Annotated in this window: 119 protein-coding genes, 1 tRNA gene, 3 riboswitches and 1 other annotated feature (1 of these 124 running past the window's edge); of the genes, 42 read left to right on the top strand and 78 right to left on the bottom strand. The window is 36.2% G+C overall.

Translation table 11 applies throughout. From position 1 onward, the window contains the following. Window positions 1-331, bottom strand: partial view of an iron-hydroxamate ABC transporter substrate-binding protein gene (locus D8M06_RS12325; RefSeq protein WP_121204705.1) — the start only. Its footprint begins 638 nt before the window's first position; the window shows 331 of its 969 coding nt (coding positions 1-331); its start codon is at window positions 329-331; the stop codon falls past the left edge of the window. A gap of 67 nt (window positions 332-398) precedes the next feature. On the opposite strand from D8M06_RS12325, the gene D8M06_RS12320 reads away from it, so the two are divergent. The 3 genes from D8M06_RS12320 to D8M06_RS12310 are packed head-to-tail and all read left to right on the top strand — an operon-like array spanning window position 399 to window position 3,508. Continuing rightward, on the top strand, window positions 399-1,454 hold the full coding sequence (locus D8M06_RS12320; RefSeq protein ID WP_421904406.1) for a FecCD family ABC transporter permease: 1,056 nt from the start codon (window positions 399-401) through the stop codon (window positions 1,452-1,454). Next, window positions 1,451-2,473 (top strand): FecCD family ABC transporter permease, encoded by a 1,023-nt coding sequence (locus D8M06_RS12315; protein ID WP_121204703.1) that lies wholly within the window; start codon window positions 1,451-1,453, stop codon window positions 2,471-2,473. The genes D8M06_RS12320 and D8M06_RS12315 overlap by 4 nt, the downstream gene beginning before the upstream one ends. A gap of 18 nt (window positions 2,474-2,491) precedes the next feature. Then, a complete protein-coding gene (locus D8M06_RS12310) occupies window positions 2,492-3,508 on the top strand; it encodes an NAD(P)/FAD-dependent oxidoreductase (RefSeq protein WP_121204702.1) in 1,017 nt (338 codons plus the stop codon). A 99-nt stretch (window positions 3,509-3,607) separates the two neighbouring features. Here the strand turns inward: D8M06_RS12310 and D8M06_RS20290 are convergent, their stop codons facing one another. Next, entirely contained in the window at window positions 3,608-3,742 is a 135-nt protein-coding gene (locus tag D8M06_RS20290) for a hypothetical protein (protein WP_277749482.1), read from the bottom strand. Window positions 3,743-3,957: 215 nt separating this feature from the next. Further along, on the bottom strand, window positions 3,958-4,317 hold the full coding sequence (locus tag D8M06_RS12305; protein WP_147404974.1) for a hypothetical protein: 360 nt from the start codon (window positions 4,315-4,317) through the stop codon (window positions 3,958-3,960). A gap of 266 nt (window positions 4,318-4,583) precedes the next feature. Next, window positions 4,584-4,680: riboswitch (glycine riboswitch) on the top strand. A 1-nt stretch (window position 4,681) separates the two neighbouring features. Next, a riboswitch (glycine riboswitch) is annotated at window positions 4,682-4,762 on the top strand. A 51-nt stretch (window positions 4,763-4,813) separates the two neighbouring features. Between D8M06_RS12305 and D8M06_RS12300 the strand changes: the two genes are divergently transcribed. Then, complete coding sequence (locus D8M06_RS12300; RefSeq protein WP_121204700.1) at window positions 4,814-5,425, top strand: trimeric intracellular cation channel family protein; 612 nt, start codon at window positions 4,814-4,816, stop codon at window positions 5,423-5,425. Window positions 5,426-5,520: 95 nt separating this feature from the next. On the opposite strand, the gene D8M06_RS12295 is transcribed toward D8M06_RS12300, so the two are convergent. The 4 genes from D8M06_RS12295 to D8M06_RS12280 form a co-directional block, all read right to left on the bottom strand. After that, entirely contained in the window at window positions 5,521-5,826 is a 306-nt protein-coding gene (locus D8M06_RS12295; RefSeq protein WP_121204699.1) for an MGMT family protein, read from the bottom strand. Beyond that, the gene (locus tag D8M06_RS12290) at window positions 5,823-6,401 is read right to left on the bottom strand and encodes a DNA-3-methyladenine glycosylase I (protein ID WP_121204698.1); all 579 of its coding nucleotides are present in this window, start codon (window positions 6,399-6,401) and stop codon (window positions 5,823-5,825) included. The genes D8M06_RS12295 and D8M06_RS12290 overlap by 4 nt, the downstream gene beginning before the upstream one ends. Before the next feature lie 229 nt (window positions 6,402-6,630). Beyond that, complete coding sequence (locus D8M06_RS12285; RefSeq protein WP_121204697.1) at window positions 6,631-6,912, bottom strand: stage V sporulation protein S; 282 nt, start codon at window positions 6,910-6,912, stop codon at window positions 6,631-6,633. 151 nt (window positions 6,913-7,063) lie between these two features. Further along, the gene (locus tag D8M06_RS12280; RefSeq protein ID WP_421904398.1) at window positions 7,064-7,861 is read right to left on the bottom strand and encodes a Cof-type HAD-IIB family hydrolase; all 798 of its coding nucleotides are present in this window, start codon (window positions 7,859-7,861) and stop codon (window positions 7,064-7,066) included. Window positions 7,862-8,084: 223 nt separating this feature from the next. Between D8M06_RS12280 and D8M06_RS12275 the strand changes: the two genes are divergently transcribed. Beyond that, window positions 8,085-8,522, top strand: a complete 438-nt coding sequence (locus tag D8M06_RS12275; RefSeq protein WP_121204696.1) for a S1 domain-containing RNA-binding protein — start codon at window positions 8,085-8,087, stop codon at window positions 8,520-8,522. A 152-nt stretch (window positions 8,523-8,674) separates the two neighbouring features. Here D8M06_RS12275 and D8M06_RS12270 read toward each other — a convergent pair whose 3' ends face one another. Beyond that, entirely contained in the window at window positions 8,675-9,034 is a 360-nt protein-coding gene (locus D8M06_RS12270; protein WP_121204695.1) for a response regulator, read from the bottom strand. 232 nt (window positions 9,035-9,266) lie between these two features. Next, a complete protein-coding gene (ltaS, locus tag D8M06_RS12265) occupies window positions 9,267-11,249 on the bottom strand; it encodes a lipoteichoic acid synthase (RefSeq protein WP_121204694.1) in 1,983 nt (660 codons plus the stop codon). A gap of 340 nt (window positions 11,250-11,589) precedes the next feature. Here ltaS and D8M06_RS12260 point away from each other — a divergent pair, with 340 nt between their 5' ends. Next, window positions 11,590-12,846, top strand: coding sequence for an endo-1,4-beta-xylanase (locus D8M06_RS12260; protein ID WP_121204693.1), 1,257 nt, complete (start codon window positions 11,590-11,592; stop codon window positions 12,844-12,846). Window positions 12,847-12,977: 131 nt separating this feature from the next. On the opposite strand, the gene D8M06_RS12255 is transcribed toward D8M06_RS12260, so the two are convergent. From D8M06_RS12255 to D8M06_RS12215, 10 genes are all read right to left on the bottom strand, one after another. Next, on the bottom strand, window positions 12,978-13,478 hold the full coding sequence (locus tag D8M06_RS12255) for a PH domain-containing protein (RefSeq protein ID WP_121204692.1): 501 nt from the start codon (window positions 13,476-13,478) through the stop codon (window positions 12,978-12,980). Between the two features lie 170 nt (window positions 13,479-13,648). Next, complete coding sequence (locus D8M06_RS12250; RefSeq protein ID WP_121204691.1) at window positions 13,649-15,043, bottom strand: dihydrolipoamide acetyltransferase family protein; 1,395 nt, start codon at window positions 15,041-15,043, stop codon at window positions 13,649-13,651. A gap of 24 nt (window positions 15,044-15,067) precedes the next feature. Beyond that, the gene (locus D8M06_RS12245) at window positions 15,068-16,087 is read right to left on the bottom strand and encodes an alpha-ketoacid dehydrogenase subunit beta (RefSeq protein ID WP_121204690.1); all 1,020 of its coding nucleotides are present in this window, start codon (window positions 16,085-16,087) and stop codon (window positions 15,068-15,070) included. A 30-nt stretch (window positions 16,088-16,117) separates the two neighbouring features. After that, window positions 16,118-17,104, bottom strand: a complete 987-nt coding sequence (locus D8M06_RS12240) for a thiamine pyrophosphate-dependent dehydrogenase E1 component subunit alpha (RefSeq protein ID WP_121204689.1) — start codon at window positions 17,102-17,104, stop codon at window positions 16,118-16,120. A gap of 83 nt (window positions 17,105-17,187) precedes the next feature. Beyond that, a complete protein-coding gene (locus tag D8M06_RS19720; RefSeq protein ID WP_147404973.1) occupies window positions 17,188-17,478 on the bottom strand; it encodes a hypothetical protein in 291 nt (96 codons plus the stop codon). Window positions 17,479-17,484: 6 nt separating this feature from the next. Further along, entirely contained in the window at window positions 17,485-17,877 is a 393-nt protein-coding gene (locus D8M06_RS12235; RefSeq protein ID WP_121204688.1) for an RDD family protein, read from the bottom strand. A gap of 63 nt (window positions 17,878-17,940) precedes the next feature. Next, window positions 17,941-18,330 carry a nuclear transport factor 2 family protein gene (locus D8M06_RS12230; protein WP_121204687.1) on the bottom strand — a complete coding sequence of 130 codons (390 nt, stop codon included), beginning with the start codon at window positions 18,328-18,330 and terminating at the stop codon, window positions 17,941-17,943. A gap of 123 nt (window positions 18,331-18,453) precedes the next feature. Then, a complete protein-coding gene (locus D8M06_RS12225; protein ID WP_121204686.1) occupies window positions 18,454-20,550 on the bottom strand; it encodes a peptidoglycan D,D-transpeptidase FtsI family protein in 2,097 nt (698 codons plus the stop codon). 181 nt (window positions 20,551-20,731) lie between these two features. Beyond that, window positions 20,732-21,301: a cupin domain-containing protein gene (locus D8M06_RS12220; protein ID WP_421904393.1), complete on the bottom strand. Its 570-nt coding sequence runs from the start codon at window positions 21,299-21,301 to the stop codon at window positions 20,732-20,734. Window positions 21,302-21,438: 137 nt separating this feature from the next. Beyond that, the gene (locus D8M06_RS12215; RefSeq protein ID WP_121204685.1) at window positions 21,439-23,292 is read right to left on the bottom strand and encodes a dihydroorotate dehydrogenase; all 1,854 of its coding nucleotides are present in this window, start codon (window positions 23,290-23,292) and stop codon (window positions 21,439-21,441) included. A 251-nt stretch (window positions 23,293-23,543) separates the two neighbouring features. Further along, window positions 23,544-23,732: riboswitch (cobalamin riboswitch) on the top strand. Between the two features lie 179 nt (window positions 23,733-23,911). On the opposite strand from D8M06_RS12215, the gene D8M06_RS12210 reads away from it, so the two are divergent. The 5 genes from D8M06_RS12210 (at window position 23,912) to D8M06_RS12190 (ending at window position 29,456) form a co-directional block, all read left to right on the top strand. Beyond that, a complete protein-coding gene (locus D8M06_RS12210; protein ID WP_121204684.1) occupies window positions 23,912-24,394 on the top strand; it encodes an acyl-CoA thioesterase in 483 nt (160 codons plus the stop codon). A gap of 3 nt (window positions 24,395-24,397) precedes the next feature. Further along, window positions 24,398-26,692: a ribonucleoside-diphosphate reductase subunit alpha gene (locus D8M06_RS12205; RefSeq protein ID WP_121204683.1), complete on the top strand. Its 2,295-nt coding sequence runs from the start codon at window positions 24,398-24,400 to the stop codon at window positions 26,690-26,692. A 13-nt stretch (window positions 26,693-26,705) separates the two neighbouring features. Further along, entirely contained in the window at window positions 26,706-27,743 is a 1,038-nt protein-coding gene (locus tag D8M06_RS12200; RefSeq protein ID WP_121204682.1) for a ribonucleotide-diphosphate reductase subunit beta, read from the top strand. A gap of 7 nt (window positions 27,744-27,750) precedes the next feature. Then, window positions 27,751-28,200: a flavodoxin domain-containing protein gene (locus tag D8M06_RS12195; RefSeq protein WP_241558940.1), complete on the top strand. Its 450-nt coding sequence runs from the start codon at window positions 27,751-27,753 to the stop codon at window positions 28,198-28,200. A 635-nt stretch (window positions 28,201-28,835) separates the two neighbouring features. Beyond that, the gene (locus tag D8M06_RS12190; RefSeq protein WP_121204729.1) at window positions 28,836-29,456 is read left to right on the top strand and encodes a DUF3298 and DUF4163 domain-containing protein; all 621 of its coding nucleotides are present in this window, start codon (window positions 28,836-28,838) and stop codon (window positions 29,454-29,456) included. 57 nt (window positions 29,457-29,513) lie between these two features. Here the strand turns inward: D8M06_RS12190 and D8M06_RS12185 are convergent, their stop codons facing one another. From D8M06_RS12185 to D8M06_RS12135, 10 genes are all read right to left on the bottom strand, one after another. Continuing rightward, window positions 29,514-29,954, bottom strand: coding sequence for a hypothetical protein (locus D8M06_RS12185; protein ID WP_147404972.1), 441 nt, complete (start codon window positions 29,952-29,954; stop codon window positions 29,514-29,516). 74 nt (window positions 29,955-30,028) lie between these two features. Further along, on the bottom strand, window positions 30,029-31,216 hold the full coding sequence (locus D8M06_RS12180) for a NupC/NupG family nucleoside CNT transporter (RefSeq protein ID WP_121204680.1): 1,188 nt from the start codon (window positions 31,214-31,216) through the stop codon (window positions 30,029-30,031). 410 nt (window positions 31,217-31,626) lie between these two features. Next, window positions 31,627-32,349, bottom strand: a complete 723-nt coding sequence (locus D8M06_RS12175; RefSeq protein ID WP_121204679.1) for a GntR family transcriptional regulator — start codon at window positions 32,347-32,349, stop codon at window positions 31,627-31,629. A 145-nt stretch (window positions 32,350-32,494) separates the two neighbouring features. Next, the gene (locus tag D8M06_RS12170) at window positions 32,495-33,790 is read right to left on the bottom strand and encodes an NCS2 family permease (RefSeq protein WP_121204678.1); all 1,296 of its coding nucleotides are present in this window, start codon (window positions 33,788-33,790) and stop codon (window positions 32,495-32,497) included. Between the two features lie 694 nt (window positions 33,791-34,484). After that, window positions 34,485-35,135, bottom strand: a complete 651-nt coding sequence (gene deoC, locus D8M06_RS12160) for a deoxyribose-phosphate aldolase (protein WP_121204676.1) — start codon at window positions 35,133-35,135, stop codon at window positions 34,485-34,487. A gap of 18 nt (window positions 35,136-35,153) precedes the next feature. Next, window positions 35,154-35,555 (bottom strand): cytidine deaminase, encoded by a 402-nt coding sequence (locus D8M06_RS12155; protein ID WP_121204675.1) that lies wholly within the window; start codon window positions 35,553-35,555, stop codon window positions 35,154-35,156. A gap of 28 nt (window positions 35,556-35,583) precedes the next feature. Beyond that, window positions 35,584-36,405 carry a purine-nucleoside phosphorylase gene (locus D8M06_RS12150; RefSeq protein ID WP_121204674.1) on the bottom strand — a complete coding sequence of 274 codons (822 nt, stop codon included), beginning with the start codon at window positions 36,403-36,405 and terminating at the stop codon, window positions 35,584-35,586. An 11-nt stretch (window positions 36,406-36,416) separates the two neighbouring features. Next, complete coding sequence (gene deoB / locus D8M06_RS12145) at window positions 36,417-37,598, bottom strand: phosphopentomutase (RefSeq protein ID WP_121204673.1); 1,182 nt, start codon at window positions 37,596-37,598, stop codon at window positions 36,417-36,419. Between the two features lie 87 nt (window positions 37,599-37,685). Further along, window positions 37,686-38,990: a pyrimidine-nucleoside phosphorylase gene (locus D8M06_RS12140; protein ID WP_121204672.1), complete on the bottom strand. Its 1,305-nt coding sequence runs from the start codon at window positions 38,988-38,990 to the stop codon at window positions 37,686-37,688. A gap of 745 nt (window positions 38,991-39,735) precedes the next feature. Further along, on the bottom strand, window positions 39,736-40,524 hold the full coding sequence (locus D8M06_RS12135; RefSeq protein WP_121204671.1) for a DUF4097 family beta strand repeat-containing protein: 789 nt from the start codon (window positions 40,522-40,524) through the stop codon (window positions 39,736-39,738). A gap of 212 nt (window positions 40,525-40,736) precedes the next feature. Between D8M06_RS12135 and D8M06_RS12130 the strand changes: the two genes are divergently transcribed. Both D8M06_RS12130 and D8M06_RS12125 read left to right on the top strand, forming a co-directional pair. Further along, window positions 40,737-41,282, top strand: coding sequence for an SDR family NAD(P)-dependent oxidoreductase (locus tag D8M06_RS12130; RefSeq protein ID WP_121204728.1), 546 nt, complete (start codon window positions 40,737-40,739; stop codon window positions 41,280-41,282). A 79-nt stretch (window positions 41,283-41,361) separates the two neighbouring features. Further along, the gene (locus tag D8M06_RS12125; RefSeq protein WP_121204670.1) at window positions 41,362-41,790 is read left to right on the top strand and encodes a DUF2383 domain-containing protein; all 429 of its coding nucleotides are present in this window, start codon (window positions 41,362-41,364) and stop codon (window positions 41,788-41,790) included. Between the two features lie 85 nt (window positions 41,791-41,875). Here the strand turns inward: D8M06_RS12125 and D8M06_RS12120 are convergent, their stop codons facing one another. From D8M06_RS12120 to D8M06_RS19850, 6 genes are all read right to left on the bottom strand, one after another. Then, on the bottom strand, window positions 41,876-42,193 hold the full coding sequence (locus tag D8M06_RS12120; protein ID WP_158591788.1) for a YolD-like family protein: 318 nt from the start codon (window positions 42,191-42,193) through the stop codon (window positions 41,876-41,878). Window positions 42,194-42,356: 163 nt separating this feature from the next. After that, entirely contained in the window at window positions 42,357-42,857 is a 501-nt protein-coding gene (locus D8M06_RS12115) for a GNAT family N-acetyltransferase (protein ID WP_121204668.1), read from the bottom strand. A gap of 30 nt (window positions 42,858-42,887) precedes the next feature. After that, window positions 42,888-43,121: a hypothetical protein gene (locus D8M06_RS12110; RefSeq protein WP_121204667.1), complete on the bottom strand. Its 234-nt coding sequence runs from the start codon at window positions 43,119-43,121 to the stop codon at window positions 42,888-42,890. 178 nt (window positions 43,122-43,299) lie between these two features. Beyond that, window positions 43,300-44,856 (bottom strand): BCCT family transporter, encoded by a 1,557-nt coding sequence (locus D8M06_RS12105; protein ID WP_421904387.1) that lies wholly within the window; start codon window positions 44,854-44,856, stop codon window positions 43,300-43,302. A 401-nt stretch (window positions 44,857-45,257) separates the two neighbouring features. Then, complete coding sequence (locus D8M06_RS12100) at window positions 45,258-45,560, bottom strand: MerR family transcriptional regulator (RefSeq protein ID WP_121204666.1); 303 nt, start codon at window positions 45,558-45,560, stop codon at window positions 45,258-45,260. A 202-nt stretch (window positions 45,561-45,762) separates the two neighbouring features. Further along, complete coding sequence (locus D8M06_RS19850; RefSeq protein ID WP_158591787.1) at window positions 45,763-45,921, bottom strand: hypothetical protein; 159 nt, start codon at window positions 45,919-45,921, stop codon at window positions 45,763-45,765. 231 nt (window positions 45,922-46,152) lie between these two features. Between D8M06_RS19850 and D8M06_RS12095 the strand changes: the two genes are divergently transcribed. Together D8M06_RS12095 and D8M06_RS12090 are read left to right on the top strand one after the other, a co-directional pair. Then, on the top strand, window positions 46,153-47,217 hold the full coding sequence (locus D8M06_RS12095; protein WP_158591786.1) for an SLC13 family permease: 1,065 nt from the start codon (window positions 46,153-46,155) through the stop codon (window positions 47,215-47,217). Continuing rightward, window positions 47,157-47,924 (top strand): SLC13 family permease, encoded by a 768-nt coding sequence (locus D8M06_RS12090; RefSeq protein WP_121204664.1) that lies wholly within the window; start codon window positions 47,157-47,159, stop codon window positions 47,922-47,924. The genes D8M06_RS12095 and D8M06_RS12090 overlap by 61 nt, the downstream gene beginning before the upstream one ends. Window positions 47,925-47,953: 29 nt before the next feature. Here the strand turns inward: D8M06_RS12090 and D8M06_RS12085 are convergent, their stop codons facing one another. From D8M06_RS12085 to D8M06_RS12065, 5 genes are all read right to left on the bottom strand, one after another. Next, window positions 47,954-48,490: an HD domain-containing protein gene (locus D8M06_RS12085; protein WP_121204663.1), complete on the bottom strand. Its 537-nt coding sequence runs from the start codon at window positions 48,488-48,490 to the stop codon at window positions 47,954-47,956. 235 nt (window positions 48,491-48,725) lie between these two features. Then, window positions 48,726-49,034, bottom strand: coding sequence for a DUF3892 domain-containing protein (locus D8M06_RS12080; RefSeq protein WP_121204662.1), 309 nt, complete (start codon window positions 49,032-49,034; stop codon window positions 48,726-48,728). A 17-nt stretch (window positions 49,035-49,051) separates the two neighbouring features. Further along, complete coding sequence (locus D8M06_RS12075; protein ID WP_121204661.1) at window positions 49,052-49,261, bottom strand: gamma-type small acid-soluble spore protein; 210 nt, start codon at window positions 49,259-49,261, stop codon at window positions 49,052-49,054. 117 nt (window positions 49,262-49,378) lie between these two features. Further along, window positions 49,379-49,711: a hypothetical protein gene (locus D8M06_RS12070; RefSeq protein WP_147404971.1), complete on the bottom strand. Its 333-nt coding sequence runs from the start codon at window positions 49,709-49,711 to the stop codon at window positions 49,379-49,381. A gap of 22 nt (window positions 49,712-49,733) precedes the next feature. Then, a complete protein-coding gene (locus D8M06_RS12065; protein WP_121204659.1) occupies window positions 49,734-50,900 on the bottom strand; it encodes an MFS transporter in 1,167 nt (388 codons plus the stop codon). A 189-nt stretch (window positions 50,901-51,089) separates the two neighbouring features. Here D8M06_RS12065 and D8M06_RS12060 point away from each other — a divergent pair. From D8M06_RS12060 to D8M06_RS12045, 4 genes are all read left to right on the top strand, one after another. Continuing rightward, window positions 51,090-51,162: transfer RNA gene (locus D8M06_RS12060), tRNA-Val, on the top strand. Window positions 51,163-51,315: 153 nt separating this feature from the next. Then, the gene (locus tag D8M06_RS12055; protein ID WP_338322978.1) at window positions 51,316-51,792 is read left to right on the top strand and encodes a YkvA family protein; all 477 of its coding nucleotides are present in this window, start codon (window positions 51,316-51,318) and stop codon (window positions 51,790-51,792) included. Between the two features lie 18 nt (window positions 51,793-51,810). Further along, the gene (locus D8M06_RS12050; RefSeq protein ID WP_121204658.1) at window positions 51,811-52,176 is read left to right on the top strand and encodes a DUF1801 domain-containing protein; all 366 of its coding nucleotides are present in this window, start codon (window positions 51,811-51,813) and stop codon (window positions 52,174-52,176) included. 73 nt (window positions 52,177-52,249) lie between these two features. Next, window positions 52,250-52,738, top strand: coding sequence for a C39 family peptidase (locus D8M06_RS12045; RefSeq protein ID WP_206613290.1), 489 nt, complete (start codon window positions 52,250-52,252; stop codon window positions 52,736-52,738). Between the two features lie 211 nt (window positions 52,739-52,949). On the opposite strand, the gene D8M06_RS12040 is transcribed toward D8M06_RS12045, so the two are convergent. The 7 genes from D8M06_RS12040 to D8M06_RS12010 form a co-directional block, all read right to left on the bottom strand. After that, window positions 52,950-53,936 (bottom strand): catechol 2,3-dioxygenase, encoded by a 987-nt coding sequence (locus D8M06_RS12040; RefSeq protein WP_241558939.1) that lies wholly within the window; start codon window positions 53,934-53,936, stop codon window positions 52,950-52,952. A 288-nt stretch (window positions 53,937-54,224) separates the two neighbouring features. Further along, window positions 54,225-54,416 carry a 4-oxalocrotonate tautomerase gene (locus tag D8M06_RS12035; protein WP_121204657.1) on the bottom strand — a complete coding sequence of 64 codons (192 nt, stop codon included), beginning with the start codon at window positions 54,414-54,416 and terminating at the stop codon, window positions 54,225-54,227. A 27-nt stretch (window positions 54,417-54,443) separates the two neighbouring features. Continuing rightward, window positions 54,444-55,232 carry a 2-keto-4-pentenoate hydratase gene (locus tag D8M06_RS12030; RefSeq protein WP_121204656.1) on the bottom strand — a complete coding sequence of 263 codons (789 nt, stop codon included), beginning with the start codon at window positions 55,230-55,232 and terminating at the stop codon, window positions 54,444-54,446. A gap of 22 nt (window positions 55,233-55,254) precedes the next feature. Next, entirely contained in the window at window positions 55,255-56,274 is a 1,020-nt protein-coding gene (gene dmpG / locus D8M06_RS12025) for a 4-hydroxy-2-oxovalerate aldolase (RefSeq protein WP_121204655.1), read from the bottom strand. A 21-nt stretch (window positions 56,275-56,295) separates the two neighbouring features. After that, on the bottom strand, window positions 56,296-57,180 hold the full coding sequence (locus tag D8M06_RS12020) for an acetaldehyde dehydrogenase (acetylating) (protein WP_121204654.1): 885 nt from the start codon (window positions 57,178-57,180) through the stop codon (window positions 56,296-56,298). An 18-nt stretch (window positions 57,181-57,198) separates the two neighbouring features. Then, window positions 57,199-57,993 carry a 2-keto-4-pentenoate hydratase gene (locus tag D8M06_RS12015; RefSeq protein WP_121204653.1) on the bottom strand — a complete coding sequence of 265 codons (795 nt, stop codon included), beginning with the start codon at window positions 57,991-57,993 and terminating at the stop codon, window positions 57,199-57,201. Between the two features lie 10 nt (window positions 57,994-58,003). Then, the gene (locus D8M06_RS12010) at window positions 58,004-59,467 is read right to left on the bottom strand and encodes an aldehyde dehydrogenase (RefSeq protein ID WP_121204652.1); all 1,464 of its coding nucleotides are present in this window, start codon (window positions 59,465-59,467) and stop codon (window positions 58,004-58,006) included. A 324-nt stretch (window positions 59,468-59,791) separates the two neighbouring features. Here D8M06_RS12010 and D8M06_RS12005 point away from each other — a divergent pair, with 324 nt between their 5' ends. Continuing rightward, window positions 59,792-60,592, top strand: coding sequence for an IclR family transcriptional regulator (locus D8M06_RS12005; protein ID WP_121204651.1), 801 nt, complete (start codon window positions 59,792-59,794; stop codon window positions 60,590-60,592). A gap of 545 nt (window positions 60,593-61,137) precedes the next feature. Here the strand turns inward: D8M06_RS12005 and guaC are convergent. The 5 genes from guaC to D8M06_RS11980 all read right to left on the bottom strand — a co-directional run bounded on the left by guaC (window position 61,138) and on the right by D8M06_RS11980 (window position 69,856). Further along, window positions 61,138-62,121 carry a GMP reductase gene (guaC, locus tag D8M06_RS12000; RefSeq protein WP_121204650.1) on the bottom strand — a complete coding sequence of 328 codons (984 nt, stop codon included), beginning with the start codon at window positions 62,119-62,121 and terminating at the stop codon, window positions 61,138-61,140. 957 nt (window positions 62,122-63,078) lie between these two features. Then, window positions 63,079-63,621 (bottom strand): polymer-forming cytoskeletal protein, encoded by a 543-nt coding sequence (locus tag D8M06_RS11995; protein WP_121204649.1) that lies wholly within the window; start codon window positions 63,619-63,621, stop codon window positions 63,079-63,081. 191 nt (window positions 63,622-63,812) lie between these two features. After that, entirely contained in the window at window positions 63,813-64,175 is a 363-nt protein-coding gene (locus D8M06_RS11990; RefSeq protein ID WP_158591785.1) for a PilZ domain-containing protein, read from the bottom strand. 35 nt (window positions 64,176-64,210) lie between these two features. Beyond that, window positions 64,211-66,859 (bottom strand): EAL domain-containing protein, encoded by a 2,649-nt coding sequence (locus tag D8M06_RS11985; protein WP_158591784.1) that lies wholly within the window; start codon window positions 66,857-66,859, stop codon window positions 64,211-64,213. 126 nt (window positions 66,860-66,985) lie between these two features. Beyond that, window positions 66,986-69,856: a sensor domain-containing diguanylate cyclase gene (locus D8M06_RS11980; RefSeq protein WP_121204646.1), complete on the bottom strand. Its 2,871-nt coding sequence runs from the start codon at window positions 69,854-69,856 to the stop codon at window positions 66,986-66,988. Window positions 69,857-70,127: 271 nt separating this feature from the next. Here D8M06_RS11980 and D8M06_RS11975 point away from each other — a divergent pair, with 271 nt between their 5' ends. From D8M06_RS11975 to D8M06_RS11950, 6 genes are all read left to right on the top strand, one after another. Further along, the gene (locus D8M06_RS11975; RefSeq protein WP_121204645.1) at window positions 70,128-71,858 is read left to right on the top strand and encodes an ABC transporter ATP-binding protein; all 1,731 of its coding nucleotides are present in this window, start codon (window positions 70,128-70,130) and stop codon (window positions 71,856-71,858) included. Next, entirely contained in the window at window positions 71,848-73,671 is a 1,824-nt protein-coding gene (locus D8M06_RS11970; RefSeq protein WP_121204644.1) for an ABC transporter ATP-binding protein, read from the top strand. Before D8M06_RS11975 ends, D8M06_RS11970 begins: the two co-directional genes overlap by 11 nt. A 145-nt stretch (window positions 73,672-73,816) precedes the next feature. After that, window positions 73,817-74,551 (top strand): alpha/beta hydrolase, encoded by a 735-nt coding sequence (locus D8M06_RS11965; protein ID WP_121204643.1) that lies wholly within the window; start codon window positions 73,817-73,819, stop codon window positions 74,549-74,551. A gap of 53 nt (window positions 74,552-74,604) precedes the next feature. Next, on the top strand, window positions 74,605-75,117 hold the full coding sequence (locus D8M06_RS11960; protein WP_121204642.1) for a YjcG family protein: 513 nt from the start codon (window positions 74,605-74,607) through the stop codon (window positions 75,115-75,117). Window positions 75,118-75,170: 53 nt separating this feature from the next. After that, the gene (locus D8M06_RS11955) at window positions 75,171-75,593 is read left to right on the top strand and encodes a GNAT family N-acetyltransferase (protein ID WP_121204723.1); all 423 of its coding nucleotides are present in this window, start codon (window positions 75,171-75,173) and stop codon (window positions 75,591-75,593) included. A gap of 302 nt (window positions 75,594-75,895) precedes the next feature. After that, window positions 75,896-76,603: a DUF421 domain-containing protein gene (locus D8M06_RS11950; RefSeq protein ID WP_121204641.1), complete on the top strand. Its 708-nt coding sequence runs from the start codon at window positions 75,896-75,898 to the stop codon at window positions 76,601-76,603. Between the two features lie 15 nt (window positions 76,604-76,618). On the opposite strand, the gene D8M06_RS11945 is transcribed toward D8M06_RS11950, so the two are convergent. After that, window positions 76,619-76,837 carry a hypothetical protein gene (locus tag D8M06_RS11945; protein ID WP_121204640.1) on the bottom strand — a complete coding sequence of 73 codons (219 nt, stop codon included), beginning with the start codon at window positions 76,835-76,837 and terminating at the stop codon, window positions 76,619-76,621. A 90-nt stretch (window positions 76,838-76,927) separates the two neighbouring features. Then, complete coding sequence (locus D8M06_RS11940; protein ID WP_121204639.1) at window positions 76,928-77,131, bottom strand: hypothetical protein; 204 nt, start codon at window positions 77,129-77,131, stop codon at window positions 76,928-76,930. A gap of 210 nt (window positions 77,132-77,341) precedes the next feature. Here D8M06_RS11940 and D8M06_RS11935 point away from each other — a divergent pair, with 210 nt between their 5' ends. Beyond that, window positions 77,342-77,830, top strand: coding sequence for a CotY/CotZ family spore coat protein (locus D8M06_RS11935; RefSeq protein ID WP_121204638.1), 489 nt, complete (start codon window positions 77,342-77,344; stop codon window positions 77,828-77,830). 62 nt (window positions 77,831-77,892) lie between these two features. Here the strand turns inward: D8M06_RS11935 and D8M06_RS11930 are convergent, their stop codons facing one another. Continuing rightward, on the bottom strand, window positions 77,893-78,375 hold the full coding sequence (locus tag D8M06_RS11930; protein WP_121204637.1) for a CotO family spore coat protein: 483 nt from the start codon (window positions 78,373-78,375) through the stop codon (window positions 77,893-77,895). Between the two features lie 575 nt (window positions 78,376-78,950). Here D8M06_RS11930 and D8M06_RS11925 point away from each other — a divergent pair. Further along, entirely contained in the window at window positions 78,951-79,967 is a 1,017-nt protein-coding gene (locus D8M06_RS11925) for a nuclease-related domain-containing protein (RefSeq protein WP_158591783.1), read from the top strand. A 160-nt stretch (window positions 79,968-80,127) separates the two neighbouring features. On the opposite strand, the gene mgtE is transcribed toward D8M06_RS11925, so the two are convergent. Next, the gene (mgtE, locus tag D8M06_RS11920; RefSeq protein WP_121204635.1) at window positions 80,128-81,513 is read right to left on the bottom strand and encodes a magnesium transporter; all 1,386 of its coding nucleotides are present in this window, start codon (window positions 81,511-81,513) and stop codon (window positions 80,128-80,130) included. 243 nt (window positions 81,514-81,756) lie between these two features. Between mgtE and prpE the strand changes: the two genes are divergently transcribed. Then, a complete protein-coding gene (prpE, locus tag D8M06_RS11915) occupies window positions 81,757-82,497 on the top strand; it encodes a bis(5'-nucleosyl)-tetraphosphatase PrpE (protein WP_121204634.1) in 741 nt (246 codons plus the stop codon). On the opposite strand, the gene D8M06_RS11910 is transcribed toward prpE, so the two are convergent. From D8M06_RS11910 to yjbM, 3 genes are read right to left on the bottom strand one after another with little or no spacing between them, the layout of a single operon-like run. Next, window positions 82,481-83,365, bottom strand: a complete 885-nt coding sequence (locus D8M06_RS11910; protein WP_121204633.1) for an RluA family pseudouridine synthase — start codon at window positions 83,363-83,365, stop codon at window positions 82,481-82,483. The two genes, prpE and D8M06_RS11910, sit on opposite strands and share 17 nt — an antisense overlap. Before the next feature lie 21 nt (window positions 83,366-83,386). Beyond that, entirely contained in the window at window positions 83,387-84,190 is an 804-nt protein-coding gene (locus D8M06_RS11905; RefSeq protein WP_121204632.1) for an NAD kinase, read from the bottom strand. Window positions 84,191-84,228: 38 nt separating this feature from the next. Beyond that, entirely contained in the window at window positions 84,229-84,837 is a 609-nt protein-coding gene (gene yjbM, locus D8M06_RS11900) for a GTP diphosphokinase (RefSeq protein WP_121204631.1), read from the bottom strand. Window positions 84,838-85,007: 170 nt separating this feature from the next. Here yjbM and D8M06_RS11895 point away from each other — a divergent pair, with 170 nt between their 5' ends. The 3 genes from D8M06_RS11895 to D8M06_RS11885 all read left to right on the top strand — a co-directional run bounded on the left by D8M06_RS11895 (window position 85,008) and on the right by D8M06_RS11885 (window position 86,989). Next, on the top strand, window positions 85,008-85,580 hold the full coding sequence (locus D8M06_RS11895; protein WP_121204630.1) for a CYTH domain-containing protein: 573 nt from the start codon (window positions 85,008-85,010) through the stop codon (window positions 85,578-85,580). A gap of 125 nt (window positions 85,581-85,705) precedes the next feature. Next, window positions 85,706-86,092 carry a globin domain-containing protein gene (locus tag D8M06_RS11890; RefSeq protein WP_121204629.1) on the top strand — a complete coding sequence of 129 codons (387 nt, stop codon included), beginning with the start codon at window positions 85,706-85,708 and terminating at the stop codon, window positions 86,090-86,092. A gap of 18 nt (window positions 86,093-86,110) precedes the next feature. Next, complete coding sequence (locus tag D8M06_RS11885) at window positions 86,111-86,989, top strand: ClpXP adapter SpxH family protein (RefSeq protein WP_121204628.1); 879 nt, start codon at window positions 86,111-86,113, stop codon at window positions 86,987-86,989. A gap of 2,313 nt (window positions 86,990-89,302) precedes the next feature. Here D8M06_RS11885 and pepF read toward each other — a convergent pair. The 6 genes from pepF to D8M06_RS11850 all read right to left on the bottom strand — a co-directional run bounded on the left by pepF (window position 89,303) and on the right by D8M06_RS11850 (window position 96,506). Further along, window positions 89,303-91,117, bottom strand: coding sequence for an oligoendopeptidase F (pepF, locus tag D8M06_RS11875; protein ID WP_121204626.1), 1,815 nt, complete (start codon window positions 91,115-91,117; stop codon window positions 89,303-89,305). Window positions 91,118-91,230: 113 nt separating this feature from the next. Next, a complete protein-coding gene (locus D8M06_RS11870; RefSeq protein WP_121204625.1) occupies window positions 91,231-92,424 on the bottom strand; it encodes a competence protein CoiA in 1,194 nt (397 codons plus the stop codon). A gap of 91 nt (window positions 92,425-92,515) precedes the next feature. Beyond that, entirely contained in the window at window positions 92,516-93,190 is a 675-nt protein-coding gene (mecA, locus tag D8M06_RS11865; protein WP_121204624.1) for an adaptor protein MecA, read from the bottom strand. 440 nt (window positions 93,191-93,630) lie between these two features. After that, window positions 93,631-94,026 (bottom strand): transcriptional regulator SpxA, encoded by a 396-nt coding sequence (gene spxA / locus D8M06_RS11860; protein ID WP_085992713.1) that lies wholly within the window; start codon window positions 94,024-94,026, stop codon window positions 93,631-93,633. A 465-nt stretch (window positions 94,027-94,491) separates the two neighbouring features. Continuing rightward, entirely contained in the window at window positions 94,492-95,079 is a 588-nt protein-coding gene (locus tag D8M06_RS11855; protein WP_121204623.1) for a GNAT family N-acetyltransferase, read from the bottom strand. A 209-nt stretch (window positions 95,080-95,288) separates the two neighbouring features. Further along, the gene (locus D8M06_RS11850) at window positions 95,289-96,506 is read right to left on the bottom strand and encodes a putative glycoside hydrolase (protein ID WP_121204622.1); all 1,218 of its coding nucleotides are present in this window, start codon (window positions 96,504-96,506) and stop codon (window positions 95,289-95,291) included. A gap of 150 nt (window positions 96,507-96,656) precedes the next feature. Then, window positions 96,657-96,832 (top strand) — a binding site (T-box leader). Between the two features lie 69 nt (window positions 96,833-96,901). On the opposite strand from D8M06_RS11850, the gene trpS reads away from it, so the two are divergent. After that, window positions 96,902-97,900, top strand: a complete 999-nt coding sequence (gene trpS / locus D8M06_RS11845) for a tryptophan--tRNA ligase (protein WP_121204722.1) — start codon at window positions 96,902-96,904, stop codon at window positions 97,898-97,900. A gap of 109 nt (window positions 97,901-98,009) precedes the next feature. Here the strand turns inward: trpS and D8M06_RS11840 are convergent, their stop codons facing one another. The 7 genes from D8M06_RS11840 to D8M06_RS11810 all read right to left on the bottom strand — a co-directional run bounded on the left by D8M06_RS11840 (window position 98,010) and on the right by D8M06_RS11810 (window position 103,428). After that, the gene (locus D8M06_RS11840) at window positions 98,010-98,771 is read right to left on the bottom strand and encodes a YjbA family protein (protein ID WP_121204621.1); all 762 of its coding nucleotides are present in this window, start codon (window positions 98,769-98,771) and stop codon (window positions 98,010-98,012) included. A 141-nt stretch (window positions 98,772-98,912) separates the two neighbouring features. After that, the gene (locus D8M06_RS11835; RefSeq protein WP_121204620.1) at window positions 98,913-99,119 is read right to left on the bottom strand and encodes a YuzI family membrane protein; all 207 of its coding nucleotides are present in this window, start codon (window positions 99,117-99,119) and stop codon (window positions 98,913-98,915) included. Between the two features lie 19 nt (window positions 99,120-99,138). Next, window positions 99,139-99,351, bottom strand: coding sequence for a hypothetical protein (locus tag D8M06_RS11830; protein ID WP_121204619.1), 213 nt, complete (start codon window positions 99,349-99,351; stop codon window positions 99,139-99,141). Between the two features lie 5 nt (window positions 99,352-99,356). After that, entirely contained in the window at window positions 99,357-100,598 is a 1,242-nt protein-coding gene (gene fabF, locus D8M06_RS11825; RefSeq protein WP_121204618.1) for a beta-ketoacyl-ACP synthase II, read from the bottom strand. A 29-nt stretch (window positions 100,599-100,627) separates the two neighbouring features. After that, the gene (locus D8M06_RS11820) at window positions 100,628-101,566 is read right to left on the bottom strand and encodes a beta-ketoacyl-ACP synthase III (RefSeq protein WP_121204617.1); all 939 of its coding nucleotides are present in this window, start codon (window positions 101,564-101,566) and stop codon (window positions 100,628-100,630) included. A gap of 159 nt (window positions 101,567-101,725) precedes the next feature. Beyond that, window positions 101,726-102,685: a BMP family ABC transporter substrate-binding protein gene (locus D8M06_RS11815; protein ID WP_121204616.1), complete on the bottom strand. Its 960-nt coding sequence runs from the start codon at window positions 102,683-102,685 to the stop codon at window positions 101,726-101,728. Window positions 102,686-102,831: 146 nt separating this feature from the next. Next, the gene (locus D8M06_RS11810) at window positions 102,832-103,428 is read right to left on the bottom strand and encodes a hypothetical protein (protein ID WP_121204615.1); all 597 of its coding nucleotides are present in this window, start codon (window positions 103,426-103,428) and stop codon (window positions 102,832-102,834) included. A gap of 1,022 nt (window positions 103,429-104,450) precedes the next feature. Between D8M06_RS11810 and D8M06_RS11805 the strand changes: the two genes are divergently transcribed. Continuing rightward, on the top strand, window positions 104,451-104,624 hold the full coding sequence (locus D8M06_RS11805) for a DUF2929 family protein (protein WP_121204614.1): 174 nt from the start codon (window positions 104,451-104,453) through the stop codon (window positions 104,622-104,624). A 91-nt stretch (window positions 104,625-104,715) separates the two neighbouring features. Here the strand turns inward: D8M06_RS11805 and D8M06_RS11800 are convergent, their stop codons facing one another. Then, the gene (locus D8M06_RS11800; protein ID WP_121204613.1) at window positions 104,716-105,072 is read right to left on the bottom strand and encodes a hypothetical protein; all 357 of its coding nucleotides are present in this window, start codon (window positions 105,070-105,072) and stop codon (window positions 104,716-104,718) included. 104 nt (window positions 105,073-105,176) lie between these two features. On the opposite strand from D8M06_RS11800, the gene D8M06_RS11795 reads away from it, so the two are divergent. After that, on the top strand, window positions 105,177-105,998 hold the full coding sequence (locus D8M06_RS11795) for an undecaprenyl-diphosphate phosphatase (RefSeq protein WP_121204612.1): 822 nt from the start codon (window positions 105,177-105,179) through the stop codon (window positions 105,996-105,998). Between the two features lie 141 nt (window positions 105,999-106,139). Here the strand turns inward: D8M06_RS11795 and cspD are convergent, their stop codons facing one another. The 3 genes from cspD to D8M06_RS11780 form a co-directional block, all read right to left on the bottom strand. After that, the gene (cspD, locus tag D8M06_RS11790; RefSeq protein WP_121204611.1) at window positions 106,140-106,340 is read right to left on the bottom strand and encodes a cold-shock protein CspD; all 201 of its coding nucleotides are present in this window, start codon (window positions 106,338-106,340) and stop codon (window positions 106,140-106,142) included. A 185-nt stretch (window positions 106,341-106,525) separates the two neighbouring features. After that, window positions 106,526-106,837 (bottom strand): metal-sulfur cluster assembly factor, encoded by a 312-nt coding sequence (locus D8M06_RS11785; RefSeq protein WP_121204610.1) that lies wholly within the window; start codon window positions 106,835-106,837, stop codon window positions 106,526-106,528. A 297-nt stretch (window positions 106,838-107,134) separates the two neighbouring features. Continuing rightward, window positions 107,135-107,896, bottom strand: coding sequence for an alpha/beta fold hydrolase (locus D8M06_RS11780; protein ID WP_121204609.1), 762 nt, complete (start codon window positions 107,894-107,896; stop codon window positions 107,135-107,137). A 134-nt stretch (window positions 107,897-108,030) separates the two neighbouring features. Between D8M06_RS11780 and D8M06_RS11775 the strand changes: the two genes are divergently transcribed. From D8M06_RS11775 to D8M06_RS11765, 4 genes are all read left to right on the top strand, one after another. Further along, window positions 108,031-108,915 carry a Cof-type HAD-IIB family hydrolase gene (locus D8M06_RS11775; RefSeq protein ID WP_121204608.1) on the top strand — a complete coding sequence of 295 codons (885 nt, stop codon included), beginning with the start codon at window positions 108,031-108,033 and terminating at the stop codon, window positions 108,913-108,915. 109 nt (window positions 108,916-109,024) lie between these two features. Further along, a complete protein-coding gene (locus tag D8M06_RS20005; RefSeq protein WP_170150273.1) occupies window positions 109,025-109,168 on the top strand; it encodes a hypothetical protein in 144 nt (47 codons plus the stop codon). Continuing rightward, entirely contained in the window at window positions 109,169-109,363 is a 195-nt protein-coding gene (locus tag D8M06_RS11770) for a DUF3813 family protein (protein ID WP_121204607.1), read from the top strand. It abuts the gene before it with no gap. Window positions 109,364-109,508: 145 nt separating this feature from the next. After that, a complete protein-coding gene (locus D8M06_RS11765; RefSeq protein WP_121204606.1) occupies window positions 109,509-109,772 on the top strand; it encodes a NifU N-terminal domain-containing protein in 264 nt (87 codons plus the stop codon). Between the two features lie 57 nt (window positions 109,773-109,829). Here D8M06_RS11765 and D8M06_RS11760 read toward each other — a convergent pair whose 3' ends face one another. Together D8M06_RS11760 and D8M06_RS11755 are read right to left on the bottom strand one after the other, a co-directional pair. Next, window positions 109,830-110,216, bottom strand: coding sequence for a hypothetical protein (locus tag D8M06_RS11760; RefSeq protein WP_121204605.1), 387 nt, complete (start codon window positions 110,214-110,216; stop codon window positions 109,830-109,832). A 14-nt stretch (window positions 110,217-110,230) separates the two neighbouring features. Next, entirely contained in the window at window positions 110,231-111,073 is an 843-nt protein-coding gene (locus tag D8M06_RS11755; RefSeq protein ID WP_121204604.1) for a YitT family protein, read from the bottom strand. A gap of 173 nt (window positions 111,074-111,246) precedes the next feature. Between D8M06_RS11755 and D8M06_RS11750 the strand changes: the two genes are divergently transcribed. The 3 genes from D8M06_RS11750 to yppF all read left to right on the top strand — a co-directional run bounded on the left by D8M06_RS11750 (window position 111,247) and on the right by yppF (window position 114,894). Next, window positions 111,247-112,113: a DegV family protein gene (locus D8M06_RS11750; protein WP_121204603.1), complete on the top strand. Its 867-nt coding sequence runs from the start codon at window positions 111,247-111,249 to the stop codon at window positions 112,111-112,113. A 176-nt stretch (window positions 112,114-112,289) separates the two neighbouring features. Further along, entirely contained in the window at window positions 112,290-114,518 is a 2,229-nt protein-coding gene (locus tag D8M06_RS11745) for a beta-propeller domain-containing protein (protein ID WP_121204602.1), read from the top strand. A gap of 145 nt (window positions 114,519-114,663) precedes the next feature. Next, a complete protein-coding gene (yppF, locus tag D8M06_RS11740; RefSeq protein ID WP_121204601.1) occupies window positions 114,664-114,894 on the top strand; it encodes a YppF family protein in 231 nt (76 codons plus the stop codon). Window positions 114,895-115,343 lie beyond the last annotated feature (449 nt).

Here is a 115,343-nt window from a genome sequence, read left to right as displayed (position 1 = left end):
GAAGATTCCATTCAATAGATGGGACATCCTGTAACTCTGACTCTAAGTGGTATTGAACCGTTTCACCTATAGCCCATTTTGCAACCGGTGTGACACCTAATGAAAGCAGGGCATCTTCATGAAAAGAAGCAAGAACTTTTTCAGCACCAGTTGGGATTGTAACCTCCCCCATCGCTGAATCAAGCACAACTTCGGAAGATTCTGCAGTATCTTCTGTTTCTGTTTCAGAGGAGGACTCATTATTATCCTGATTTCCACAAGCGGCAAGAACAAAAAGTAAACTAATAACTAGCATGAGAAAAACTTGTCGAATGATGTAATTTCGATTCATATTATATCTCCTTTATGGTACAATTTACGATAATGATAATCATTTTCATTTATAAAGTCAATCTAAAATACATACATCATTTAAAGAAACAAATAGGGGAAAAATAATGCTATCCATCATTAAACATTCAAATTTACTAAAAACAGTCATCAATATTGGAACATTACTTACACTTATTGTTGCCATTTCTGTGTCTATTTCTTTTGGAACAACAGATATTCCTGTCAAGACAGTATGGCAGGCTATTTTTTCTTATGATGCGGAAGTAACTTCCCATCAAGTCGTCCAACAATTACGCTTGCCCCGGGCCGTCTCAGCAGCTTTAATTGGGGCGTTTCTTTCAGTATCTGGAGCACTTATGCAAGGAATGACCCGAAATCCCCTTGCATCACCTTCTATCATGGGGGTAACAGATGGTGCAGCTTTTGCTTTAGTCATCATGCTTGCTTTTTTTCCAACTGTGTCTAACTTTGGATTAACGATTGCCTCCTTTATTGGCGCTGGTTTGGCCGTAGCACTCATCTTTACTATTGGTTCGTTCTCTGCTGGGGGCCTTACCCCTATTAAACTTGCATTAGCGGGGGTAGCAATTGCTACTATGCTGCGCTCCATATCTTCTATCTTTTCCTTGCACTTTCAATTGGAAAAAGAGATGGGATTTTGGCTTGCTGGTGGACTATCGGGTACAAACTGGAAGTCTGTTCAGATTCTATTGATTTCAGGTATCATTGGACTTACGATTGCCCTATTTCTTGCTAAATCAATAACTGTTCTAAGTTTAGGTGAAGATATGGCTACCAACTTAGGGCAAAACAATTTACTAATAAAAGTTCTAGGTATCATTTCTATTTTGGTTCTAACTGGTGGAGCTGTCTCCGTTGCTGGTGCAATTGGTTTTGTCGGACTTATCGTTCCCCATATTACTCGATTTATTATGGGGACAGACTACAAGTGGATTATTCCATCATCGGCCCTATTTGGTGCACTATTACTCGTACTATCTGATGTTGTTTCCAGATTAATTAATGCACCATTTGAGACACCAGTTGGTGCTATCACTTCGATCATTGGAGTCCCGTTTTTCCTTTACCTAGCACGCACCAGTGGAGGTGGGAATAAATGAATCGTTCAACTGGAATCAAACATAAAAAATTCTTTTGGATTAGCATACTTTTAACTGCTCTTATCATTATTATGTTTTTTATTAGTTTAAGTATGGGTGTTATTCCAATTTCACCAAAAGAAGTTCTGGATACACTCTTATGGAATGGAACAGATCAGCAAAATCTTGTCCTATTTGAATTTCGACTTCCAGGGATTCTTCTGGCTATTTTAATTGGGGCAGCTCTTGCCATATCTGGTGTTATCCTGCAGGGAATTACCCAAAATGAGCTCGCTGACCCTGGAATCATGGGGATCAATACGGGGGCGGGACTCGCTGTAGTCCTATTTATATTCTTTTTCCAAGACAGTTTACCTGCAACCAATACACTTTCTGCATTTATCATGCCTTTTGCTGCATTTACTGGTGCCTTACTAGCAGCTGTTCTTATCTATACATTAGCATGGAAAAAAGGGGTTAGCCCTATTAGACTTGTATTGGTGGGTATTGGTATTAATGCCGGATTCAGTGCATTTATTACCATCTTTCAATTAAAAATGGACCCTCAAGATTACCGGCAAGCTACCATTTGGCTGTCTGGTGATATTTGGAATGCGAATTGGAATGCCGTGTTCGCATTATTACCATGGATTATCTTGCTTGTTCCACTTGCCTTACATAAAGCTGATACCTTAAATGTATTGACATTGGGGGATGACTTAGCTTCAGGTCTAGGGGCAAGTGTAGAAAAAGACAGGCGTACCTTACTGCTTCTTGCTGTCGCACTAGCAGGAGTGGCAGTAGCTGCAGGTGGAGCAATCGCTTTTCTTGGTTTAGTAGTTCCACATATTGCTAGAAAAATAATCGGACCACTGCACCAATATATCATCCCAATATCGACGTTAATTGGTGCCTTGCTCTTATTGGCTGCTGATACGATTGGTAAGAATTTATTATCACCTACTGAAATCCCTGTTGGAATCATTGTCTCGATATTAAGTGCGCCATATTTTGTTTATCTATTGATGAAAGCAAAGTAGTAACCTAGGAGGATTTTCATGTCAAATCACACAGAACTTTTTGATGTCACAATCATTGGTGGCGGCCCAGTTGGATTATTTACGGCTTTTTATAGTGGAATGCGAGAGATGAAAACGAAAATAATTGAGTACTTACCATTCCTCGGTGGAAAAGTTTCCTATTTTTATCCTGAAAAAATAATCCGCGATATTGGTGGACTTACGAAAATATCAGGGAGAGATTTAACGGATAATTTAATCGAACAAGCAATGACATTTGATCCAACCATCGTCTTAAAGGAACAAGTCTTATATGTAGAGAAATTAGCTGATGGTACTTTTATGCTGACCAGCAGTAATGGCAATAAACATCACACGAAGAGCATTATCTTGGCAACAGGATTTGGAACATTAAAATCCGTTAAGTTAGAACTGCCTAACTCCGGAAAATTTGAAGAAAAAAGTCTTCATTATACCATCAAAAAACTTTCCGATTATAAAGGGAAGCATGTCCTGATATCTGGTGGTGGAAACAGTGCCATTGATTGGGCAAATGAACTGGAACCAATTGCTGAAAAAGTAACTTTGATTTACCGTAAACCTCAGTTTACTGGAATTGAAAGTAATGTAACTAAAATGATGAATTCAACAGTACAAGTTCTTAATCCTTATGAACTTACTGAACTAAAAGAAGAGAATGGGAAACTCTCCAGTGCCGTTATTAAACATGTAAATACTCAAGCGTTTCAAGAAATTAAAATAGATAATATCATTGTTAATCATGGCTTCCATATCGATTTAGGTCCTATAACAAACTGGGGAATGATTATGAAGGATGGTACCATTAAAGTGGATGAATCGATGTCTACTTCCATTCCTGGAATTTTTGCAATTGGTGACATCTCCAACTACCCAAACAAACTAGGCTTAATCGCCGGCGGATTCAATGAAGGTCCTATTGCAGTGAATCAAGCCAAACAATACATATCACCAAAGGAACATTTGGGACATATATACTCAACAAATTATGAGCCACTTATAAGAAATGATAAATGAAACTAGAGGTTCATTCAGGACCAAATAATTCAATATTAGAAAACCATCTCATGTATGTAACGTACAAAGAGATGGTTTTTCTAAAAGAGATATTCCCTCTTATTGTAATTTAACTGGGGTACAAACGGCATATAAACTATCCGCTGTGTCAGACATATTAACCTCAATGACTTTAAATCCATTCCCTCCGTCTTTGACTTCACTGTGACTAAGAATCTTTTCGTAATTGCTCATAGTTCTTCTTCCTTCCTTTCAAATTACTCACAGAAACTAATATATGATGGAATTTCTAAAATGTGCAACGTATTTTCCATTTTTTGAGAAAAGGGCCTTTTGGTAAATAATTTTAAACTTATAAAAGGAATTTTTAAGGCAAAAGGAGCTAATAGGTTCAATAGGAGTTTATCGGTGGCTTTGGGATATATTCTCATGTTTAAGCTGCTTCTCACTCATGGTACTAATTCATGTAAATCCGGGTTTTTGCTCTCCCTATCAGCCGACTCGAGCTCTCTATCAACCGACCCTCTCTCTCTATCAACCGACTCTCTCTCCCTATCAACCGACCCTCTCTCTCTATCAACCGACCCTCTCTCTATCAACCGACCCTCTCTCTCTATCAACCGTCCCTCTCTCTCTATCAACCGACTCACTCTCCCTATCAACCGACTCACTCTCCCTATCAACCGACTCACTCTCTCTATCAACCGACTCTCTCTCTCTATCAACCGACCCTCTCTCTCTATCAACCGACCCTCTCTCTCTATCAACCGACCCTCTCTCTCTATCAACCGACCCTCTCTCTCTATCAATGGCGAACCCTTCATTACTCTTTATGGTGAAAAGTCCCCTAGTATTGCCGTATTTCTGGTTAATAGTCTTTAGAGCGATTTACAAAGGTACAATGGATTTCCGTTCTATACAGTTTATTTGGAATACGCCACCTAAAAACAACTAGAAGGTTCCCATTCACTCATTTAAGCAAAAATATAGGGGCGCAATAATCATCTTTAAATTTCTCCTTGACAAGACAAGCAATCATCCTCTACTGTATAGATATAAAAATACATATTTGCGAAAGACTGCAGTGGGAGAGCACGCTCAAGAAGCGTCACCGAAGGGGCAAATCTTTGGAAAAAGGTGAATCTCTCAGGTAAAAAGACCACTGTAGGACGCTTCTCTGGAGAGCGCTATATGCCACCCAAGGAGTAGACCTTCTATCATTAGGTAAAACTCTCAGGTTAAAAGGACAGAGAATGGAGTTTGGTAGTTTCTCTGTTTTTTTACTTAATGATTAGGGGGATTCTTATGGTTTGGGATGTATTAAATGTGATTGGGACTATTGCGTTTGCGATCAGTGGAGCCATCGTTGCAATGGAAGTAAAATATGATATTATCGGGACTTACTTTTTGGGAATGATTACTGCTTTTGGTGGCGGGGCCATTAGAAACCTCTTTACCGGTATTCCCATCATCGAATTGTGGCAGCAAACCACACTTTTCATCATTGCCTTTATAACTATCACTATTGTATTTCTATTACCAAATAAAACAGTTTACCAGTTAACAAAATGGACGGTCTTTGATGCTATTGGTCTCTCTGCATTTGCCGTTCAAGGTGCGATGCATGCACACTCTATTGACCTACCATTACTAGCTATCATGTTTTCTGCAGCCATAACCGGTGCTGGTGGTGGTATTGTGCGAGATGTATTAGCTCAGCAGAAACCCCTTGTTTTCCAAAAAGAAGTATATGTATTATGGGCAATGATTGCGGGATTTGTTATTGGGATGGACTGGACTGTTAAACCCTACCAACTATATACCCTATTTTGCGTTATCTTGACATTACGTATCATCTCATACCGATTCGGTTGGCGCTTACCTGCTAAATCTATGAGTAGATTGCAAGGAAACTAATCAAAAGAGGACTTTTCTGTTTTCTTCTGTCTTTCCCGAAAGTAAAGGGACAGTTTCAACTTCTAGAGAAACAACGGAACTGTCCTTTAGATTACTTATACCTTCACTTGATATTTATCCAAAGCAACCATACCATTCTTACTCACTTCGATACCTTCCATCCTCAAATTCAAGATTTGTTCGTGATATATGGCCTCGTCTTGGATTGCAATCTGTCCTTTTGCATTAATGACCCGATGCCAAGGCAAATGATGTTTTTTGCTCATGGAGTGCAATATACGGGCAACTTGACGTGCCGCTCGTTTGTTTCCAGCTAATTGAGCAATCTGTCCATACGTCATTACTTTTCCTTTAGGAATGTCTTGTATTATATCAATCACTTTTTCTGTAAAAGAATTCATTTCCCTCCACCCGTATGCGAAGGATGACAAAAACAATCTATTGTATGGTCATTTACCATTCCAACTGCTTCCATATATGCATAACAGATTGTGCTCCCAACAAATTTAAATCCGTCCTTCTTTAGCTGTTTGCTCATTGCATCGCTGATTTTTGTTGTAACCGGAACTTCTTTACTTGTATGCCACTCGTTGATGATGTGTTTTCCATCAACAAATGCCCAAATATAGCTTGAAAATGTCCCATACCTTTGTTGTATTTGTAAGAATGCCTTTGCATTTGTTATTACACTTTGAATCTTTAACTTATTTCGTACAATTCCTTTATATTCCAGTAATGATTGAATTTTTTCTTCTGAAAAGTGAATGATTTTTTCTGCATCAAAACCATCAAATGCATTTTGGTAGTTTTCTCTTTTTTGTAGTATTGTCCACCAACTAAGCCCTGCTTGCGCTCCTTCTAAGCACAGCAATTCAAATAATAACTTATCATCATAGACTGGGACTCCCCATTCATTATCATGGTAATCTATATATAAGGGATCTTTCCCCGCAGCCCATTCACAACGCTGAACCATTTATAAACCCATCCTTTTACTAATTATCTTTTTTCTTTTGGTTTAATTAATGATAACATTTCATATCTCCTCCATACAGAATCCTTATGTAAATTGATTATTTTTTAAAGTCGATATATGACACTACATTCGATTAAAATGCAACAATCTTCTAGAAAACGATCATACAAAAATAACATCACAACTATATTAAATAGCCGTGATGTTAATAAAGATTACAATCGAAGTATTAGTTTCTATTCCTATTTTTTCTCGGTCCAATAATTAGTTTAATCGCTGTTCGCTGTTCATCATTGATGAAAATATCTGTAAATGCTGGAACAAAAACTAAATCGATACCACTTGGGGAAACAAATCCTCTTGCAATGGCAATGGCTTTAATTGCTTGATTGATAGCTCCTGCGCCTATTGCTTGTATCTCTACATTTCCCTTTTCTCTTATAACTCCCGCGATAGCTCCTGCTACAGAATTGGGGCTTGATTTTGATGATACCTTTAGTACATTTTCCATTAGTAGTTTTCCCCCTGTTTTAATAATGCTTAGATTAAAGAATGTACGTATCTTTTATCTTATTCTTACATCTAAATAAACAGAACGAATTATAATTAAATGGTAAACAAACACGTACATTCAAAATACAGAAGAGGGAAAAACATCCTACTTATAAGAGCTCAAGCATACGAAGTCCATGCAAAATCCCATCATCTTCTACTGATTTGGTAACATATTTTGCCGCTACTTTTACTTCTTCTTTTCCATTTCCCATTGCTACGCTATTACTAATACTTCTTAACATTTCTATATCATTTAACCCGTCTCCAAATGCATATTGCTTCTCTTTAGGTATCCCTAGTTTCTCTACTATTTTTTCAATACCTTTGGCCTTCGAACCACCCTTTGGCAGTAAATCAACTGATACAGGATGCCATCTTATAAAATCAAAATCCTGATACTTGCTTTCATAATATCTTTCTTCTCCTTCAGGGCAAAACAGAAGGGTTTGATACAAATCACGGTCTTTGTAATAATCCGGATCATGGGTTGGAAATTGCTCAATTTTTAACGTATCAATACTCTCCCTAATATAACTATGTTCCGGTACATTCGCTTTCATATCTTCGTGGTCCATAAATACAATAGGGTGTTTCTTTTGAAGAGCTTCCTCTGTTAATTTTTCAAGAGAAGAAATATTTAGTGGGTTTGTATATATTACTTCCCCATTAAGTACCACAAATTGGCCATTGTAGCTAACGAACGTATTAATTTCTAATTCATTTCTAATATCTTCAAACATAAAAGGTGCACGTCCTGTTGCAATTGCAACTTCATGTCCCTGCTCCTTTAAAGTGAATATAGCCTCCCTTGTTGATGCAGGTAACTTTTTTTCTTCTGTTAGCAAGGTGCCATCTATATCAAAAAAAACAATACTTTTTTCAGCCAAGTTAATCCAACTTTCCATAAGAATTTAATTCTATTGTATATGATGAAAGGCTTTACATGTCAAATTTAACATTAACTCTATACAGCTTTAGATAACAACGTAAGAAAAAAGACAAAGAAATGTTTATATTATCTCATAGCAACTATGCTATGACATTATTTGTTAGTTACCTCGAATTGAATTTTTTCGCAAAACCTGTTAAAATAAGGTGCATTTATAAATTTTGAGGGGGAACTTTTTTTTGTCAATTGAAATTGGTAGCAAAGTAAAAGGTAAAGTAACAGGAATCACTAATTTTGGAGCATTTGTAGAATTGTCTGATGGCAAGACTGGCTTGGTCCATATCAGCGAGGTTGCTGATAGCTATGTAAAAGATGTAAATGATCACCTTACAGTAGGCGACGAAATCGAAGTCAAAGTAATTAGTGAAAAGGATGGCAAAATTGCATTATCAATTAAAAAGGCTATAGACAAACCAGAAGGATATTCTGGACGTCCTCAACGCCAAGGTAGAGATAATCGAAAATCCAAAGACTTTCGTTCCAAAGGAAATTTCAAACCAAAGGAAAGTTTTGAAGATAAACTTGCTAACTTCCTAAAAAATAGTGAGGAAAATCTATCTACCCTCAAGCGCAGTACCGAATCAAAACGCGGCGGTAGAGGCGGAAGACGTGGATAATTAATCCAATCACAATAGATAAAGGCAAACCTGCCAACCAGGTTTGCCTTTTTACTTGTGGGACAGAGGTGGGACAGAGGGACAGGTTCCTCGTCCCAATACAAGTCATTAGCAGATACAGAGCACAAAGCTTATATAACAAGCACTTCATCTTAATTTGTTAAAGCTCTATCTATTACGTTTTCTAGATTTTGAAAGTAAGGCTTTACCACAAAACTTGTTGCCCCATATTTTAAAGCTTTTCTAACATTATACTCAGTACCTAATGCGGAGCACATAACTATTTTTGCATTTGAGTCATACTCCATCATCTTATTAAGTGCTGTTAATCCATCCATTACAGGTAACGTTAAATCGAGTAAAACGATATCTGGATTGTTATTTTTATATTTCTCGATAGCTTCCTCACCGTTTACAGCTTCAATAAAATCCGTATAGCCAAACTGTTGAAGAATTCCTTTTAGCCAATTTCTCATGAATAATGAGTCTTCAGTTATTAATATTTTTGTCATTATAAAAACCTCTTTAATAGTAAATAATATAGATTCCACATTCTTTCATAATTAACATTCACATTACGTTATAACTATGGTATATTCTATTTTCTCTTATACAGAGAATAAAAGGTATCACCATGTCTTCTTATTTATTACACTTTGATATAGGAAGGCAGTACTATTTTACCTAAAACCATAAATTAGAAAAACGACCCAAACATAAAACTTGGATCGTTTCACTAAATAATTATTCTTCAACTGTATCTTCATCGATTACTTCTTGCTCTGTTTCATCATCATTCATAACCTTTTTTTCAGGATAGGAATAATCGTCTCTGTTAACAGGTTCCCACTCTTCATTTGGTGTATAGAAACGAAGTAGATCCCCATTTAGAACCCTATCTGAAAGTTCTAATTCATGGTGTACCGTTTCTTTCATATGCGACATTTCTTCTGTTGGTTCTGTAATCTCTTCTTTTGATTGATTGTCATAGTAAATACCGTTTATATAGCTATATTCTTCCGTTACAAAGTCACCATTTCTAAATGGCACATACCCTTTATGATTTTCAGAGAACATGTCAGTTCCAAATAGAATATAATCCTGTGCATCAATGCCAACAAGATGTAACAGTGTCGGCATGACATCTATAAGCGATGAGAATTCATGATTGATTCCTTGCCCATCTAGTCCAGGAACTCGAATAATAAATGGAACACGCTGCAATTCTGAATTTTTTAGTGGAGTAATTTCCTCTCCCGTAATTTCTTTCATTGCACGATTATGGTTCTCGGAGATTCCGTAATGGTCACCATAAATCATAATAATTGAATCTTCATATAAGCCTGCTTCTTTTAAGTCCTTAAAGAATTGTTCTAACGCCTCATCTAAATAACGCGCTGTCTGGAAATAGCGATCAACAGATGGATCTCCCGTTTCAGCTGGAGCTATAGTGGCGTCCTCTTCATCAATTAAATACGGGTGATGGTGTGTCAATGTCATCATATGCGCATAAAATGGCTGATCCATTTCTTCTAAATATGGAATTGATTCATCGAAGAATGGCTTATCTTTCAAACCATAATTAATGACATTCTCTTCACTCATATCATAATAACTGTCATAGTAAAATTCATTTACACCTAAGCTTTTATACACCTTATCTCGATTCCAGAATGATTTACCATCACCATGGAATACTGCACTCGTGTACCCCTGCTGTTGTTCTAATATTGCTGGTAATGCTTGATAGGTGTTATTTGCCTTTGTTGAAAAGGCCGACCCTTGAGACAAACCATATAAGGATGTATCAGTTGTTAGTTCTGCATCAGCAGTTTTACCCTGACCGGTTTGATGGAAGAAATTATCAAAATACGTAAAGTCCCTATCTTCATCGTGTACCAATGAGTTCAAGAATGGCGTAACTTCTTCGCCATGCAATTCATAGTCAATAAGAAATGATTGAAAGGATTCTAAGTGAATTTTGATAATATTTTTCCCTTCACCTGCACCAAAAAGCTCCTCATTTGGTTCGGCATATTTTGTTTTCGTATAGTTCTGTACTTCAGTAATATCATCGCTGTCAGCTAAAACGCGTTGAGACGAATTTTGGAAATTTTGTACAGCATCATAAATGATAAAATTATAAGCACCCAAGTATTTCACCAAATAATTACGGTCAAAAGTACGTTCCAATAACTGAGGACGATCAGCTTCTGCTAAACCTAGGTTAACTCCGAATACGATGACACCTGTTACTAAAACCGCTAGTGGTTTGCGTATCTTCATGCGTTCATTAGACCAAGTTGATTTCACTTTGTTATAGAAGAAAATCAAAAAGATAATATCCAGTGCATAAAGAACATCATGAGGTGCCATTAGGTTAAGAATACTGCCACCCAGACTCCCAAAATTATCAGTTTGCATTAATGTTGCGATGGTAATAAAGTCACTATTGAATCGATAAAAAACAACATTAGCATATAAAATAAAGCTTAATATAGCATCAATAATGATGATACGTCGCCCAACTTTTTTACCTGCAGCAAATAATGCGAATCCAATAAAGATTAACCCTGAACTAAGTGGATTAAAAAATAAAAGAAACTCCTGCATCGATCCACTAACGCCAAGATCAAATTCTGTTTTATATATTAAATACGTTTTTATCCAAAAGAGAAATACAGTGATTGAGAAGAAACCCATCTTTGTTGACAATATCTTCTTCATTTATTCACACCTCATACTGTAAAATTAAATTAATAGATTCATAAAGACAAATTTTAAACCGATAATGGACAATTGTCAACTGTATCTGCGAAAAAAGGACATGCTCCTATTCCCATCGGATCTGGATCATAGAAACGTTCATTAGTCCCAGTCTCATTTTTTTCTTAACAAACTGAATCAGCTCAAACAAACTCTAACATAAATGATAAAGCTGTACTGAGAGTTCCTATATTTGTAATAAAGTTAGTTCAATTGATGGAGAAAGTTTGATATGATTTAATGGTGGAAGCGTTTTCCAACAGTAATTGTATGTACGATTATAAAAATGGAGGAAAATTGAATGGGACAAACTAATCAATTAGCACATCGTATGGCGACCAAGACAATCAATCTAGTAGATGCATCAGGTAATCCTATTGCCGGGAAAGAAGTAACATTTAAACAAACAAATCACAAGTTCTTGTTTGGTAGCGGTCTATTTAATGCAATTGAAGTGGCTAACAAAAGTGTAGCAGCAGATAGACTTGCTTTTTTGGAAACAAAATTAGATTTATTCCTAGATGTTTTTAACTTTGCCACACTGCCTTTTTATTGGGGAGAGTTTCCAGGTTATTGGGAAGGATTTGAACCTAAAAAAGGACAACCACGGACAAAAGAATTAAAAGCAGCTGCACAATGGTTAAAAAATAGAAACATTACATTGAAAGGACATCCCCTTGTCTGGCATACAGCAACTGCTCCATGGCTTCTCAATATGACCAATGAAGAAATCCTAAAAGCACAATTTGCTAGAATTGAACGCGAAGTATCCGATTTCAATGGATTAATCGATATGTGGGATGTTATTAATGAAGTAGTTATTATGCCTATTTATGATAAATATGATAATGGGATAACCAGAATTGCAAAAGATTTGGGACGGCTTGGGATTATTAAAGAAATGTTTGCAAAAACACGAGAGGCAAATCCTGGTGCCACTCTCTTACTAAATGACTTCAATACGTCAATTAACTACGAGATTTTAATTGACGGATGTCTAAATGCAGGTATACAGATTGATGCGATTGGAATCCAGTCTCATCAGCACCAAGGTTATTGGGGACGCGAAAAATTGGAAGAAGTATTAGATCGATTCTCCCACTTTGGTATACCTATTCATTTTACTGAAAACACATTGTTATCTGGACATCTGATGCCACCTGAAATTGTCGATCTTAATGACTATAAAGTAACAGATTGGCCATCAACACCTGAATTGGAAGAACGCCAGGCAAGAGAAGTAGAAGAAATGTACACCATACTATTTAAACATCCTTTAGTAGAAGCCATATCCTCTTGGGAATTTAGTGATGATGGGGCTTGGATTAATGCACCATCTGGATTTATCCGAAAAGATAATAGTCCAAAACCATCTTATGAAGTATTAAAGAAACTAATAAAAGGCGATTGGTATACAAACGTGACACGTAAGACAGATGACAACGGAATGGTTTTATTTGAAGGATTCCTTGGTGATTATGAACTTATCTACGAAGATAAGAAAATAACCTTTAAACTAGATAAAAATGCAGAAACAGAACGAATAATAATCCAATGATGGGACAGAGGGACAGGTTCCTCGTCCCGCCCTACCATGACTCCGCTAAATAGATTTCTTTCCTAGTCCGTTCTTCTTTATAAACAAAAAACTTGGAGCCAACTCCAAGTTTCTATATAATTACACTTTAATTAACGATTCAAAATCTTTTCTTTTTCCTTTTTAAATTCTTCATCCGTTAAGATTCCTTGCTCTTTTAATTCAGCTAATTCCTTGAGTTCTGTTACTGTACTTTTGATTTCTGTCGGAGCAATGTTATTTGTTTCTTTCTTGCCGGAAGCACTTCTTAAATGAGTAATAAATTCATCGACATCTCCATCATTAATCCATTTCATACTTACTTTATTTCCGCTAGCATAAAAGCTAATCTTATGACCCATTAATCCTTTACTAGCTTCAAAACTGCTTATATTGCTGTATGGGAATGATTCGGAATCATAACCACCTAATTTTTTAGCATAAAAGAAAAGACGTTTGTCTGTAGCTAAAAAAGTCCCATTTCTTACAGAGTCACTTCCTAAAATTTCAGTTTCATAGGCACCCAGTACGCTGTATAGTATTTCCTCGTCACTATCTAAGTGTTCTTTTGCTTGCTCCATTAATTTTAAAAGTTTTTTTGGTTTTTTTGCCATCCTAATCTCTCCTTAAAGCGTTTGTGAGTTATATTATATACAAACCGCTTTTTTTCTAATCGTTTACTGGCATATTCACTCAGAATAAAACGTACCTAATTATTAGATAACCAAAAACAACAAAAACAGCTCTTCTATAATAATAGAGAGCCGTTTTTTCCTACACTATACTAAACTTTCGCCAACATCAATCCTGGCTCACTCAAGTATTTCTTCAGCTCATTTACCGCTTCTTGTGCCAATACTCCATCAATCAATCGATGATCATAGCTTAATGATAGAGCCATCATTGGCTGGATTTCAATGGTCTCATTCACAACAATTGCTTTTTTCTCAATTCTTCCTATTCCCAGTATGCAAGATTGTGGTGCGTTGATGATTGGTGTGAAATATGAGCCATTTGCTGACCCGACATTTGAAATCGTACAAGTAGCATCTGACATTTCATCCACTGAAATTGTTCTATCCCTTGCTTTAACAGCAAGTTCCTGAATTTCCTTGGCGATTTGGAATAAGGATTTTTTATCCGCTTGTTTGATGACTGGAACCAGCAAGCCTTCTTCAGTATCTGCTGCGAAGCCTATGTTATAGTTTTCTTTTACAACGATTTCCTCCTGTTCCTCGTCAAACGAAGCATTTAGGAATGGGAACTTTTGAAGGACTACAGTTAAGGCTTTTACCACATAAGCTAGATATGTGAGTTTTACCCCGTCTTCTTCAAAATATCCTTTAACCCTTTCTCGCTGATCCACTAGATTCGCCACATTTGCTTCATCAAAATGCGTAACATGCGGAATAGTAGATTTCGAATGTACCATTCCCCTGGCAATAGCTTTACGCATGCCAGTAAGTGGAACTCGTTTTTGCCCATCTTTAACTTTTGCTTCCTTCTTCTCTGCTTCAGGCTCTAACGTCAATTGAGTAGAAGCTGCATCACGTTCTGCCAGGAATGCTTCTATATCATTTTTAGAAACTTTGCCATTCGAATTGGATGGCAACACATCTTCTAAGTTCACATTATTCTCTCTGGCAAACTTGCGAACAGATGGGGTAGCAATGATGCTTCGTTTCGGGTGAGTTTCTTCTCCTTTACTTGGAGTAGTTTCCTCTTTTCTGCTATATTCAGCAAATGTACGAACATCGTCTTCTGTGACTTTCCCATTTGTACCGCTAGGCGTCACAAGTTGCCAGTCCACCCCTAGCTCCTTAGCGAGTTTTTTCACTCGAGGCGATGCCTTCTTCTCTACTCCCTCAGTAACAGCTGGCTGAACCGTAGCAGCTCTCTCCAGAACAAGATCATCAACCAACACCTGCTCTTCCTCCATAACTTCTGTCTCCATTATCGCTAGAATTTCCCCTACTGCAACGGTATCTGCTCTTTTTTTCTTAATTTCCTTTACCACACCAGATTGTGGTGCTTCTATTTCGGAAATTGCTTTTTCTGTTTGAACTTCAACAAGTGGATCCCCTTGTTCAACCGCATCACCTTCTGACACATGCCAGAAGGTGATGAGACTTTCATCATTTTTATCCGATTGACGAGGTAATGTTACTTCTAAAACCATTACTGCTCACCTCTTATGAAATATTTACTCATTAACTAGTTTGATTGCTTCTTCTACAATTTTTTCTGCGTTCGGTAAGACAAATTGTTCCATTGGACGGCTATATGGAATTGGAACATCCGGTATGGCTAGTCTTTTTACCGGTGCTTCTAAATCATATAAACCTTCTTCGGCTGCTAGTGCAGCAATTTCTGCCGTAACACCGAATGATTTATAATCTTCATCAACAACAAGCAAACGATGCGTCTTTTTAATCGATTGTAAGATGGTTTCACGATCTAATGGCACGATGGAACGTAAGTCAATCAATTCCGCATTAATACCTTGCTCTTCTAATTTTTTCACCGCTTCCATACCAAAATGTGTCGTCATTTGTAAGCCAACAATCGTAACATCTGTACCTTCTTTAACTACTTTTGCCTTGCCAAGTGGAACAGTATATGCTTCTTCTGGCACATGTCCAATAGAAGTATCCAATTGATCCATCCATCCTAGGCCTTGCAAGGTTTTATGGAACATGAACACAACAGGATTATCATCGCGGATAGCAGATGTCATCATCCCTTTTAAGTCATAAGGTGTAGTTGGTGCTACTACTTTCATGCCAGGTAAATGGCCAAATGTAGAATATAATGTTTGTGAATGCTGTGCAGCGTCATTATAACCGCCACCAACAGCCGTCATTAATACCATCGGCAACTTCACGTTCCCACCAGACATGTACGGGATTTTTGCCATATGATTATAGATTTGGTCCATTGTTACACCAAAGAAATCAACAAACATTAACTCAACGATTGGCCGCATCCCTTCAGAAGCCGCACCAACAGCAGCACCGATAAATGCTGTTTCAGAAATTGGCGTGTCCATTATACGTTCTGGTCCAAATTGTTTAAGTAGTCCTTCTGTTGAACCAAATATGCCACCATATTCTCCAACATCTTCACCTAATACAAAAACATTTTCATCTTTTTCCATTTCTAATCGAATCGCCTCTGAAAGCGCTTTATTACCAGTCAATAAACGTTGCTTTGTTTTTTCCATTTTACCTTTCGCTCCTTTCGTAAAATAAATTTAATCAAACAAATCTTCTAACGCTGCTTCCGGTTTCGGATAGTCACTCTCTCTTGCGAATGCATAAGCATGATCCACATCTTTTATAGCTCGACTTTCCATTGCCGTAATTTCACTTTCTTCTATGTTATAGTCACTAATTAATTTTTCACGTAATAATTTTATTGGATCTTTTTCTCTTAGCTCGGTAACTTCATTTTCATCACGGTACACTTCGGCATCCCCTTGGAAATGTCCAAGATAACGGTATGTTTCGATTTCGATGATGGAAGGTCCTTCCCCGTTTCTAGCACGTTCTACTGCTTCTCCGGAAACCTCGTACATTGCAATCGGGTCATTATCCTTCACGTAATATCCCTTGACACCATATGCGCTTGCTCTAAGATCATTCGATGGTATGGACGTTGAATGCGATTTTGGAACAGAAATTCCGTACTTGTTATTTTCTACTACAATAATAAACGGTAAATTCCATAATGCTGCTAGATTAAGAGATTCATGAAAAGCACCTTGGTTTGCAGCGCCTTCTCCAATAAATGCCACAGCAACGGAATCTTTATTCTTTTTCTTCGCAGCAAGTGCAGCACCAACTGCATGTGGAATACCTGCACCTACAATGCCACCACATGAAAAATGAACTTCCGGATCAAATAAATGCATATGACCGCCTTTACCTTTTCCTAAGCCAGTTTCTTTGCCAAAGATTTCAGCAGTCATTTTATTCAAATTAACCCCTTTAGCTATCGCATGATGGTGTGGACGGTGAGGAGAAGATACGATATCGTCTTTTTTCAGATGTATGCTGATCCCAGCTGCTGCGGGTTCTTGTCCAGTTGCTAAATGCATTTCCCCCGGAACGGTACCCGCACCTATGTTAAATACTGGGTTTTTCCCTTCTGCATAGGCCTCTACCATTTTGTCCTCATAATAGCGAATCTTGTACATCGTTTCGTACATCCAATTAAGTTCTTCATTGGAAATCGTCATTCTTAAATCCTCCTTTTAATCATAGTTAAAGCGCTTACATTTATATGTTATCACTCTCACATTTCGCTGTGCAACTTTTAAGTCTATTTAAAAAGTGACATTTTTGTGTTTTCAACAGAAGTGTGACATATAATGGAACGAATGAGTGTGATTTGTTGTATTTCCTGCAGTGGAAGATGCGATTCAGCTGTGTGAACATCAGCACAAAACGTAGTAATTACAACTGGGAAAGATATCGACGAACTTAACGTAAATATCAATGAAATAACAGAAAGAATAAATCTCTCAGCAAACAAACATATAAAAAAGCAACCATACTCTTCCATCGTCCACGGAAAATGACGGTTACTCTTTCTACCAAAACGATTAATCATCTGTCTTTACTCTATTTCCCTCACTGTCGTTCCAGAATAGCGATCATGCGGGAATATCTCTCCAAGCTGTCCATCAAATGTTTTTGGATCTTTTAGGTAATCGAAAGTACTCAATGTATCTCTATATGCCATTCGTTTGAGGATTTGCCTCGGTGTCAGTTCAGAATCATCGTCATTTTCCAGGGCAAGTCCCATTTTTTTGTATCCAAAGGTTTGCCCACTCTTGCGTAATTGGGCATATTCCAAGGTCCACATGACTAGTGTTGGTGTAACCAACGCATGAAACGCCTCATTTTTAATCTTCTTCCTCAGAAAATATTCCACACCTATTGTTGCAGCAGTAGAGATAGCAATATCTATCAAATATGCTTTTGTACGTTTTTTCGTAACAGTTTTCACCATAACCCCTCCTCGTTCCTATTATTATTTTTTACGGTAATAGTCAATAAATGGTTTCAATTATTATGGTAAATTTATGATATATGTAGTGATTTCTTTAATTTTCCCACTCTTTCCCGCTTTATTGAAAAGATATACATGACAAAACGCAACCTTTCTACTTTCTTCCATATATACACCGTTAAGTGACGCAGTTTTTCCGTGAGTAATAATATTATCAATATGTAACTCAGTTACATGTTCTTTCTTGTTTATCTCTTTTAAAAAATTGTCTTTCCCAACAACCTGATGACTGCCAACTATACTCCAAACCACATCATCCGTAATATAATCTAGCACAAGTTCGGTTTTATTTTGGACAGTTGCTACGTTAAAATCCCTTAGTATCTGTTTTTTCGGTGCATTCCCGCAATCTTCAGGACAGACAACTTTTATATCCTCTTGCTTAGCCAATCCACTTCTCCTCATTTCTATATGAAATTAGAGGTACAAACCGGTTAACGATTAGTACCTCAAAATTTATTATATCAATATTTAATGCGGCTTCCTATCATATAGATAGCTAATCCAGCCTTCTTACTCATCTTCATCCTTATCTTTCATTCCAAAATACGTATCTAATATTCTTCTTCCTATATTATGGTGAGTAGGGTGGCTCATATTTTTATCCGTATATGGAACAATTATAGCAAAGGCAATTTCAGGGTCGTCGTGTGGTGCATAACCAACCAAATTGTGATTGGTTGTATCAGCTAATTTCACACCATTCTCATCCCGATATTCCGTTTCAGCTGTTCCAGTTTTTCCAGCAGGTTTATAGTCAACACCTCTGTAATATCGATAAGCTGTTCCACCAGGCTCTTGAAATACTTGACGAAAACCTTCCTGAACTCGATTTAAATAACTATCATCCATGGTAATTTTATTGAGTACTTCTGTATTTTTCGATTTATATACAGGTCCTAATTCATCTTGTGATGCGATTGGATCATGTATTTGTTTAAGAAAATGTGGTTGTACTCGATATCCACCATTAGCAATTGTTGATACATATTGTGCGAGTTGCATCGCTGTGTACTGATCATATTGGCCAATGGCTTGGTACATCATTAAACCAGGGTTTGGTTTGGTCCCTTTGTACCCAGTTGATTCATGAGGAAAATCAACACCAGTTTCAACACCTAGCCCCAACTGGTTGTAGTAGTTACGAAAATTTTGAAGGTCTTCTGTTTCAAACCCTTTTGGAATTCCTCCATTAGGAAATGGATACCTATATTCTCCCATCATCCTTAACGCAGTATAAAACATATATACGTTGGAAGATCTTTTTAAAGCAGTTATATCATTCATTAGACCCAAATTACTAGAATATGAACGATACACTGGACTGCTTTTCATTTGGAAAGGTTTATCATAAAAGGACGTACCTGGAGAAATAGCCCCGGAATCCAGCCCTGCCAAAATAGTAGCTCCCTTAACTACGGAACCTGGCGTATGGGCATCAGATAGAGCCCTAAACCCAGCATCCTCGTATTTATTTTCTTTCTTGTTATAGTGAGTAGCAGACACCGCTAATAGTTCCCCCGTTTTAGGATTCATGACTACAGCTATGACATCGTTGAAATACGGATTCGCATACTGTCTCTTTGCAGCTTGGAACTCCTCTCTTACAATCTTGTCCACTTCTTTTTGAAAATCCATGTCAATCGTTAACACAAGGTCTTTTCCACGTTGGCCCTCAACAACTGTTTCTGTTCCAACAATCACTCCATTTTTGGTGGTCGTATATTGAATCTGTTCTTTTCGTCCGCGTAGTACAGATTCATATTGTTGCTCTAAACCACTTGTACCAACACGGTCATTTCTACTGTATCCTCTTGTAAGAAAGTAATCTTCACTATCAGCAGGAATTCCTTCCCCTTGTGTTGTTATTTTCCCTAGTATGCTTTTAAGTGATTCACCGTTTGGGTATTTACGATTCCAGTCTGTGGTTGCATTAATACCAGGTAATACACTTAAATGTTCAGAGACTTTTGCATACTCTTCGGCTGTAACACCTTCATTTTTTACAATTTGTGGTGTTAGAGAATAAGCTTTGTCTAACTCTTTTTTAATTGCAATAATTTCTTTTTCCTTTAATGTGAAGTTGTTTATCTCTTCTTCCGTAATTAAATCAAGTGTTGCATTATAAGCTTCTGCATTACTCATCTCTTCCCGTTTTTCTGGAGATAACCTTTCATCAGCTTCATCTTTATTTAAAAGATACCAGTATTCTTTTAAATTTCTCTCTGTCAATTTTTCATCCAAATACGCTTCTGGATCTTCTTCATCTTCTGGGACCATAGTAATAAACTCTGCCAGCTTTTCTGCGACCTCTAAACGGTCCTTTGCCTGTACTCCCTTTTCTGGTGTGTAAGTAATAGAATAAACAGGTTCGTTATCAACAATGAGGTTCATATTACGATCGTATATTTTTCCCCTTGGAACAGGTATTTTTGTCACATCCTGATTCGTACGTTCAATTTCTTTCTGGAAATCTTCTCCATTTAGAATTTGAACAACACCCAATTGAAGAATCAGTACAGAAAACATTAAAAACACTACAAAAAATAGTATATTAATCCGAAATGGAAGCTGTGTCTTCTTTTTATTCCTTCTACTTTTCTTACTCATTTATTTACCTCCAATTCGATAGATAGTCAGTTAAACTTACAATAAGTATTTTACCATATTCATAGATTATTTCGACCATCTTTGACAAAATTTAATCCGACAAATTTCGGGGAGTGACAGGCACCTCAGGAAAAAAATACAAGTTCTCCACTCTATAAAGTGGAGAACTTGTTATAATAATCTATTCGTTATGGTGTTCTTCTGCAGCCATAGCTTCTGCTTGTGTTTGATGAACGGTGCCAAATGGATGTTCAGGTGGTGCATATATTGTGTAGAGTTTAAGTGGTGTATTTCCCGTATTGGTAAGATTGTGCCATTTACCAGCAGGAACCATGATTGCATAATCATCAAAAACTTCCACCTCAAAATCTAAATTATTTTGAGAATCGCCCATTTGAACCATACCCTGACCCTGTTCAATACGTAAAAATTGATCGACATCGGGATGTACTTCTAAGCCGATATCTCCTCCGACGTCAATGCTCATCACAGTTACCTGTAAGTGTTCTCCTGTCCATATTGCTGTTCGAAATGTATTATTATTCTTTGTTGCTTCTTCAATATTCACAACATATGGATTGGTTCCATAATCCATCAGATCATTAGAATTATTGTTATTCGGCACCAATGAACTAAAGCGGGAATCATTCGGCATCATGTCTGGATAAGGCCAGTAACCAGGTTGTATTCCATATCTATACATCGGAACGTTAACGTAATAAGGATGTGGATACATATAAGGATAGTACACTTTGCTCATTCCTTTCAAAGTTTAATCAACACTATCCTATGCAATATATCTTGGGAATGTAACTATCGCTTTATCTATACAGGTTAATATACAAGCAATACTTTTCAAGCTCAATAGCAGCAAGCACATACTATCATTTATTCTGTAAAACTAGCTTCTTTATCTGTTTTTAAAAAAGGGTACGATAAAATTAATCCTAACAAATACAAAATCACTAAGAAGTAAACGGGAAGTAAATGGATAAATGTTGTATATCCAATATATATATGCGTTCCAATTCCTGCGGTAAATGCAGGCAACGCTCCTATACAGATAGTATTCCAAATCCAGCGCTCCCCTTTTCTAAATCCCCATAATGATATGGTTAATACAAGTAACCCGACACTAATAAGGGCGCTACCAAATCCTGCTCTGTCATGTGCGATAACAGGAATAAGATTGTTACTAATGTTATCTAACATTTCAGGTGTCATGCACAAAAAGCTTAAATCAGTTGATACAAAAACGTTGAAAACACCTATAGTAGAAATTACTACACCACCAATTATAATCAGAAAACCAAGTATGATAAACATCAACTGTCCATAGAGCCCGTATTTCCATGCTCTATCATTCTTTCCATGAATAGAAATTGGAGTCCGTACAGCTCTTTTCCCTTCCCTAAAACTCAAAATATATATTGGTAATAGAATAAGCCAAAATAATCCGTGCAACCAATCAAAGTACCCATAACCAATAAAAAGAAAAATGCCTAGAAACCCCACAATGGCAGCACTGTGAAAAGAAATCCTTGTCCAATGCAGTCCATATTTAATCCCATGTCTAGCAAGCTGGATATATAATATACCTCCTGAAATCATCGTTCCGGCTAAAGCCATTCGGTCATGGGACATAAATGAAAGTATGAGTGGATTTATTTGCAAAATTTCTCCCCTTGTAAGTCCGATAAATGTCTCGTCATAAGGGAGTATAATACTCGTAAATGCAAAGTATAGAGCGATAAGACCTCCAATGAGAATGGAGAGCCCAAACAGAAAGGACCAGTGCCAATTTTGTTTTCTAATCGTCTGACTTTCTTCATATAATAAACGTTCATGAATTCTTTTCGGTAATCCTGGTCCAGCTTTTACATAGCCGTCTGTTAACATTAATAAATCTGCACCTGCATAAACCAAAGAGCGAGCGTCCTCTGGAGTCTCCACTCCACCAGAGGTGATGACTACCAGATTAGGAAACAAGTTCTTGACTTGTTGTACTGTGTTCGCTATGTATTCATTGGCATTTTCAATTTCATACCAATAATTATCCACAGTTTGACGAGGGGCGTTGATCACTATTCCACCAAACCCTGGAATTGCTGTTAAATTCTCCAATTCTAATGCTTTAGGTGATACTTCATTAGCATTAATAGAAACATAGAAAGTACGCTCTAAAGTTAAGGTACTATTATCGACAAATGCATGTACTTGTTCTTTTGTTCCAATAAAACCATCAACAAAAGGAGTTAAATGCTGGACAATAATTTCCCATTCATTTCTGTTTACCTGATTATCTATCTGGGCAACTATGGGAATTCGAATATTTAGGCTTGTTAACTTCTTTATTGCTAGTTTGAGAGGAACTTTCTCCTGCTGTTCAGAAAACAGAAAATGATTATTTTTCATCCTTGGTTCTTTCGCTTCTTGAGGTTCATTTAACACGATTGGTCCAATTTCTAAAAACCCAAAACCTAACTCTTGAAAGGCATTCGTACCTGATAACTTTGGATCAATCATACTACTTAATCCAATTGGAGATGAAAATTCCAAATTGTTTATGTCCTTTTTTATTTCATGTGGAGGACTCATATGGCCCAAAAATCCAATAAGACCGCGGCCACCTGGAATGGACGCGATGGAACTCATAGATTTATGTATAAACTCTCGGCTTGCTTTTGGACTCATTCTATTTAGAATTGCTTTTTTTAATGGATGATAAGACCAATCTGGCATAAATATCACCTTCTAAACATTAATTTACTTCTTTCAAAGTATGCGCAAACTAATAGATTAATCTCTATTACTTAATTACAGCACATCATTATCATAACATCTATCCTCCTATTGATAAATTTCTGTTAATTGTTCACGAGAATTTTCTGACCCTTTATAATCCATCCATAGAGGAATTATTTACCAACTCCTTGTATTTGATATTGACATACTATAAATTGTGCCTTATCATATCTAATATAACTACATATAGTTTTACCAATAAATATGGTGTCAATATTTGTAACGACTTAATAGGGAATCTGGTGCAAGACCAGAACTGTACCCGCAACTGTAAGTGCTGACGAATGAAGGAAATCCACTGTCTAGTGATCTAGATGGGAAGGTATTCATGAGGTTAAAGCACAAGTCAGGAGACCTGCCGTATTTATAACGTGTTATCTTCTTCGGGAGTTGGGGAGATAGAACGATGGTAGTTTTATAGGCAGATGTCCGTCGTGACTATGTCTATCATACATATCAGCGTTTTATTATCAACCCATCCTCTTTTAGAGTGATGGTTTTTTTGTTGCCTTTATTTCTCCAATCCCTTATTCCAAAAGAATAGGAGAGAATTTCTATGAATCATTCATTATCATCCAATGTATCTCGCACGATTCAAACAAGATTAGTTTTACCTCCCGATACAAATCATCTCGATACAATATTTGGAGGTACTGTTTTATCTTACATTGATGAAATTGCAGCCATTACAGCTATGAAACATAGTAAAGCAGCAGTTGTTACCGCATCTATTGATACGGTTAACTTTCTATCATCAGCAAGAGTGGGAGATATCGTGATGCTGGAAGCAGCTGTTGTTGCTACCGGTAATACTTCAATGGAAGTCTATGTCAAAGTAGAATGCGAGAATTTAACAACAGGAGAAAGAAAATTGACCACAACGTCCTTACTGACAATGGTAGCAAAGGATACGGATGGAAAACCAACAAGTGTCCCAGGCGTTATTCCTCAAACAGAAGAAGAACAGCAATTGTTTCATGAATCACACGAAAGAAAATTAAGACGCATAAAAATAAAAGATTCAGTAGGAGGAAAATAAGTAATGAGCAATCAGACCCATAATTTTACAGAGTTAGATGCAGTTTTTTCAATTATAGATAAAACTTCACAAAAATATGAAATAGATACAACAAAATTAAAACAACAATTAAATGAATTAAGTGATGCATCCCAGTCAACAAATCAACAGGCTCTTTTATATGCCTTAAATCAAATTGCCATGGACCAGCCAGATTGGACTTTTCTATCTGCCCGATTGTATCTTCAGGAGTTATATGAAAAAGCAGCACAAAATAGAGGTTACGATCATCAACAGAAGTATGGGGATTTCTACCAACTTATTGAAATACTTACTGACATAGGGATTTACTCCCCTTCCCTGCTGCATCAATACTCAAAAGAAGAAATTAAGAATTTAGCTAAAGAAATCACACCAGAAAGAGATAATCTCTTTAATTATATTGGATTATTTTTGCTTGCCGATCGTTATCTGGCAAAGGATTATGATGGAAAAATTTATGAGCTTCCTCAGGAACGATTTATGATTATTGCTATGACACTTATGAGAAATGAAGGAACAGATAAACGACTTGAAACGGTAAAAGAAGCTTACTGGGCATTAAGTAATCTATTTATGACCGTGGCAACACCTACGCTAGCAAATGCTGGTATGAAATTTGGTCAACTATCCTCCTGTTTCATCGATACCGTGGATGATTCGCTTAATGCCATTTACTTAAATAACTGGGATGTAGCAAGACTAAGCAAAGATGGCGGTGGAATTGGCATCTATTATGGAAAAGTCAGGGCACTAGGATCAAATATTAAAAAGTTTAAAGGGAAATCATCTGGTATCGTGCCATGGATTCGACTAATTAATGACACAGCAGTCAGTGTCGATCAACTTGGCCAAAGACAAGGAGCTGTGGCAGTTTATATGGATGTTTTTCATCGAGATATTATGAATGGTTTCCTGGACTTAAAAACAAACAATGGAGATGAACGACGAAAAGCCCACGACATCTTTACAGGTGTATCGATTCCTGATTTATTTATGAAAAAATTAAAAGAAGTCGATGATAATGGACGCAGTGTTGGCAAGTGGCATACATTCTGTCCTCATCAGGTGAAACAGTTTATGGGTTGGAAGGATGATAATGGTCACCCCCTTGGCCTGGAAGACTTTTATGATGAAGACGATGAAAAATATTTCACACAAAAATATATGGAAGCAGTCCATCACCCTTTGCTGCCGAGGAAAACTTATCGTGCCATGGATATTATGGCCCGAATCATGGTTTCCCAACTTGAAACTGGAACACCTTATATGTTTTATCGAGATGAAGTAAATCGACAAAATCCAAACAAGCATGTAAACGGTAAAGGGCGAACTTCTATTTTTTGCAGTAACCTTTGCACCGAAATTGCCCAAAATATGTCTGCGACTGCTCTTGATAACGAATATGTCGATGAAGATGGAAATATTGTTATTGTTCGCAAACCTGGTGATTTTGTTGTTTGTAATTTATCTTCCATCCATTTACCAAATGCAATAAGTAACCAAGTACTTGATCGGTTGATCCGTATTCAAATGCGAATGTTAGACAATGTGATTGATTTGAATACTATTTCTGTAAGTCAAGCAGTGATGACCAATCAAAAATATCGTGCAGTAGGATTAGGGACGTTTGGTTGGCATCATTTACTTGCATTAGAAGGCATTCACTGGGAATCAGATGATGCAGTTCAGTATGCAGACAGACTTTATGAAGAAATTGCCTATTCCACTATTCAATCTTCTATGGAACTAGCAAAAGAAAAAGGCGCTTATTCTATGTTTGAAGGATCGGATTGGCAAACAGGTGACTATTTCAAAAGAAAAGGATATCAGTCAGAAAGATGGCAAAAGCTTCAAGACAACATTTCCCAGTATGGGGTTCGAAACGGCTGGATGATGGCTATTGCTCCTAATTCTTCCACAGCAAAAATTGGTGGTTCAACAGATGGCATCGATCCTATATATTCTATCGAGTACGCGGAGGAAAAGAAAAACTTTAAATTCAAAGTTACACCTCCTGATTTAAATTACACAACGTACCCTTATTACAGAAAGGTAAGACATGAACTCGATCAAAATTGGAGCATAAAGCAAAATGCTGCTCGTCAGCGTCATATCGATCAAGCAATTAGCTTTAATCTCTATGTACGCCATGATATTAAAGCAAAAGAACTGCTTCATCTTCATCTAAGTGCATGGGAAGCAGGTTTGAAAACTACTTATTATGTAAGAAGTACATCCCAAACAGAAATAGAAGCTTGTGAAGCTTGTCATAGCTAAAGGAGGAGATACGATGGAAACATTAACGAAAATAAATTTACTGAACCCAACTTTTCCAAATAAATCCACAGGAATAATCAATGGTCGCTCATCCGGGATTTTAAATTGGAATGATCTTGCCTATCCACAAATGTATCAGTTATATCAAACCTTATTATCTAATTTTTGGAAAGCGCAGGAGATTAATATGCAAGATGACATTAAACAGTGGGATCAATTGTCTACACATGAAAGAGAAGTTTTTTTAAGAATCAATACACAACTTGCTTCATTGGACAGTTTGCAGACTCCAACGATGACACATGTCATGGATTATGTAACCGATCCTAGCTTCAAGGCAATTGTAGCAGTCATATCGCAACAAGAAGCTGTTCATAATGAATCTTATTCCTATATTTTAAGTTCCTTAATTCCTTTAAGTGATCAAAAAGAATATTTTAATCAGGCAAAGGATGATCCGCTTGTACGGAAGCGAAATCAATTTATTATAGATACGTATGAGAAATTCAGAGACCACCCTACCCCACAGCATTTATTTGAGTTAGGAGTACAATCCATTAATTTAGAGGGGATTTTCTTCTATGCTGGATTTGCATTCTTTTATAATTTGGCAAGGCAGCAGAAAATGTTAAAAACCAGTACCATGATCAGCTATATACAAAGAGATGAAATGCAGCATTGTTATTTTATGACGCAATTTGTTCGTATATTACTAACAGAAAATCCTAGTTTAAACACTGAAGAAAATATTCAGTACGTATATGATGCTATTGAACAAGCGGTACATTTAGAGAGTGAGTGGGCAAACTTTATCTTACATGACATAGATGGCATAGACCTGATGGAATTTGAAAAATATTTGGAGTACCTCGCCAATAAGCGGTTTCGTCAATTAGGACTAAGCAATCTATTTGCCGAACAAGAAAATCCGTTGCCTTGGATTCAAGTGTTTAGCGATGAAATGATTAACGAAACCAAATCCGATTTCTTTGAACAAAAGCCTCGAACCTATACGAAAGTTTCCCAAGAAAATGGCTTTGATGAATTATAGGGGCAACATGCGAATAAGGGTTGGTATTGTTTATACGTCGGTTAGTGGGAACACAGAGGCTTTAGGAAAGTTGCTTGCTGAACAGTTTCATAGAAAACATTGTGACGTATCTTTGTATCGGATCGAGAATTTTTCTATCGATTGGATGAATAAAGTCGATATTTTTATTATTGGCACATATACTTGGGGAAACGGAGATCTCCCTGAAAATATGAGCATGCTATATCGTGCATTGGAAAAGGTCCATTCCCCAAATCTCATAACTGGGGTTTTTGGAACCGGTGACAGCTTTTTCCCGCAATTTTGTGGTGCTGTTGATAAATTCAGAGATTTACTGAAACACAAAACAAATCTAGCAGTAACATTAAAAGTGGAGTTATTCCCTCAACAACAAGATGAATGGAAATGCTCTAAATTTGTTGATAAATGTATGAGTGTATGGTGCAATGTAGTATAAAGAGAAAGTGAAACAGCCCTCTAGTTTTCTGGAGGACTGTTTTATATTACAGAGAATCTTAATATAACACTGGCTAATTATCCATGTTACAAGAAAAGGAATCAATACGGAATCCTGATTTTTCAATCTTTGGCAATCCACCATTATCATAACATTGATCCGTTAAACTTCTGACTTCCTGGTGGACAAAATAACTTTGAGAAACAAATGCCAAACAGACGGCTATTAATATAGAAGAAATAATGATTGCTAATGTTTTTGTTGATTTGAAGTTTTTAATATGTCCTTCCTCCCCTAATATATCATGACAAATTTAATCTAGTACGTGCCCTCGTTTTCCATGATCCTTAATCAAAATAAACTGGTTGTTCCGGGTTAAGTAGATGCCTAAAAACATGTCCAGTTGTGACCTCGTATTTAAGATTTTCTTTTACTATTTACTTCTTACATATACACTTTTCGGCTTTCTTGACTTAATCCTCTTTTGTACTTTGTAGAAAATACCTTAAGTATATTTTTTCACAACCTTCTAATTTATTCAATCATAATTTTTAAAATTGTACTTATTATTTTTCATATCACTTTTCACAATATCACTCTTTAAGGAATACGATGAGGTAAAAAGGATGAGAAAAATGCCTATTTCCTTTCCGGTCATCATACAAACACTTATGATCAGTGGTGGGCCGAATAAGAATATTTATTTTCCAAAAGTATTCCTTATGCATAATCGAGCACTACAGCGCGAAATTAACCAGAGCATCGTCATGAAAACGCAGCAATTAATTGACAAGCAAATGAAAGATTCTCCTTCAACACTCGAAGAAATGATTGGATCTTTTGAAATTAAAAATAATCAACGCGATGTACTAAGTTTCACTTTTTCTAATTACGCCTACCACCAACAAGCTGCGCACGGGATGACCTATATAAATTCTCTAACATACGATCTGCAGAAAGAAAAGTCAGTTAAACTAAAAGATTTGTTTAAACTGGATAGTAATTACGTAAATAGAATCTCAACCTTAATTCAAAATCAAATCCAGCAACGTGAAATTCCTCTACTTGAAGACTTCACTAAAATTAAGCCAGATCAAGATTTTTACATCGCTGACCGTTCATTAGTTATTTATTTTCAGCTTTATGAACTTACTCCATATGTATTTGGTTTTCCAATGTTTCCCATCTCTGTTTATGATATTCAGGACATAATTGATGAAGAAGGTCCACTTGGAAGAATGGCAGAAAATAATTAGCATGCTCGGTTGACCTCTCTTGAAAGTTAATTCTAATATTAATAAGAATGCTGAATCTTATATAGCTAGAGGATTCAGCGTTTTTTTTATATTAATTATCCTTAGTAATTCCGAGCGGTCCATGCATTCTTCTCCAGAGACTCTTCCTGAGAGTTCTATCCTCCTCCTGGTGATTTCTATCAACCGATTCGTTGCTGCTATTAACCGCCTCACTGTTCCTATCAACCACCTCGATGTTCCTATCAACCGCCTCGATGATTCTATCAACCGACTCACTGCTCCTATCAACCGACTCGATGCTGCTATCAACCGACTCACTGCTGCTATCAACCGACTCACTGCTGCTATCAACCGACTCCCTGCTGCTATCAACCGACTCCCTGCTGCTATCAACCGACTCACTGCTGCTATCAACCGACTCCCTGCTGCTATCAACCGACTCACTGCTGCTATCAACCGCCTTGCTGCTCCTATCAACCGACTCACTGCTCCTATCAACCGCCACACGACTCTACTTTACTAACAACAAAAAAACAAGAGAGCTTGACTACTCTCTTGTTTTCTCTATTATTCTATAGGAAAAGTCCTACAATCGTAGCTGATAGGATTGATGTTAAAATTGCACCGATAAGAAGTTTCATACCGAACCCGGAAACAGTACTTGCTTTCTTACCGTCAATTCCTTTAACAGTACCTGCAATAATACCAATAGATGAGAAGTTTGCAAAGCTGGTTAAGAATACAGTTACAATACCAATTGTTTTCTCAGACATTACTTCCATTAATGGTTGGAATTCTAGCATAGCAACAAATTCGTTGGTAACAATCTTTGTACCCATGATTGAACCTGCTTGAATTACTTCGCCAGGTGAAATTCCCATTAATAATCCGATTGGTGCAAGGATATATCCTAAGATTTGTTGTAAGGTTACACCTGCAAATACAAGCTGGATTAACCAGTTCACTAATTCTAATGATGCGATAAAAGCAATTAGGTTTGCTGCAACAATTAAGGCAATCTTACCACCATCCAGGGCACCATTTCCCATTGCCTCGAAAACACTTTTATCTTGAGATACATCAGATACATCTACTGTATCTTGTTCTTTTGGTACATTGACAGGAGCTAGAATGGATGAAATCATCAAGGCACTAAACATATTCAAAGGTAAAGCTACTAAAATATATTCTGCAGGTAAAATTTGAATATATGATCCAATAATAGAAGCAGAAACGGAACTCATAGCAGATGCACTAACAATATAAAGTCGATTTGCATTTAAATGATGGAACTGTGATTTAATTGCTAGTAACGCTTCAGACTGCCCGAAGAAAATACTATTAACCCCGTTAAATGATTCTATTTTAGGCAATCCCGTAATTTTAGATATTAAGCCACCAACCCATTTAATGATGGTTGGAAGTATTTTCAAGTAATTTAAAACAGATAGAATCGTAGCAAAGAAGACAATAAGTAATAATACATTAAAGAAGAAAACGCCACCTTCTTGTATTTCAAATCCACCTAAGACAAAACCAATTCCTTCTTGTCCAAATTCTATCAATTTATTAAATACAGCTGAAATGCCATTAATAATGGCTTGTCCTATCTGAGTGGAGAACATAAACCATGTAATCACTAATTGTAGTGCCAACATAATTCCTATGCCTTTAAAATTTATATTTTTCTTATCGTTTGACATAAGATACGATATACCTATAACCACTATAATAGCTAGTAGCCCTAAAATAATCCCCATTTTATTTCCTCCTCTTGAAATCTGTAATGCCTTACAATCACATGTACAGTTTCCAATATTCCTTAATATTTTAAGTAGGTTCGTTCAGTTACCCACACCCTTAAGGTTTGACGTCCAACCTGTGTTCCCCAAAAATTAAGGTCCTCTCCGGAACCATTTTTTACTATATAATTTTATAATTGAATGAATTTTATCAATTGCACTTCAAATGATAGGACGTCCAACGACTATAGCGTGTGTAAACCTTTTCAATCACCTTACAAACCTATTATAAGATTAGACGTCCTACAAGTCAATTCTTTTTTTAAAATTGTTCTTATTTATTTTTTATCGTATCCATTACAAGTACATTAAAATAAGGTTAACATCCGGCAAGTTTTCACAAATTATGCCGGAAGTACCAACATCTCTTAAAAGACTCTCTTTCTCAATACGTTAAACGAAATCTGATCGGATCGGAAGTAATTAATCGAATACAATACAGGGCGATTGGATTGATCGTAATGAATTTGCCGTAAGATTAACAATGGTGTGTCTTTATCGCACCCCATAACTTCTGATATTTCATTATGGTAGCTTATCGTTTTAATTTGTGCTTCTGCATAACTTATTGTAATGCCCATTTCTTCTAAAGAACCTATAATCGATTCTTGATTTAATTTATAACCTTTAGCCAGTAAGTTAGCAGGTATCTTGTCAATACAATACACCAATGGCACCCCATCGGCTGTACGAACGCGCTTCACCAGAAATACTTGTTCATTCTCTTCTAATTTCAACTCTTCAATATCATCACTATGTGGATCGACATAGCCGGTAAAATGAATATCCGTACCAGAGGTTTTGCCTTCTCTTTCTATCATATCCGTAATACTGAATAATTCTTCTATACCACCAGTAAATACTGGTTTATTATTTACAAAGGTACCGATACCATGTTTTCGAACAATAATATTTTCTTCTTCTAAGATGCGCAATGCTTCTCTTAACGTATTCCTTGATACACCAAGTTCCTTGGAAAAAGCTGTTTCTGAAGGCAGGCGTTCTCCTGGTTCTAATTCGCCATTATTTATTTTTTCTTTTATTTGTTCAATAACTATCAAATAACGTGGTGTTTGATAATTGAAATTCATGTGCTACCGTCCCCTCTCTCATTTCATTTTACACGGTAAATAACGCGCTTTCAAGATAATTTCGCAGATACTAGAATGCCAATCATTTTCTGTAAAAAAAAGAGAGGTTTCACTTACTGCTTGTGAAAACCTCTCATTCTATAAATTATATACCTTGCAATAAAAAGTTTATGAAGAATAAACCAGCAATGATATATAATGGTTTTGATACTTGACTAGCCTTGCCTACTGCTAATTTAGCAATGGGATAAGCTATGAAACCAAAGGCAATTCCATCCGCGATACTATATGAAAATGGAATCATAATAATAATTAGAAACGCGGGAAACGCCTCAGACAAATCTTGAAGATTAATATCTCTTATATTTTGCAGCATTAATCCACCAATAATAATTAATATTGGCGAAATGGCACTACCTGGAATTAAACTAATAAAAGGTATAAATAAAAACGATAGTAGAAATAAAAGACCTGTTACAATGGCTGTAATACCTGTTCGTCCTCCTGAAGTAATACCTGCAGAACCTTCTACTGTGGAAACGGTTGGACTTGATCCAAATAATCCGCTAAACATTGCTGAGATAGAAACAGCACGAACAGCTGGAATATATTTTCCTGGTTGTTTTGCCTGATTTACTTGTCCACTAACCAATCCTATATTCTCAAAGACTAGCACCATGGTTAAAGAAAATACAGCAATCCAAAATGTAATCGATGCTATACTGTCAAACGACATTGCTGCAAATACACTGCCATAATCTTCAATGGATAAACTAGAAGCGCCCATTTGACTTGTATCTATTAACCCGAATACCCATGCAATGACAGTACCAAGAAATATGGTAATTAGAAAATTACCAGGGATATTTCTCAAAAATAAACCTATAGCAATCACAAAAGTTAATAAAAATGCTACTACTTCCAAACTGCCTATATCACCTAAAGCAACAAGCGCATGTTCTCCTCTTACAATGATATTGCTTTTTTCTAGTCCAATAAGTGCTAAGAATAATCCTAGTCCTACTGTTATCGCATGTTTTAATGTACCTGGAATAGCAGTGGATAACACATTGGATAACTTGGTAAATGCAATAACGATAAACACTAGTCCAGATATAAATACCACACCAAGTGCTTCTTGCCATGTTAATCCCATGGAATGGACAAAGGTGTAAGCAAACATCGCATTTACACCCATTCCTGGAACAAGGATTAATGGTACATTTGCTCCAAATCCTACGATAAAACAACCAGCAACCGATGTTAAAATAGTTGCCCACACTGCGGCTTGAATTGGTATTCCAGCATCTGCTAAAATGGTTGAGTTTACTACAATAATGTAGACAATCGCAAAGAACGAAATAAAACCGGCTAAGATTTCATTTTTTATTGTCGATCCTTTATCATAAACTCCTGTTAAATTATTTATTCGATTCTTCAAATCTCCTATCTTCCTTTTTTAATAACTCCCTCGCCCACCCAGTCTTTCCAATAGACTCTTTCGTAAATGTTTTGTTGTTTTGTAACGTTTGTCGTTGATAGAAACTCCGAATAAATTTAATTAAGAATACTGCTTAGTCTTCGCTACGGAAATACACTACGCTTTCCGCGGGGAGCTGGTGAGCCTCCTTCGTGCTGACGCACAAAGCAGTCTCACCGATGCTCTTCTTCCCGCAGGACAAGGAGCGCCTCGGCAGGGTTACATCGCACGCAGAAAAAAGTGGTCTTCTTTTTTCAAGGAGTCTCCGTGTATTTCCTTCGCTAATTTGGTGCTCTTTATAACTTCCAAGCATTTTATAAAGACTCTATAGATATAGATAAGGCTACCACTATTAAGCAGGTTGATTGGAGCGGAGGGCAGTCGACTCCTCGAAAATAAAGGGCAATTTTCTTCGTGCGATGTAATGCTGCCGTAGCCTTCCTTGTCCTGCGGGAAGATAGGCCTAGATGAGACCCCGCAGTGCGGTAGCACGAGGAGGCTCATCAGCCGCCCTAAGGTGCGCGACTGCCCGGAGAGGAAATCAACAAGGCACTACATTTATCTTTATTAAAGTAATTCACAGTCTATATATATTACAGCAAAAACAACATTTTTTAGAAAGAGTCTTATCTGTAAGACCGAAATTTTAATCTACTTATTCTTTCACAATTGCTATACTTGAACTTGCGCCAATACGTGATGCTCCTGCATCGATCATTGCTAATGCTGTTTCTCTGTCACGAACTCCGCCTGATGCTTTTACACCGATTTCTGGTCCGACAGTTTCACGCATTAGACGAATGTCTTCTACTGTTGCTCCTCCAGTGGAAAAACCAGTGGATGTTTTTACATAATCGGTTCCTGCTTTCACTGCAAGTTCACATGCCTTCACCTTTTCTTCATCAGTTAGCAAGCATGTTTCGATAATTACTTTTACAAGTGCCTTATCTTTTGCAGCCTCAACTACAGCTGCAATATCTTTCTCCACGGCATGATAATCTCCTGCCTTTAATTTTCCAATATTGATGACCATATCTACTTCTGTTGCACCGTTGTTAATCGCATCTTTTGTTTCTGATGCTTTCATTTCTGATGTGGTTGCTCCTAATGGAAATCCAATTACAGTACATACTTCTACGTCCGAGTCTTTTAATTGTTCAGCAGATTCTTTTACCCATGTTGGATTCACACATACAGAATAAAAGTCATATTCACTCGCTTCTTTACAAAGTTTTTGAATTTGTTCTTTTGTTGCTTCTGGTTTTAGTAAAGTGTGATCAATATATTTAGCCATTTGTTTACTCATAATAGTCACCTCATGTAATTAATTAGTTGTTAAATCTTCTGGTGTAAACGCACCAGGCAATAATTCTTCAGTCGTCGTTTCCTTTTGCAAACCATGTAGATTTGTTAAAATTACTTTCATATCTCTCGGGCATAACTCGGACATTACTTGCCTGCATGCACCACAAGGCGGTACTGGCCGGTCTGTATCGGCGACAACGACAAGGACCTCAAAATCTCTTTCACCTTCCGAATAAGCCTTAAATAATGCGGTTCTCTCCGCGCAATTGCACATTGGATATGCTGAGTTTTCAATATTGCATCCATGATAAATCTTTCCACTTTTTGTTTGTAAGGCTGCTCCTACCTTAAACTTCGAGTAAGGAACATACGCTTTTTCTCTTGCCTTTATTGCCTCATTTACCATGTGTTGATTTTCCATATTTACTCACCCCACTAAGTTTGATTACTTATTCAGCCAAGCTTTTAATTATTTCTTTAACTAGATTCAAGAAATCATCTCTAACTTTCTCAGTCGTTTCAATTACTTCCTCATGAGATAGAGGTTGGTTTAAGATACCAGCTGCCATATTAGTAATACAGGATAATCCGATTACCTTCATTCCACTATGGCGGGCCACAATTACTTCTGGAACAGTAGACATACCAACAGCATCACCGCCCAGTTTTTGCAGCATACGTACCTCTGCAGGTGTTTCATAACTTGGACCACTATTCCACACGTAGACTCCTTCTTTTAAGGATATATCTAAACGCTTAGCTGCATTTCGAACAACATCCTGTAGTGCTGAATCATACGCCGTAGACATATCTGGAAAACGAACACCAAGTTCTGCATCATTCGGCCCAATTAATGGATTGGCACCTGCATTGTTAATGTGATCTGTAATTACCATTAAATCTCCGGCTTCAAAGGAAGAATTTACCCCTCCAGCTGCATTTGTTACCATGATGGTTTCTATATTTAATTCTTTCATAACACGCACAGGAAAAGTGACCTCATCTAATCTATATCCTTCATAGTAATGAAAGCGTCCTTGCATCGCTAAAACAGTAATTCCTTGTAAATCACCAATTACTAACTGACCTGCATGTCCTTCAACAGTTGAAACAGGAAAGCCAGGAATGTCTTCATATTTCAGTTTTATAGGGTTTTCTATTTCATCTGCTAATACCCCTAAGCCTGAACCAAGAATGAGACCTATCTTAGGAGACTTGGCTATATTTTTTTGAATAACATTTGCTGCTTTTTTTATTGCATCACGATTCATAAATCTATCCCTCACTTTATTTCATTTAAAAAACTTTTTCCATGTCTAGGACTTTTCACTTGGAAATTATCTGCAATCGTTTCTCCAAGATCTGCGAATGTTTCTCTTAATGGAATGTTTGCTCCCTCTGTCATTCCTTTATGATGAACAAGCAAAGGTACATATTCTCTCGTATGGTCTGTACCATGGTGGATTGGGTCATTTCCATGATCGGCTGTGATAATTAATAAATCATCTTCTTTTAGTTTTTCCAATACTTCAGGCAACCTAGCATCGTACTCTTCTAATGCTTCCCCATATCCTTGAGGGTCACGACGATGACCGAATTTTGCATCAAAGTCCACTAAGTTTAAAAAGCTTAGTCCGGTAAAGTCCATATTTAACGTCTCTACTAATTTGTCCATTCCATCCATGTTAGATACGGTGCGAAGTGATTTTGTAACCCCTTCTCCATCATAGATATCTGATATTTTGCCAATGGCAATTACGTCATAGCCATCATCTTTTAATTCATTCATTACCGTTCTGCCGAATGGTTTCAAGGCATAATCATGACGGTTTGGAGTACGTTCAAATGCACCAGGCTCTCCAACAAATGGACGAGCAATAACCCGACCAACCATATATTCTGGAGCATTCATTAATTCACGTGCGAATTCACAAATTTGATATAGTTCTTCTAGTGGTACTACTTCTTCATGTGCTGCGATTTGCAATACAGAGTCAGCTGAAGTATACACAATTAAACTTCCCGTTTTCATGTGTTCTTCACCAAGTTCATCTAGGATTGCCGTTCCAGATGCTGGTTTATTACCTATAACTTTTCTGCCTGTTTTTTCTTCCAGTTTCTTAATTACTTCGTCAGGGAACCCATCAGGGAATGTTCGAAATGGAGTATCAATATGAAGCCCCATAATTTCCCAGTGACCTGTCATCGTATCTTTTCCAGCTGACGCTTCTTGCATCTTTGTATAGTGTGCTATTGGCTTTTCCGCTGGAGTAATTCCTTGAACTTCTCTGATATTACTTAAACCAAGCTTGCCCATATTTGGCATGTTAAGACCGTTCATATGTGCTGCAATGTGACCTAATGTATCTGCACCCTTATCATCATAAGCCTCTGCATCAGGTGACTCCCCAATACCAACCGAATCCATGACAATTAAAAACACTCGTTTAAATCTTTGACTCATTGTTCATTCCTCCTTATATTATCATACAACATTTCCGTAAGACGTCCAACCTCTATTTCAGGAAATAGAGGGCCCCACTACGGACCCTTACTCATAAATGACATCATATACTAAAGCATGTGGTTCCACTTTCTTAGCTGAAATGGAATAAGATTGATAAATTTTCTCCACTACATCCTTCACGTCTTCACGGTTGCTATGGATAGTGACAAGTGAATCTCCTTTTCGTACTTGATCACCAATCTTTTTATTAAGGACCAGTCCTACTGCCAAGTCTATTTCAGAATCTTTCGTTAAACGCCCTGCACCTAATAGACTTGCTGCGATTCCAATTTCATCTGCAACAATTTCTGAGACCATACCATCTTCTTTTGCTACAACTTCAAATGTATAAGATGCTGTTGGCAGTTTTGATGGTTCATCCACTACAGAAGCATCTCCACCTTGTGCAGAAAGGAAAGTCTTAAATTTCTCAATGGCTTTTCCTGATTTTATTGCTTCTATTAATTTTTCTCTAGCTTCTTCTATAGATTCCGCTTGTTTTCCTAAATAAACCATCTGGCTTCCTAATGTTAAACAAAGCTCTTCCAGATCAGCAGGTCCTTCTCCTCTAAGAGTATCAATTGCTTCTTTCACTTCTAGTGCATTTCCAACAGCAAAACCTAATGGCTGGTTCATATCAGAAATAACCGCAATCGTTTCACGACCTGCACCATTTCCGATTTGTACCATTGCATGGGCTAATTCTTTTGCACCTTCTAAATCTTTCATAAATGCGCCAGAGCCAGTTTTCACATCCAATACAATGGCATCCGCACCAGATGCGATTTTTTTACTCATAATGGAACTCGCAATAAGAGGGATAGAATCCACTGTTGCTGTTACATCTCGTAATCCGTATAACTTCTTATCTGCAGGGGTTAAGTTTCCACTTTGACCTACGACTGCGATTTTATTCTTGTTTACTAATTCATTAAATGTTTCTCCATCTAACTCTACATGAAATCCTTTAATGGATTCTAGCTTATCAACCGTACCGCCAGTATGCCCAAGACCACGACCAGACATCTTGGCAACTGGTACACCTACTGATGCCACAAGTGGAGCTAATATTAATGTTGTCGTATCGCCGACTCCACCCGTGCTGTGCTTGTCAACTTTGATCCCAGCTATATCAGATAAATCGACTTGATCCCCTGATTCCACCATGGCTTTGGTTAAGTGGACTCTCTCTTCTGTTGTCATATCTTGGAAAAATATCGCCATCGCGAATGCAGACATTTGATAATCTGGTACGTCTCCTTTTGTATAACCTTCAATTGCAAAATTAATTTCTTCTTTTGTTAATTCATATCCATCTCGTTTTTTCTCGATAATATCTATCATTCTCATCGTATATCATCCCTTTTTTATATTATAAGTATGTAATTTTTTAACTTTCAATCATAGGACGTCCAACAACCTAATTGTCTGGAAACCCTTCCACTTTATTTATAATTCTATTATAAGATTAGACGTCCAACAAGTCAATGGATTTCTTATCTATTCACTAATTGTTACCATCTTCTAGAATTTATTAGAAGCAAAAAGGCTTATGTTTAACAGAATGTTGCTTTTTAACAAGACTTTCTTTTCATTTTGTATAGAATGTTGATATCTGTAATTCAGAATACTGCTCTGTCTTCGCTACGGAAATACACTACGCTTTCCGCGGGGAGCTGGTGAGCCTCCTCCGTGCTGAAAAGCGTGTGCGCCTGCGTCTTCCAGTAGTGCTTCGAAGCGGGCTTTCTCGGCGCAAGGGAACGAGGAAGATGATTCAAGTAGTTCCCTCACTACGAAGTCTCACCGATGCTCTTCTTCCCGCAGGACAAGGAAAGCTTCGGCAGTGAAACATCGCACGCAGAAAAAGTGCTCTTCTTTTTCAAGGAAGTGGGTTTCTTCCGAGGAGGCTGAGGCCGTGCCCGCGGAAAGCGAAGTATTCTGCCGGAGCGAATCCTAGCACAAAACTTTCATCAGTGTAAGCGAGAGCAAACTATTCTTAATTAAATAGAACAGGAGTTTCTATCAACTATACGAAAAGAGCCAAATAAAAAAATGGACGTCTCTTACTATTTTTGTAAAGACGCCAATTTTTTATTCATTTATTTTTTTCCACTGTAATTTTTCCATTATCTGTTGTTAATTTGATTCGATTATCTCCATTTCCTATTATCGTATCATAAATTGATTCCCCAAAAATGTTAACGAATCCATTATCTACTTTAATATCAAATGTGGCATTAGAAGGTTTCCTTTTTGTTAAAATATTTATTGCACCATTGTCAGTTTTCATTTCAATTGGTCGATCTAATGAGTCAGTGATAAGCGTCATTTTTCCGTTATCAGTTTTACTGATAAGCTCTCCTTCTACATTTTCCAAAACGATTTCTCCATTGTCTGCTTTCGCTTCTATAAAAGTACTTCTTATCTCATTTAATACAATTTTTCCATTGTCAGTTTCTACATATATATCTTCTGCTTCCAGCTCACTTGCATCAATCATTCCATTATTTGTCGAAATTTCTACGTTATTATATTGCTTCTGAGGTAAATACACACTTAAAGTTGGTTGTTTGGAAATGGAAAAGAGGTCAACAGAAATCCACTCAAACCATCTATCATCAACGTCAACTTCTAAGCTACCTCCTTTTACTCTGGCATCTAATTTATATTTATTATTCTTGTTGCCAGACAGTTCTAATCGAGCTGTATCAGCATTTACTGGTACTACAATTACTTTTGCATTCTCGGTTTCAACTGCCAGCTTGTCAAAATCTTGTTTTATCTCCATTTCGTTCGTTCCGTTTGACCCAAATGGAAAATCTATCAACATACTCACAACAATGACAACAATCAGCGCGATAATAATGATGAAAAGTTTTTTCATTTTTTAACAATCCTTCCGTTTAATTTCTTCTATATTAATAATACATCAGTAATTCAATAAAATAATGACCCTTGAATGTAATTTACAATAAGACTTAAGTTCTAGTCTGGAATAAGTCTACTTCTTAAGCATTGACTCGCCCAAAAGGTTTTTTAACATATTATATAGAATACTATACAACAGACAAATCATTTATAAAGGAGTTAGTTATGTTGAAACACGTATTAGTAATTGGAGGAACTGGCATGCTTTCAGATGTATGCCTATGGTTAGTAAATCAGAACTACCAAGTATCTGTAATTGGAAGAAACCCAGAGAAAATGCAACGTTTAGTAAATTCGACCACAGTTAGCTCTCAGCTCACTCCTGTTTTAGTGGATTATACCAATTATGAAGCCCTTAAACAGAATCTTCTTCAGATCCAAGAACAAAATGGACCATTCGATATGGTTGTTGCCTGGATTCATGGAACAGACCTATCTATATGGCAAACTCTTTTCCATTCCATACCTATGTCTAAAAACTCCATTCTTTATCATGTAAATGGGAGCAGAACAAATTTAGAAAAAGTTAAAAGAAAACTAAACGTACCTAAAAACATTAGCTATCATCAAATTAAACTTGGCTTTATAGTAGAGAACGCCCAGTCTAGATGGTTGACTCACGAGGAAATATCCAATGGTATTATTCAAGCTATAGAGGGAAATAACCACAAGAAAATTATTGGTGTCCTTGAACCTTGGGATAAACGACCATAGTCAAGACAACTATGATACAAAGAGAGTTTTTGAATAAACCATCCTTATTACTACATAATAAAGTTAAGGATGTGATGTTATGAAAAATGAAACAGTGATTGAAGAATTAAATACAATTTTAAGAGGTACATATATGGGAATACGTTCCATCGAACACTATATTCAGAACGTGGATAATTTAGAGTTAAAAGAATACTTTCAATCCATGCAGAAAGAAATTAAAGACAATGCAACAAAAGTGGCAGAACGCATCCAGAACCTTAATGGAATTCCTGCTGATAGCGAAGGTGTTTCAGGATCGATGCATAGCTTCATGCATAAAATGATGACTCCTAATGACGAAACCAAAATAATGGAAGATGCGATTAAAGGCTTAGACAATTATGGCGTAGAGTATTCAGAAGAACTTGTTAAAGGGGATTTGGATCCAGAAAGCAAACAACTTGTGGAAGAAGTTATTAATACGAATCGCAAGTATGTGGAGCAATTAAGAGATATTCTACAATAAAAATGCCAACCTCCGTTTTAACGGGGATCGGCATTTTTAATTTGATGGAATTAACTTAACTGGGTAAGGAAAAACAGTACTCTCCTTATTCAATTATGACATCCAAAATATCTGTTAGGCAGATTCGTTCTTTTCCTTGTAATACAATTTGTTTATTATTTATATCAATACTTTTTAACTTTCCAGCCATCGTGTGAAAATCATGATTTTTATAATATTTAATACGTACTGTAAGATTGTTATGGATTGCCAGTTGCAACTTAGTATTCATCTCACTCAATTGTTGTGCATCAATAATAGGCTTTGTCTTATATTCTTTTTCATTCCACATTTGATTCAACATGTTTATATGTTCAGGCATCATCATCGATGTCCATTTTATCGTTCCTCGATCATTTACCATAACTAAATCTCCTTCCGAAAGAACGTTTGTTCTCATTTTATCACAGAAAGAGTTATTTAGCTATGGAATTTCCTGTTAATCCATGGAGATGTTTCCATAATATAAAAAACATCTCTCTTAAATTGAGAAATGCTACTTACGTCTTATATCTTTCCTTTAAATTTTACTCATTTAAATGTCTTGCGTATCGTAAGGAAAACTGTTTTTCATTTGTTTCAGTAATGGTTATTTTTTTCTTTTGGAACGAAAATCCCCTAGCCTCATAAAAAGGTATGCCTAGCTGATTTCCTTCCTGTACAGACACCCACTGTTCGGTTGCACCACTCGCGATTTGCTGCTTCGTTAATGCTTCTAGCAGACGTGTTCCTATCCCTTTATATCGAAAGTTTTCATCCATATAAAGAACAAAAATTTCTCCTTTATTTTCTTCCGTCATTGCACCACCAATCACTCCAACTACGTCCGAATGAACTAGTGCTACATAAGAATACACTTTAGACTTTATATCACGTAAAACCCTGTCGTGGTTATACCATAGGTCAATATTCTGCTTTTGGTATTTTTCACTTAATATCCCTTCCACGGTTTGTCTCCATCCATTAGCACAGATGGTTGCAATTGATTCTGTATGTTTAGGTTTAGGCTCAACAATAGATATTTTCAATTACCACACCTACATTCCTATATGTACTATTTAGTTCATTTCATACACCACAGCATTATTATTTAATGCTGCTTGCAGTTTTGATAACTCATCGAAAGCATTGTCATTTGTATCATATAATCCTAACACAATGTCTTTTCTTCCCCATATTCCATTAGAAATGGAACCAATGACTGCACTCTTCTTCTTCCCACCGATATTTCTAGTTATCGAAAAGGAAGCACAATTGATTAACTCTTTTTTATTTTGACTTCTTACCCACATGTATCTCTCGCCCCTTTAAATTCGTATTTTCATTTTTTTCTTGTGTTTTTGTATAATTCGGAACTCCCTATTACGTCATACCCTATGTGATATACAATACTTAACATTCTAGCAGAAAAGAATAAAATAGAGGTACATATTCACTGTGATTATATACCTCTATTTTAACTTAATTTGTTTATTTTTCTCCTTCTTTTTTTCTTACATTGTAAATCCAGGCCCTGTCTTCGTCCATCATTTTCTTAACCGCATAAATAGTTAAAAATTGAATAAAAATAATTGGTATTCCCATTAAACCGGAAAGCACTTCAAGTGGTGCCAATCCACCAATCCGCATCAAAATCAGAGCTAGAACGGTAATTACCGCAGCAACAATAATACGAAGATTTTTAGATGGTTCTGCTTTACTCATATTTTGTGTACCTGTGTAAGATGCAATCGTATACGTTGTTGAATCCAGTGTTGTAACCAAGAATATCATGGCAATAACAACAAAGAAAACAAGCGCAATGGTTGATAATGGCAAGGTATTCAAAATCGCCGGTATGGCTGCCATTGCATCTTCTTGTATGATATCCAGTACAGGTACTTCCCCTGTTAGATATCTGTGTACTCCTAAACCTCCAAGAACTCCAGTTGCCAACCACGATAAGAGTGTTGGAGCAAGTAAATAGGTTAATATCATTTCTCTTATGGTTCGTCCTCGAGATATTTTTGCTGCAAAAACACTATGTAGCATTGCCCATGTCGCACTATAAGCAAACCAGAAGACTGTATTCCGCTCAACATAAGATGTTTCTTCCATTCCCAGTGAGTTCGTGTTTAAAGACAAATCAATATAATTAGATAATAAAAATCCAATCGTGTCAGTAAAATAATTCAGAATAAAAATCCCTGGCCCTGCTAACATGATAAAAATTGCAAAAGTCGCAGCAAAATACATATTCCAAGTACTTAGTTTTTTAATTCCTCTTTCAATTCCTAAATAAGCACTGAGCGTGAATAAGATTACCCACACAATAATAACGATTAATGTTAATCCGAATGTAATTTCTATATGGAAGATTTCCGACAAACTATAAGTAACAATTGGTGTTCCAAGTCCTAAGGTAACAGCAGCTCCAGAAAGGATACTGACTAAGAAGATAACATCCAGTACTTTCCCACCATAACCATCTGTAAATTTATCACCGAAAATCACCCGACATGCCTCTGAGATTCGCATGAACGGACGCTTCCGAACATGCAAAATGTACCCCATTGCAGGTGCTGCCATTACAAATATCGCAAACACTTGGAAACTCCACATAAACATACTGTATGAATTTCCCCACAATAACGCTTCAACAGACTGAGGTTCCACACCAAATGGAGGGTCTACCGCAACATTGGCCCATTCAATCATACCCGTTCGCATAATAGTGGATCCAAGTCCCATAGCGATGAGAATAGATGCATATTCAAATAAGTTAAATCTAGGTTTCTCTGTAGGATTGCCTAATACGACATCACCATATTTAGAAAAAGCTAAATACAACCCGGCACCAACTAAAATAATTGCGTACCACACATATCCCCACGTAAACATTTCCACAATCTTATCAAATATCACATTTAATAGATCCAAGGATTCATCCTCGTAAAGGGAAAAAGGAATACTGATTGCAATAATAATAAGTATAGATGGAATAAAAATCCTATTATCTATTAACTTCTTCTTATCGTCCTTTCTCAAATTAATAACCTCCAGTAACAAATTATTCTGATAATTACCTTCCTGATGATAGATTGATTGTTACCCTTGTTATTATAGATGTCTTGGAAATTAACGGGTGCAAAAACTATTATAACAAACCTAAAAGTTTTATACATAAAAAAAGACAATTATCCTAATAGTAGGAAAATCATCTTCTTTAACTTATAGTGTAGTATAAAAATAAAAGTTAGGCTGTTTTCTAATAGATTGTGCCTGCGGTTACTCGCCACACGGAAAAGATTTTTATTGCTATTACCGGTTACGTCCAATTTTTATAGACTGTTGATTACTTTAATTCAAAATACTGCTTAACCCCCGCTACGGAAATACACTACGCTTTCCGCGGGGAGCTGGTGAGCCTCCCTCGTGCCTTGAGACATTTACTTATTATTGTTACCAATCTCCATCAACCATTTACGCAATTTTTCCTTTGGGTAATATACTTTCTTGTTTATCTTAATATGAGGTATATCAGGATACTCATCTATTAACGTTTTTGCATCTTCTTTTGATATCCCCATAAAATCATGGACCTCATTTTCCTTAATCAACCCATGTTGCACATCATCAAGTGAATCAAACAAACTTTTTGCTTCAGGGTTATTAAAGTTCTTTAATCCCTCTCCGATAAAAAATCCGGCTACTGCAATTCCTAAACCAATCCAAATAAAATCGAATTCCATGATCTCAATCCCTCCCCTGTTAACTTAATAAAGTGGGTCCTTACTTCCATTATTAACCAAAAAAATAATAGGCACAAATCAAATACGATTTGTACCTATAATACGTTTCATTATTTCTCTTTTTCTATGGTTTTGTAGTTATAGATGTAGAACCATTCTCTTATTTGATTTATCGTCCATAGTAACCTTATGTAAAAATAGACTAGAATTCGGATTTATACTCTGTGAATAAGTTAAAAATATTTGTAGCAACACCATCCACCGTTTGACTTTCTTCCGTAACATTCCAGAACACCAAACCAATTGCCAAGCCAACTACAAAAATTAATACTAGCAAACTAAGATAAGTAGACTTACTCAATCATATCACCTCTAAACCCTTTATTTATATATCTATCTTAGCCAACTTTTAATCTATTTAGACCCACTAGTGCCTGGCACTTCCCGGATTTTGTCGAATTTCATATTAATGGTTGATTTATTCGTCACGAAATAGTCAGATATATGGTCTTGGCCTACTATTCTGCCATTTAATAATTGATTTATAATGATAGTAGGAGGACTGTCATTTTTTATTTTGGGAGGTGCTGGGATGGGGGAGATGGTTATTGTAGTTATTATTATCGGACTGATGTTCTTAGCTTTGATACTAGAGATTGCTCGTCCTGCCTTTATCGTATTCACTACCTTAATGTTTCTGTTGCTGACAGGTACCATTACAACCTCAGAAGCACTGCGCGGATTTTCCAATGAGGGAATGCTGACCATTGCTCTGCTCTTTATCATAGCAGGGGCAATCGGAAAAAATCCTTTATTATATAGCTTTATTTACAGAATGATAGGAAATAGCTCCAGTTATCGGAAGACATTGCTTCGTATCATGGCGCCGATATCTGGACTGTCAGCATTCTTTAATAATACCCCAATCATTGTCATGATAATCCCTATTATTCGCAAATGGTGTAGACAGCATAATATGCCTATATCCAAATTTTTACTTCCATTGTCTTATGCATCTATATTTGGAGGGATGATTACATTAATTGGGACTGCAACCAACTTAGTCGTTCATGGGTTAATGCTAGAAAATGGAATGAGGGGCTTATTCATGTTTCAACTAGCAATCGTCGGTATCCCAGGTGCTATTATTGGTACAATCTATGTTATCTTTATTGGTTCCAAACTATTACCCAAAGACAGAAAAACATTAGAAGAAAGTTTTGTAGAAGAAAATAAAAATTATTTAACGAAGGCTATTATCAATCCATCCTGTGAAATAGTTGGTCAGACTGTAAAAGACGCAGATTTAAAAGGGTTATTTTTAATTGAAATAATTCGTGGTAAGGAACGTATTACCCCTGTTTTACCAAACGAAGTTATTCATGCGGAGGACCATCTGATTTTTTCGGGGACAATAACGACAATCATGGAATTACAGATGATTAGAGGGTTAGTTATTGCTACGAATGCAACTTTTACATTTCAACATCTACATCAAAAAAATTTACGTTTAGTGGAAGCAATGATTTCAAGCAACTCTCCCCTTCTCCATAAGACGATAAAAGAAAGAGATATTAGGAAAAGTATTATGCAACGGTGGTTGCCGTCAGAAAATATCAGCAAAAATCAAATGAAAAGATTGGGGATATTAAATTAAGTGCCGGGGATACGCTATTACTATTAGTTAAGAAAGATTTTATTCAAAAATGGAAAAATCATTTTCATGATGATTTCTTTATCGTTTCTGAAATAGACACACCTATCGAACGAAATAGAATACAACAAGTATTTCCAATTGCAGTATTAATAGGAATGATTGTTCTAGCCTCATTCAATTATATATCCATGTTTAAAGCTGCACTAATTGTGACCTTTTCTTTTATCGTCACGAACATTGTAAAACCAAATAAAATCTTAAAAGACATTGATTTTCAAGTACTCCTGCTGATTGCTTGCTCTTTTGGCATAGGAATAGCGATAGAAAATACTGGACTAGCCCAATTGGTTGCCAATTATCTCGTGAAGTTTGCAGGCGAAATGGGGATTATAGGAATTCTCATAGCCATTTATTTCATCACGAATGTTTTAACAGAACTTATAACCAATAGCGCAGCAGTGGTTATTATGTTTCCCATCGGTATTGCCATTTCAGAACAACTCATGGTTGACCCATTCGTATTCATTATCACACTTACAATTGCAGCTTCCGCAAGTTTTTCTACACCAATTGGATACCAAACCAATTTAATTGTATATAGCCAAGGCAAATACCAATATAAGGATTTTTTAAAAACGGGATTGCCACTAAGTGCTATTTACATGATAATAACTGTCACGATTGTTTACTTGTTTATCTATTCATAATTAAGTTAACCAAAGAAACATTGAGCACTCTAACAAGTTTGTTCCAACTCAACGGTCACCATAAAATGATTGATTTTAGCATCTAGTTTTTGAATTCGGTCAAGAGCTGTTGGATAGTCAATTTGGCGATAATGATGCTTTCCACCAGGTTCTTCATCCGCTTCATCAGCTTTTGCCACAACTCTTTGCAATGGACTAAGCTGAAGTTGACCTTCAGGCAAGTAGGAGTCTGTATGAAGCAAAACAGCCAACGCAATTGCTTTAGCATGTTGCAAATCTTCCCCACATCGAACAAGAAGCTTATGCGCACGAGCCGCTCCCTTAATTGCATGGATATCGTTCTCTTGATACATCTGATAATTCCATTCACCATTTTCGTACCATGTATAATGGCCGATGTCATGTAGCAGACCGGCTTTGGTTGCCAAATCTGGATTAACCCCAGTTTCTGCAGCAATTTCAAATGCATTCTCAGCCACTGAAATTGCATGTGCTACTCCAGATCGTCCAACATATTTTTGTACTATAGGGTGGTTAAACAACTCTTCCAATGTTACCTTTCTCATCATCATACCTCCCTTTTTTCAGCGTACTTTGCGTGATATTCATCAAAGTATATTGTTTAATAAAATACCATCTTTTCGTCCAGTTTTCAACCATTTTCTGATTAATTTTACGTTTTCAAAGTGTTTTAAAAAGAAACACAAATGCAAATGCACGCCTGTATAATGATAGACAGTAAAAAACGATACCTGACCTTTACTCAGGTACCGTTTACAACTTTTGCTTTACATGGTGAAATCAAAACAGTGGCAAGTTATCCAAATTATTTTCCTTTATTCCATCTGGTTCACTTCTAATAATATCCCTTCCATATTTATGGAAAACATCCACATGATTCAGTTTCCCAGCCTTCGCTTCATCCAAGGCTGTAACGTAATCCAATTCGCGGCCTGAAGCTGTTTTGAAGGCGATAATATCCCCATCGTCATTTTTGCGCACTGCAACAATCTCATCCTTATCGGTAGATTCACCTTGTTCCTCATTAACTGGGAGGTCACTTTGCTTTCGATATTCATTATAAATTTGTTCAAAATCCTTATCTGACACGATGGAACAACCTCCTATTAATTTTGGGTCCCTTGCTGGTTCCTATTTCTTACTTTCCCTGCATTCGTATCGCTAAACTTCGATGTATTCACCGTTCCTGCAGTTTTAGCCAGCAATGCTTTCACTTCGTTGTAAGATAATCCTGATTCAGCATTTCTCCTTTTTACTTCCTCAATATCCGTCCCAGCAACAGTAAATCCATCATACGAATCCTTATCATTATTCATCCAAATCACCCCCTTATAATATCTTGCACAAAAAGGTGCCTGTCACTCCCCGGTTTTTGTCAGATTTTGTCGCGCAATACGTAAAAAAAAGCTGACCTATAAAATTGGGTCAGCTGTTTATTCTTCTATTTTATACCTTAAATAATCATAATTAGAGGTTGGAACTTCTTTCACCATATTGCCCTCATTATCGGTATATATTTCATATTCCCGATAGGCCTCCACCTTGTGGCCATCCACAATTTTTGTCCCTTCCATCCGATACTCAATAGAAGTATAAGTATTAGGATTAATTTCATCCCCCAATTCTGCATTTACTTCCTCTGTCACATCCCCTATTTCTTCATCAAAACCCGGAGTAAAACCGTGATAGGTATCTGAAGGTGATTCCAAGAAAGCTATATAAATCAAAACGACCATGATTCCAATCATAGAAAATGCCTTTTTCACGGATTCCATCCTCTCCCCTATCTTAATAAACTTTCGAATGAGCTGATTGTGGTGCACGAAATTTTGTATATCCGACAAACGTTAGTACCAGCATTCCAATTAGAAACGCGATAAAATATGGTGATATTACCTCTCGAATAATACCTGTTATGAACGTACTGAATATCATCCCTGAAGAATACACGGCAGACATTACACCAAAAGCTCTCCCATGTCCTTCTCTTGATATAGCATCAGTAACTGCCGTAGCCATTGCTGGCATCATAATTCCAAAGCAAAAACCAATCAAAAATAACAACAGCATCAGTGAAAATAACGAATTAACAAGGGCAAACAAACTCATACACATACCAAACAATCCAAACATCATACGCTTGATCGGATCAAAGCGGTTAATGAAAAACAAGGATAATGATAAAAACGTTCCAACAGCCATAAAACTAAACAACTGTCCCGTGCTTGCAGTAGAGAGCCCTTTCTCCACAGTCAAATAAGGGACTTCATAAATAATTACTCCATGCATATACATCACAGCAAAACCTGATAAAAATACAATATGTAAATGAGGTATGGCCAATATTTGTGATAGACTTATAGATTTTTTTGGTGATCGATAATCTACAATCACAACTTGTCGATCTCTTACAAATCTTATCGTATAAATAGCGGTCATTACTAAAGCTGCTCCAATAACAAAATATGCATTTGCATATCCAATTAAGACACCTAGTTTCCCACCAATCAGTGGTGCAATAATACTAGCAACTGTACCTAGAATCCCATTCACTGCCATATTTTTCCCCTGTTGCTGACTATTGGCTGCATACCCAGACAATAATGCCAGAGCTGCTGGAATTAGGAATGCCAGAGAAAATCCGTTCATTATGCGCAAAATCAATAGTGTTGCAGAATTGGATGCTAGTCCATGCCCTATAAATAAAGCGCCTGAAACAAACAAAGGAAGCGTTATAAAAACCCTCTTCCCAAACCGATCAACTAACGGTCCAGCAATCAAGTTTCCTGTTAAATTAGCTACCTGTGCCGCACTAAGCATAATGCCAATTAAAACACCGGATGCTCCAAGCATTGCTGCATATGGAGTAAAAATTGGTGCTTGCACACTCATAATCAAACTCATAAAAAACATGACAATAAAGATGTTTAATTTATCCACCGTTGCTTCTCTCATTTTTTCACCTCGAAAACATTGTATGCACGAGCTGGAAAAATAGACGAGCTTTTGTAATTAGAAATTAAAAAAATTGTGTGTAAGCTTTTACTCTTACATACTTACCTAAATCAAGCTAATTTAACGTATTACTATATTAGGATTGACAGTTTCGATAAAAACGATTATATTAATATTACTAATTCATACGATTCCGCAGCTCAGCTGGGAGAGCATTACCTTGACAGGGTAGGGGTCGCTGGTTCGAGTCCAGTCGGAATCATTACTGAAAAAAGCGTTAATCTTGCCTATCAGGATTAACGCTTTTCTTTATTTAAAATGTCTCACATTATACAATAAGTATAATACGGATTCAGTAAGCCTATTAGAAGATTTCTACTTTCATGTATCCTAAATCATATTAGGGGGAAATAACTTGTTTGATAAATTTAGAAAGCAAAAACAAAACATAGAACAATTAAACATAACAGATAAAGAGATGGAAGACATTAAAGATACCGCAGAAAACATGGAAGAAGAAGAAATCCAAAAACATAATCAACATTTCTCCGAAGACAGGTTATGGTATAAAATCCAAAGATTTTCAAAAAGAGCTGGTTCTTCAGTTATTTATGCTGTACTGCTCCTATATTTCACATTGCAAAAACCAGAAGTTCCATTCAAAGCTAAAGCCACTATTGCTGGAGCTTTGGGATATTTCATTCTTCCATTAGACCTGATTCCAGATGTTGCTTTGGGTGCGGGATATGCTGATGATCTAGGGGCACTTACTGCTGCATTATTTCATGTTGCTATGTATATTGACGAAGATATCAAACTGCAAGCGAAAGATAAGCTAAAAATTTGGTTTGGTGACAATTTAAATATAGCCGAAATCGATGAAAAAATTTAACTCAAAAAGGAGCATTCTATGGAAAATCAAGGAAGGACTATAAAAGAAGTTGATCAATTTATTTTTAATTTGCCAGATGATATCCAAGAGCTTACAAATGCTCTAAGAGAAATCATTCTTAACGCTTCCCCAGATCTTGTAGAAGAATATAAATGGTCTATGCCTAACTATTCAAATAATGGGTTAGTTTGTTATCTGCAAACTGCAAAGAAACATGTCAATCTTGGTTTTCAGAAAGGGAATGAACTTGAAAATAAAGACACGCACAATTTATTACAAGGCACTGGAAAAACAATGAGGCACGTTCGAATAAAAAAGATGGAAGATATTCAACCAGAAGCCCTTACCTCTCTTATTCAAACAGCTATTTCTTTAAATAAGTAATAAGCATATGTTAGCTTCTGTAATATGATAGAATTAATAGAAAAATGATTTATTCAAAAGAGGAGAAAATGCAATGATTAAACTAAACGTACCGATTATTGGTCAACAACCTGAGTTGCCTACAGGTTGTGAAATTACCGCAGTAACCATGATGCTGCAATTTAAAGGAATTAATGTAGACAAAATAGCACTGGCGAATGAAATGCCAAGACATGTAGAAGATCCGAATCTCGGGTATGTTGGTGATCCCTTCACACCGGACGGATGGACTATTTATCCTTCTGCATTAATAGACCTCATTGAAAAATATGCAGGAAGTGCTAATAATCTCACTGGTAAAACAAATGATGATTTAGAAAATCAATTATCCAATAATATACCTGTAGTTGTTTTGGTTTCTTCCATGCATGGATTCACCGTTCACGCCATTACATTAACTGGATTTGATGATGAACACTATTATTACAATGATCCGTGGACTGCGGAAAAAGACATAAAAATCACTAAAAAGGAATTCAATGAAATTTGGCAAGGTCAAAAAAATAGAGCGATTTCCTATTAATTAATAAAGTGTCCGGACCCTTGATTATCAAAAGAATTACGAGGTACGGACACTTTTATTTGTAATATTCCCTGTTTAAATCCCTTTGACCATTATAATTGGTTTCACTTTACTATTCACTAAATCCTAGTAAAATGATATTATCCACTATCAGTTTCCGATATAAATAACCCCTTCCCTGCACGGAAGAGGTTACTTTTATATCTTATACTTATTTTGATGGTACAGGCGACTTTACATGAGGCGTTCCATATTTGAAATAAGTATCTGGTAGTGGTGCTCCATAGAAAATGATTGCTTGCTCTACTTCTTCCTCTGTCCATGTAACTGGTTTCCAGTCCGGATCAAAAATAAGGTAGCCAGAATCACCGAATAACTCTATACGATTTCCACCCGGTTCAAAGACGTACATACACATTGCCTGAGATACTCCATGTTTTAATGGCCCGGCTTCAATTTTTATGTTATTTTCTGTTAACAATTCTGATAAATCATGTAAATGTTGTGGAAAACCATACCAGAATGCAATATGATGAAGTTTTCCTAACCCTCTTTCAGGAGTACTTTGGTCGCCCATGAAGGCAAGTTCGTGAACTAATGGACTAACACTTAACCAGGAACCAATTTCAGATCCATCGTTTTTCACAACATGTTCTCTTAGGTTAAATCCAAGTTCATCCATCATAAAGTTTTTATTGGCAGTTACATTACTTGACATCAAGTTAACATGGTCAATACGTCGAACAGGGACCCCTTTATTTGGGCGTTTTTGAGGTCTATTTTTTAAAGAAGTTGTTTCATTTTCTGCCGCTTGGTAATAATCAATATCCCAAAGAATCTCCATACGATGATTGTCTGGTGTTACAAATTGGTAAGCTGCACCATGACCTAGATCCCCATCAATCCAACCTTTCCCAGCACCAGATTTTTCAAGGTCTTTTACACGTCGTTCCAATGAATTTTTAGAACTCGCTCTCCAACTGACATGACCTAACCCAGGTTCATTTCTTTCTGTAACTTTCAGTGAATGATGATAGAAGTCTTCATATGAGCGAAGATAAACTGACTGACCTTCTCTAGCTGTTTCTGACATTCCCAGAATTTCTTTAAAAAACCATAGTGTTCCATCAGGATCCGGAGTAAAAATCTCCACATGAGCTAATTGTGCAACATCAAACCTTTTCAATTCTTTTTCCACAATAATTCCCCCTTGTATTTTATTATTTTTTCCCTTTGATAACGCTTCCACCACTATTCAAAAAAATATGGTTTTCATGAAACGCTCTTTATGGAATTCAAAGCTAAAGTTTAACTAGTAATAATTTCTTATTTCTATTATAAAACAAGTGAATATATTATAAAGACAATCGTTCCTCTATACGCAACATTCTAAAAATTATTTCATTAAATTATGAAATTTTTCCTAGTATCATAGATTCAGGGGATCCCCGTATAAGGATCATCCCGAATCCAACGTACTCATTTTTTATCTGCCCAAATCTTTCGCACTTGTCCCACCAATTGCCCAATGTGTTTTTGGTACTTCAGTAACAATAACACGTACATTTTGTTTCGGAGCATCCAGTGATTCACTAACTGTTTCTGTTACATTTTTCATTAATGCATTAATCTTTTCTTGAGATCTGCCTTCCATGATTTGAATGTTAACTAATGGCAAATTCCTCACTCCTCTATTAACGAAATTTTATTCTTTCACAAAAAAGGAGATATCTCCTAGACCACCATATTTTGCACTGACAAAGTCACCAGGTTTAAGGCGAACCGCTGCTGTGATACCCCCAGTTAGAATCGGCTGTCCAGCTTTCACCTTTTCGCCTTTCTTAGCTAGCATATTAGCAAGTCGAGCAACTGAATTTGCCGGATGGCCTAACACCGCAGCACCTGCCCCCAATGATTTGATTTCTCCATTAATAGATAAAGTAACCCCTACTACATCCAGTTCCAATGATTCAGGTCTTTTTAAAGTCGTTCCGAAAACGGCACCAGCTGCAGAGGTGTTATCCGCAATAACATCTGGTAATGTGAAATTAAAGTTTTCATAGCGACTATCAATAATCTCAATCGCCGGGAAGACATATTCGGTTGCCCGCATCACATCAAGTGGTGTTATATCTGGTCCTTCCAAATCTCTTGATAGAATAAAGCCTATTTCCGGTTCCACTTTGGGATGGATATAATCCTCAACAGAAATGGAATCTCCTTCATTAACAACCATATAGTCGAATACATAACCATAAATGGGATCATCGACATTCATTTGCTTCATTTTCGCTTCGCTAGTAATTCCCATTTTAGGACCAATAATTTTTTTTCCTTCATCTAATTTTTGCTTAATTAATTCTTCTTGTATCAAGTACGACTCTTCAATAGAAAGTTCTGGATATAATTCTGCAGTTATCTTCGTTATTTCTCGTTTTTTTTTTTCCGCATGATGTACATAATTAGCCAACTCTTCAATTAAATTCTTGTCCATGTTCCCACCTCCGACTTTCTTATTAAACTGGTGCTTTGGCTTTAGCAAGTTCTGCTGCAACATCGATAATCATATCTTCCTGTCCGCCTATAATTTCTCTTCTTCCTAACTCTACCAAAATATCACGTGAATCAACATTGAATCTTTTAGCTGCACGGTTTGCATGTAATAGAAAACTAGAATAAACACCAGCGTAACCTAATGTTAAGCTGTCTCTATTAATTTCTTGCGGTTTCGGTAAAATTGGTGCGACAATGTCTTCCGCAATGTCCATCATCTTATAAAGATCCACACCCGTTTTTAGTCCCATTCGTTCTAAGACGGCAACTAATACCTCTGTTTGCGTGTTCCCTGCACCTGCACCTAAACAGCGAATGCTCCCATCAATTCTGGTAGCACCTGCCTCAATTGCTGCTAATGTATTTCCCATGGCAAGGGACAGATTGTTATGAGCATGGAAACCAATATTTACCGTTAACTCTTGCCTTAGTGCTGCAATTCGTTCTTTCACCTCATGCGGAAGAAGTGCACCTGCTGAGTCGACGACATATACAGTGTCCGCGCCATAGTTTTCCATCAGTTTTGCTTGTTCTACTAATTTACTTGCCGGTGCCATATGACTCATCATTAAAAAGCCAACTGTTTCCATGCCTAAATCTTTTGCCGTTTCAATGTGCTGTTTGGATACGTCTGCTTCCGTAACATGTGTAGCAACACGTGCCATTTTCGCCCCAAGACCCGCTGCTTTTTTCAAATCTTCAATCGTACCAATACCTGGTAGTAATAACACCGCAATTTTTGAAAAATCTGTTACAGAAACTGCTGCTTCAATCAATTTCAATTCATCTGTTAGAGACTGCCCATACTGTAAGGATGAACCGCCTAATCCATCTCCATGAGAAACCTCAATATATGGAACATGTGCCTCGTTTAATGCTTTTGCCACTGACGTTACTTGCCCCACTGTATATTGATGACTAACCGCATGACTGCCATCACGTAATGCAACTTCTGTTAATTTTATATCTGATTGATTGGACATGTTCTTCCTCCTCTCATTCATTTAGTTTGCCGCTACATTCACACGGTTTTTCGCAAATTCCTCTGCGACTTTCACTGCTGCAGACGTCATAATGTCCAGATTACCGGCATACTTCGGTAAGTAGTGGCCAGCGCCTTCAATTTCAAGGAAAACCGTTACTTTATTCCCCTCAAAAATCGGTTCTGTCCGTACTTTATATCCAGGAACATAGGACTCTACTTTATTTGCCATCTCTGTAATTGAATTTGTAATTTTCTCTTCGTCCATTGTTCCCTCTTCAACAATCGCATGGACGGTATCACGCATCATGATTGGTGGTTCTGCTGGATTTAGGATAATGATAGCTTTTCCTTTTTTAGCTCCGCCAACCTGTTCAATTCCTTTTGCGGTCGTTTCCGTGAATTCATCAATATTCGCTCTTGTCCCAGGACCGGCACTCTTACTGGAAATCGTCGCAACAATTTCGCCGTATTCGACTGGTGCCACTTCATGGATGGCATGGATAATCGGAATCGTTGCTTGCCCGCCACATGTAATCAAATTGACGTTGTCTGCATCCAAGTGATCCCCTAGATTAACCGTTGGCACAATAAAAGGCCCGATTGCTGCAGGTGTTAAATCCAGCATCTGCTTGCCAAGTTTTTTCGCTACTTCTGCATTATGAATATGTGCACCAGCACTCGTTGCATCAAAAATGATATCAACTAAATCAGGGTTTTCCAATAAACCATCTACACCATTATCAAAAACTTCCAGTCCTATATGCTTTGCATGCTGCATCCCTCTTGACGTTGCATCGATCCCCATCATCGTCGTTAATTCCAAGGTTTCCGATTTGGTTAACTTCACCATTAAGTCTGATCCGATGTTTCCAGATCCGATAATTCCAACTTTTACCTTACTCACCCGTCATCCCTCCTTTGTTTATTCCTCAAACGATACATGTACTTCACCTAGTTCGGCAAATTTCGCGTATAAATGGTCGCCAGGTTCTGCTTCGACAGCTGCAGATAGCGCACCAGATAGGATTACTTCTCCAGCCTTTAACGTAATTCCATAGGTTGCAAGTTTATTAGCTAACCACGCAACACATTTTGCTGGATCACCTAATGCTGCAGCACCAACCCCTGTATTTTGCACTTCATCATTTTTATAAAGAGCCATTCCAATTTGTTTAATATCTACATCAGAAATTTTTTTCGGTCTTCCACCAAGAACGTATAGCCCAGAAGAAGCATTGTCAGCAACCGTATCAGCTAACGTAATCTTCCAATCTTTAATCCGGCTGTCTACGATTTCAAGTGCAGGAACTACGACATCCGTTGCCTGCAAAACATCCAAAGTGGTTACATTTGGTCCAACTAAATCCTCTTTTAAAATAAAGGCAAGTTCTCCTTCCACCTTTGGCTGTAAAACCTGTTTAAACGAAATCGAGCCCCCATTTTCCACTTCCATCTGATCCAATAAATGACCATAATCTGGTTCCCCAACACCTAACATATCTTGCATTGCTTTAGAAGTTAAGCCAATTTTTTTTCCAGTGATTTTTTGCCCGTTTTCTACGTTTTCTTCGATGGTGTGTAATTGTACTTGATAGGCTTCATCAATGGAGAGGTCAGGATCCAGCGTTGTTAGTGGCTGAACCCCTTCCCCGTTACTCCAGGCATTTGCTAAGTGTTTGGCATGACTTGCTGTTTTAGATGTGTTTTCTGTTTTCATATTCATCCTCCTAGAGTTTGACAGTTACATTTGTTAATTCGGAATAAAAGTCAAAGCTATGTGCTCCACCTTCACGGCCAATTCCACTATGTTTCATTCCGCCAAATGGAGTACGTAAATCACGTAAGAACCAAGTATTTACCCAAACCATACCAGCTTCAATTTGTGCAGATAAACGCGTAGCACGTTTGATATCACTCGTCCACAAGCTTGCACTTAATCCGTAGTGTGTACCATTTACTTGTTCCATCACTTCTTCTTCTGTGTCGAAAGGAATCACTGTTACCACTGGCCCAAAAATTTCTTCGCGTACACATCTTGACTCTTTTCCAAGCCCAGTAATAATAGTTGGTTCAACGTAAAATCCTTTTTCAATGTCAGCAGCCTTACCACCTGTTAAGAAGGTTCCTCCTTCTTCCTTGGCAATATCTAGGTAGCTTAGAACTTTGTTATAATGTTCTTCACTTACTAATGCACCAACATTCGTCGTTTCATCAAATGGATCTCCAACTTTTAACTCTTTTGTTTTAGCAACAAAACGATTTAAGAATTCATCATAAATGGAACGTTCCACATAGATTCTTGAACCACAAAGACATACTTCCCCTTGATTGATAAAACTGGATTTCATGGTTGTTTCAATCACATCATCTAAATCTGCATCACCGAAAATGATGTTTGGATTTTTACCGCCAAGTTCAAAAGATAATTTTTTCAAGGTTGGAGCAGCCGACTTCATAATCGCACTACCTGTAATGGTTTCTCCAGTAAAGGCAATTGCGTCTACATCTTCATGAGAAGTGATTGCTGCACCAGTTTCTCCAAAACCATGTACCATGTTTACTACACCATCTGGCACACCCGCTTCTGTACAAATTTCAGCTAAAACCGTAGCTGTCATTGGTGTTACTTCAGATGGTTTCATAACTACTGTATTTCCTGCAGCAAGTGCTGGAGCAAGTTTCCATGTCATAAGTAATAATGGCAGATTCCAAGGATTAATTAGTCCCACGACACCAGTTGGACGACGAACAGCATAGTGAATGGCAATATCATCTTGCTGATAAGATTCGGTTCCAACTGAAATCATATAGTCAGCAAAGAAATGGAAGTTATATGCTGCACGATCAATGTCTACACTTTTGGATAACCATAATGGCTTCCCTGTATCTAATGATTCAAGCGTCGCTAATTCAGATTTTCTTTCTAAAATTAGGTCACCGATTTTACGGACAATCGCAGAACGTTTTCTTAATGGAAGTGTACTCCATTCCCCTTTCAATGCCTTTTTTGCTGATTTAACTGCTTGATCCACTTCTTCTTTTCCACCTTCTGCAACAACACCTAATACCTCTTCTGTTGCTGGGTTTACATTTTCAAATGTCTTTCCATTACTTGAAGGTACATACTTGCCATTAATATAATGCGAACAATTAATTGGTTTTACTACTGTTTCTGTTTCTGTCGTTTGCATGTTAAGTGCCTCCTTATGTTTGTTTCGGAAACGCATACATTGTTCCCGCTTTTAGTAATTAGAAAATAATTAATTATATACGACTAATAATTTTTACTGAAAACAACCCTTGTTTATCAGCATAATTTCATTATAAGTACCTTAGGAAGATTAAGAAAGGTTACAGTTCCTCTATACGGAACAATATTAAAATAAATTAAAAGAATTAATTGATAATTTAATAGAAGGCGTTAACAAAACTATGTACATACTGTATTGTTGTTGTTAGAATAAGAAAATAATATGTTCTTTTATGCAGAACTAGTTCATCAAGGAGGTGAATACATGTCCAAAACAAAGAGCCAGCCACAAATCCTTTCTTCTGTTAGAAATGCACTGCGAATCTTAAAAAGTTTTTCAACATTTGAACCCACTAAAAAAGTTAGTGAGCTTGCCGAATCATTAGGACTCGCTAAAAGTACAGTCAGCCGGATTTTATCAACTCTTGCTAGTGAAGGATTTGTTACGAAAGATGAGAAGACGAACGAGTATCGTTTAGGTTTATCTGTCCTTACTCTTGGTGGAATTGTAACCAATAATCTGGAAATCCATAAAGAGGCTGCTCCGGTTCTATATAAATTAGTAAACAACACTGGGGAAACGGCACACTTAGCCATCATGGACGGACTGGATACCATTTATATTCACAAAGAAGAGTGTAATCATCCTGTTCGAATATTGACCCACCTGGGAAGGAGAAATCCTTCTTATTGTACAAGCTCAGGTAAGGTGCTACTTGCTTTTAATGATGAAAATGTAACCGAAGAGGTGATTGCAAAGGGATTGATTAAACATATGCCTAATAGTATCACAGATCCTTTTGAATTGAGGAATGAATTGGGGACCATCCGCAAACAAGGCTATGCAGTAAGTACAGAAGAATTAACCGAAGGAACTAGATCGGTGGCTGCTCCAATACGAGACTATACCGGCACAGTAGTAAGTGCTATTACAGTCGTAGGGCCGATTCAAAGAATGAAAAACCATAAAATACGAGATATAGCCAAAAAAGTGATGGAAGCGGGTAAAGATGCCTCCGAACGATTAGGTTATGACGAAAGATACTTCAGACGCATGAAAAGTTAATTCATATAAATTTAAATTTAAGGCTTTTCAAGGAAGTTTTGTTGCTCATACAAAGAAAATTGGTTTTTATTTCGAGGAGTCCCTGTATTCTGTCTACGATAATTCCATATTTATTAAGCTATAGTCCTTAATGACACGTTTGGGCAAGTTGTTCATCGTAAATATAATTATACTAGTTAAAATCCAGTAGAGCTGGAACTTAGTGGAGGAAACACATGAAGACTTCTGCGGGAGGAAAGGCATCGGTGAGACCCCGCAGTGCGATAGCACGAGGAGGCTCACCAGCCGCCCGCGAAAAGCGAAGTGTGTTTCCGGAACGATGTGTTTCGCGCAATACTGAATTACAGTAATTCGCAATTCGCAATCTATACAAGATGCGACATAACGTAAAAAAACAGTAAATCTTTTCAGTCCGGCGAGTAACGGCAGTACTAATCTATTAGAAAACAGTCACATTTAAAATGGCAAGCAAATAATAACCTGCTTGCCATTTTTTTAGATTATAAGAGAGCAAAAATTCATGACTGTGCTCTGTATAAATTTTATTAATATACCTTATCTCCATTAAAGATTGAATTTTTCACAACAACATAGTCAACATTACGGATAGCGTGTAGTTCCTTTCCACCAGCATAGGAAATAGAAGACTGTAAATCTTGTTCCATCTCACCAAGTGTCTCTTGTAGAGGGCCTTTGTACTCAACAAACATTTTCTTACCTTCTACATTTTTCTTTTCACCTTTTTGAAATTCTGATGCTGAACCAAAATATTCTTTGTAAAGTTTACCATCTTGTTCTTTTGTTTCTCCAGGAGATTCTTCGTGTCCAGCAAATAGCGAACCAATCATTACCATTGTCGCACCAAAGCGAATTGATTTTGCGATATCGCCATGCGTACGAATTCCTCCATCTGCAATTATTGGCTTACTTGCAGCTCTAGAGCACCAGCGAAGCGCTGCTAATTGCCAACCACCCGTACCAAATCCGGTTTTTATTTTCGTAATACACACTTTTCCTGGTCCAATGCCTACTTTCGTTGCATCTGCTCCAGCATTCTCTAATTCTCTAACCGCTTCTGGCGTACCAACATTTCCGGCAATAACAAAACTATTTGGTAAATGTTTCTTAATATGCTGAATCATATCAATCACAGCATTAGAGTGACCATGCGCTATATCAATGGTAATATAATCTGGTGATAAGTTTTCTTCTACTAATTGCTCAATAAAGCGATATTCTTCTTCTTTCACCCCAACACTGATGGAAGAATATAATCCCCGTTCCATCATGTCCTTCATAAAAGCAATTCGTTTTTCTGGGTTAAAACGATGCATAATATAGAAATAGCCATTTTCAGCTAAATAGGTTGCAATTTTTTCATCTATAATCGTCTGCATATTCGCAGGTACTACCGGTAATCTAAAAGAACGACCACCAAGGGTTACGGTTGTATCGCACTCTGATCTACTGTTTACTACACATTTTGCGGGAATTAATTGTATATCCTCATAATCAAATACGTTTTCCATGCTGCACACTCCTAAAACACGAATATTTTATTTCTATTCATCTAAAAACGTTCGTCCATTAGTTAATGTACATTATTTTAGTTTATATGTCAAAGTATTTTTCAGCTATTTACGTATGTAAAATCACAAAACCACTACTAACATTCGGTTTACGAACACTTCGCAACTAATTAGCACTACTCGAAATAGATATTCACAGTAAAACCTCGAACCATTAGTTAATTGAGTATTGTACAGACTGCTTCTTATAATTTCTAAAGACTCTTTTCTAAAAGATTGTTGCTTTTTATCATGACTTTACCTTGCATTTTGTATAGAGTGTTGATTACTTTAATTCAGAATAGTATTGCTCTCGCTCACACTGATGATTATTTTGTGCAGTCATTCGCTCCGGCAGAATACTTGCGGTTCGCGGGCACGGCCTCAGCCTCCTCGCGGAAAACCACCGCTGTGGGGTCTTCGGACACGTGCTATTCCCGCAGGAGTCTTCGTATTCTGCCTCCGCTAAGATAGATGCATAAGATATTTTTGAGATGAATGTTCTTGAAATCACGTTTAAGACCATTATTATTCTTGAAAATAGCATATTTCTTATTTATACAAGTAGAGCAGACACACAGCGAAGGAAATACACGGAGACTCCTGCGGGAAGAAGAGTATCGGTGAGACTACGTAGTGAGGGAACTGCTTGAATATACTTCCTAGTTCCCTTGCGCCGAGAAAGCCCGCTTCGAAGCATTACTGGAAGACGCAGGCGCACACGCTTTTCAGCACGAAGGAGGCTCACCAGCTCCCCGCGGAAAGCGGAGTGTATTTCCGCAGCGGTGTTAAGCACATTACTATGAATTCAATATATCAGGAGTTTCTATCAACAGTAACGTTTAAAAAGCAATAAAACATGCGAAAAGAGTGATAAATAAAAAGCCCGATGAATTTATCATCGAGGCTTCTTATCATTTATTGTACTTCTACTGTTCCAGTAACTTCACCATCAATTGCCGCAGTTGCTTCTACATCTGCATTTGCAAAGTAAATATTACCATCTACTGTAGCTGTTTCATGAAGTTGGAATCCATTTGCTTCTACGTATACATCACCCTGTAAGGTTCCACCTTGGAAGTTCAGATTTTCACTTTGTACGGTTAGTTTTGGTACGGTAATGGTGAAAGAATCTGTGATATTATGATCATCATCTTGTGTATAGGCTGCAATTTTGCGGTAGATATCATTTGCTGAATCGTCTTTGTCATAAAATTCTCCTGAAACAACAACTTCCTCATCTATCGTAAGATCATTTAGCGCTGCAATGATCCATGTACCATTTTCACTTACTGCATCTGCAAAAGCGTCAGCATTGTCAACAATTGATGCTGTTGTAACTACGTCTGTTGTCTCTTCAGCACTTGCTGAATTATCAGCTGTTTGATCCTCACCATCAGATCCACACGCAGCCAAAAAACCTACTAATAAAATTGATACTAATAATAGCTTGAATTTCATCATGCTACCTCCTAAAAAATATATTTATATGTGATACCTTTCACAAGTATATTAACATAAAAATATTATTAATAGGGCAATGAAATGTGAAATATTTGTGAAATACATAACATACTTTCTCATGGTGAAAATAGTGAAAATAGATTGAACCACCCTACAAATAAAACACTGGACTAATTAAGCCCAGTGTTTTATTTCATTGCTTCTTTTGCGAATGTTTTTAGTTGCGTAATTAGCTCATTTTTATCGTCATCATCCACCTTGAGAAGCAATCCATAATCATAACCTGTTCCAGATTGTTTTTTCCAAACGACATCCCCTGTAAAGTTAAATTCCTTATCATTTAAAACAAACCAAATGGCTAATTGGACTGGTCTGTCAGGAAAGTTTAATGCAGCATTCAACCTAATTCCTTCTAAACTAAGGTCAATAATAGAGGCTTTTCCGTTAGAAGTTTCTGTTAATTGATCATCTACTTTTATAATTTGAAAGACGGCTTCAAGCGGGGTTCCAAATGTATAGCGAAATGGTTCATCTCTATTATATCTTTTCACAACAGCCCTTCTTTCTATTCACTGTAATCTGCCTTCTAAAAAAGATGCTTCTGTAGATAAGTAAATGGATCTTCTTGTACAACTTCCGTACCTGGTATTTCATGATTCATATTTCGAAACGCACTCATTTTATTAATTATAGGGGCTAAGCGATCTTCGTTTCGAATATCCAAATTAAATTCGATACCATAAAAATAAGTGTTTCCTTTCGCTTCCTCTTTCCAGACCAGATTTCCTTCCAGCTCGAAATATTCATTCATTAGAGTAAAAGAGAACCGAAACTTTATCGCAGTATTTACTGGAAGGTTTAAGGAGGATAGTATTTTCATGCCACCTATACTAATATTATTAATTAGAATGGGTGTGACGCCAAGATTTACTTGCCTATTACTTACTTCCGTTATCGTCATTTTCCCTAGTACATTAAATAGAAATTCTAATCGATAAAACCTTCTTCTCTCTTCTTCCCGTTCTTTTAATTGTTTGACTTTCGATGGTTTTAAATAACCGGCCCACATCATTTTCTCAAGCTGATTTACGGGGACTGGTTTAGAAAACAGATAGCCTTGAATGATGTCACATTCTTTCTGTTTAAGAAACTCAAACTGCTCGTATTCTTCCACACCTTCTGCAACTGCCTTAATTCCCATCTCTCTTGCCAGATGAAGTACAGAAGAAACGATAGCACTATTTACATTACTTCCATCATTCACATCTTTAATAAAAGCTTGATCTATTTTTATGGTATCCACTTGAAAGTAACGTAAATACTTTAAAGAAGAATAACCGGTCCCAAAATCATCTATTGCGATTTTCACGCCTAAATTTCTAAGCTTTTCTATATTAGAAATAACCGTTTTTTCTTCTTTCAAGAGAGAGCCTTCCGTAATCTCAAATTCTAAGTATTTAGCAGGTACATCGAATAAATCCAGTTGCCGCTTAACATATGCAACTAAATCAGTTTTCATAAACCTAATAGGAGACAAATTAATAGCTATGGGCCGTATTGTTAAATCTTTATCTTTCCAATCTCTAAGTTGAGCGCATACTTTCCGAATTACCCAGTCCCCTATGCGATTGATAAGATGATTTTCTTCTGCTAAAGGAATAAACTCCCCTGGAGAGACCAGCCCCCACTCCTTATGGTTCCATCTTAGCAGTGCCTCTGCACCATAAATAATTCCCTCTTTATTCACTTGTGGCTGATAGTAAATTTCAAAATCCTCATTTACAATCGCTTTCCGCATATCTTTTTCTAAAATATACTTTTTATAAGATGAAATATCCTGATGAGACGAATATAACCTATAATTATTTTTTCCTTGTCGCTTTGCCCTAAATAATGCAGAGTGGGCATTTTCAATTAAAGATAGTTTATTATCCCCATCCTCAGGATAGAAGCTGATTCCTATGCTCGCTGTAATTTTTAATTCAAAATCATTAATTGTGATTGCTTGGTTTATATGGCGTATCAATTGTTCTGCTAATTGAAATACGTGTGCATTATTAGGATACTTTTCCAAAATAAGAACAAAATCATCGCTGCTCATTCGAGCAATATATCCATTATCTTGGACAACTGCCTGAAGTCGTTTAGCGATATTTATTAATAAATCATCACCTATGTGATAGCCAAGAGAATCATTGATAATATGAAAACGATCTAAATCCAAATATAAAACGGCAAATGGCTGTTCCTTTTTACAAAGAGTATTTAGCTTCTCAAATAAACTTTTTTGATTAGGAAAATTTGTCAGTTCATCAAATTTAGCGAGATAATCAAGCTTTTCACGCATTTCTACTTCTGCACTAATATCAGCAACCATACCAAATAAATACTTTATTTCACTATTATCATCCATCCATGGTATCGTATGCTCATAAAGCCATTTTTCCTTACCATTTCCACTTTTCAGTCGAAATCGATTTTCAATGGATTGTCCTGATTGCAGTAATTGGTAACTATCTTGTAGTTCTTTTCTATCTTCTGGGAGAACCATGTTTTTCCAATAATCAGGTTCATCGTACAACTTTTGTATGGGATATTCTAATATTTCTTCCATCCCTTTTGAGGCAAATACAATTTCCCCTTCCATATATTCACGCATCCATATGCCTACATTTAAGTGATCATAGACATACTTAAGATTATTTATGGTGTTCTGTAATTCATTTTCCAAAAGTTTATACGGTGTATCGTCTTTTACAACTCCTATTAATTGGTAAGGTTTTTCATCTTTCATTACACTCTCAGCTTGGACACTGATATATCGTAGTTCTTTGGTTTTCCCATGAAAAATACGAAATTCCGTTGCATAATCCACCCCCATATTACAAGCATCACTAACTACCTGAAACGTACTGTCATAATCATCTGGGTGTACTACAGAAAATGGCGTGTTCATGGAGAAATCGTCTGTTTTTTCGATACCGAAAATATCATAAAAATTTTCCGAACAGGTAATTTTATCTTCTATTATGTTATACTCCCAGCTACCGATGGAAGCAATCTGCTGTGCATGATTTAAGTGTACTTCACTTTTAGCAAGTGCTTTTTCTGATTGTATATTAGAGGATGAACGATAAGACATAAAACTTCCATGCTTTTGCTTTTCTTCTTTTTTCGATTGTTTATTTCGTCGATTCTTAAATATATCTAGAATATTGGATTTTTTAGTTTTCATCATAATTAACCCCTTGATTTTCCTAATAAAACTACCTACCCTGCAATTTTACCTATTTACTTCCTTTTCCATAGTAAGATAAATCACCTTCCCTTGTATGGATATGTCTTCTAAGTCGAAACACACCTAATAAATTCTACTAAACATCGTGTCTCCTCCACGATCCTTTGCTTCATAGAGGTTTTCATCTGCTTCTTTGAATAGACGATTGAAGTCACGTCCATTCAGTGGATAGAAGGCTATACCAATGCTAGCTGTAATTTCTATTTGATGACCATTTATATGCATGGGTTCTTTTACTTTTTTCAAAATCCGGTTCGCTACTTCCACCGCTACAATTTCGTTCTTCAGTTCTGGTAACACGATAGTAAATTCATCTCCACCCAGTCTAGAAAGCGTGTCTGTTTTGCGTATACATGATTTCACTCTATTAGCAAATTCCTTAATGACCTCATCTCCAACATCATGTCCAAGTGTGTCGTTGATTTCTTTAAATTTGTCACAATCTAAAACAAATAATGCCGTTTGTTTTCCTGTTCGGTCTGTTGTGTACATTGCTTGTTCTAAATGGTCGTTAAATAGTCTTCGATTTGGTAAGCCAGTTAATTGATCGTAGTAAGCCATTTTGGAGAGTTTCTCTTCTTTTCGTTTGTTATCTGTTATGTCTCTGGATATAACGACAATTTTATCTAATTCACCCTTATCATCAACAATTGGAATCAAGTGAGAATGCAACCAAATGGAATACCCTTCTACATGTTTTCTTCGCACTTCAATTTCTAAGTTTTCCTTTGTTTCAAATAAACTTGTGAAGGCTTGGTTAATCCTTTCAACATCATCTGGATGAACAAATTTGCTGAACATCTTTCCAACCATATCTCTGACTGGATAACCTAGAATTGATTCAACAGCTGGTGATGCGAAAGTAATTCTGCCCTCTGGACTGACTATTTTTATAATGTCCATTGAATTCTCTGCAATGATTCGAAATCTTTCTTCCGTTTCTTTTAAATTCTTCTCTGCTCTTTTCCGGGAAGAAATATCTCTCGCCATTACTAGCACAGAATCTTTCCCCTGAAACTTAATTAGGGTATTCAATGCATCTGCATAAAAAGACCCACCTTCAAGGTTTATAAATATTTCTTCTAACGGTTCAGCTGGTAACGAGTCCTTTTCAACTAATTGCATCCGCTCAAGCACTTGATTATGAAATTTCGGATGAACGAACGTTAAGACATCTTGATCAATAACTTGATTTGGATTTTTAGCCTTTAATAGTTCTAACCCTTTTTCATTGATATACTTTACTCTTCCTTCCTGATGGATCATCATCGCTTCTGGAATGGTTTCAACGATTTGTTTATACGTCTCTGCATTTTCTTTTATTTCATTTAATGTTGAAGTAGAATCCGTAACATCTACATAGGATACTACCGCTAATACATTTCCTTTTTGTACAGGATTATAACTAACTTCCACATCAAACTCCTTTCCATCTTTACGGAGTTGTTTAGTCCTTAAATAGATTGGTTTGTTATTTTCCTGCAACCTCTTCAAGAACGACTCGATTTGATTATGGAAATATTCTGGTTGAATATCTGATAACATTGGTTTTTGCAATTCTAGCAAATTCAAATGAAACATCTCTTCAAATGAGGTGTTCGCACGCAATATCTCACCATTGTATCCAATCAAACAAAAAGCGGTCGACGTAAGATTCCACACATGTTCGAGTTCTTCTTTTTCTTTCATCAATTTAGATGCTTTACGTTTTATTTCCGTAATGTCTCTTCCTGAACAAGCTATTCCAATAATATCTCCGGTTTCATCATAGATTGGGGATAATGTTAATGATAAGTCGATTAAACCTCCAGACTTTTTCTGTCTTTGGACCGAAAAAGCCTTACGTTTGTTTCCTTGTAGCACTTCGTCATATAGATCATCCGTTTCCTTTTTTAGCCAATCAGGAACGGCTGGCATTTCCTGACCGATCACTTCTTCTGCTGTATATCCTAAATCAGTCACATAGGCTCTATTGACATATTGTACTTTCTTATCTTTATTAATAATGCAAATTGAATCCGAATTATCTTCTAAAAATGATTGATAAATCATTTTTTCTTGCTGAATTCCATCCATATCCTTCTTTTGTTGTGTCATGTCCATTGCGATTCCATATACCCCTTTTAATTCTCCATTAATAACTAAAGGTACGTTTTCAACACTAACCACAACTTCATGCCCATCTTTATGGTAAATGGTTGTCTCATATTCCACTGTTTTCCCTTGTAGAGCTAACCGAAATTTTTCTTCGACTTTTTTCTGTTCATGTGGATGAACGATTTTTGAGAAATGTTTCCCTACAAGATGGGTGTCAGAATAACCCGTTACTGCCTCTGTCGCTTCATTCAATTCTAAAAAATATCCACCTTTATTAAACATAAAAAATGGTTTATTGCTATTCTTTGGAAGAGAATTAAATAACTGTTCTTTTTCATCTAATCTTCTATTTAATTGTGTTATTTCCTCAAGTTCCTTAGCTTTATCTGTTACATCTTGCACAAGAGCAAAAATGTACCTATTTCCTTGCTCTGAAAACGAAGTCAAAAACGTCTCATGCTTCATTTTGTGCCCATTTTGGAGTTGAACTTCATTTTCGAAACTCGTAAATGACTTGGATGAGGCGGCTTTTTCATACTGGGAGGTAAGATATTCCGCGCTTTCTTGTGATAAAACCTCTTCGAATTTCTTTCCTTCTAATGAATCTACCTCTTCCATTTGTAAGAACTCTAGTCCCATTTGATTGGCAAATACATAATAAAATTGGCCGTTTTTCACTTCCATAACATAGATCATCATCTTTAATGCCTCTATGCCTGTTAACATCATTTGCAAAACTTTGCTATCCTCAGAGTTTCCCTTTATATTCATTCGCTGTTTAATTTGTTCAACTAAATCATTTTGCTTCCATTTATTCAACATATCTTCCATTGACATATGTAGGTCACCATCCAACTTTTCTATTGCATAAAATATCTATTTAGGAATACTGTTATCTTTGATATATTATTCACTATTAATCCTAATTTAACTATCACCCGGTCTTCTTATTTTAAGAGAATTTATATAGGAATGCAGTACTATATTCTTGGAAAGGATTGAGAAAATATGATACATTTCGAAACTCGAAATACAATACTGGATAAATAACTACATTGCTATTATAATAGTAAGAAAATTTATTTTTATTTAACATGGGAGGTTCCTCGTGAGACATGTCTTATCTTTTTTGAAACCATATAAAATCTCCGCTACTCTCGCATTAAGTTTGATGCTCATTGAATTATCTGTTGAACTGCTTCTTCCCTTTTTTCTCGGATTGATGATTAATCAAGGCGTGATGAATCAGGATTTAAGTAATATTGCCATGTGGGGAAGTATTATGATTGGGCTTGCTTTCGTCTCTTTTTTTGCAGGTATTCTTAATTCCTTCTATTCCTCGCATGTCAGCTTTTCTTATGGATATGATTTGCGAAAGAAGTTATTTGAGAAAATTCAGGAATTTTCATTTAAAAATTTAAACCAATACCCTACATCAGCATTGGTTACACGCTTCACCAATGATGTTCGCCAAATACAAAACACCGTTTTTATGGGACTGAGAATTATGTCTAAAGCACCACTTACCGTGCTAGGTGGTGTTATTATGGCTTTTATGGTAAATGTAAAGCTTGCTCTAATCTTCCTAATTACGGTACCACTGCTTATCCTGTTCTTACTTATCGTTCTCAGATTTGCCGGTAAGATGTTTAAACATGTACAAAGCAATGTGGACAGTGTGAATCGGGTCATGCAGGAAAACCTTGTTGGTATGCGTTTAATCAAAGCGTTTATGCGCAGATCCTATGAAGAAAATCGATTCGAAAAGGCAAACGATAATTTAGCCAATTCAACTCGGAGAACATTTCGTTTTGTAGAAGCTTCAACGCCAGTATTATTTTTTGTTATGAATGTAAGCTTAGTATTTATTATTTGGTTTGGGAACACGCAAATCATATCTGGAGATACAAATGTCGGAGAAGTCGTAACCATTGTTAATTATGCCTTACGAGTATCCATGTCCATTTCTATGTTCTCCTTCATTATTATGGCCCTATCCCGAACAAAGGCCTCGGCAGACCGTATTAGTGAGGTTCTAAATGTGGATATAGATATAACGAATACGACTAACAGCCATTCCCAACAAACGATATCAAATGGGAAAGTCGAGTACAAACATGTCTCCTTTCATTATCCAAATAGCAACAAAACGGTTTTAGACAACCTTTCATTTACACTACAAGCAGGTGAAAAGTTAGCTATTATTGGTGCCACTGGATCTGGTAAAACGTCCTTATTTCAGCTAATGCCACGTCTTTATGATTCAACGAATGGTGAAATATACATGGACGATAAGCCAATTAGTTCCTATCGTTTGGATGAATTACGTGGGAATATTGGTTTCGTACCACAGACTCCATTATTGTTTTCCGGTTCAATCTTTGACAATATTGCTTGGGGAAAAAAAGGGGCAACAAAGAAGGAGGTTATTCAAGCAGCTAAAGATTCGCAAATTCATGATACTATCATGGAATTACCAAACCAGTATGAAACCAGAGTCGGACAAAAAGGGGTAAATTTATCAGGAGGTCAAAAGCAGCGAATTTCTATTGCACGAGCTTTGGTTCGAAAACCACAAATTTTGATGTTGGATGACAGTACAAGTGCCCTGGACCTAGCAACCGAATCACGATTACTTCGAGCAATACAAGATTATCAATGTACCCTTTTCATCATTACACAAAAAATTTCTACTGCAAGAACAACAGATCAGATTCTATTATTAGATGAAGGAAAAATACTAGCCATGGGGACACATGAGGAATTGCTCTTACAATCTGACTTATACCAGAAGATTGTGGAATCACAGTTTGGAAAGGAGTCTACCTATGTTAATTAATGAAATAAAAGCACCTTTTCAGCATAACAAGATTCCCTTTGAGCAAGTAGATATCGAGAATAAAAAACGTGCCAAAAATTTCAGTGGGACTTTACGCCGCATTTGGTCTTATTTAACGAGAGAAAAAGGAAAATTATTCCTTGTGTTTTTTGCCGTTGCCACCACATCTGGCCTTAGCTTACTCGGTCCCTACATGGTTGGAATGGCGATTGATGATTTTATCGTAACACGAGAAGTTGATGGACTTGTATACTTACTCATTGGCTTGATTGCTGTATTTTTCTTCCATTCCTTATCCATGTTTTTGCAAAACTTTTGGATGATAGGTTTAGCACAAAACACGGTTAAAGATATGCGAGAAAATCTTTTCAATCAATTCCATCGACTGCCAATCTCCTACTTCGATAAGCGGCAGCATGGTGAATTAATGAGTCGTCTTACCAATGATATTGATAATGTCAATGTTGTTTTAAACACTTCTGTTATCCAAATTCTTTCCAGTGTACTAACACTAGTGGGAACTCTCATAGTCATGATCTCACTTAGTCCGATTTTAACTCTTGTAACCATGATAATCATCCCAATGATGTTTCTTGCCATGCGTTGGATCACGAAGCGTACCGGTCGCTTATATAAAATGCAGCAACGAGCGATAGGCGAAGTAAATGGATATGTAGAAGAAATTGTCTCTGGTCAGCACGTCGTCAAAACATACTCTCAAGAAGATCGTGTTATTCACGAATTTGACGAACGAAATACCACTTTAAAGGAAACAGGATTTTGGGCACAAACTATTGCAGGATTCACGCCAAAGGTGATGAATACCCTTAATTTCTTGAGTTTTGGTATTATAGCCTTTGTCGGTGGCTTATTAACTATAAATACAGAACTAGTTACAGTTGGGGTTATTGTTATTTTTACAGAGTATGCCAGACAATTTACAAGACCACTTAATGAGCTTTCTAATCAATTCAATATGCTCTTGTCTGCTATCGCAGGGGCAGAACGCGTGTTTAATGTTCTTGACCAAACACAGGAAGAAATTGATGAGGAGAATGCCAAAGAATTCTCAACTGTCTGTGGTAATGTGAAATTTGAAAATGTCTCTTTTGCTTATGAAGATACACCTATATTAACCAATATTTCCTTTGAAGCAAATCAAGGTGAAACCGTAGCTTTTGTTGGCCATACTGGAGCAGGTAAAACCACAATTATTAACCTAATATCTCGCTTCTATAACTATGATAGTGGTCGAATAACGCTAGACGGAACAGATATTAAGAATATGAAACGATCGAGTCTTCGCCAGCATATGGCATTTGTTTTACAAGACTCCTTCTTGTTTCAAGGAACCATTCGAGAAAATATACGATATGGTAAGTTAGATGCCAGTGATGAAGATGTGGTTCTTGCAGCAAAAGATGCCAACGCTCATGAACTCATCATGAAACTTTCAGATGGCTATGATACTATTTTAGATCAGGAAGGTTCAGGAATCAGTCAAGGGCAGAAGCAGTTATTAACGATTGCCAGAGCTCTCCTTAAAGAACCAAAAATCTTAATTCTAGATGAAGCTACCAGTAACATAGATACAATTACCGAATTGAAAATTCAAGAAGCATTAAAACATCTAATGCAAGGCAGAACAAGCTTCGTAATTGCCCACCGCTTGAATACAATTCAGGAAGCAGATAAAATTATTATGTTAGAAAACGGAAATATAATAGAACAAGGAAATCATGAACAACTTATTGAGCAACGAGGAAAATATTATCATTTATATAAAGGACAAGTGACGGATACTGCAAATTAGAAAGTCACTTGTTGACATGATAAACTTAAAGTTAGAAGTTCGTAGGTAATGTACAGATTTACTAGTGAATATCCACTGTGATGTGTGGATGTGCTAAAATATGGAACTTTTTGATAACGTCTTAAATCACTTGGGGGGAATGATCATGCGAAGAAAAGGGAAAATGATCAACAAAGAAATTACTAGTACTTATTTAAATGAAACGAAAGCAATTAAAATTTACCAACCGGAAAGCTTTTCACCCCTTCATAAATATAATATTTGTATTATGCAGGATGGAAATGATTTTTTCCAAATGGGAAGAGTAGCAACATTTAGTGATAAATTGCATGGGTCAGAAGAAATAACGAATACTGTTTTTGTTGGTATTCATTATAAGAATAGGAATGATCGCAGAAAAAAATATCATCCAGATGGGGAAGAATATCAAGCATACACTCAATTTATTGTAAAGGAAGTCGTTCCATTATTAGACGATCTAATTCCTACACTCTTTCTCGGGAAATCCCGTGCATTAATGGGAGATTCCTTAGCAGGCACGTTTGCATTGGCCACTGCCATAAAATACCCTAACACTTTCGGCAAGGTTATTATGCATTCCCCTTATATCGATAACACCATGTTACGTCTAGTAGAAGAAACAGATACAGATCTGTCTTCCATTGATATTTATCATACGATTGGCACAAAAGAAGACGAAGCCACATTGTCAGATGGAAAAGTAGAAGACTTACTAACACCAAATCGTGAATTAAATAAACTATTACTTGAAAGAGGGGCTAGTTATATTTATCACGAACTGGACGAAGGAAACCATACATGGAAATACTGGCAAAAAGATATGCCAAGAACATTAAAATCAATGTTCTCTGAGGAATGATATTTTTGTTATAATAAAAAAAGATGCAAGTTATATGACAGGAGGTTTTTTATATGAAATATGGTATCGCAATTTTTCCATCAAAATCGATTCAAGATGAGGCTAATTCATACAGAAAAAGATATGACCCGCATTATTCATTAATCCCACCACACATTACAATGAAAGAAGCCTTTGAAGCAGATGATGACACACTTAATGAAATAGTACCTGAGTTAAAAAGGATTGCTAAAGAAACAAAACCATTTACCATCAATATTCATAAAGTTAGTACTTTTGCTCCTGTTACTAATACAATATATTTTAAAGTGGAGCCATTGCAAGAACTTTATGATTTACATCAAAAATTGCATGAGGGGAAATTCGATAACAATATGACCCACAGCTTTGTTCCTCACATCACCATAGCTCAACAGTTACTTGATGATGAATACTCTGATGTGTTTGGAACCCTTCAAATGAGTAGTTTTGATTTTGAAGATGAAATAGACCGTTATCAACTCCTGTATCAATTAGAAAATGGCTCCTGGACGGTTTATGAAACGTTTGTATTTGGAGAAGGATAGAATCTCAGCATAGAGAATCAACGTGTATGTTGTTTTCTAAGAAAGGAATTTATATGGAAGTAAAAATTGTAGAAACGCATGAGGAACTTGAACAAGCATACCATGTTCGAATGGTTGTATTTGTAGAAGAACAAAATGTACCTGCTGAAGAAGAACTGGATGAATTTGATAAGACAGCTATTCACTTTATTGGCTATGAGAAGAAACAAGCAATAGCAGCGAGCCGCCTCCGATTTACAGAGGAATATGGCAAATTGGAGCGGATATGTGTCATAAAGGAATATCGCGGAAAATCATTTGGTAAAGAACTTATTCTTGCTATGGAAGATGTTATCAAAGAAAAAGGCTATAAAAAAGCCAAATTAAACGCACAAACCCACGCAGAGGAATTTTACAAAAAACTTGGTTACGAAACAATTTCTGGAGAATTTATGGACGCAGGAATCCCACATGTTACGATGATTAAAGAATTATAAGTTAAACCTCTAAATTAAAATAACAACCATTTCAAGGTACGAAGTCACATAAGCTTCGTACTTTTTTTATGAAATCTCAAAGTTTTTTTGTCACAGACGTTCTGACAAAAAAAATGATAGCCCAGAAAGAAAATTTTATGAAGCACCTTTCTAGAGGTAGAGGCTTTAATTTTTGGATTAAAATTAAATTCCCATTCCTGCATGACTTTCACTTCCATGGGAACAATAAAAATTGATTGACTAAAAGTATTATAATACAAAGTAACAGTAACATCGATGTTTATAGGTAAGGGGATACTTATATGAGTAGTTATTTAGCTATGTTCATTGAAACTATATTCGGATTTTTCGCCCTATTCATGATTACAAAGATATTAGGGAAAACTCAGATTTCCCAAATTACCCCATTCGACTTTATTTCTGCTCTATTATTAGGTGAGCTCGTAGGGAATGCCCTATTTGATAAAAATGCCGGAGTACCAGAAATCGCATTTGTTGTAACATTGTATGGTATATTAATGTATATTTCTGAAATTGTTACACAAAAATTCAAACGAACACGTGCGTTACTTGAAGGATATCCATCCATCGTAGTTTATAATGGGAAACTTGTACGTGATGTCATGAAAAAGAATAAGCTTGATATCAACCAGCTGCAGCACTTACTCCGTAACAAAGACGTATTTTCTTTACAGGAAGTAGAGTTTGCCATTTTAGAAGCCAACGGTACTTTATCTGTTATGAAAAAATCTGATTACCAGCCACCGACCAGAAAAGACATGAAATTATCTGCGCAGGAAGTTAACTTGCCTGTTACACTGGTGAATGATGGCGAAATTATTTACGACAACCTAATAGAAAAGAACTTAAATGAAGGATGGTTGTTTCAGAAGTTGGAGGAACAAGGGTATTCCAGTGTAGAAGATGTTTTTTATGTAGAATATAACAAGGGCCAGGATTTACTCATAATACCGTATGTTGATCGCAACCATCAAAAATGGGATGTCTAATTAGCATCCCATTTTTTAAATGGTGGCGTTAAAATGACTTCCTGTTTCTGATTTATTGGTATTCTTAGTTTGATTATTTTTTTGATTGAATTGATCATATTGGCTTCTCATATCCTGATGCTGCTTTTCTAACACAACTTTATATGGCTTTTCAATGGTCTGCTTCACTCTTCTAGAATTTATCTGTTTTTGGAAGTGATTTTTATAATGATTAATTGGTAAAATATAACCCACCTTAAATCCCCCTTTTTCCTTGTAATAGTTGAAAAAGTTTGATTTACTCCTGGTGATATCTCCTCTAATTCCATTATAAGAAAATAATTATTAATTTTCCATCCTTTTCTCTAAATATTTCATACTTTCTTCTAAATCAGAAATTTTCTTGTTAAAATCCCTGTTCCAGTTAGCTGCGTTTTTTTCAAAAGTTTTTATTTTTTCTTCTGGACGCTGTAACCACTTCTCGTTCTTCTCTAAATGTTTTTCTAGAATTCTTAAGTTATCTATCCATTGCTTTTCTCTGTCTTTCATCTTTAGCTCCTTTCCGAAAGGCTTTTCTTCATCCTATGTCTATATGTAAAAAAAGGGCTGGGTATATTGCTGTACCTAACAAATATACAAAAATGAATCACCGTAAAAAAGGGATTTTCGCTTAAATATTGATATCTGCCCACACCAACAACGTAGTCCCACATATTCTAATAGGGAAAGTTAACCTAATAATGAAAGGAGATATAAATCATGGGTTGTGGAAAAAAAATGGACACAGGTAATTGTGTTGCAGATATTTTAAGAGATATTGTAGATGCACAAGATGATATTGTAGAAAATTGCTGCGACACTGGCTGTGAACAATCAATTGCTGATTTATTAGGAGATACTGATACAGGAAATGGTTTGGATACAGTACCGATAATTCTTTATTGTGCAGGTGATTGCAAACCATTTAAAGGATTCGGTGCAGAAAGAAAAGTTAAAAATGGCGAATTCGGTATGCACCCTCTTGTAGCTAGCTTTATTTTCCGTGTTAAATCTGTAGACGATGACAATTGTGCTGTACTTGAATTATTATTAAAAGACGGTGAAACTTGCGGTTGTGACGACCTAAAAGATCCATGTGATCAATCTACACACGACTTAGAAGCTACTGGTATCTGCATTACTGTTGATCTTGATTGCTTCTGCCATGTTACTTGCTTACCAGCAATCAGTGTATTTAATAACGACTAATAAAAACTGTAAAAACACCATCGAAAAGTGGAAGCCCACTTTCATGGTGTTTTTTACTTTTATTAAAAACCAAGCATTCGAACCTGTTTGATTTCCTCAAATGGAATCTTGACTGCCCTTCTCCCCACTTGCATTTCAACTATTTCATCTTTAAAGTTTAAAATTACCCCACGATGTGACTTATTATCAGTCTTTATTTCACACTTCAATTTAGGCGCATATTCAGACGTGTTTGTGAAATAAAGAATACGTTCTCTTGTGGTCATATCCTTAAACTGTTTTCGTTTACTGGTTGTCTCATCTTGTTTGGGTTCTTCCTCTTCTATTTCCTTTTCTACAGCAGTCTCATCTTTCATGCTTTTCCTAGCAGAATACCTTCTTTTCGGTATCTCCTTAACTGGTTCAGTATTACTGGATGGTTCTACAGGTTTTTTTTTCGATCTCTTTGGCGATACATAACTATTCTGCATCGGAGCTTTCGGCGCACTCACTTGTGGCTGATGTATGAAAAGCATAGGATCATTTGCATATCTTTTCTCACCCATTAGAATCTCTCCTTTATATAGCAATTCACTAAACCATTATATGTATACTGGAATCAAAGTGTGTAATCTGCCTAATACTTGTGTGTGCGTAGATATTGCTGGTTGTCTCGTTGATATCAGGCTTGTGTTCGTTGATTTCTGCTCCGAACGTAGATATAATGCTGGTTCTCGTTGATATCTTAGCTGTGTGCGTTGATATCGCTGGTTGTCTCGTCGATATCTGCCTTGAGTTCGTTGATTTCTGCTCCGAACGTAGATATAATGCTGCTTCTCGTTGATATCTTAGCTGTGTGCGTTGATATCGCTGGTTGTCTCGTCGATATCTGCCTTGAGTTCGTCGATTTCTGCTCCGAAGTAGATATAATACGATCTCTCGTGGATATCCTGGTTGTGTGCGTTGATATCGCTGGTGCTCTTGTTGATATCTGGCATGAGTCCGTTGATATCTTCTAGGTTCGCAATTATACCGCTATCTCACGTTAGTTGATTTTAATAAAATATAAATTCATTTATAAAGAGGTTTTTATCGATTTATGTAGAATTAATATATAACACTAAAATAAGGAGAGATGATAATGAATGAAAATTATCGCGTAAAACCGTATCAATTGCTTGCGCATGAAGCATTATTACGGAATTTAAAACAAAAATACAGGCAGAACGATACAATCTTAGGTAACTATAAGAAGTTTTTAGCTGGCTATAAAGGTGAAATAAATGTTGACTACAAACTTTCCCTCTATCCTCATCAAGATCATATCATCATAAAAGACCTCCGTTTAAAAAATTTTTCAAAAAATTTCCAGATTGATACGCTTCTTTTAACTAAATATTTTTTGCTTATTATCGAAACAAAAAACATCAAGGGCGAATTGAGATATGATTCTAAACAGCATCAATTTATCCAAATATATAATGGAGTAGAAAAAGCCTACCAAGATCCAATACTACAAGCAGATATGCAAAGGCAAAATCTAGAATACTGGCTGCAGACTTACAATATTAAAATCCCCATCGAAACTTTAATTGTCTCCAGTAACCCTCAAACAATAATTACTAACATCTATCACGATCCTGATATTTACAATAAACTAATTCGTGCTGAGAGCCTTCACATATACCTTTCTAAAATAAAAAATACATATAAAAAAATATATTTAAATCAAAAACGCATCGACGAACTGCACCAATTAATGTTGAGTAAAAATGAGCCATACAAACCTAACCTGATTGATACTTATCAACTAACTGATCAATATTTAATTAAAGGAGTTCCTTGTACTGAATGCTACAAACCCATGACTAAAGTATATAGAAATTGGATGTGTCATTATTGTACACTTTCTGATACAGAAGCTTATAAACAAAAAATATTTGATTATTTCTTATTGGGTAATGACACAATCACCAATAAAGAATGCAGACAACTTTTGCAAATAGATTCTCCGAGGATAGCTAATTATATATTAAATGCAATGAAATTATCTCACCAAGGAAATAACAAAGGAAGAGTATACTTAGCGCCTGTTCTAAAGGAATACCCTCAAGATTCTATGGTCCCCATTAAAAGTCACGCAATTATTAATAACTAGGTACTTTCCCCCTAATATTCAAGAGGGGGTATTTTATTCTCATGGTTGATATACTGCTAGTTCCCGTCGATAACACTTCCAGTCGTTGATATATCATTACTTCTCGCCGATTTCTCTCCAAACCAAAAAACATCCCCCAAATCGGAGATGTTCTTTAAACTTATGTTAAATAACTCATAAATGATGTGGCCATTCCAAAATAAATCAATATAGAAATAATATCATTAATGGTTGTAATAAATGGTCCGGATGCGACAGCTGGATCGATTTTTAAGCGGTCCATTAAGATTGGCACCAAGGAACCTGCTAAGGTTGCCACTATTAAGGATGCCATGATAGAAACACCGACGATAAATCCTAAAAACAGATCATCCTTCCAGAAGAATATAACCACGGAAATTACTGCGCCACAAACTGTTCCGGTTATTAGTCCTGTTGTTGCTTCCCTTAGAACGAGTCGGAGTTTTCCTTGATTCTCATAATCTCCATTAGAAAGACCACGAACTGCTACAGCAAGGGCTTGAGTGCCAGTATTTCCAGCCATTCCCGCGATCAATGGAATAAAGATGGCTAATACTGCAACCTGATCCAATGTTTCTTCAAATTGTCCAATTAAACTGGCAGTGAAAATCCCTAAAAATAAGAGAATGATTAACCATGGTAACCTTTTCTTCGCTGCAGCCAAAGCTGTGTCATTGGGTCTGTCCGTTTCTGAGATACCTGCTAATTTAGAGAAATCCTCGCTTGCCTCTTCTTCCATAACATCCAAAATATCATCGACAGTGATAATTCCAAGTAAATGATTTTGAAAGTCAACAACTGGCAATGCAAGGAAATCGTAATCCCGAAACATCTGAGCAATTTCTTCCTGGTCTTTTGCGACAGAAACTGCAACAATTTTTTCACTCATCACTTCTTCTAGTTTTGTCTTTTCATCCGCGACAATCAAGTCCCTTAAAGAAAGCACTCCAACTAATCGCTTATCTTCATCAAGTACGTACAAATAATAAATGGTTTCCGCGTCTGGTGCATCTTCTTTTAATTGCTGCATAGCCTGTTCAGTCGTTTGAGACTTATAAACTGCCACAAACTCAGTAGTCATAATACTACCAGCAGTTTTCTCTTCATAATGCAATAAATGCTTAATTTCTTCTGCCGCTTCTTTATCCATAATCGTTAAGAAACTGACAACTTCCTCTTTATCCATTTCATTAAAAATGTCAACCGCATCATCAGCTGGCATTTCTGATAAGACCATTGCACCGAGACGGGGATTCATTTCCTTGAAATATGCCGGTGTATTATCCAATTCAATATTAATCATAATTTCGGCCAGTTCATCTGGAGATAAATATGCATAAATCCGCATCCGATTCTCTTTCGATTGCTCGATGAAAAACAAAGACTGATCATATGGATGCATATCCAAGAACTCTTCGCGGAAATTATCAGTTAATTCATTGCTTAAATCCTCATAAACTTTATCCCAATGCGCTTTATACTTTTCTTCGTATTGCTCTTCGTATTTCAAATGTTTCTCTTCCATGGAGATACTTCCTCACTTTCCATTCAAACAACAGTACGTGTTATTTTCCCGTCATCTGCTTTTTCAAAACAATACTCTTTCTACACGTATTATCCGTAAAAATAAACATAGGATAAAATCAATCCTATCGTATACAATTATTATAGATGAAAAACATCATTTGGTGTTTAGTATGTACAAAAATATAGCATAATCCAATTTTCTTTACATAGCAAATAGAATATAAAAGGTGGTTATAGAATCATGAAAATTGACGTCATTGGGGACATTCATGGATGTATAGCGGAATTGCACGATTTATTTAGAAAACTAGGTTATGAGAGAACAGACGATATTTATGTTCATCCTGATGGAAGAATACCGATATTCGTTGGAGATCTCACGGACCGTGGACCTGATTCGTTAGCTGTCATTCGACTCGTTTATAAAATGGCGGTGGAACAGGATAAAGCGAAATATGTTCCTGGTAATCATTGCAATAAACTGTACCGTTTTTTCTTAGGGAATAACGTTCAGCAGAAACACGGGCTTGAGACAACTGTTTCCGAATATGAAGCCTTATCGACTAGAGAGCAAAAAATAATTCAGAAACAATTTATGACTCTGTATGAGAAAGCGCCACTTTATTTGGAAATACCTGAGGTTTCAGCAGTTATTGCTCACGCTGGAATAAAAGAAGAGCTGATTGGTCGTGACGATAAAAAAGTAAAGTCTTTTGTTTTATATGGGGATGTTTCTGGAGAATTCCATCCTGATGGACGCCCGATACGCAAAGACTGGGCATTACAATACCAGGGTGACCAATGGATTGTCTATGGTCATACACCGGTTAAAGAACCAAGGATTAAAAATAAAACCATTAACATTGATACTGGCTGTGTATTCGGAAATAAACTTACTGCTTTTCGATTACCGGAGGAAAAAACAGTGTCTGTTCCATCCAAACAGCCACTGTTAGAAGAAAAATTTAATTCATTTGATTAAGTAACCTATTCATGTCTTCTGGCAAAGAAGACTCAAGTAGTATTCTTTCTTTTGTAAACGGATGTTCGAACGAAAGTTGAAAGCAATGTAAAGCGTGCCGGTCAATTAAATCCGTGTTTCCACCATATAAATCATCACCGGCTAATGGATGATTTTTATAAGAAAAGTGAACACGGATTTGATGTGTTCTTCCAGTCTCTAGCTGAACGTTCAAAAGAGAATGAGTAGTAGATAGGATCTTTTCTGTATGAAAATGGGTAACTGCACGTTTGCCCGTTTTTTTAACCATTCTTTCAATTATAGATCCATCTTTCCTATCAATAGGTGCATCAATCACACCTTTTTCTACAGACATATTCCCTTCCACAATTGCCTTATATCCTCGCTCTACTTTTCCAGTTTGTTGCGCATTGGATAAAATGGAGTGGCTGTAGCGATGTTTGGCAATCAACAGTAATCCTGAAGTATCCCTATCCAATCGTGTAACAACATGAACGGTAAAGGGTAACTTATTTTTCAAATAATACGATAAGATTCCATTAGCAACTGTCCCAGAAGGATGATGCACCGAAGGAATAGTTGCCATTCCTGCTGGTTTGTCAACTACTAGTACCGCATCATCTTCATAGACAATCGATAGATTCATTTCTTCTGGTTTTAAAAAAGGGCCTGTCGACTCTTTTGGGAAGCAAATTTCCAATAAATCCCCTACCTTTAATATATAACGAACCGTTTGAGGTTGCCCGTTCACAAGAATACCGCCTTCTTGCTTTACGGCAATTAATGTGCGTCTGGAAAATTCATGAATTTCGCGCAAATAATCACGGATGGTAATAGAAGCATGGAGGTTACTAATAATCCATTTCATATGAACTCAGCCTTTCTATAGCTACTGATTTCCTTCCGCAACAAAAGAATCCCTCACTCTATTCCAAAATGGAAATTGTCTAAATCTCGCAAATCGCACTCTCTCTTTGGCAACACGACATTGAATAGATTTTACGTTGTTATACGTTCGATTAAAATGATCAACTGCAAGTAAAAAACTCTTATCTTTCATTGGTTCTAATAAACAAGTATGATGTTTTGGTAAGATAAGTGGTGATCCAATCGTTCGAAATACGCGATTATTTATAGATGCCATTTCAGTTAACTGAATCGCCTCAATAGAAGGATGGATAATTGCACCACCAAGTGCTTTGTTATAAGCTGTACTTCCTGATGGTGTAGATATACAAATGCCATCTCCACGAAACGTTTCGAAATGCTCTCCTTTGATTTTTACATCAAAAACAACCGATCCTTCTGACGTTTTAATCATTGCTTCATTGAGTGCAAGTAATCGGTCTTCTTTTTCACCAGTATTCCCACGTATGATTACTTCAAGCAAAGGATATTCAACGACTTGAAAAGGAGTTTTGGCAATTTCGATGATCAGCTTCTCCAACTCGTCGGGTGTATAATCTGCATAAAAACCTAAGTGCCCTGTGTGAACACCGATAAATGCCGTTTTATCTAAACGTTCCTGATAACGATGAAATGCTTCTAAAAATGTACCATCTCCACCAACTGAAATAACCAAGTCTGGCTCTTCCCTGTCATACTGTAATTCGAAATCCATTAAGTATTGCTTCATCGTTGATTTAATCTTATTTGACCGCTTATCACCTTTAGAAATTATTTTAAATTTCATGTAAATTGCCTCCCTTTCTCTCTGCAGTTTCTTCTTTTCTATTTACGATGAAATATTCGCTGTGCTTCCTGAATCTCATGTTTAATTTTTGACATCTCTTCATCCAGTTTAAAAGCCGCTTCTGCAGCTCTTTGCAATCTCGCTTTCACTTCCTTAGGAATGCTTCCCTTATATTTATAATTTAATGAATGTTCATTAGTTGCCCAGAAATTCATGGCCAATGTTCGAATTTGGATTTCGGTCAAAATTAGCTTTCTGCCTTGTACCATTTCCACTGGATATTCAATAATCATATGATAAGAACGGTATCCACTTTCCTTTTTTTTTGTTATGTAATCTTTCTCTTCCAAAATGGTAAAGTCATCTCGTTTCCGGAGCATATTGACAATGGTATAGATGTCATCAACAAACTGACAAACGACACGTACTCCAGCTATATCATAAATTTCTTTCTCTATATTATCTAATGGAATATCCCTATCTTTCGCCTTTTCCAGAATACTTGGGATTGGTTTAACCCTTCCTGTTACAAACTCTATGGGAGAATGACTCGATTGGTATTCAAATTGCGAGCGAGTCCCTCTTAATTTTACTTTTAATTCTTCCACTACCTGTTTATAAGGAGCTAAAAAAGCTTCCCAATTCATTTATAAACACACTCCTACATATCAATCAGTTCAATCAAATTATAGCCTAATTTATTTTAACATACTAGCAAGATTCCTTTTCTTTGCAAATTACATTAATATTGGCGATAATCATTAGTATATTTACTTCATACGGTAAATCATAAATTATTACTGGAGGCCGCATTTTTATGGCACAAGAGATTGAAATTGAATATAAAAATCTACTGACTAAAGAAGAATTTAAAATTTTATTGGATAAATTACCTTTTCCTGAATATAGTGTAAAACAATCAAACTATTATTTTGAAACGAAAGAATTTGCTCTTAAAGAAAAAGGATGTGCACTGCGAATTAGAGAAAAGAATGGAAAATACCGCTTAACTTTAAAAGAGCCTCATGAATTAGGTTTACAGGAAACCCATGATGTGTTAACAGAAGAAGAAGCCAATCAATGGATTAATGGACATATTATTCCCAAACCAGAAGTAATGAAACAAATACACCACCTTGGCGTGAATCCACATGATTTAGTCTATTTTGGAAAACTAATTACTGAACGTCGTGAAGTAAGCTTTCAAAATACGCTGCTTGTGTTAGATTACAGCACATATAATGAAAAAGAAGACTATGAATTTGAATTAGAGGCCCCTGATGAAGATACTGGCATAGAAACATTTCATTCCATATTGACAGAATTTGGAATCAAGAAAAAAACAACACCCAATAAAATTAAGCGTTTTTTCAAATCATTAGAAAAATAAAGAATTTTCTACCTATTCCAATCACATTGGTTGCCCACTTAATCTTTCCTTGATAAAATGTAATCAAATATCCAAAAATTGATTTCTAGTGAATAGGTAGCAAAATTATCTTAAGGAGTACAATAATGAAGGAAATAAAACATCGGAATATTTATGATGCAATCGGAGGCTCTGATGCAATAGACCGAATTGTTACTTTGTTTTATGAGAGAGTTGGCAGACATCCTGATCTTATACCTATATTTCCTGATGATTTAACGGAAACAGCCAGGAAACAGCGATTATTTCTAACACAATTTTTTGGCGGACCGAGACTTTACGAAGAGGACCGCGGTCATCCCATGTTAAGAAGACGTCACTTGCCATTTCCAATCACACCGACCAGGAGAGATGCTTGGCTCCACTGTATGGAAGAAGCACTATTGGAAGCAAATATCCAAGAGCCATACCATACAGTGATTATTGAAAAATTGACCATGACTGCCAATCATATGATGAATACACCAGATTGATAGAAAGGAGAATTCGATGTGAATTGGGATCAAACTGGGCTAAGAAGTGAGAATAGCACAAACACATCGGAAAACTACGACTATCTAAAATTCAATCCTAAACCAATCGAGATGTATGTTTTTATTGACCCATTTTGCCCAGAATGTTGGTATTTTGAGCCATATTTTAAAAAACTTTCCATGGAATATGGGCGATTTTTCACTATCCGGCCAATTGTGAGTAGTTCCCTGAATCGAGAAACGCTTTGTAAACCAATTAAGTCGATGGATTATTGGAAAAAAATAACGAGACAGTTAGATACAGAATTGAACGAGGGTTCAGAAAAGGCCATTTCCAGTCCATGGAGGGTGTCCTTAGCAATTAAAGCAGCAGAGATACAAGGAATGAAAGCAGGAAGAGCCTTCCTACGTAAGATTCAAGAGTATTTATTTTTAAGAAAAGATGACATTTCCAAAGAAGATATATTAATGAATATTGCAAAAGAAGCAAAACTGGATATGGAGGAATTTTCAGAGGATCTATACTCAGCAACAGCAAAAAAAGCAATACAATGCGATCTCCAATTAACGCATGAGATGGAAATTGAGGATACACCTACCATAGTCTTTTTTAATCATTCTACCGATGCTCAGGGCATAAAAATATCTGGACTTTATCCATATGAAGTATATGAATTTATATTACAAGAGACTTTGCAGACTATCCCAATCCCTTCTGAGAAGCCACCACTCGAGGAACTTTTAAAGAAATATGATGTAGTTGGGACGAAAGAAATATCTATTATATATGATTGGCCCATCTCGAAAGCGGAAAAAGAAATGAAAAAGCTGCAATTCAAACAAAAAGTAAATCGAATGAGCTCTAAGCGTGGCACATTTTGGAAATACCTTGATTAGCCTTTATTTTTAAGGCTTTTTTTATTATAGTAAAGTTATTAAACTTATGAAAACTAATAGACATTCTTTACCCAATCACTATGATAAACATAAATAAAAAGGATATGCGGGGCAGCGCATATCCTTTATTCCGTCTTTGTATAAATACAAAGGGGGGATGGGAGAAAGTTTCATGATCAAACAAAAGGGGTATTTGTTTGTGTAATTAACTTACAAATATATAATAACAAGTATAGACAAATCATGCAATAGTTTTGTTCATGTATTCACAAAAAGTTCAATTTGTCCCCTTCTATTTTCTCAGACTCTTCATATATATGTACTATTCATCAGATTAGGGGGAGTAGTGATCTTTATGCAACAGTTTTATCCTATGTTATTTCTTCTCTTGACACTAGTTGCCTTTTTTCTCAATATTTTCGGTCTAATGCAATTAATTCCACCTTATATTACGTTGCCTTTATTATTTATTTCTATTTATTTAACTATTTATTCTTTCACTAATCGAAAGACATATCGACGAAGGATGAGATGAGGATACTCTTTGTTCCCATGTTAAAAGCCTCATTTTTAACTTAGGCTCTTTTCGTATAGTTTGTTGCTTTTTGAAACTGTACAGTTGATAGAAATTGCATATATACAATTAACATTAGTGCTATTACCCGCTACGGAAATACACTACGCTTTCCGCGGGCGCTGCTGAGCCAACTCCGAGCTATCGCTCTACGTAGTCTCACCTAGGCTTTTCATCCCGCAGGACAAGGAACGCTTCGGCAGCGAAACATCGCACGCAGAAAAAAGTGATCTTCTTTTTTCAAGGAGTCTCCGCGTATTTCCTCCGCTGATTTGTGCTGTTCAACTTTCTTATATAATTGGGTATCTTTTAATAAATGAATAAATGATAATTCTTCTGATATTAGCCAAAAATGGTCAGGCTCTAAAAACAGTGTTGATTGGAGCGGAGGGCAGTCGACTCCTCGAAAATAAAGGGCAATTTTCTTCGTGCGATGTAATGCTGCCGTAGCCTTCCTTGTCCTGCGGGAAGAGAGGCCTAGATGAGACCCCGCAGTGCGATAGCACGAGGAGGCTCATCAGCGACCCGCGGAAAGCGACTGCCCAGAGCGGAAATCAACAACGCACTACATTACACATTTATCTTTAATTAAGTTAATCAGGAGTCTATAAAAATGTAAAAAACAACAATCTTTTAGAAAAGAGCCTTAACTTAATAATGGAAATGAAAAAGGATATGCGGGGCAGCGCATATCCTTTATTCCGTCTTTGTATAAATACAAAGGGGGGATGGGAGAAAGTTTCATGATCAAACAAAAGGGGTATTTGTTTGTGTAATTAACTTACAAATACATAATAACAAGTATAGACAAATCATGCAATAGTTTTGTTCATACATTCACAAAAAGTTCAAGATCCGATTTCAACTTCTGAAATATATTCTCTACTTTACTGTTTTCATTATGCTCTTTTCTTATCTATGTATTGCTGTCTAAAAGTCACAGTTGATAGAAATTGTTGATTTATTTAATTAAGAATACTGCTTAGTCTTCGCTACGGAAATACACTACGCTATGTTGTCTGCTCTACTAAATAAGGAATATGAAAATATGCTGTTTTTAAGAAGAATAACGGTCTTAAACGTGATTTCACGAGTTATAAATTAAAAAAGACTTGAGCATCTATCTTAGCGGAGGCAGAATACGGAGACTCCTGCGGGAATAGCACGTGTCCGAAGACCCCGCAGCGAGGGAACTCCTTGATTAAGCTTCTTTGGCCCTTGCGCCGAGGAAGCCTACTTCAAAGCATTACTAGTAGACGCAGGCGCAGTATGGTTTTTCCGCAAGAAGGCTGAGGCCGTGCCCGCGGAAAGCGAAGTATTCTGCCGGAGCGAATGATTGCACTAATCAATCATAAGTGTAAGCGAGAGCTACATTATTCTGAATTAAAGTTATCAACAGTCTATACAAAAATTTTTAAACCTTGATAGACAAACAAATTACAAAATAAAAAGGATATGCGGGGCAGCGCATATCCTTTATTTCCGTCTTTGTATAAATACAAAGGGGGGATGGGAGAAAGTTTCATGATCAAACAAAAGGGGTATTTGTTTGTGTAATTAACTTACAAATATATAATAGCAAGTTTAGACAAATCATGCAATAGATATGTTCATACATTCACAAAAAATTCACTTTTATAGTATAGTGTAGATTAGTAATTATTATTTTACCAGTAGATAAATATTAGGCTTCCCTATTTCCACTTGAAAGGAGCAGATTTAGACTGCTCCTCCCATTTTTATTGATTCAGCAATAGCTTTTCCATTTCGTTCAATTTTTCCTCGAAAACGTCCAATGCATTCAATATAGGCTGTTTCGATGCCATATCTACACCAGCTTTTTTCAGTACTTCTATTGGATAATCACTGCTTCCTGCTTTAAGAAAATCTAAATAACGTTCTACAGCGCTATCTCCTTCTGTTAAAATTTGATTAGCTAGAGAGGTAGCAGCAGAATATCCTGTAGCATATTGATATACATAGTAGTTATAATAGAAATGTGGAATTCTTGCCCATTCTAATCCAATTTCTTCATCTGAAACAATCGAATCCCCATAATATTTTTTATTCAAATCATAGTAAATTTCCGTTAGCTTATCTGCTGTCAGCGCTTCACCATTTTGTGCTCTCACGTGAATGTCATGTTCAAACTCTGCAAACATGGTTTGACGGAAAACTGTACCTCGGAATCCCTCTAAGAAATGATTTAATATATAAAGCTTTTCCTTTTCATCTTCTAGATTGTTTAATAAATAATCATTTAACAATGCTTCATTACATGTTGATGCTACCTCAGCAACGAAAATGGAATAATTTCCATAACGGAATGGCTGATGTTTTCTCGTATAATAACTGTGAACCGAATGACCAAGTTCATGGGCTAATGTGAAGGTGTTGTTAACATTATCCTGCCAGTTTAGTAAGATGTAAGGATTGGTTCCGTAAGCACCAGATGAATATGCTCCACTGCGTTTCCCTTTATTTTCTTCCACATCAATCCAACGATTCTCGAAAGCTTCCTTCAGAACACCTGCATAGTCTTCTCCAAGTGGTTTCAAACCATTTAACACATAATCCTTTGCTTCTTCATAAGAAATCTCCATATCTACGTCCTTCACAAGCGGTGTATAGATATCATACATGTGTAGTTCGTCTAGTTTTAATACTTTTTTCCTTAGCTCCATATAACGGTGCAGCAATGGTAATTTTTCATTAACTGCTTCTACCAAATTATCATACACTTCTTCTGGGATATTGTTATTATCCAACGCAGATTGTCGGGCAGATTCATAATTACGTACTTTTGCAGAGAAATTATGTGTCTTTACCGTTCCACCTAAGGTAGAAGCAAAAGTGTTTTTAAACTTACCATAGGTATCATACATTGCTTTAAAAGCATTTTCTCGCACACTACGATCCTTGGATTCCATAAAGCGACTGTAACGTCCGTGTGTTAAATCTACTTCTTCTCCATTTTCATCCTTTACTGATGGGAATGTCAAATCTGCATTATTAAGCATACTAAAGGTTTGTGATCCCGTTGAAAGCGCTTCGGATGCTTCTGCCAATAACGCCTCCTCTTTTTCACTAAGAACATGTGGTCGTTGCCGAGTAATTTCATCTAGAACCTTTTTATAAGTCTGCAATTCTTCTTTTTCAGTTAAGAATGAAGCTATTTTGCTTTCATCCATTGTAAGAATTTCTGGGACAATATAACTCATAGAACTTGATGCAAGTGTTAAAACATTCTCTGCTTGTGCATTCATGGCTTGATACGTTGAGTTAGTTGTATCCTGATCGTATCGCATATGAGCATATGTATAAAGTTTTCCTAACCTTTCTGAAAGATTATCTTGCAGTTTTAACATCTCATATAATGTATCTGCCGATTCCGCTAATTTTCCTTGATATTTACTTACTTCAGGTATATCCTCCTGCAATTTATTAAATTCCTCTTGCCAAAGTGCATCCGTTGGAAAAATATCTTCTAATTTCCATGTTTTCTCCTCTGAAAGTGCTTCTCGTTTTGGTAATTCTTTCGTGGATTTTGCCATTTTTCTTCCTCCTTTTCCTCTTCTACATAATATAGTTCTAGAAAGTTTTTATAATACCTTTTAGAGTTTGATAAAACATCTCTATTTAAATAGTATAACGAAAGACTTGGAATTCATGCTTGAATTTTGTTTGTTCGTTTATGGATTATTTTATTTAACACCATTTCATCTTGTTTTAAGGCATCATGAATATTGCTATGAAGTTGAATAGATTGTAGTTTTTTATAGGTGAATTCTGTTGTCGGCTGAATTATTTCTAAATAGGTAAGTAATTGAAAATATTGTTTGATTGGATGATGGGATGATTGAATTAATGGAAATGTTGAAGATGACTGGAGTTGGTTTCTTAAGAGAAAATTTACGGATAGAATCGAAAATTCAGCTCCTACAGGTAATGGGGACAAAAAATCCATACAAATTCTACTCTGCCAGTTCCATAGTGGTGTTCGCATTAGATATTGTGAAGGTATCGGTAAATATACAATCGAGGGAAGTAACTCAATATGCATTTTGTTAAGGTATAACCATTGATGCCACGCTAATTCACTGCCATAAATCTTTCTCCTTGGCCACGTTCTGAACCTCTCCTTTTCTTTTTTCCATCGTTTCATTAATTCATGTTTGGAAAAGCGCTTCATTTTAAAAAGATCAGTGAACTGACTTTGGTTAATGTGTTTTATATAAAATTTTCCTAATGCTTGATTACCTCTTGTGAAAAATAAGTCTTGAACAGATATCAACTGATGAGTATGGGGACAAAAATAATAAAGTATTGTAGGTAATTCTGGGGTAAATCGATGAATGAATTGCTGGGTAAACGAATCAAGTTTAATATGATTTCCAGTTTGTCTTTGAAATCGATTGGCACCTAATATCCATATAGGAACAATTCCAGCTTTCAAGTAGCCCTTGTTCCTTTTCTGAACTTGATCTACTTTCAATCGTGCGCATTGGTATTCGATGGCTATCTTTTTATTATTGATTGTTAATAAAATATCTGGGCGTTGTTGTATGCTTGAAATATAAGCTTCTAACTCTACATTTAAGTTCTGACTCTTAAGCCAATTAAATAACAATAGTTTACCCTGTTCATGGTAGGTTCCTTCCCCACCTTCTTGTGATGGACAATTCTCACTTGAGTAATGAGCAAAATGAGGAATCATTTTAGGTCCAGCCTTTATCATAACCGGCTTCATGCAGGTAGGACAGAAAAATGCCTCTTTCTTTTCCTTAAATTCTTGAATCTCGCTTACGGTTAATTTAGCAAGTGTAAGTACATGTCCATTTTTTAATTTTGCTTGCAGCATTACGCATCACCTCGTCTACTAGTTTTCGACAGATGTTCGCCAAATCCTGCAAGAAAACAAAAATAAAATAGGCACCCTTATAATTGAGTACCTATACTTGCGCTGGAAAATAACTTCTAATTTGTTCGAATGCATTATATTCAAACACTTTCTTTCCATATTCTTCTAATACATGAATAGACATATCAGAATCATTTGCAAACTCTAATACTTGACTAATTAAATCTTCCTGTAAGTGATCATCAAGTAAGTCAGGAGAGAACTCCATGAATAAATAGTATTTACTATTATAGAAATAAAGTGTTTCTTCCACACTATCCGTATCGTCCTGGAAATAATGACTTAATTGAATCGCATCTTCAAAGTTATTAAATTCAGCAATTATCCACATCGCATCATCAACCATATCTTCCTCTTCTTCTTGTGCAACATGTTTACCAAATTTATCTTCTAAGAAATTCTCTATCTTATCCTCAAAATGTTCATCAATTAATCCATCATGCGTATGAAGCTCGCCATTTTTTGTTATTTTCGCTTTCGTTACAATAATTTCCAAACCTTTTTCCAGTGCTTGAACTTGAATCCACAGTGGACCATCAACATTAAAATCCTCTTTATAGTTTACTTCGTCCATCATTTGCCAAAAAAGCTGTTCGCTTCGTTCACGGTCGTACCAGATTTCCTCTCTTTCAAATCCAAGATCCTCGATGTCAAGATAAGAAATATAAAACTTAACTGTGTTTTCATTAATTCTCTCTATATCCATTACTCTTTCTCTCCCTTCTTATTAGAAAAACGTTTACCTTCGCCTTCTAAACATAAAAGTATAAACAGTTAGGTGGAAGAGACGACTTCACCATTATCTATATAATTGAATATTGTCAGTCTTATATGCGAGAAACTGCTTTTCATTCTAATTATTCATTCATCTATTCCTATTACTATTGTATGATAGTGTACGGTATATTGGAAATTAATATGCCCATATAATGTAAAATAATTTCTAATGCTACTTCTCCAAATCCATGTACAGTAATACATAATTATTCAATGAATATAAGAATAGTTAGTTTAATATTCTATACCATATTGCTGAGTTTGTCACGGCATAAAAACTGGAAATCATTATTAGATTAGAATAAAAACGCAGAACAATTACTATTCTGCGTTTTTATTATTACCATATTATATGCAATTCCACCAAGATTAATTAACCATTCTTTGTGCTTCACGTAACTGAAACGTTCGAACTGTTCTAGGAAGAAATCTCCGAATCTCGTCTTCATTATAACCAACTTGCAGACGCTTTTCATCAAGAATAATCGGTCTCCTTAAAAGACCAGGGTTTTTCTGAATTAAATGGAATAATTCTTTCATAGGTAGTTGTTCAATATTAACATCTAATTTTTGAAAAACTTTAGAACGTGTTGAAATAATCTCATCAGTTCCATCTTCAGTCATACGTAATATTTCTTTAATCTCATCCAGAGTTAACGGATCAGAAAAAATATTGCGCTCTTTATATGGTATATTATGCTTTTCTAACCATGCTTTTGCTTTTCTGCAAGATGTACAACTTGGTGAGGTATAAAGTGTGACCATGTTACTTCACTCCTCATTCTAATAAGTATATATATTCTTTTAGTACTGGATGTTCAAAAAGTCCTGTCCTCCTTTTTGAGCACGCACATGTAAACATTTTAAATCTTATTCCATTCTTAAATTAAAATAAGTTTAAATAACCTTCTATGTATAGTATACTACATTTGTCAAGCAAAAGGTAGAGCCTTTTTTAGAAATATAAGGTAATTTTCTAATGTTCACAGAATGTTTTTATTTACTATATAAGATACCCTTATCTGTTTTCAGTTAAACCTAGCTAATTGAAAAAAGTTAATAATTGACAAAATAAATAAGTTCTTATTTTAGAGTCTTTTCGTATAGGTTGTTGTTTTTAGAAGTTGTACAGTTGCTATCAACCATAAAGTCATAAAAGTAAAATGAGAAAAGCAATTTCAGAAAAAACGACATTCGACTTTCTTTCAGCGAATGCCATTTTTTCTTAGGTTACTTTTTAGCTTTTAAACTCCCAAGAATATCACGTGAATCTCTATCCTCATCATAACTTAATACTTCTTCCGCTGGCTGATATGCTTTCCCGTATATTTCTTCATCTTTATACGTATGAATATCTTCATACATTTTCTTCATTTGATTATAGATTACTTCTTCGGTGTCATCAGTTGGAGACCAATATAATATCTCCATCGGTGTTTCTTCATTGGTGGCTAGCGACCTGCGATTATATCCAATTGATTTCGCGTGAGTGAAACCTTCTCTACGATAAAAATGCAATCGCTTCTCTGAATCCGTATCTTCATAATCAACTGGTTCAACCTCAAGGATAATTGGCTTACTCTTCGCTTTTAATTTCTCTATTAATTGATGTCCTATACCCTGCCCTCGTGTTTTTCCGGATACCCAAATATAATCAATAAAAATAAATGTATCAAATTCTGCATACATTAATACATGCGTTGAGCTTTCATCTTTATGATAAACATCACTTTTCTCTTTTAGCAATAGCTCCATATGCTCTCTTGATTTCATTTCTTCTATTGGAAAATATTCTTTTAATTTATCATACCAGTTCATTGATCTACCCCTTCATGTTTATCCCTAAGTATCGGCACCTTATTAAAACGCTACCATCATACAGTATAACCAATAAATCGCCATTTGAAAAACGGTACTTCCCATGATATAGGGAGGTTTTGTCTCAAATTCAGCGATAAGGATAAATCACAGAAGCAGACCTCTCTATTACAAGAGATCTGCCTCATTTTATCCATATCTCTTAATTATTAACTTTGTCCAACTAAATAATCCACGTTTTCCGTATATTTATTTCCTGCGTTCCAAAGTAAGAATTCATTAATTCCATTTTCATGAAGTGCTTTAATTTGTGCTTCCACTTCTTCCTTATCGTATTGTTTTGTTTTTCCACTGTACAACCATGGAGCTTCAAAATCTTGAATCCACGGTCTGGAAGTTGGTGGATTCTTCAATGAGCCTAAAACTTTATTTTCGACTTTTGCGTATTCATTAACTAATCGATATGGTTCGGTATCAGGAATTTGTATTCCAAAGTAATTATTGGACCAGTGACTTGGATAAATCATGGAGGAAATAATATCTACATTTTCCGATATCCTTGAAAAATTTTGTCCTATTCCAGGTGTTTCTTCCAGTGTAGCAGCATAACCAAAAATATCGACTGATACATCCACATCATAGGCTTTTAGTTCATCTTTTGCATAGCCCACAAATTCTGTAACCGCCTCTACACGTTTCTTCACATTATTCATTTCAACATTTTTATAATCTCCCATAGAATATTCTAGAGCCTCATCCATTTTCTCAAATCCTTCTGGGAAACGAACATAGTCAAATTGTATTTCTTGAAAACCCATTTCAGCTGCTTTTTTGGCAATTTCTAAATTATATTCCCAAACTTCTTTTTGAAAAGGATTAACAAAAGCTTCACCTCTTGAGTTTTTCCATACCTTTCCATTTTCAACAAAAGATAAATCCGGGCGTTTCTTAGCCAGTTCGGAATCCTTAAACACAACAATACGAGCGATTGGATAAATACCTTTTTCTTCCAATATATCCATCATGGCTTTTGGATTAGAGATGTAATTCGCTGCTATATCCTCAAATGGTGACCCTTTTTCGACATTTAAAGTCAATTTGCCAAAATCATCCTTTATATCAATCACCATTGCATTCAACTCTGTAGAATCCACTAAATCAATCAATGAATTAAATCTGGTTGAACCAGCAGAATTTCCGGTTACATAAATCCCTCTTACAGCATCCGGATATTCAAACTCATATCCCGAATGAAATGTGAAGCGTTTGATTTCTTGTTGCGCATCCATCAGTTTTATTCCTGTTTCTCTTTTTGAATGAGCACTAATACCATCTAATTGTTCTGCGTAGGTATTATAAGGTAATCCAACACTGAAAAGGAAAGTCGTGATGATAATGCTCAAAATCTTAAGTTGTTTCTTCCCCATAATAATATCTCTCCTAACATTTCCTAAAATTAGTATATAGCAAAAATTGACGATTTTGTATAAGAAATTTGACATTTGGACAAACTATGTCATGTTTTCCATTAATTACTTGATTTATTGATTCTGTTTCGTATATAATGAAAAAAACTTATATCGGCGATGACAAAGATAGAGTACAATTACCCTCTGGTCCTTAGAGAGCTTGTGGTTGGTGAAAACAAGTGCCATGGTATATTGGAATTGGACTTTGGAGCTTTAGAGTAATGAGAGATCTTACAACTTTTGTAAGATAATAAGGGTGGCACCGCGGTTCATTCGTCCCTTTTAGTTTGGGATAAATGGGCTTTTTTTAATGGGGACATTTATTGGTTAAAATGGAAAATGGAGTGAGTAAAATGGAAAAAATATTCTCTGGTATTCAGCCAAGTGGAACCTTAACACTTGGAAATTATTTAGGTGCAATTAAACAATTCGTTGAACTACAAAATGATTATGAATGTTATTTTTGTATTGTGGACGAACATGCAATTACTGTACCACAGGATCGTTTAAAACTTAGAAATAACATCCGCTCTTTAGCTGCTTTATACCTTGCTTCAGGTATTAATCCAGAAAAAGCAACCTTATTTATTCAGTCAGAAGTGCCAGCACACACTCAGTTGGGGTGGATGCTTCAATCCATTGGTTATGTAGGTGAACTGGAGAGGATGACTCAATATAAAGATAAATCTAGCGGGAAAGAAGCTGTTTCTTCTGCACTATTAACGTATCCTGCATTAATGGCTGCTGACATTTTGTTATATCAAAGCAATATTGTTCCTGTTGGAGATGATCAGAAACAGCATCTTGAACTAACAAGAGATTTAGCACAACGTTTTAACAATCGTTATAATGACATTTTCACTATCCCTGAAATTCGTATTCCTAAGGTTGGAGCTCGTATTATGTCCTTACAAGACCCAACGAAGAAAATGAGTAAATCTGATGAAAATGAAAAAGGGTTTATTTCCATGTTAGACGAACCCAAACGTATTGAAAAGAAAATGAAAAGTGCTGTCACTGACTCAGAGGGCATTGTGAAATATGATAAAGAGAATAAACCTGGTATCTCTAATTTACTGACGATTTATTCCAGCTGTACTGGGGAATCAATTACAAACTTGGAAGCTAAATATGAAGGAAAAGGGTATGGTGAATTCAAGCAAGATGTTGCAAATGCCGTTATTGCACTTCTAGCACCAATTCAGGAAAAGTATCAAGAGTTAATTGAATCGGACGTTTTAGATGATATTTTAGATCAAGGTGCTGAAAAAGCATCCTTCCCTGCCAATAAAACACTAAATAAGGCAAAAAAAGCAATGGGCCTAGGCAGAGTGAAGAAAAAGCATAAATAAACACAAAGAAACACCTCTTGAATCATACGAGGTGTTTCTTTGTGTTTATTAAACATTGAATTGTATACCAACTTTTCTCCTTTAAACTAGGAGTTTTGGCAATTATTCATTATTTTTGACTCGATGTATTTTGCGCTTGACCATTTTCCACTTCCCACATTTTTTCAAGAAATGGCTGACCTTTAATTAGTTTTCCGCATAAATCTTCATGAGCTCTGCTCCATCCATCTTTGACTCCATTATAGAGTGTATCCCATACTTTTTCTTCATCCATATAACGGATATACGGATATTGTTTAGGATCCCATTCCGTCAACCAATAACGTAATTCCTCCAAATTGTTGGACGTACGCAGTTGATCTAATGCAATCATTAATAATTGTTTTAGTTGACGTTCTTTTCTTGTTAGGCCAAAAACAAATTCAGGTGCCATAGATAACAGATGATAATCTTTTTGATAGTTTTCTACTTCAAATCCAAATGACTGAGGTTTTGTTTTTTTAATCATGTCATACACTAATTGTTCTTGCCTAGGGATTAATCTGCTTTTGCGAATTGGTATTTGATACCCAATCGTATCAATAGCAATAATATCTTCACCATTTGTCACCACACATGCATACTCCATAACAGATCTTTCATGTCCTTTTCGCATATAAGCACGTTTATAAATGGTATCAAGAAGCTCCTTTGGTAAATCATGCATGTCATTTTCAATATAATTGTATAAACCTGATGTTATGTATAGGAGCGGTACTTGATCTAGTAACTCAATCCCATCATCTTTTCTCCATTCATGAAAATAACAAACATTATAGCCGTTTTCTTCTCCTTCAAACCAATTCACCCAAACGTCATGTAAATACAACATAAACAACCCTCGCTTTAAATAAAACTAAAATAAAAATCTGTACGTCTTGGTGGATGAGATTATTTCTTGGTTCAGCTGAACAAATCATAACTTACAATACATTATGGCCATCATTTAGAAAAATATTCTTTTCCTGAGCGATTATGGGTTGTTTGGAAAACGATAAATAACAATTGCCATTAGTATAATTCCTAAAGGCAAAAAGTAACACTCTATACGTCCGGTAATGAAAATAAAATAATCAGACCATGATAATCCAGCTGGTAAGAAATTCAAATACGCAATTAGTGTGACTCCTCCAGTTACAGCTAGTCCAAATCCAATTAAAAAGACAAAAATATATCCCATTTTTCCACCTACGCTTGTCCTATTTTAATACATGTTTATGCTTGTCCATGACTGTAAATGCGTAGATGTTTTGAGATACGTTACGAGATTTAGGTTGATTGGCCTTTAAATTGATTGGTATGGGTGCTGGTGCTGGTGCGTTGATATTTCTATCGTTCGTTGATTTCAATCCCCAGTCCGTTTCCTCCAAAACAAAAAAGACCAACCAGCCCATTAGCTGATCAGTCTTCATAAAAATTATTCACTATATTTTTTAAAAATCAAACTGACATTATGACCGCCAAACCCTAAGGAATTACTCATGACAACATTTACTTCCTGCTCACGAGCTTTGTTTGGTACATAATCTAAATCACAGTCTTCGTCAGGGGTTTCATAATTTATAGTAGGTGGCAAGATATTCTTGTTAATTGCTAATAAAGAAATAACAGCTTCAATCCCACCAGCTGCACCTAACAAGTGACCTGTCATAGATTTTGTTGAAGAAACTGCTAACTTCCGTGCATATTCATCAAACACAGCTTTAATTGCTTGTGTTTCATATTTATCATTTAACGCCGTACTGGTACCATGAGCATTTACATAATCTACTGTTTCAGCTTCTAATCCTGCATCTGACAACGCATGCTGCATTGCTCGGGTAGCTCCTTCCCCATTTTCTGCAGGTGCTGTAATGTGGTATGCATCACCAGTAGCGCCATATCCAACAATCTCTCCATAAATATGGGCACCACGTTCTAGTGCCTTATCCAAAGATTCCATTACAAGAATCCCAGCACCTTCACCCATGACAAAACCATCACGGTTTTTATCGAATGGACGGCTTGCTTTTTTTGGATCCTGATTGGTTGATAAAGCTTTTGATGATGAGAACCCGGCAAAAGCCATGTCGGAAATTGGGGCTTCTGTTCCACCAGTTATAATATAATCTACGTCTCCACGTTGCACCGCCTTATACGCATCACCAATTGAGTTGGCACCTGATGCACAGGCGGTTACAGTACAAGAATTAATCCCTCTAGCTCCTAATTGAATGGATACTTGTCCCGCTGCCATGTCAGGAATCATCATTGGTACAAAAAATGGACTAACTCGTCTTGGACCCTTATTCATCAGAATGGTGTGCTGGTCTTCCCAGGTTTTCATTCCACCAATACCTGAACCAATCCACACACCAACACGATCCCGATTGTCATCATTAATATCGAGATTAGCATCTTCTACAGCCATTTTAGCAGCAGCAACAGCGTACTGTGTAAATGGGTCCATTTTTCTTGCGTCTTTTTTATCCATAAAATTAGTTGGATCAAAATTCTTTACTTCAGCTGCTACTTTAGCTGGATAATTCTCACTATCAATTTTCGTTACAAAATCAATGCCTGATTTACCAGATATGATGCTTTCCCACATAGTATGAACATCATTACCAACAGGTGTCACTGCACCCAGACCTGTAATTACTACTCTTTTTTGTTCCACAAAAAGTCCTCCTTTCAACCATTATTCAATTATTTACCCCAGCGAATCGCGATAGAACCCCACGTTAAACCGCCGCCAAAACCAACTAATACAACCAAATCATTTTCTTTGATATTTCCATCTCTTACTGATTCAGATAAGGCAATTGGAATAGAGGCTGCTGATGTATTTCCGTATTTCTTAATAGATTGATTCATCCTATCCTCTGAGATACCAAGTCGCTGTCTTGCAGCTTCCATTATTCGGATATTTGCTTGGTGAGGAATTAGATAATCGACTTCCTCTTTACTTAAACCTGCTTTTTCTATTACCCGAACAGAAGCCTCAGGCATTTTTCTTACGGCAAATTTAAATACTTCTCGACCGTTCATCACTAAATAATCATTAGGATTTTGGTACAAATGTTTACCTCCTGTACCATCAGAACCTAATTCGTAAGACAATATTCCTTTACCTTCTGAAACTTCCCCAATAACAGCAGAACCTGCTCCATCTCCAAATAATACACATGTACTGCGATCAGACCAATCCGTAATTTTTGATAATTTTTCTACACCTATCACAAGTACATGTTTGTATGTTTTTGATTCTACAAACTGCTTAGCTGTTGCTACAGCATACATAAATCCTGAGCATGCCGCACTAACATCCATTGCAGCCGCTTGGGTTGCTCCTAATTTTTCCTGAAGCATACAGGAAACAGACGGAAATGGCTTATCAGGTGTTACAGTTGCTACTAAAATCAAATCAATATCTTCTGCCTTCAGTTTAGCATCCTCTAAAGCATGTAGAGCAGCTAAATAAGCCATATCGGATGTATTCATATCATCCTCAGCTATTCTTCTTTCTTCAATTCCGGTTCGCGTGCGAATCCATTCATCATTTGTATCTACTATTTTTTCTAGATCTTTATTGGTCACAACTTTCGGCGGAACGTAATGACCTATTCCTAAAAAACCAACACTCATTTTGACCGCTCCTTATATGAAATTAACAAACTGGGATAAAATACTACATATACATGGCCCTTTATAACCTAATATATTACACAACAAATTAAAATCAATTCTTATGACTTGGTACTAATTTTAATATATAAGGATACAAATGGCAAGAAAAATAAAATTTTACTGCTCATTTGGCAACAGATTAGAATCCATATAATATTCTACTGTTTCGTTAATATACTCTTGAAATTCTTCGGGCACATTTTTATTAAATGCTCCTATTGAAATTACTTCATCCTGAAAATCAAATGTTAGTATATCCCCTTCTAATTTGCCTTTATCAAATTTCTCAGCAGTTAATTCATAAAGCTTGTCCAGTTGTTGAATAGTACTAGTTAAAACAGTATCAGGCGCAAGTTTCAGTTGATCCTCAACATATCCTACAGCATACAAACTGTCTTCTTTTGCCTTCTTTATTATCTCTTCACTATATGCATCACCAATTGGATAAAAAACGTCTACTCCTTTGTTTTCCATTTCTTCATATATTCTAACAGCCATCTCCGTATCATCCCAGCTCTTGATATAATCTATTTCTACAACTGCACTAGGATTTTGATACTTGACTCCCTCATAGAAACCTTCTATTTCCGGTTGCCATAAATAAGCGGCAATAACACCAACCTTATTAGTTTTTGTCATTTCTGCTGCCACCATGCCTCCAATAAAGCCCATTGCATGTGAATTAAAGTTAAGACTAGTTACATTGTCATTATAAATTCCACCATTAAAATATACGAAATGGACATCTGGATAATACCGTGCCAGTTCAGAAAAATGATTACCATAGATACTGCTGTGACCAAAGATAAGATTCACACCATCGTGTACTAGTTCATCTACAGCATCCCTTATTTTCCTCTCTGTATCTATGTTCTCTTTATAATATACATCAGTATCGAATTTTTTCTCGATTCGGAGTAAGCCTTCATAACCACTTTCATTCCAAGCATTTCCTTCGATTTTACTATCAAGCAGCATTCCGACATTTTGAACATTTCCAGTTTCGAAATAACCACATCCACTTAATGTTACGGACGAAACGATAAATAATAGTATTATTTTATGATAAAGTTTCATAATAAGGCACCCCCAATCTAAATACTCATTTCTACCTATTGTATAGTTACAGACGTATCTATTTCAATTTAGATGGACTTTAATAGGAAAATTTTACTGAACATAAAAAGTTGGTTTTCACACTTGAAATTAAAAAGGCACAAATACTAATAAAACCTTTTATATAGTTCATAGTGTTTTTGCACTACTCTAACATATTTAGAGATAGGTCTATTCTCCCGAATATAGACCGAATTCTCAAGTATCTTTTCTTTTCGATCATGATTAGGATTGACTACTATACACTTAGGAATATTTTCTGATCTTATCCACTGTAGAAGCGCGGACATAAATATATTAATATAAACAGCTTCATTATTAAATTCTTTCGATTCGAAGGCTACAAATTTATCTTTATAAAAAATCCCATCTTTATTCATTGGCATCCATTCTCCAAACAACATAGGTGCTTGGATTTTGATAACATCTCCTCTATCCACCCCATTATTAGGATTAATAACAAATTTACGCTTAGCCCGAATTTTTTCTGCATTTTTATAATCCCCAATCATAATGCATACTTCATACTCCTTTTTATTCCCTTCTTCAACAAAAGAAAACGAGCTATTTCTTGCAAAGAACATAGCCAAATCATCCGATGTATTTTTATCGATAATTCCTTCAACTATATAATCAGTATCAAGCATTTTATTAACAATATGGAATCCAATCCAATGATTGCAATTGATTATTAAAATAGACACATTCCTTCCTCCTTATTATCTAGTCTTTTTTATCAAAGCTCTTTTGTAAAAGATTGTTGCTTTTTCACATGACATTACCTTACATTTTGTATAGAATGTTGATATCTGTAATTCAGAATACTGCTCTGTCTTCGCTACGGAAATACACTACGCTTTCCGCGGGGAGCTGGTGAGCCTCCTCCGTGCTGAAAAGCGTGTGCGCCTGCGTCTTCCAGTAGTGCTTCGAAGCGGGCTTTCTCGGCGCAAGGGAACGAGGAAGATGATTCAAGTAGTTCCCTCACTACGAAGTCTCACCGATGCTCTTCTTCCCGCAGGACAAGGAACGCTTCGGCAGGGTTACATCGCACGCAGAAAAAAGTGGTTTTCTTTTTTCAAGGAGTCTCCGTGTATTTCCTCCGCTTAGTTCCTGCTCTACTTAATTTTTACTAGAAAAATTCTGTATTCTAGAAGGACCAACTACCCTAAACGTAAAATTATGAAGTTTAGCTTTAAAAATATCTAGTGCATGTAAAATAGCGGAGGCAGAATACAGAGACTCCTGCAGGAAAAGCACGTGTCCGAAGACCCCGCAGGAAGTGGGTTTCTTCCGAGGAGGCTGAGGCCGTGCCCGCGGAAAGCGAAGTATTCTGCCGGAGCGAATCCTAGCACAAAACTTTCATCAGTGTAAGCGAGAGCAAACTATTCTTAATTAAATAGAACAGGAGTTTCTAACAACTGTAAAAGTTCAAAAAGCAACTTATGATACGAAGAGCCTTAACTAAACAATGGTCACATGCCCCACCAAAAAATCTATTGTTTTTATAGTTTATGTCCCTTCTTGCATAATGTACGTAGCAACTAGTGAAAAGTTAAGTCCTGTCACTCGCTATGGGAATAGAAGCAACAACTAATAAAAAGAACGATTCTCCAAACAAAAAAATACTTTTCCTTTACTCTTTATTTTGATAAACTATAATTATCGTTGTAAATAAATTTATTTAAGGCATTCTAAAGTAAACAGCTAAAAATGTGAGGTGTAAGCGATGCGATACATATTAGCAATCTTTTGGGCAGTACTTATTAGTGGGGCTATTTCTTATGTATTAACCAGTATGGGTGGAGAGCCATTTGTATTAATGGATAGCCTAATACTAGCAGGTATTTTTTCAGTAGCTGTCTTTTTACTAGGCGATGGCGTTTTAACTGATAAAAACTAATAAAATGTTCAAATGGAAATAACCAAAATTTTGAACAATATCTTACAGATGAAACCCTTGCCGTCAAGGACGATATGGCAAGGGTTTCGTGTTAGTACCATGGTAATGTACTTAGTGCAACTAAAGCTGCTAATGGTAATACAAGTCTTCTAAATCTTCTAGGTCGACCATAACCGTAACCATACCCATATCCAGGATAACCGAAGCCATAGCCTGGAAAGCCATATCTGTATTGGCCATCCATATGAGGCATTTGACCATACATTCCTGGGGATTGTGGATCCATATCATGTTGAGTGGTCGGATCTATTGGTACTGCAAAATAGACATATTCTTCATCCAATCCAGTGATGATTCCATCAAATTTTGTGCCGTCTGTCGTTTCTGCAAGAACATAAGAATGCATATGCTGTTTACACAAGTCATACATATGATGTTGATTTTTCATTCTTCAACCTCCTCACCATCTAGACTATTCATTAGCCTACTGGATGGTGAATTGTTTTGTCTGGAAGAATGAAAGGAATAAAGATAGATTAAGGAGAGAAAGATATGGACTTTTTAGATAGAGTTTGGACGTTATTAGAATACTTGATTTTAGGATTGGTACAAGGTATTACCGAACCAATTCCTATTTCTTCCAGTGGACATCTCGTTATATTCCGTGAGCTTTTCGGAATAGAGACAACAGGATTATCATTTGAAATTTTTGTTAACTTTGCATCTTTGCTTGCTATATTAGTCATCTATCGCAAAGACATTATCCGTCTTATCAAGAATGGTGTTCTTTATACACTAAAAAAAGAAGAAGAGGCTAAAAGTGATTTTCGATTTATTGTCTATTTAGTAATAGCGACCATCCCGGTAGGTGTAACCGGAGTTTTATTTGGAGATGCTATTGGAGACCTTCTAAGCAAGCCAGTTGTTGTCGGATATACCTTATTAATTACAGCAGCTGCATTATGGATAATCCGAAACTTGCGAGGAAGAAAAAATGATGGGGATTTAACAACAAAAGATGCAATTATTGTTGGTCTAGCTCAAACTGTAGCACTCACACCTGGGATTAGTCGCTCAGGCTCAACGATTGTGGCGTCGATGCTCGTTGGAATGAAACAAGAAACAGCATTGCGTTTCTCATTTCTTTTATACATTCCCGTCAGCCTTGGAACTGCGATTCTTGATTTACCGGATATGTTTGCGAGTGATGAATTCCAGGCAATGCTAGTACCGAATTTAATTGCCTTTATTACTGCATTCCTTGCTTCTTACTTTGCATTAAGATGGTTTATGGATATTATGGCAAAAGGAAACTTAAAGTACTTTTCTTATTACTGTGTTGTAGTAGGTATATTGGTAATCATTTTCCTCTAGTTTATCCTGTGAGCAAAACAAATAGGAATTTTCCATTAAATCACACTTTTTAACCACGAAAAATATAAAAAAGCAATAGAGTGTATTTTCTATAATAAGAAAGCCCTTCTCCGCCGAGAAGGGCTTTCTTCATTCATTTATTTATGATTTAACAACATTAGACGCTTGAGGGCCGCGATCTCCTTCTTCAATATCAAAGGTTACTTCTTGACCTTCTTCCAGTGTTTTAAATCCTTCTCCTTGGATGGCTGAGAAATGTACGAATACATCATCTCCACCTTCCACTTCAATAAAACCAAAACCTTTTTCCGGATTAAACCATTTTACAGTGCCTTTGTTCATCTAAAAATTCCTCCGTATAGTAATTGCTTATTCTTCCTTTGTGTTCAAAGAAGTACAAAAGAAGTACCAATTGTGTTGGTTAACTTCTTTTACTATTAGAATCCCTGAATTTGTTTAAATTATACATAAAAAAACACTCGAAATTAAATTTCAAGTGTTTAAGTACTTCTGTTTCTATATGTTAATCAATCCGGAATTCCTAAAGCGATTTTGGCGTAGCGAGACATCTTCTCTTTACTCCATGGAGGATTCCAAACAATATTAACTTCTACATCTTTAACCTCAGGAATATCTGCCAGAACGAATTTGACATCACGTTCAATGTGTGCAGAAAGAGGGCATCCCATTGCCGTTAATGTCATGGTAACGGTACATAACCCTTCATCATTTAATTCTGCGTCGTATACTAAGCCCAGGTTAACAATATCTATGCCTAACTCAGGGTCAATGACATTCTCCAATGCACCCATTAAATTTTCCTTCAATGCTTCATCCATTAAATCAACCTCCCTAAAACCTTTCTATTCTTATTTAAACATATTTTCAACAGTTTTCAAATGATATAAATCACACCTAGTAAGAAAAACTCGCTTTCGCCCAGGAAGCCTACTTCAAATCGTTACTAGTAGAAGGAGCCGCAGTTATGGTTTCTCCGTGAGAAGGCAGGCCATGCGGCTGAAAGCGTAGTATTCTACAAAAGCGAATCCAAGCACTTGACCATAAATAGGACGAACGAGAGCGCAAATAGAAACGGTGTGGTAGGGAATAATTTTATAATATTTTAATAAAAAAAATTATAAGTGTTTCTCAAACCACTTCACTGTTTCTAATTTTGCTGGTCGACTTACCTTATGATCTCGTTTTGGTTCTCTTATATATTGAATATTATTTTTATCTTTATAAAGCTTTTTAGCTTCTTCATAAAAACTATAAGAATGATCGAATGGAACGACAGTATCATTTTCCCCATGCCAAAACAATAATGGGCGATCATTTAATTTTTCTATCTGGGATGACAAATCAAGTGATTTTAACTGGTCATACAATTGTTCCAACATATCATCCGAAATAGGCAGGTCAATCATTTTGCGGTAATTATCAACTAGTGCCTTAGCAAAACTCGATATCTTAGGGGACCCCATAAGTATCGCTGATGTCTTTATCCAAGGATATTGTGTTAAAGCTGCAGATGTTGTAATACCACCCATGCTTGTACCAGCAACACCTATTCGATTGTCTAATAATAACTCTTTTTCCACTAGGAAATCTTTAATCAATTGAATATCTTTTATATTTTCTATGACAATTTCCCAAAAAGCTAAGGAACGCTTGACTGGTGTAAGTCCTGTATCTCTCTCACCATGGTGCAAACTATCAGGAAGGATTACACGAAACCCTTTTTCTGCAAGTAAATAAGCTAAATCCAGATTATGTTCTTTAGCACTCGTAAAACCATGCATATAGCAAACGGCTGGTAACTTCTCATTTACTTTAGATGTATCAACAATCATTAAGCTCGGTATTTGTCCAATAATTTCTTTTGTTACGCCTATCATAAAGTGTCTCTCCTCAATCATATAATAATTCTATTTTAAGGTTTAATGGACAAATCTTGCAAATTTATTTACCTAAAAATTACTTTACATATTATCCTATCCACTATAAACTAAATGCATATGAGGTGAATGCGATGAAAAAAAGACACTTAATAGCGTTAGATTTGGATGGAACTCTCTTAACAGATGAAAAAGAAATCAGTGAGTTTACAAAACAATCTGTGTTAGCAGCAATGGAAGAAGGACACATCGTGGTTATTGCAACTGGTCGACCACACCGAGCCAGTATTAATTATTATCATGAGCTTGGGTTGAGGACTCCAATGGTTAATTTTAACGGTGCATTAATCCATCATCCAACAGATAAAAAATGGGACGTGCTGCATAACCCAATGCCAATAAGAACAGCAAAACAAGTAATTGAAGCCAGTTATGATTTAGACGTTCATAATATCCTTGCAGAAGTAAAGGATGATGTGTATCTTGACCAATACGATGAAAGAGTCATTCAAATTTTCCAGCAAACCAAAGAAGATCCACCATTTACAATTGGAAGTTTAAAAAACAAACTAAAAGAAGATCCGACCTCTTTGTTAATTTATCCAAAAGAGCAGGATATTTTGCAGTTGCGGAATCATCTAACTGAATATCACGCCGAGTTAATCGAACACCGTAAATGGGGTGCCCCATATAATGTGATTGAAATTGTAAAAAAAGGAATGAACAAAGCTGTTGGCTTACAGAAGATTGCTCATTACTTCAACATTTCAAAAGAAAACATTATAGCATTTGGTGACGAAGACAATGATTTGGAAATGATTGATTATGCTGGTGTTGGTGTTGCGATGGGAAATGCCATTGACGAACTAAAAAATGTTGCTAAACATGTAACGCATACAAATGAAGCAGATGGTATCGGATTATTTTTAAATGAATATTTAAATTTAGAAAAAAAAGTCGGTGCAGTTCCCGAAAATTTCCAAGCTTATAATTCCAAAGATGAACCATACTATAAGTGAACGCCAAAGAAGCGTTCACTTTTTGTTTTACTTCTTGAGCATGAATCTGGAGTTAGTCTTACTAACTCCAGATGGAGATTTTCCAAGTAATCCTTGAGGAGGAATTAGTTTGGGAAAACGAAGTAAATCAAAGCGATTTACACAACAAGGCGCTGACTCCATTAAAAAGCATGCCGAACGATTCCCCTATCGTTCTACCTTGGCAGAGCGAAACAGACAGCAGGATGATCAAGATACACTAGGAGGGTTTTAATTGCAAAATAATTTATTTCAGCAAGCAAAAAATGCCGTTAATAACATTATGAACATGAATGGAAATGCTGATGAGAACGAAAAACAAGCTGCGCAAAATGCCATTCAATCTGCATACAATGAAGCTTCACCTGAAGAAAAGCAGCAATTACAGCAGCTTGAACAACAATTAAGACAGCATAATCAATTAAAATAACCTCTGCAGCTTACGTAATCGGTTTATTTATGCGTGAGTAAACAAGAAATCCCCTCTTCTAATATGGAGAGGGGATGTTACTTTAATCCTTATAAAGAATCTGATACTATAGAAATAAGTTTGTATGATAAGGAGGAATAAGAATATGGGTGTACGAGTAGAAGCAACACCAAATCCAAATGCATTAAAATTTACTACGGATAGCATTATTTTTGAAGGAACGAATAGTATTTCCGTTATGCCTGGAGACACTAGTGAACACGATATATTAAATGATCTAATGAAACTGGAAGGTGTTGATAACGTTTTTGGTTATCAAAACTTCATTACAGTCAATAAACAATTCAACGCAGAATGGGACGAGCTCACCCCACGTGTTACGGAAATCATCAAGGGATACGGATATTAGATTATTTACATATAAAAAAGAGGTCTGATAGCTTGGAAGGCTATATCAGACCTCTTTTTATTCCATTCCTATATCAATAGGTATGTAGTTTGGATTCACAGTTTGCCCATTATTATCTTTTCCGTATATCACTATAATTGGAGGATCTTCTTTATCTAAAGATTCATCAGGCAATTTTTCTTCTATCTCTATCTTGGCCCATTCAGCTGATTCTAAATCAATCTGTTGCTCTTTAAGTAAGTCTGACTCCCCTTGTTCAATTCGATAGAAAATTTTTTTAGCCGATGCTTTTACTTCTGCCGTTAGTGCGGTTCGGTCGTTATCTACGAGCACATCCACATTTCGAATTTCTAAGGAGACACCATTATCAGGTTGATTTGCTTGCTCACTATTGCATCCTGCTAGTAAAACAGATACCAACAGTACTACTAGTAATTTTTTCACTTTTATCCTCCCTTCTAGTCTCTCCTAAAGAACCCATAAATCCCTGCTGTATCTACAATATTTGTAAAGGCATTTGGATCCACTTCATGAATAATATTTTCTAAATCATACAATTCATAACGAGTAACAACTAAATACAACATACTTTTGTCTGATTTTGTGTAAGCTCCTTTTGCAGGTAAAATAGTAATCCCACGTACGAGCTTATTATGAATAGCTTTTTGTAATTCATCTGTTTTATGCGTAATAATCATTGCTGTTACTTTTTCATGACGAGTATGTAACGTATCAATAACTCGGGTGGATACATACAGAGTCACCATCGTGTATAAAGCATTTTCAGGTTCGTATAGTAGACCGGCCAATGCAATAATAATACCATTCATGATTAAAAAATAATTTCCAATAGGCTTATCCTTCATTCTTGATAATACCATGGCAATGATATCCATACCACCTGTTGATGCACCATGCTTTAATGTTAAACCAATTCCGACTCCGGCTATTACCCCACCAAAGACCGCATTTAAAATGATATCATCTGATAAATCCAGCACTGGTATTAATTCCAAGAAAATTGTTGAAAAAGCAACGGATATTATACTGTATATGGTAAATCCTTTTCCTACTTTATACCAACCTAAGATTAACACCGGAATATTTAGTAAGAACAACAGAATACCTGTACTAAGACCTATTCCAAGAAAATCATTGAATATACTTGCTATCAACTGAGCGGCTCCAGTAAATCCACTTGCATAAACATTCGCTTCAATCAGGAATAAATTTAGCGACACGGCGTTTAATAGCCCACCTAGTATAACAATAATTATACGCTTCGCTTCGACCATAAACATAAGCAAACTCTCCTTATTTCATTTTCGTTGTGGCAGATAATCTAGACAAAAAATGAATTGTACACTAATTCATATATCTACGCAACAATATAACACATGAAAACTTTGACTAATTTTCTATATCACTATACACTTAAAATTAAAGAATTAAACTATTGATTGTAGGTGAGAATATGACGATTAAAATACTTACAGACTCTGCAAGTGACTTAACAGAAGAAATTTGTAATGAATACGACATTGAAATGGTATCATTAACTGTTCATTTAGATGATAAAGAATATGAAGATGGAAAAACGATTGAACCTAGAAAAGTATATGATGCTATGAGACAAGGAAAAGCACCAAAAACCTCTCAGGTTTCTCCACAAACGTTTAAGAAGGTCTTTACAACCTATGCTGAAGCAAATCAGCCATTAGTATACATTGCCTTTTCATCACAATTATCTGGTACATATCAAACAGCTAAAATGATAGAACAGGAAGTAAAAGAAAAATATCCGGATGCTCCGATTCACATTATTGATACAAAAGGAGCTTCTATTGGACAGGGTTTAGTTGTCTTACATGCAGCCAAACTAGCAAAGCAAGGTGCTTCTCTAGAAGAAGTCATTGAAGATGTTAAATACCAGGCAGAACATATGGAACATATCTTTACTGTTGATGACTTAGAATATTTACGCCGTGGGGGCCGTGTCAGTAAAACTGCTGCATTTGTGGGTACGATGTTAAAAATCAAGCCACTCCTTCACATGGAAGATGGGAAGCTAATTCCGCTTGAAAAAATACGTGGTGCGAAGAAAGTTTTTGGACGTATGCTAGAATTGATGGAGCAGCGTGGCACAGATTTCACTAACCAACAAATTGGTATCAGTCATGGAGATGATATTGAACGTGCAGAACAACTGGCTGAAATGATTAACGAAAGATTTGGTGTTAGTAAGGAAAATATCCTTATCGAGATGGTAGGTGCAGCAATTGGAGCACACGCTGGACCTGGAACCATTGCCCTGTTCTTTTCCAATAAACCGAATAAATAATTGACATAAAGCCTGCTTTAAACTGGATACGTAAGTTTAAAGTGGAGCTTTTTTTTGACTTCACTATCTTAGTCAGATTATATATCTTAAAAATTATTACAAGTCTGTAACAAAACCAGTGTTTAAGCGTCTAACCATATAAGATGCATTCTACTTTCTAAAAATGAGGTGAAATAATGGCAAGATATCGTTGGATAATAGTGCTTGGTATAATTGGTGTTCTCGCAACGTCCGTCTTTTTTATGTTTTTTTCTCAAAATATAACTGCAGAAATTCCTGCACCATCTAAGTATGCGCTCACAACCAAAGACTGGAGTATTCAATTCTCAGAAAGTATGAATCCTGATTCGTTTACACAAGGAACCGTAACCATTGTAAATGAAAATGACCAACCTGCTGATATTTCATATGAATGGAACGATTTAAAGACTGTACTTACATTGAGAGCACCTTCTAATGGATATAGAGAAAAAGAAAGTTATACTATCAAAATTTCTGATGAGGTACAAACAGAAAGTGGCAAACCCTTATCTAAGTCACTCGTTCATTCTTTTATTGCTTTAGCTGAATTACCTAACATTGAAGATAACGAGCAGCTTGTCGATCTACTGAAAGAAAGAACCGAAGAGAAAAAACGTCTTTTTGAAGCCTTCGAAATGGAGGAAAGTACTACAGTTAGTGATAATACTAGTTCTTCCGCGGATAATGCACCTGTTTCAGAAACCAATATCCAAGTAGCAGAAGTAGATGAAGGTGATGTTATTAAAACAAACGGGAAACACATCTATTTTGTACGTGACAATGATATAGTTATATCTTCTGCCAAAAACGAACATAGTGAAGTTATCTCTACGATTTCCACGAAGAACTTTCAACCTAGAGAGATCTACCTAAATGATCAACTCTTGATCGCCATTGGTCTCAGTTTTGTGCCAATTCATGAAAAACCTACAGAGAATGATTCCGATGAAAGTGCAGATATAGCAATTCATCCTACTCCAACCGAACAAACAACTGTCCAGATTTATGATATTTCAAACGTTAACAAACCAGAAAAAAATAGAGAAATAGTAATAGAAGGATATCTCAATTCTTCTAGACTAATGGACGGATACCTATATTTAATTGCCAATCAATACCCAAAATATCGAATTCTCGAAGAACGTGGTGATCATATGGACATGAGACCTATGGTGAAGGATTCTGCTGTAAGCGATGAAGCAATACCTATTCCATTTGAAGATATGTATTACTTTCCAGAAAGTCAAGAAGCAAATTATTTATCACTTGCCTCCATTGATTTAAATAATTTGGAGGAACAAGTGAACATACAAAGTTACCTAGGTGCGTCCAACGAGATGTATATGTCTAAAAACCATATCTATTTAGCACAAAGAAAATATGAAACAATAAAATCTTACGACTCAAAAGAAACAATGATTGCAAGACTGGATCAAGCAAATACGGAAATCTTCCAATTTCAAGTGGACAGTGGGGATATTACCTATAAAACTTCTACAGACGTACAGGGAACACTAATCAATCAATTTGCTATGGATGAACGTAACAATACATTTCGAGTAGCTACAACTAAAGGTACTAGTTGGCAAGATGATCAAGCCTCAACTAATAATTTATATACATTTGATATAGACTTGAATCCGTTAGGCTCTGTGGAGGACCTTGCAAAAGGCGAGCAAATTTTCAGTGTGCGTTTTATGGAAGATATTGCTTATATGGTAACTTTTAAACAAGTCGATCCACTTTTTGTCATCGATTTAAAAAATCCAAAAAAACCAGAAGTATTAGGTGAACTAAAAATCCCAGGCTTCAGTAATTATCTTCACCCATTAGATGAGGACCATGTAATCGGAATTGGGCAAAATACAAAATTAGAAGAAAACGAACATAGCAAGGAACCTCAAGTTCGGATAGATGGATTAAAAGTATCATTATTTGATGTAAGTGATCCAACAAAACCAATAGAAAAAGACAATGAAATTCTTGGAAGCGGAAGTTCACACAGTGAAGTAACTTATAATCATCATGTACTTTATAAACATCCTGAACAAAATCTCTTTGGCTTCCCGGCTGTTCTCTATGAAACGAAAATGGTTCAACAAGGGGAAGCAGCCTATGAAACAGATTCTTTTGTCTATGAAGGTGCTTTCCTGTTTACCATTACACCAGAGGAGGGCATTAAACTCTCAAACAGCCTTACCCATCAAGACCCAAACCAACAGCTAGATTATCCAGAGAACCAATCACAGATAAAACGAATGGTATCATCAGGCAATAATCTATATACATTTTCACATGACAAATTCAAAGTTTACGACATGCAGCAACAGAAAGTCATCCATACAGTGGAATTACCAGAGCAGACAAATTATCCTATGAATTAAGAAGGATAAATGGCAAGATATGAGTATACCCTTTTTCTTAGGAAACGAAACTTTTTTCAGTAAAAAAAGCATGATAGGTGAAATTTCAACATATATATTCAATTGAATACAGAAAAAATATTTAAGTTTCCTAAGGGGGAATGACATGCTCATTCATGATTTGGTAGACAAATATATGACTGAACGAAATTACACACCCGAAACAGTTAATGATTTGCTCGATTATTATCAATTCCTGTATGTCTCTGGACAAATCGACATCAAACGTTACCATCGTATATTTGCTTGCTTACATAAGCAAGGAGCTACTTCAGCATTCGAATATGAACCAAAGCGTCCGATAACCAACGCTTGTTATACCTATAGTCCTATTTAAAATAGGGCTATTTCTTTTCGTTTTAAAATACTGTAAAAACTCGCCTTCAATTAATAAGCTCTCTTTTTTGTATACTTTATTGTTTTTAATCGTTAGGTTGATAGAGATTGTTGATTTATTTAATTCAGAATAGTGCTCTGCTTTACAGCCGCTACGGAAATACACTACGCTTTCCGCGGGGAGCTGGTGAGCCTCCTTCGTGCTGAAAAGCGTGTGCGCCTGCGTCTTCCAGTAGTGCTTCGAAGCGGGCTTTCTCGGCGCAAGGGAGCAGGGATGAATATTCAAGTAGTTCCCTCACTACGTAGTCTCACCGATGCTCTTCTTCCCGCAGGACAAGGAACGCTTCGGCAGGGTTACATGTAGAGTAGAGAACAGGAAGTAGATAGCGCCTTCTTGCCTTCGGGTTTCAGGGTTTTCCACCTTACTAAGCCAGACTTGAATGCAATCCC

It is taken from the genome of Oceanobacillus halophilus (assembly GCF_003628505.1).
In the GTDB taxonomy this organism is placed as follows: Bacteria; Bacillota; Bacilli; order Bacillales; family Amphibacillaceae; genus Oceanobacillus; species Oceanobacillus halophilus.
The sequence above is the reverse complement of the archived record's forward strand: the minus strand, read 5'-3'. Positions and strand labels throughout refer to the sequence as shown.

Excerpts from the sequence above, each read along its gene's own strand:
- guaC (WP_121204650.1), bottom strand. The coding sequence starts at position 62,121 with ATGGAAAACGTATTTGATTATGAGGATATACAATTAATTCCCGCAAAA.
- trpS (WP_121204722.1), top strand. The coding sequence starts at position 96,902 with ATGGAAAAAATATTCTCTGGTATTCAGCCAAGTGGAACCTTAACACTT.
- mgtE (WP_121204635.1), bottom strand. The coding sequence starts at position 81,513 with ATGGAAGAGAAACATTTGAAATACGAAGAGCAATACGAAGAAAAGTAT.
- D8M06_RS11855 (WP_121204623.1), bottom strand. The coding sequence starts at position 95,079 with ATGAACTGGTATGATAAATTAAAAGAATATTTTCCAATAGAAGAAATG.
- mecA (WP_121204624.1), bottom strand. The coding sequence starts at position 93,190 with ATGGATATAGAGAGAATTAATGAAAACACAGTTAAGTTTTATATTTCT.
- D8M06_RS11950 (WP_121204641.1), top strand. The coding sequence starts at position 75,896 with ATGAGTAGTTATTTAGCTATGTTCATTGAAACTATATTCGGATTTTTC.
- D8M06_RS11910 (WP_121204633.1), bottom strand. The coding sequence starts at position 83,365 with ATGAAATGGATTATTAGTAACCTCCATGCTTCTATTACCATCCGTGAT.
- D8M06_RS12005 (WP_121204651.1), top strand. The coding sequence starts at position 59,792 with ATGTCCAAAACAAAGAGCCAGCCACAAATCCTTTCTTCTGTTAGAAAT.
- D8M06_RS19720 (WP_147404973.1), bottom strand. The coding sequence starts at position 17,478 with ATGATTAATCGTTTTGGTAGAAAGAGTAACCGTCATTTTCCGTGGACG.
- D8M06_RS11895 (WP_121204630.1), top strand. The coding sequence starts at position 85,008 with ATGGCACAAGAGATTGAAATTGAATATAAAAATCTACTGACTAAAGAA.
- D8M06_RS12270 (WP_121204695.1), bottom strand. The coding sequence starts at position 9,034 with ATGACAAAAATATTAATAACTGAAGACTCATTATTCATGAGAAATTGG.
- yppF (WP_121204601.1), top strand. The coding sequence starts at position 114,664 with ATGCTCATTCATGATTTGGTAGACAAATATATGACTGAACGAAATTAC.
- D8M06_RS12135 (WP_121204671.1), bottom strand. The coding sequence starts at position 40,524 with ATGAAAAAACTTTTCATCATTATTATCGCGCTGATTGTTGTCATTGTT.
- D8M06_RS11835 (WP_121204620.1), bottom strand. The coding sequence starts at position 99,119 with ATGGGATATATTTTTGTCTTTTTAATTGGATTTGGACTAGCTGTAACT.
- D8M06_RS11970 (WP_121204644.1), top strand. The coding sequence starts at position 71,848 with ATGTTAATTAATGAAATAAAAGCACCTTTTCAGCATAACAAGATTCCC.
- D8M06_RS11815 (WP_121204616.1), bottom strand. The coding sequence starts at position 102,685 with ATGAAACTTTATCATAAAATAATACTATTATTTATCGTTTCGTCCGTA.
- D8M06_RS12250 (WP_121204691.1), bottom strand. The coding sequence starts at position 15,043 with ATGGTTTTAGAAGTAACATTACCTCGTCAATCGGATAAAAATGATGAA.
- D8M06_RS11935 (WP_121204638.1), top strand. The coding sequence starts at position 77,342 with ATGGGTTGTGGAAAAAAAATGGACACAGGTAATTGTGTTGCAGATATT.
- D8M06_RS12140 (WP_121204672.1), bottom strand. The coding sequence starts at position 38,990 with ATGAGAATGATAGATATTATCGAGAAAAAACGAGATGGATATGAATTA.
- D8M06_RS11960 (WP_121204642.1), top strand. The coding sequence starts at position 74,605 with ATGAAATATGGTATCGCAATTTTTCCATCAAAATCGATTCAAGATGAG.
- dmpG (WP_121204655.1), bottom strand. The coding sequence starts at position 56,274 with ATGTCCAATCAATCAGATATAAAATTAACAGAAGTTGCATTACGTGAT.
- yjbM (WP_121204631.1), bottom strand. The coding sequence starts at position 84,837 with ATGAATTGGGAAGCTTTTTTAGCTCCTTATAAACAGGTAGTGGAAGAA.
- D8M06_RS11780 (WP_121204609.1), bottom strand. The coding sequence starts at position 107,896 with ATGATAGGCGTAACAAAAGAAATTATTGGACAAATACCGAGCTTAATG.
- D8M06_RS12225 (WP_121204686.1), bottom strand. The coding sequence starts at position 20,550 with ATGAGTAAGAAAAGTAGAAGGAATAAAAAGAAGACACAGCTTCCATTT.
- D8M06_RS12255 (WP_121204692.1), bottom strand. The coding sequence starts at position 13,478 with ATGGCAAAAAAACCAAAAAAACTTTTAAAATTAATGGAGCAAGCAAAA.
- prpE (WP_121204634.1), top strand. The coding sequence starts at position 81,757 with ATGAAAATTGACGTCATTGGGGACATTCATGGATGTATAGCGGAATTG.
- D8M06_RS11805 (WP_121204614.1), top strand. The coding sequence starts at position 104,451 with ATGCGATACATATTAGCAATCTTTTGGGCAGTACTTATTAGTGGGGCT.
- D8M06_RS12260 (WP_121204693.1), top strand. The coding sequence starts at position 11,590 with ATGGGACAAACTAATCAATTAGCACATCGTATGGCGACCAAGACAATC.
- D8M06_RS11965 (WP_121204643.1), top strand. The coding sequence starts at position 73,817 with ATGCGAAGAAAAGGGAAAATGATCAACAAAGAAATTACTAGTACTTAT.
- D8M06_RS12215 (WP_121204685.1), bottom strand. The coding sequence starts at position 23,292 with ATGCCAGATTGGTCTTATCATCCATTAAAAAAAGCAATTCTAAATAGA.
- D8M06_RS12310 (WP_121204702.1), top strand. The coding sequence starts at position 2,492 with ATGTCAAATCACACAGAACTTTTTGATGTCACAATCATTGGTGGCGGC.
- D8M06_RS20290 (WP_277749482.1), bottom strand. The coding sequence starts at position 3,742 with ATGAGCAATTACGAAAAGATTCTTAGTCACAGTGAAGTCAAAGACGGA.
- D8M06_RS11795 (WP_121204612.1), top strand. The coding sequence starts at position 105,177 with ATGGACTTTTTAGATAGAGTTTGGACGTTATTAGAATACTTGATTTTA.
- D8M06_RS12015 (WP_121204653.1), bottom strand. The coding sequence starts at position 57,993 with ATGAAAACAGAAAACACATCTAAAACAGCAAGTCATGCCAAACACTTA.
- D8M06_RS11995 (WP_121204649.1), bottom strand. The coding sequence starts at position 63,621 with ATGAAATTCAAGCTATTATTAGTATCAATTTTATTAGTAGGTTTTTTG.
- D8M06_RS11800 (WP_121204613.1), bottom strand. The coding sequence starts at position 105,072 with ATGAAAAATCAACATCATATGTATGACTTGTGTAAACAGCATATGCAT.
- D8M06_RS12045 (WP_206613290.1), top strand. The coding sequence starts at position 52,250 with ATGATTAAACTAAACGTACCGATTATTGGTCAACAACCTGAGTTGCCT.
- D8M06_RS11775 (WP_121204608.1), top strand. The coding sequence starts at position 108,031 with ATGAAAAAAAGACACTTAATAGCGTTAGATTTGGATGGAACTCTCTTA.
- D8M06_RS12155 (WP_121204675.1), bottom strand. The coding sequence starts at position 35,555 with ATGGAAAATCAACACATGGTAAATGAGGCAATAAAGGCAAGAGAAAAA.
- ltaS (WP_121204694.1), bottom strand. The coding sequence starts at position 11,249 with ATGAAGAAGATATTGTCAACAAAGATGGGTTTCTTCTCAATCACTGTA.
- D8M06_RS12075 (WP_121204661.1), bottom strand. The coding sequence starts at position 49,261 with ATGAATAATGATAAGGATTCGTATGATGGATTTACTGTTGCTGGGACG.
- D8M06_RS11820 (WP_121204617.1), bottom strand. The coding sequence starts at position 101,566 with ATGAGTGTTGGTTTTTTAGGAATAGGTCATTACGTTCCGCCGAAAGTT.
- D8M06_RS12200 (WP_121204682.1), top strand. The coding sequence starts at position 26,706 with ATGGAAACATTAACGAAAATAAATTTACTGAACCCAACTTTTCCAAAT.
- D8M06_RS12030 (WP_121204656.1), bottom strand. The coding sequence starts at position 55,232 with ATGGACAAGAATTTAATTGAAGAGTTGGCTAATTATGTACATCATGCG.
- D8M06_RS12295 (WP_121204699.1), bottom strand. The coding sequence starts at position 5,826 with ATGAATTCTTTTACAGAAAAAGTGATTGATATAATACAAGACATTCCT.
- D8M06_RS12125 (WP_121204670.1), top strand. The coding sequence starts at position 41,362 with ATGAAAAATGAAACAGTGATTGAAGAATTAAATACAATTTTAAGAGGT.
- D8M06_RS12195 (WP_241558940.1), top strand. The coding sequence starts at position 27,751 with ATGCGAATAAGGGTTGGTATTGTTTATACGTCGGTTAGTGGGAACACA.
- D8M06_RS12120 (WP_158591788.1), bottom strand. The coding sequence starts at position 42,193 with ATGGTAAATGATCGAGGAACGATAAAATGGACATCGATGATGATGCCT.
- D8M06_RS11870 (WP_121204625.1), bottom strand. The coding sequence starts at position 92,424 with ATGCTGCAAGCAAAATTAAAAAATGGACATGTACTTACACTTGCTAAA.
- D8M06_RS12085 (WP_121204663.1), bottom strand. The coding sequence starts at position 48,490 with ATGAGAAAGGTAACATTGGAAGAGTTGTTTAACCACCCTATAGTACAA.
- D8M06_RS12205 (WP_121204683.1), top strand. The coding sequence starts at position 24,398 with ATGAGCAATCAGACCCATAATTTTACAGAGTTAGATGCAGTTTTTTCA.
- D8M06_RS11840 (WP_121204621.1), bottom strand. The coding sequence starts at position 98,771 with ATGTTGTATTTACATGACGTTTGGGTGAATTGGTTTGAAGGAGAAGAA.
- D8M06_RS11925 (WP_158591783.1), top strand. The coding sequence starts at position 78,951 with ATGAATGAAAATTATCGCGTAAAACCGTATCAATTGCTTGCGCATGAA.
- D8M06_RS12065 (WP_121204659.1), bottom strand. The coding sequence starts at position 50,900 with ATGAGAGAAGCAACGGTGGATAAATTAAACATCTTTATTGTCATGTTT.
- D8M06_RS12210 (WP_121204684.1), top strand. The coding sequence starts at position 23,912 with ATGAATCATTCATTATCATCCAATGTATCTCGCACGATTCAAACAAGA.
- D8M06_RS11890 (WP_121204629.1), top strand. The coding sequence starts at position 85,706 with ATGAAGGAAATAAAACATCGGAATATTTATGATGCAATCGGAGGCTCT.
- D8M06_RS12150 (WP_121204674.1), bottom strand. The coding sequence starts at position 36,405 with ATGAATCGTGATGCAATAAAAAAAGCAGCAAATGTTATTCAAAAAAAT.
- D8M06_RS11980 (WP_121204646.1), bottom strand. The coding sequence starts at position 69,856 with ATGTCAATGGAAGATATGTTGAATAAATGGAAGCAAAATGATTTAGTT.
- D8M06_RS12100 (WP_121204666.1), bottom strand. The coding sequence starts at position 45,560 with ATGGAATTCGATTTTATTTGGATTGGTTTAGGAATTGCAGTAGCCGGA.
- spxA (WP_085992713.1), bottom strand. The coding sequence starts at position 94,026 with ATGGTCACACTTTATACCTCACCAAGTTGTACATCTTGCAGAAAAGCA.
- D8M06_RS12315 (WP_121204703.1), top strand. The coding sequence starts at position 1,451 with ATGAATCGTTCAACTGGAATCAAACATAAAAAATTCTTTTGGATTAGC.
- D8M06_RS12245 (WP_121204690.1), bottom strand. The coding sequence starts at position 16,087 with ATGGAAAAAACAAAGCAACGTTTATTGACTGGTAATAAAGCGCTTTCA.
- D8M06_RS12010 (WP_121204652.1), bottom strand. The coding sequence starts at position 59,467 with ATGCAAACGACAGAAACAGAAACAGTAGTAAAACCAATTAATTGTTCG.
- D8M06_RS11930 (WP_121204637.1), bottom strand. The coding sequence starts at position 78,375 with ATGGGTGAGAAAAGATATGCAAATGATCCTATGCTTTTCATACATCAG.
- D8M06_RS12050 (WP_121204658.1), top strand. The coding sequence starts at position 51,811 with ATGGAAAATCAAGGAAGGACTATAAAAGAAGTTGATCAATTTATTTTT.
- D8M06_RS11755 (WP_121204604.1), bottom strand. The coding sequence starts at position 111,073 with ATGTTTATGGTCGAAGCGAAGCGTATAATTATTGTTATACTAGGTGGG.
- D8M06_RS12175 (WP_121204679.1), bottom strand. The coding sequence starts at position 32,349 with ATGAATTTCAATTATCAAACACCACGTTATTTGATAGTTATTGAACAA.
- D8M06_RS12180 (WP_121204680.1), bottom strand. The coding sequence starts at position 31,216 with ATGGGGATTATTTTAGGGCTACTAGCTATTATAGTGGTTATAGGTATA.
- D8M06_RS11985 (WP_158591784.1), bottom strand. The coding sequence starts at position 66,859 with ATGAAAACTAAAAAATCCAATATTCTAGATATATTTAAGAATCGACGA.
- D8M06_RS12285 (WP_121204697.1), bottom strand. The coding sequence starts at position 6,912 with ATGGAAAATGTACTAAAGGTATCATCAAAATCAAGCCCCAATTCTGTA.
- D8M06_RS12095 (WP_158591786.1), top strand. The coding sequence starts at position 46,153 with ATGGGGGAGATGGTTATTGTAGTTATTATTATCGGACTGATGTTCTTA.
- D8M06_RS11940 (WP_121204639.1), bottom strand. The coding sequence starts at position 77,131 with ATGAAAGACAGAGAAAAGCAATGGATAGATAACTTAAGAATTCTAGAA.
- D8M06_RS12240 (WP_121204689.1), bottom strand. The coding sequence starts at position 17,104 with ATGACGATTTCCAATGAAGAACTTAATTGGATGTACGAAACGATGTAC.
- D8M06_RS11765 (WP_121204606.1), top strand. The coding sequence starts at position 109,509 with ATGGGTGTACGAGTAGAAGCAACACCAAATCCAAATGCATTAAAATTT.
- D8M06_RS12290 (WP_121204698.1), bottom strand. The coding sequence starts at position 6,401 with ATGGTTCAGCGTTGTGAATGGGCTGCGGGGAAAGATCCCTTATATATA.
- D8M06_RS11745 (WP_121204602.1), top strand. The coding sequence starts at position 112,290 with ATGGCAAGATATCGTTGGATAATAGTGCTTGGTATAATTGGTGTTCTC.
- deoB (WP_121204673.1), bottom strand. The coding sequence starts at position 37,598 with ATGAGTCAAAGATTTAAACGAGTGTTTTTAATTGTCATGGATTCGGTT.
- D8M06_RS12300 (WP_121204700.1), top strand. The coding sequence starts at position 4,814 with ATGGTTTGGGATGTATTAAATGTGATTGGGACTATTGCGTTTGCGATC.
- D8M06_RS11850 (WP_121204622.1), bottom strand. The coding sequence starts at position 96,506 with ATGGGGAAGAAACAACTTAAGATTTTGAGCATTATCATCACGACTTTC.
- D8M06_RS12280 (WP_421904398.1), bottom strand. The coding sequence starts at position 7,861 with ATGGAAAGTTGGATTAACTTGGCTGAAAAAAGTATTGTTTTTTTTGAT.
- D8M06_RS11830 (WP_121204619.1), bottom strand. The coding sequence starts at position 99,351 with ATGAAGACTGATCAGCTAATGGGCTGGTTGGTCTTTTTTGTTTTGGAG.
- D8M06_RS11905 (WP_121204632.1), bottom strand. The coding sequence starts at position 84,190 with ATGAAATTTAAAATAATTTCTAAAGGTGATAAGCGGTCAAATAAGATT.
- D8M06_RS12190 (WP_121204729.1), top strand. The coding sequence starts at position 28,836 with ATGCCTATTTCCTTTCCGGTCATCATACAAACACTTATGATCAGTGGT.
- deoC (WP_121204676.1), bottom strand. The coding sequence starts at position 35,135 with ATGAGTAAACAAATGGCTAAATATATTGATCACACTTTACTAAAACCA.
- D8M06_RS11955 (WP_121204723.1), top strand. The coding sequence starts at position 75,171 with ATGGAAGTAAAAATTGTAGAAACGCATGAGGAACTTGAACAAGCATAC.
- D8M06_RS11785 (WP_121204610.1), bottom strand. The coding sequence starts at position 106,837 with ATGGATGAAGCATTGAAGGAAAATTTAATGGGTGCATTGGAGAATGTC.
- D8M06_RS11750 (WP_121204603.1), top strand. The coding sequence starts at position 111,247 with ATGACGATTAAAATACTTACAGACTCTGCAAGTGACTTAACAGAAGAA.
- D8M06_RS12110 (WP_121204667.1), bottom strand. The coding sequence starts at position 43,121 with ATGTGGGTAAGAAGTCAAAATAAAAAAGAGTTAATCAATTGTGCTTCC.
- cspD (WP_121204611.1), bottom strand. The coding sequence starts at position 106,340 with ATGAACAAAGGCACTGTAAAATGGTTTAATCCGGAAAAAGGTTTTGGT.
- pepF (WP_121204626.1), bottom strand. The coding sequence starts at position 91,117 with ATGGCAAAATCCACGAAAGAATTACCAAAACGAGAAGCACTTTCAGAG.